Origin of the sequence: Vulcaniibacterium gelatinicum, from assembly GCF_008033445.1 — a bacterium.
In the GTDB taxonomy this organism is placed as follows: Bacteria; Pseudomonadota; Gammaproteobacteria; order Xanthomonadales; family Xanthomonadaceae; genus Vulcaniibacterium_B; species Vulcaniibacterium_B gelatinicum.
Window position 1 is genome coordinate 168,578 of the sequence record NZ_VNKO01000001.1, and the last position, 110,805, is coordinate 279,382.

General features: G+C 72.3%; 106 protein-coding genes, 1 tRNA gene and 1 pseudogene (2 of these 108 only partly in view). 56 read left to right on the forward strand and 52 right to left on the reverse strand.

The window, feature by feature from the left end:
* The 4 genes and pseudogenes from FPV26_RS00810 to map all read right to left on the reverse strand — a co-directional run.
* Positions 1–332, reverse strand: partial view of an arsenate reductase gene (locus FPV26_RS00810; protein WP_147651522.1) — the 5' portion only. Its footprint begins 46 nt before the window's first position; 332 of the gene's 378 nt are visible here — the first part of the coding sequence; it begins with the start codon at positions 330–332; the stop codon falls past the left edge of the window.
* A gap of 97 nt (positions 333–429) precedes the next feature.
* A pseudogene (gene dapD, locus FPV26_RS00815) lies at positions 430–1,410 on the reverse strand (2,3,4,5-tetrahydropyridine-2,6-dicarboxylate N-succinyltransferase); the annotation flags it as partial.
* Complete coding sequence (glnD, locus tag FPV26_RS00820) at positions 1,329–3,947, reverse strand: [protein-PII] uridylyltransferase (RefSeq protein ID WP_147651526.1); 2,619 nt, start codon at positions 3,945–3,947, stop codon at positions 1,329–1,331. The gene glnD and the pseudogene dapD, both read right to left, overlap by 82 nt.
* Positions 3,944–4,720 (reverse strand): type I methionyl aminopeptidase, encoded by a 777-nt coding sequence (gene map / locus FPV26_RS00825; protein WP_147651529.1) that lies wholly within the window; start codon positions 4,718–4,720, stop codon positions 3,944–3,946. The genes glnD and map overlap by 4 nt, the downstream gene beginning before the upstream one ends.
* A 327-nt stretch (positions 4,721–5,047) precedes the next feature.
* Here map and rpsB point away from each other — a divergent pair, with 327 nt between their 5' ends.
* Positions 5,048–5,866, forward strand: a complete 819-nt coding sequence (rpsB, locus tag FPV26_RS00830) for a 30S ribosomal protein S2 (protein ID WP_147651531.1) — start codon at positions 5,048–5,050, stop codon at positions 5,864–5,866.
* A gap of 118 nt (positions 5,867–5,984) precedes the next feature.
* Entirely contained in the window at positions 5,985–6,866 is an 882-nt protein-coding gene (gene tsf, locus FPV26_RS00835; protein WP_147651533.1) for a translation elongation factor Ts, read from the forward strand.
* 67 nt (positions 6,867–6,933) lie between these two features.
* On the opposite strand, the gene FPV26_RS12590 is transcribed toward tsf, so the two are convergent.
* Entirely contained in the window at positions 6,934–7,083 is a 150-nt protein-coding gene (locus tag FPV26_RS12590; protein ID WP_181952523.1) for a hypothetical protein, read from the reverse strand.
* 205 nt (positions 7,084–7,288) lie between these two features.
* Here FPV26_RS12590 and pyrH point away from each other — a divergent pair, with 205 nt between their 5' ends.
* The 13 genes from pyrH (at position 7,289) to FPV26_RS00900 (ending at position 20,316) form a co-directional block, all read left to right on the forward strand.
* Entirely contained in the window at positions 7,289–8,011 is a 723-nt protein-coding gene (gene pyrH / locus FPV26_RS00840; protein ID WP_147651535.1) for a UMP kinase, read from the forward strand.
* 13 nt (positions 8,012–8,024) lie between these two features.
* The gene (locus FPV26_RS00845; RefSeq protein WP_147651537.1) at positions 8,025–8,939 is read left to right on the forward strand and encodes a cation diffusion facilitator family transporter; all 915 of its coding nucleotides are present in this window, start codon (positions 8,025–8,027) and stop codon (positions 8,937–8,939) included.
* A gap of 83 nt (positions 8,940–9,022) precedes the next feature.
* A complete protein-coding gene (frr, locus tag FPV26_RS00850; protein WP_147651539.1) occupies positions 9,023–9,580 on the forward strand; it encodes a ribosome recycling factor in 558 nt (185 codons plus the stop codon).
* 19 nt (positions 9,581–9,599) lie between these two features.
* Positions 9,600–10,349 (forward strand): polyprenyl diphosphate synthase, encoded by a 750-nt coding sequence (gene uppS, locus FPV26_RS00855; RefSeq protein ID WP_147651762.1) that lies wholly within the window; start codon positions 9,600–9,602, stop codon positions 10,347–10,349.
* Positions 10,346–11,182: a phosphatidate cytidylyltransferase gene (locus FPV26_RS00860; RefSeq protein WP_147651541.1), complete on the forward strand. Its 837-nt coding sequence runs from the start codon at positions 10,346–10,348 to the stop codon at positions 11,180–11,182. The genes uppS and FPV26_RS00860 overlap by 4 nt, the downstream gene beginning before the upstream one ends.
* 3 nt (positions 11,183–11,185) lie before the next feature.
* The gene (locus FPV26_RS00865; protein ID WP_147651543.1) at positions 11,186–12,361 is read left to right on the forward strand and encodes a 1-deoxy-D-xylulose-5-phosphate reductoisomerase; all 1,176 of its coding nucleotides are present in this window, start codon (positions 11,186–11,188) and stop codon (positions 12,359–12,361) included.
* A complete protein-coding gene (gene rseP / locus FPV26_RS00870) occupies positions 12,358–13,716 on the forward strand; it encodes an RIP metalloprotease RseP (protein ID WP_147651545.1) in 1,359 nt (452 codons plus the stop codon). Before FPV26_RS00865 ends, rseP begins: the two co-directional genes overlap by 4 nt.
* Before the next feature lie 60 nt (positions 13,717–13,776).
* The gene (gene bamA / locus FPV26_RS00875) at positions 13,777–16,239 is read left to right on the forward strand and encodes an outer membrane protein assembly factor BamA (protein ID WP_147651547.1); all 2,463 of its coding nucleotides are present in this window, start codon (positions 13,777–13,779) and stop codon (positions 16,237–16,239) included.
* A gap of 22 nt (positions 16,240–16,261) precedes the next feature.
* Positions 16,262–17,275, forward strand: a complete 1,014-nt coding sequence (gene lpxD / locus FPV26_RS00880; protein WP_147651549.1) for a UDP-3-O-(3-hydroxymyristoyl)glucosamine N-acyltransferase — start codon at positions 16,262–16,264, stop codon at positions 17,273–17,275.
* Between the two features lie 4 nt (positions 17,276–17,279).
* Positions 17,280–17,738 (forward strand): 3-hydroxyacyl-ACP dehydratase FabZ, encoded by a 459-nt coding sequence (gene fabZ, locus FPV26_RS00885; RefSeq protein ID WP_147651551.1) that lies wholly within the window; start codon positions 17,280–17,282, stop codon positions 17,736–17,738.
* A gap of 4 nt (positions 17,739–17,742) precedes the next feature.
* Positions 17,743–18,537, forward strand: a complete 795-nt coding sequence (gene lpxA / locus FPV26_RS00890) for an acyl-ACP--UDP-N-acetylglucosamine O-acyltransferase (RefSeq protein WP_147651553.1) — start codon at positions 17,743–17,745, stop codon at positions 18,535–18,537.
* Positions 18,534–19,691, forward strand: coding sequence for a lipid-A-disaccharide synthase (gene lpxB, locus FPV26_RS00895; protein ID WP_147651555.1), 1,158 nt, complete (start codon positions 18,534–18,536; stop codon positions 19,689–19,691). The genes lpxA and lpxB overlap by 4 nt, the downstream gene beginning before the upstream one ends.
* On the forward strand, positions 19,684–20,316 hold the full coding sequence (locus FPV26_RS00900) for a ribonuclease HII (RefSeq protein ID WP_147651557.1): 633 nt from the start codon (positions 19,684–19,686) through the stop codon (positions 20,314–20,316). The genes lpxB and FPV26_RS00900 overlap by 8 nt, the downstream gene beginning before the upstream one ends.
* Position 20,317: 1 nt before the next feature.
* Here FPV26_RS00900 and FPV26_RS00905 read toward each other — a convergent pair whose 3' ends face one another.
* Together FPV26_RS00905 and FPV26_RS00910 are read right to left on the reverse strand one after the other, a co-directional pair.
* Complete coding sequence (locus tag FPV26_RS00905) at positions 20,318–20,596, reverse strand: hypothetical protein (RefSeq protein WP_147651559.1); 279 nt, start codon at positions 20,594–20,596, stop codon at positions 20,318–20,320.
* Positions 20,597–20,634: 38 nt separating this feature from the next.
* Positions 20,635–22,881: a tetratricopeptide repeat protein gene (locus FPV26_RS00910; RefSeq protein ID WP_147651561.1), complete on the reverse strand. Its 2,247-nt coding sequence runs from the start codon at positions 22,879–22,881 to the stop codon at positions 20,635–20,637.
* A 142-nt stretch (positions 22,882–23,023) separates the two neighbouring features.
* On the opposite strand from FPV26_RS00910, the gene FPV26_RS00915 reads away from it, so the two are divergent.
* The 9 genes from FPV26_RS00915 (at position 23,024) to FPV26_RS00955 (ending at position 34,982) form a co-directional block, all read left to right on the forward strand.
* The gene (locus FPV26_RS00915; RefSeq protein ID WP_147651564.1) at positions 23,024–23,671 is read left to right on the forward strand and encodes a hypothetical protein; all 648 of its coding nucleotides are present in this window, start codon (positions 23,024–23,026) and stop codon (positions 23,669–23,671) included.
* Between the two features lie 242 nt (positions 23,672–23,913).
* Positions 23,914–24,564, forward strand: coding sequence for a hypothetical protein (locus tag FPV26_RS00920; RefSeq protein ID WP_147651566.1), 651 nt, complete (start codon positions 23,914–23,916; stop codon positions 24,562–24,564).
* Between the two features lie 90 nt (positions 24,565–24,654).
* On the forward strand, positions 24,655–28,182 hold the full coding sequence (gene dnaE, locus FPV26_RS00925; RefSeq protein WP_147651568.1) for a DNA polymerase III subunit alpha: 3,528 nt from the start codon (positions 24,655–24,657) through the stop codon (positions 28,180–28,182).
* An 84-nt stretch (positions 28,183–28,266) separates the two neighbouring features.
* Positions 28,267–29,253 (forward strand): acetyl-CoA carboxylase carboxyltransferase subunit alpha, encoded by a 987-nt coding sequence (locus FPV26_RS00930; RefSeq protein ID WP_147651570.1) that lies wholly within the window; start codon positions 28,267–28,269, stop codon positions 29,251–29,253.
* A gap of 52 nt (positions 29,254–29,305) precedes the next feature.
* Positions 29,306–30,613 (forward strand): tRNA lysidine(34) synthetase TilS, encoded by a 1,308-nt coding sequence (gene tilS, locus FPV26_RS00935; RefSeq protein ID WP_147651572.1) that lies wholly within the window; start codon positions 29,306–29,308, stop codon positions 30,611–30,613.
* A gap of 31 nt (positions 30,614–30,644) precedes the next feature.
* Positions 30,645–30,914, forward strand: a complete 270-nt coding sequence (locus FPV26_RS00940; protein ID WP_147651575.1) for an exodeoxyribonuclease VII small subunit — start codon at positions 30,645–30,647, stop codon at positions 30,912–30,914.
* Entirely contained in the window at positions 30,907–31,788 is an 882-nt protein-coding gene (locus FPV26_RS00945) for a farnesyl diphosphate synthase (protein WP_147651577.1), read from the forward strand. The genes FPV26_RS00940 and FPV26_RS00945 overlap by 8 nt, the downstream gene beginning before the upstream one ends.
* 15 nt (positions 31,789–31,803) lie before the next feature.
* Positions 31,804–33,624: a CHASE2 domain-containing protein gene (locus FPV26_RS00950; protein ID WP_147651579.1), complete on the forward strand. Its 1,821-nt coding sequence runs from the start codon at positions 31,804–31,806 to the stop codon at positions 33,622–33,624.
* A 29-nt stretch (positions 33,625–33,653) separates the two neighbouring features.
* Entirely contained in the window at positions 33,654–34,982 is a 1,329-nt protein-coding gene (locus FPV26_RS00955; RefSeq protein WP_181952524.1) for a M48 family metalloprotease, read from the forward strand.
* Between the two features lie 34 nt (positions 34,983–35,016).
* Here the strand turns inward: FPV26_RS00955 and FPV26_RS00960 are convergent, their stop codons facing one another.
* The 3 genes from FPV26_RS00960 to pmbA all read right to left on the reverse strand — a co-directional run bounded on the left by FPV26_RS00960 (position 35,017) and on the right by pmbA (position 37,334).
* Positions 35,017–35,412, reverse strand: a complete 396-nt coding sequence (locus tag FPV26_RS00960) for a DUF4870 domain-containing protein (RefSeq protein ID WP_147651583.1) — start codon at positions 35,410–35,412, stop codon at positions 35,017–35,019.
* 85 nt (positions 35,413–35,497) lie between these two features.
* On the reverse strand, positions 35,498–35,878 hold the full coding sequence (locus tag FPV26_RS00965) for a DUF4870 domain-containing protein (RefSeq protein WP_147651585.1): 381 nt from the start codon (positions 35,876–35,878) through the stop codon (positions 35,498–35,500).
* Positions 35,879–35,960: 82 nt separating this feature from the next.
* Entirely contained in the window at positions 35,961–37,334 is a 1,374-nt protein-coding gene (gene pmbA / locus FPV26_RS00970; RefSeq protein WP_147651588.1) for a metalloprotease PmbA, read from the reverse strand.
* A gap of 17 nt (positions 37,335–37,351) precedes the next feature.
* Between pmbA and yjgA the strand changes: the two genes are divergently transcribed.
* Positions 37,352–37,885, forward strand: coding sequence for a ribosome biogenesis factor YjgA (gene yjgA, locus FPV26_RS00975; RefSeq protein WP_147651764.1), 534 nt, complete (start codon positions 37,352–37,354; stop codon positions 37,883–37,885).
* A gap of 20 nt (positions 37,886–37,905) precedes the next feature.
* On the opposite strand, the gene tldD is transcribed toward yjgA, so the two are convergent.
* From tldD to FPV26_RS00995, 4 genes are read right to left on the reverse strand one after another with little or no spacing between them, the layout of a single operon-like run.
* The gene (gene tldD / locus FPV26_RS00980; protein WP_147651590.1) at positions 37,906–39,348 is read right to left on the reverse strand and encodes a metalloprotease TldD; all 1,443 of its coding nucleotides are present in this window, start codon (positions 39,346–39,348) and stop codon (positions 37,906–37,908) included.
* Between the two features lie 55 nt (positions 39,349–39,403).
* Positions 39,404–43,198, reverse strand: a complete 3,795-nt coding sequence (locus tag FPV26_RS00985) for a YhdP family protein (RefSeq protein WP_246109163.1) — start codon at positions 43,196–43,198, stop codon at positions 39,404–39,406.
* Positions 43,195–44,676, reverse strand: coding sequence for a ribonuclease G (rng, locus tag FPV26_RS00990; RefSeq protein ID WP_147651592.1), 1,482 nt, complete (start codon positions 44,674–44,676; stop codon positions 43,195–43,197). Before rng ends, FPV26_RS00985 begins: the two co-directional genes overlap by 4 nt.
* Positions 44,673–45,251 (reverse strand): Maf family protein, encoded by a 579-nt coding sequence (locus FPV26_RS00995; RefSeq protein WP_147651594.1) that lies wholly within the window; start codon positions 45,249–45,251, stop codon positions 44,673–44,675. Before FPV26_RS00995 ends, rng begins: the two co-directional genes overlap by 4 nt.
* Positions 45,252–45,394: 143 nt before the next feature.
* Here FPV26_RS00995 and FPV26_RS01000 point away from each other — a divergent pair, with 143 nt between their 5' ends.
* On the forward strand, positions 45,395–46,129 hold the full coding sequence (locus tag FPV26_RS01000) for an SIMPL domain-containing protein (protein WP_147651596.1): 735 nt from the start codon (positions 45,395–45,397) through the stop codon (positions 46,127–46,129).
* 218 nt (positions 46,130–46,347) lie between these two features.
* A complete protein-coding gene (locus FPV26_RS01005; protein WP_147651598.1) occupies positions 46,348–47,022 on the forward strand; it encodes an energy transducer TonB in 675 nt (224 codons plus the stop codon).
* Positions 47,023–47,130: 108 nt separating this feature from the next.
* Here FPV26_RS01005 and rlmH read toward each other — a convergent pair whose 3' ends face one another.
* On the reverse strand, positions 47,131–47,601 hold the full coding sequence (gene rlmH, locus FPV26_RS01010; RefSeq protein WP_147651600.1) for a 23S rRNA (pseudouridine(1915)-N(3))-methyltransferase RlmH: 471 nt from the start codon (positions 47,599–47,601) through the stop codon (positions 47,131–47,133).
* A 90-nt stretch (positions 47,602–47,691) separates the two neighbouring features.
* Here rlmH and FPV26_RS01015 point away from each other — a divergent pair, with 90 nt between their 5' ends.
* Positions 47,692–49,434, forward strand: a complete 1,743-nt coding sequence (locus tag FPV26_RS01015; RefSeq protein WP_147651602.1) for an O-linked N-acetylglucosamine transferase, SPINDLY family protein — start codon at positions 47,692–47,694, stop codon at positions 49,432–49,434.
* A 58-nt stretch (positions 49,435–49,492) separates the two neighbouring features.
* Here FPV26_RS01015 and rsfS read toward each other — a convergent pair whose 3' ends face one another.
* From rsfS to leuS, 5 genes are read right to left on the reverse strand one after another with little or no spacing between them, the layout of a single operon-like run.
* Entirely contained in the window at positions 49,493–49,888 is a 396-nt protein-coding gene (rsfS, locus tag FPV26_RS01020) for a ribosome silencing factor (RefSeq protein WP_147651604.1), read from the reverse strand.
* A 37-nt stretch (positions 49,889–49,925) separates the two neighbouring features.
* The gene (gene nadD / locus FPV26_RS01025) at positions 49,926–50,606 is read right to left on the reverse strand and encodes a nicotinate-nucleotide adenylyltransferase (protein ID WP_147651606.1); all 681 of its coding nucleotides are present in this window, start codon (positions 50,604–50,606) and stop codon (positions 49,926–49,928) included.
* Positions 50,603–51,640: a DNA polymerase III subunit delta gene (holA, locus tag FPV26_RS01030; protein WP_147651608.1), complete on the reverse strand. Its 1,038-nt coding sequence runs from the start codon at positions 51,638–51,640 to the stop codon at positions 50,603–50,605. The genes nadD and holA overlap by 4 nt, the downstream gene beginning before the upstream one ends.
* A 1-nt stretch (position 51,641) precedes the next feature.
* The gene (locus FPV26_RS01035) at positions 51,642–52,154 is read right to left on the reverse strand and encodes an LPS-assembly lipoprotein LptE (protein ID WP_147651610.1); all 513 of its coding nucleotides are present in this window, start codon (positions 52,152–52,154) and stop codon (positions 51,642–51,644) included.
* 41 nt (positions 52,155–52,195) lie between these two features.
* The gene (leuS, locus tag FPV26_RS01040; protein WP_246109164.1) at positions 52,196–54,937 is read right to left on the reverse strand and encodes a leucine--tRNA ligase; all 2,742 of its coding nucleotides are present in this window, start codon (positions 54,935–54,937) and stop codon (positions 52,196–52,198) included.
* A gap of 175 nt (positions 54,938–55,112) precedes the next feature.
* Here leuS and FPV26_RS01045 point away from each other — a divergent pair, with 175 nt between their 5' ends.
* Both FPV26_RS01045 and FPV26_RS01050 read left to right on the forward strand, forming a co-directional pair.
* Positions 55,113–56,411 carry a metal-dependent hydrolase family protein gene (locus FPV26_RS01045; RefSeq protein ID WP_246109165.1) on the forward strand — a complete coding sequence of 433 codons (1,299 nt, stop codon included), beginning with the start codon at positions 55,113–55,115 and terminating at the stop codon, positions 56,409–56,411.
* Positions 56,408–56,659 carry a SemiSWEET transporter gene (locus tag FPV26_RS01050; protein WP_147651616.1) on the forward strand — a complete coding sequence of 84 codons (252 nt, stop codon included), beginning with the start codon at positions 56,408–56,410 and terminating at the stop codon, positions 56,657–56,659. Before FPV26_RS01045 ends, FPV26_RS01050 begins: the two co-directional genes overlap by 4 nt.
* Here the strand turns inward: FPV26_RS01050 and FPV26_RS01055 are convergent.
* A complete protein-coding gene (locus FPV26_RS01055; RefSeq protein ID WP_246109166.1) occupies positions 56,650–57,282 on the reverse strand; it encodes a DUF998 domain-containing protein in 633 nt (210 codons plus the stop codon). The genes FPV26_RS01050 and FPV26_RS01055 overlap by 10 nt on opposite strands.
* 78 nt (positions 57,283–57,360) lie before the next feature.
* Here FPV26_RS01055 and trxA point away from each other — a divergent pair, with 78 nt between their 5' ends.
* From trxA to FPV26_RS01085, 6 genes are all read left to right on the forward strand, one after another.
* Positions 57,361–58,230, forward strand: a complete 870-nt coding sequence (gene trxA / locus FPV26_RS01060) for a thioredoxin (protein WP_147651618.1) — start codon at positions 57,361–57,363, stop codon at positions 58,228–58,230.
* Between the two features lie 3 nt (positions 58,231–58,233).
* On the forward strand, positions 58,234–58,695 hold the full coding sequence (locus FPV26_RS01065; protein WP_246109167.1) for a DUF4442 domain-containing protein: 462 nt from the start codon (positions 58,234–58,236) through the stop codon (positions 58,693–58,695).
* A gap of 55 nt (positions 58,696–58,750) precedes the next feature.
* Positions 58,751–60,784: a bifunctional serine/threonine-protein kinase/formylglycine-generating enzyme family protein gene (locus FPV26_RS01070; protein WP_147651621.1), complete on the forward strand. Its 2,034-nt coding sequence runs from the start codon at positions 58,751–58,753 to the stop codon at positions 60,782–60,784.
* Between the two features lie 33 nt (positions 60,785–60,817).
* Entirely contained in the window at positions 60,818–61,474 is a 657-nt protein-coding gene (locus tag FPV26_RS01075) for a DUF502 domain-containing protein (protein ID WP_147651623.1), read from the forward strand.
* Complete coding sequence (locus tag FPV26_RS01080; RefSeq protein ID WP_147651625.1) at positions 61,471–62,241, forward strand: queuosine precursor transporter; 771 nt, start codon at positions 61,471–61,473, stop codon at positions 62,239–62,241. The genes FPV26_RS01075 and FPV26_RS01080 overlap by 4 nt, the downstream gene beginning before the upstream one ends.
* A gap of 85 nt (positions 62,242–62,326) precedes the next feature.
* Entirely contained in the window at positions 62,327–64,138 is a 1,812-nt protein-coding gene (locus FPV26_RS01085) for a DUF885 family protein (protein WP_147651627.1), read from the forward strand.
* A gap of 69 nt (positions 64,139–64,207) precedes the next feature.
* Here the strand turns inward: FPV26_RS01085 and FPV26_RS01090 are convergent, their stop codons facing one another.
* Both FPV26_RS01090 and FPV26_RS01095 read right to left on the reverse strand, forming a co-directional pair.
* The gene (locus tag FPV26_RS01090) at positions 64,208–65,209 is read right to left on the reverse strand and encodes a FecR family protein (RefSeq protein WP_147651629.1); all 1,002 of its coding nucleotides are present in this window, start codon (positions 65,207–65,209) and stop codon (positions 64,208–64,210) included.
* Positions 65,196–65,753, reverse strand: a complete 558-nt coding sequence (locus FPV26_RS01095; protein WP_147651631.1) for an RNA polymerase sigma factor — start codon at positions 65,751–65,753, stop codon at positions 65,196–65,198. Before FPV26_RS01095 ends, FPV26_RS01090 begins: the two co-directional genes overlap by 14 nt.
* Positions 65,754–65,881: 128 nt before the next feature.
* Here FPV26_RS01095 and FPV26_RS01100 point away from each other — a divergent pair, with 128 nt between their 5' ends.
* Both FPV26_RS01100 and FPV26_RS01105 read left to right on the forward strand, forming a co-directional pair.
* On the forward strand, positions 65,882–66,553 hold the full coding sequence (locus FPV26_RS01100) for a dioxygenase family protein (RefSeq protein WP_147651633.1): 672 nt from the start codon (positions 65,882–65,884) through the stop codon (positions 66,551–66,553).
* The gene (locus tag FPV26_RS01105) at positions 66,550–67,110 is read left to right on the forward strand and encodes a cytochrome b (protein ID WP_147651635.1); all 561 of its coding nucleotides are present in this window, start codon (positions 66,550–66,552) and stop codon (positions 67,108–67,110) included. Before FPV26_RS01100 ends, FPV26_RS01105 begins: the two co-directional genes overlap by 4 nt.
* A gap of 95 nt (positions 67,111–67,205) precedes the next feature.
* Here the strand turns inward: FPV26_RS01105 and FPV26_RS01110 are convergent, their stop codons facing one another.
* Both FPV26_RS01110 and FPV26_RS01115 read right to left on the reverse strand, forming a co-directional pair.
* A complete protein-coding gene (locus FPV26_RS01110; protein ID WP_147651637.1) occupies positions 67,206–68,567 on the reverse strand; it encodes a DEAD/DEAH box helicase in 1,362 nt (453 codons plus the stop codon).
* 276 nt (positions 68,568–68,843) lie between these two features.
* Positions 68,844–70,214 (reverse strand): MBL fold metallo-hydrolase RNA specificity domain-containing protein, encoded by a 1,371-nt coding sequence (locus tag FPV26_RS01115; protein WP_147651640.1) that lies wholly within the window; start codon positions 70,212–70,214, stop codon positions 68,844–68,846.
* Positions 70,215–70,405: 191 nt separating this feature from the next.
* On the opposite strand from FPV26_RS01115, the gene FPV26_RS01120 reads away from it, so the two are divergent.
* Positions 70,406–72,499: a M13 family metallopeptidase gene (locus FPV26_RS01120; protein ID WP_147651642.1), complete on the forward strand. Its 2,094-nt coding sequence runs from the start codon at positions 70,406–70,408 to the stop codon at positions 72,497–72,499.
* A gap of 125 nt (positions 72,500–72,624) precedes the next feature.
* A complete protein-coding gene (locus FPV26_RS01125) occupies positions 72,625–74,637 on the forward strand; it encodes a M13 family metallopeptidase (protein WP_147651645.1) in 2,013 nt (670 codons plus the stop codon).
* Positions 74,638–74,786: 149 nt separating this feature from the next.
* On the opposite strand, the gene FPV26_RS01130 is transcribed toward FPV26_RS01125, so the two are convergent.
* Together FPV26_RS01130 and FPV26_RS01135 are read right to left on the reverse strand one after the other, a co-directional pair.
* The gene (locus FPV26_RS01130) at positions 74,787–75,458 is read right to left on the reverse strand and encodes a rhomboid family intramembrane serine protease (protein ID WP_147651647.1); all 672 of its coding nucleotides are present in this window, start codon (positions 75,456–75,458) and stop codon (positions 74,787–74,789) included.
* A 50-nt stretch (positions 75,459–75,508) separates the two neighbouring features.
* Complete coding sequence (locus FPV26_RS01135; RefSeq protein WP_147651649.1) at positions 75,509–75,841, reverse strand: MGMT family protein; 333 nt, start codon at positions 75,839–75,841, stop codon at positions 75,509–75,511.
* 42 nt (positions 75,842–75,883) lie between these two features.
* Between FPV26_RS01135 and FPV26_RS01140 the strand changes: the two genes are divergently transcribed.
* A complete protein-coding gene (locus tag FPV26_RS01140) occupies positions 75,884–76,294 on the forward strand; it encodes a hypothetical protein (RefSeq protein WP_147651651.1) in 411 nt (136 codons plus the stop codon).
* A 19-nt stretch (positions 76,295–76,313) separates the two neighbouring features.
* Here the strand turns inward: FPV26_RS01140 and FPV26_RS01145 are convergent, their stop codons facing one another.
* Together FPV26_RS01145 and FPV26_RS01150 are read right to left on the reverse strand one after the other, a co-directional pair.
* On the reverse strand, positions 76,314–77,432 hold the full coding sequence (locus FPV26_RS01145) for an inorganic phosphate transporter (RefSeq protein ID WP_147651654.1): 1,119 nt from the start codon (positions 77,430–77,432) through the stop codon (positions 76,314–76,316).
* 10 nt (positions 77,433–77,442) lie between these two features.
* Positions 77,443–78,069 (reverse strand): DUF47 domain-containing protein, encoded by a 627-nt coding sequence (locus FPV26_RS01150; RefSeq protein WP_147651656.1) that lies wholly within the window; start codon positions 78,067–78,069, stop codon positions 77,443–77,445.
* Between the two features lie 254 nt (positions 78,070–78,323).
* Here FPV26_RS01150 and FPV26_RS01155 point away from each other — a divergent pair, with 254 nt between their 5' ends.
* Complete coding sequence (locus FPV26_RS01155) at positions 78,324–79,643, forward strand: hemolysin family protein (RefSeq protein WP_147651658.1); 1,320 nt, start codon at positions 78,324–78,326, stop codon at positions 79,641–79,643.
* On the forward strand, positions 79,636–80,268 hold the full coding sequence (locus FPV26_RS01160) for an exopolysaccharide biosynthesis protein (RefSeq protein ID WP_147651660.1): 633 nt from the start codon (positions 79,636–79,638) through the stop codon (positions 80,266–80,268). The genes FPV26_RS01155 and FPV26_RS01160 overlap by 8 nt, the downstream gene beginning before the upstream one ends.
* A 182-nt stretch (positions 80,269–80,450) precedes the next feature.
* Here FPV26_RS01160 and FPV26_RS01165 read toward each other — a convergent pair whose 3' ends face one another.
* The 3 genes from FPV26_RS01165 to FPV26_RS01175 all read right to left on the reverse strand — a co-directional run bounded on the left by FPV26_RS01165 (position 80,451) and on the right by FPV26_RS01175 (position 84,369).
* Positions 80,451–82,577, reverse strand: coding sequence for a putative bifunctional diguanylate cyclase/phosphodiesterase (locus FPV26_RS01165; protein ID WP_147651662.1), 2,127 nt, complete (start codon positions 82,575–82,577; stop codon positions 80,451–80,453).
* Entirely contained in the window at positions 82,574–83,497 is a 924-nt protein-coding gene (locus FPV26_RS01170; RefSeq protein WP_425473027.1) for a phosphate/phosphite/phosphonate ABC transporter substrate-binding protein, read from the reverse strand. The genes FPV26_RS01165 and FPV26_RS01170 overlap by 4 nt, the downstream gene beginning before the upstream one ends.
* A 101-nt stretch (positions 83,498–83,598) precedes the next feature.
* Complete coding sequence (locus FPV26_RS01175) at positions 83,599–84,369, reverse strand: RNA methyltransferase (RefSeq protein ID WP_147651666.1); 771 nt, start codon at positions 84,367–84,369, stop codon at positions 83,599–83,601.
* Positions 84,370–84,459: 90 nt separating this feature from the next.
* Between FPV26_RS01175 and FPV26_RS01180 the strand changes: the two genes are divergently transcribed.
* Positions 84,460–85,278, forward strand: coding sequence for an inositol monophosphatase family protein (locus FPV26_RS01180; protein WP_147651668.1), 819 nt, complete (start codon positions 84,460–84,462; stop codon positions 85,276–85,278).
* 55 nt (positions 85,279–85,333) lie between these two features.
* Here FPV26_RS01180 and secF read toward each other — a convergent pair whose 3' ends face one another.
* From secF to queA, 5 genes are all read right to left on the reverse strand, one after another.
* Entirely contained in the window at positions 85,334–86,284 is a 951-nt protein-coding gene (secF, locus tag FPV26_RS01185; protein ID WP_147651670.1) for a protein translocase subunit SecF, read from the reverse strand.
* A 13-nt stretch (positions 86,285–86,297) separates the two neighbouring features.
* Positions 86,298–88,169 (reverse strand): protein translocase subunit SecD, encoded by a 1,872-nt coding sequence (gene secD, locus FPV26_RS01190; RefSeq protein ID WP_147651672.1) that lies wholly within the window; start codon positions 88,167–88,169, stop codon positions 86,298–86,300.
* A gap of 56 nt (positions 88,170–88,225) precedes the next feature.
* Complete coding sequence (yajC, locus tag FPV26_RS01195; protein ID WP_147651674.1) at positions 88,226–88,567, reverse strand: preprotein translocase subunit YajC; 342 nt, start codon at positions 88,565–88,567, stop codon at positions 88,226–88,228.
* Between the two features lie 79 nt (positions 88,568–88,646).
* Positions 88,647–89,789 carry a tRNA guanosine(34) transglycosylase Tgt gene (gene tgt / locus FPV26_RS01200; protein ID WP_147651676.1) on the reverse strand — a complete coding sequence of 381 codons (1,143 nt, stop codon included), beginning with the start codon at positions 89,787–89,789 and terminating at the stop codon, positions 88,647–88,649.
* Positions 89,786–90,820, reverse strand: coding sequence for a tRNA preQ1(34) S-adenosylmethionine ribosyltransferase-isomerase QueA (gene queA, locus FPV26_RS01205; RefSeq protein ID WP_147651678.1), 1,035 nt, complete (start codon positions 90,818–90,820; stop codon positions 89,786–89,788). The genes tgt and queA overlap by 4 nt, the downstream gene beginning before the upstream one ends.
* Before the next feature lie 204 nt (positions 90,821–91,024).
* Here queA and FPV26_RS01210 point away from each other — a divergent pair, with 204 nt between their 5' ends.
* Entirely contained in the window at positions 91,025–92,521 is a 1,497-nt protein-coding gene (locus tag FPV26_RS01210; RefSeq protein ID WP_147651681.1) for an aminotransferase class III-fold pyridoxal phosphate-dependent enzyme, read from the forward strand.
* Positions 92,522–92,557: 36 nt separating this feature from the next.
* Here FPV26_RS01210 and FPV26_RS01215 read toward each other — a convergent pair whose 3' ends face one another.
* The 8 genes from FPV26_RS01215 to rsmD all read right to left on the reverse strand — a co-directional run bounded on the left by FPV26_RS01215 (position 92,558) and on the right by rsmD (position 98,710).
* Positions 92,558–93,346: a class I SAM-dependent methyltransferase gene (locus FPV26_RS01215; RefSeq protein ID WP_181952525.1), complete on the reverse strand. Its 789-nt coding sequence runs from the start codon at positions 93,344–93,346 to the stop codon at positions 92,558–92,560.
* 91 nt (positions 93,347–93,437) lie between these two features.
* Positions 93,438–94,148: a TMEM43 family protein gene (locus tag FPV26_RS01220; RefSeq protein WP_181952526.1), complete on the reverse strand. Its 711-nt coding sequence runs from the start codon at positions 94,146–94,148 to the stop codon at positions 93,438–93,440.
* Positions 94,145–95,035 (reverse strand): MBL fold metallo-hydrolase, encoded by an 891-nt coding sequence (locus tag FPV26_RS01225; RefSeq protein WP_147651687.1) that lies wholly within the window; start codon positions 95,033–95,035, stop codon positions 94,145–94,147. The genes FPV26_RS01220 and FPV26_RS01225 overlap by 4 nt, the downstream gene beginning before the upstream one ends.
* A gap of 24 nt (positions 95,036–95,059) precedes the next feature.
* Positions 95,060–96,781, reverse strand: a complete 1,722-nt coding sequence (ggt, locus tag FPV26_RS01230; RefSeq protein WP_147651689.1) for a gamma-glutamyltransferase — start codon at positions 96,779–96,781, stop codon at positions 95,060–95,062.
* Positions 96,781–97,032: a YfhL family 4Fe-4S dicluster ferredoxin gene (locus tag FPV26_RS01235; RefSeq protein WP_147651691.1), complete on the reverse strand. Its 252-nt coding sequence runs from the start codon at positions 97,030–97,032 to the stop codon at positions 96,781–96,783. Before FPV26_RS01235 ends, ggt begins: the two co-directional genes overlap by 1 nt.
* 55 nt (positions 97,033–97,087) lie before the next feature.
* Entirely contained in the window at positions 97,088–97,576 is a 489-nt protein-coding gene (locus tag FPV26_RS01240) for a hypothetical protein (protein ID WP_147651693.1), read from the reverse strand.
* A gap of 16 nt (positions 97,577–97,592) precedes the next feature.
* The gene (gene coaD / locus FPV26_RS01245) at positions 97,593–98,102 is read right to left on the reverse strand and encodes a pantetheine-phosphate adenylyltransferase (RefSeq protein WP_147651696.1); all 510 of its coding nucleotides are present in this window, start codon (positions 98,100–98,102) and stop codon (positions 97,593–97,595) included.
* Positions 98,099–98,710 (reverse strand): 16S rRNA (guanine(966)-N(2))-methyltransferase RsmD, encoded by a 612-nt coding sequence (rsmD, locus tag FPV26_RS01250; RefSeq protein WP_147651698.1) that lies wholly within the window; start codon positions 98,708–98,710, stop codon positions 98,099–98,101. The genes coaD and rsmD overlap by 4 nt, the downstream gene beginning before the upstream one ends.
* 59 nt (positions 98,711–98,769) lie before the next feature.
* Between rsmD and ftsY the strand changes: the two genes are divergently transcribed.
* Genes ftsY through FPV26_RS01270 form a run of 4 tightly spaced genes read left to right on the forward strand, consistent with a single transcriptional unit; the run spans position 98,770 to position 102,497 of the window.
* The gene (gene ftsY / locus FPV26_RS01255; protein WP_147651699.1) at positions 98,770–99,876 is read left to right on the forward strand and encodes a signal recognition particle-docking protein FtsY; all 1,107 of its coding nucleotides are present in this window, start codon (positions 98,770–98,772) and stop codon (positions 99,874–99,876) included.
* Positions 99,873–101,123, forward strand: coding sequence for an AsmA family protein (locus FPV26_RS01260; protein WP_147651702.1), 1,251 nt, complete (start codon positions 99,873–99,875; stop codon positions 101,121–101,123). The genes ftsY and FPV26_RS01260 overlap by 4 nt, the downstream gene beginning before the upstream one ends.
* Positions 101,120–102,166, forward strand: coding sequence for an A/G-specific adenine glycosylase (gene mutY / locus FPV26_RS01265; protein WP_147651704.1), 1,047 nt, complete (start codon positions 101,120–101,122; stop codon positions 102,164–102,166). The genes FPV26_RS01260 and mutY overlap by 4 nt, the downstream gene beginning before the upstream one ends.
* 55 nt (positions 102,167–102,221) lie before the next feature.
* Positions 102,222–102,497: an oxidative damage protection protein gene (locus tag FPV26_RS01270; protein ID WP_147651706.1), complete on the forward strand. Its 276-nt coding sequence runs from the start codon at positions 102,222–102,224 to the stop codon at positions 102,495–102,497.
* Here FPV26_RS01270 and FPV26_RS01275 read toward each other — a convergent pair.
* A complete protein-coding gene (locus FPV26_RS01275) occupies positions 102,473–102,913 on the reverse strand; it encodes a DUF6491 family protein (protein ID WP_246109168.1) in 441 nt (146 codons plus the stop codon). The two genes, FPV26_RS01270 and FPV26_RS01275, sit on opposite strands and share 25 nt — an antisense overlap.
* Positions 102,914–103,047: 134 nt before the next feature.
* Between FPV26_RS01275 and FPV26_RS01280 the strand changes: the two genes are divergently transcribed.
* Positions 103,048–103,123, forward strand: a tRNA-Phe gene (locus tag FPV26_RS01280).
* Between the two features lie 264 nt (positions 103,124–103,387).
* Here the strand turns inward: FPV26_RS01280 and FPV26_RS12795 are convergent.
* From FPV26_RS12795 to FPV26_RS01290, 3 genes are read right to left on the reverse strand one after another with little or no spacing between them, the layout of a single operon-like run.
* Positions 103,388–104,350, reverse strand: a complete 963-nt coding sequence (locus FPV26_RS12795) for a hypothetical protein (RefSeq protein WP_147651709.1) — start codon at positions 104,348–104,350, stop codon at positions 103,388–103,390.
* A 1-nt stretch (position 104,351) separates the two neighbouring features.
* The gene (locus FPV26_RS12740; protein WP_220429053.1) at positions 104,352–104,762 is read right to left on the reverse strand and encodes a hypothetical protein; all 411 of its coding nucleotides are present in this window, start codon (positions 104,760–104,762) and stop codon (positions 104,352–104,354) included.
* Positions 104,729–105,586, reverse strand: a complete 858-nt coding sequence (locus FPV26_RS01290) for a hypothetical protein (protein WP_220429054.1) — start codon at positions 105,584–105,586, stop codon at positions 104,729–104,731. The genes FPV26_RS12740 and FPV26_RS01290 overlap by 34 nt, the downstream gene beginning before the upstream one ends.
* Positions 105,587–105,833: 247 nt before the next feature.
* On the opposite strand from FPV26_RS01290, the gene FPV26_RS01295 reads away from it, so the two are divergent.
* The 5 genes from FPV26_RS01295 to FPV26_RS01320 all read left to right on the forward strand — a co-directional run bounded on the left by FPV26_RS01295 (position 105,834) and on the right by FPV26_RS01320 (position 109,786).
* Positions 105,834–106,181 (forward strand): helix-turn-helix domain-containing protein, encoded by a 348-nt coding sequence (locus tag FPV26_RS01295; RefSeq protein WP_053822780.1) that lies wholly within the window; start codon positions 105,834–105,836, stop codon positions 106,179–106,181.
* Positions 106,178–107,107, forward strand: coding sequence for an ImmA/IrrE family metallo-endopeptidase (locus FPV26_RS01300; RefSeq protein WP_246109169.1), 930 nt, complete (start codon positions 106,178–106,180; stop codon positions 107,105–107,107). Before FPV26_RS01295 ends, FPV26_RS01300 begins: the two co-directional genes overlap by 4 nt.
* Before the next feature lie 317 nt (positions 107,108–107,424).
* A complete protein-coding gene (locus FPV26_RS01310; protein WP_147651713.1) occupies positions 107,425–107,898 on the forward strand; it encodes a DUF2924 domain-containing protein in 474 nt (157 codons plus the stop codon).
* The gene (locus FPV26_RS01315; protein WP_181952527.1) at positions 107,895–109,325 is read left to right on the forward strand and encodes a recombinase family protein; all 1,431 of its coding nucleotides are present in this window, start codon (positions 107,895–107,897) and stop codon (positions 109,323–109,325) included. The genes FPV26_RS01310 and FPV26_RS01315 overlap by 4 nt, the downstream gene beginning before the upstream one ends.
* Entirely contained in the window at positions 109,322–109,786 is a 465-nt protein-coding gene (locus tag FPV26_RS01320; RefSeq protein ID WP_053822776.1) for a hypothetical protein, read from the forward strand. The genes FPV26_RS01315 and FPV26_RS01320 overlap by 4 nt, the downstream gene beginning before the upstream one ends.
* A 9-nt stretch (positions 109,787–109,795) precedes the next feature.
* Here FPV26_RS01320 and FPV26_RS12800 read toward each other — a convergent pair whose 3' ends face one another.
* The 3 genes from FPV26_RS12800 to merT are packed head-to-tail and all read right to left on the reverse strand — an operon-like array spanning position 109,796 to position 110,693.
* Positions 109,796–110,017 carry a GDCCVxC domain-containing (seleno)protein gene (locus FPV26_RS12800; protein ID WP_082371571.1) on the reverse strand — a complete coding sequence of 74 codons (222 nt, stop codon included), beginning with the start codon at positions 110,015–110,017 and terminating at the stop codon, positions 109,796–109,798.
* A complete protein-coding gene (merP, locus tag FPV26_RS01330) occupies positions 110,014–110,307 on the reverse strand; it encodes a mercury resistance system periplasmic binding protein MerP (protein ID WP_053822775.1) in 294 nt (97 codons plus the stop codon). The genes FPV26_RS12800 and merP overlap by 4 nt, the downstream gene beginning before the upstream one ends.
* 11 nt (positions 110,308–110,318) lie before the next feature.
* A complete protein-coding gene (gene merT / locus FPV26_RS01335; protein ID WP_053822774.1) occupies positions 110,319–110,693 on the reverse strand; it encodes a mercuric ion transporter MerT in 375 nt (124 codons plus the stop codon).
* Between the two features lie 41 nt (positions 110,694–110,734).
* Here merT and merR point away from each other — a divergent pair, with 41 nt between their 5' ends.
* Positions 110,735–110,805, forward strand: the 5' end (the start) of a protein-coding gene (merR, locus tag FPV26_RS01340; protein ID WP_053822773.1) for a mercury resistance transcriptional regulator MerR. The gene runs 343 nt beyond the window's last position; 71 of the gene's 414 nt are visible here — the first part of the coding sequence; its start codon is at positions 110,735–110,737; its stop codon lies off the right edge, out of view.

A 110,805-nucleotide genomic window follows, 5' to 3' on the forward strand; every position in this document is an offset into this window, starting at 1 on the left:
AACCCGTTGTCGGAAAACCCCTGGGTCACCACGCCATCCTCCGTCACCACCACCGGCCGCCGGATCAGCTGCGGATACTCCTTGAGCAGCAGCTTCCACTCCGCATCCGAGCCCGGCGCCTTGCGGGCCGGCGGCAGATTGCGCCAGGTGGTCGAGGCCTTGTTGACCATCGCCTCCCACCCGCCGAGCTTCTCCTTCCACGCCGCCAGCGTCTCCGGCGCCACCCGCTGCTCGCGGTAGTCCACGAACTCATGCGCGATGCCGAAACGTGCGAGCCAGTTGCGGGCCTTGCGGCAGGTGTCGCAGTTGGTCAGTCCGTACAGGGTCGTCATTGGTTTTCTTCAGCCACGGATGGACACGGATGGACACGGATGAGACATGAGGAGAAGCGTCGTGCGGCAGGCTGCCGTCGCGCCTGACCGCCCGCGCTCACTCCGCCAGGCCGCGCAGCAGCTCGTTGACCGAAGTCTTGGCCCGCGTCTTCGCATCCACCTGCTTGACGATCACCGCACAGTACAGCGAGTGCGAGCCGTCCTTCGCCGGCAATTGCCCCGACACCACCACGCTGTACGGCGGCACGTAACCGTACGTGACCTCTCCCGTCATCCGGTTGTAGATCCGCGTGCTCTGGCCGATGAACACCCCCATCCCGATCACGCTGTGGTGCCCCACCACCACCCCTTCCACGATCTCCGACCGCGCCCCGATGAAACAGTGGTCCTCGATGATCGTCGGCGCGGCCTGCAACGGCTCCAGCACCCCGCCGATGCCCGCCCCGCCCGACAGATGGCAATGCTTGCCGATCTGCGCGCACGAACCCACCGTCGCCCACGTGTCCACCATCGTCCCGGCCCCCACGTAGGCCCCGATGTTGACGAAGCTCGGCATCAGCACCACGTCCTTGCCGATGTGGCAGCCGCGGCGCGCGATCGCGCCCGGCACCACCCGCGCCCCCAGCCTGCGGAACCTGCTCTCGTCGAACCCCGCGAAGCGTGCCGGGACCTTGTCCCAGAACGGCGCCGGCTCGGCCTCGATCACCTGCATCTCCTGGGTGCGGAAGTACAGCAGCACCGCCTTCTTCAGCCATTCGTTGACCTTCCAGCCGCCCTGCCCGTCCGGCTCGGCGACCCGAAACTCGCCGCTCTCCAGCCCCTCGATCACCCGCTCGACCGAAGGCCGCGTGGCCCACTCGATCTCCTCCGGCGTGAGCATGGTGCGCCGCTCCCAGGCGCTCTCGATGTGGAACTTCAGCTCGTCCACGGTCGGCCCGCGCGGCGCGTCGGGCGTGGAGGTCGTCGTCTTCTTCTTCGCAGTGGTCTTGCGCGCGCTCATCGCGTCTCTCCGTCGAGTTGGGTCAGCAGCGCCGTGCGCAGCGCCTGCTGTTGCGGTTCGTCGAGCGCACGGTCGCGCTCGTCGGTGATCTGGAACACGTCCTCGGCGCGCTCGCCGAAGGTGGCGATGCGTGCATCGTGCACGCGCAGGCGCTGGCTGCGCAGGATCCGGGTCACGTCGGCCAGCAGCCCCGGGCGGTCGGTGCACACCAGGCTCAGCAGCGTGCGCCGCCCGTCCGGCGTCGGCGCGAACTCCACCTGCGGCCGGATCCGGAAATGGCGCAGGTGCCGCGGCTGGGTGCGGCGCGCGGGCTTGACCGCATCGAGATCGGGCAGCGCGAGCGTGGCGTGCAGGCGGCGCTCGATCTCGTGTGCCGTGATCGGGCGCTGCCCGTCGGCGGGCACCACCTCGAAGGTGTCGAACACCATCCCGTCCGGGCCGTCGAGCAGCCGCGCCTGCTGGATCGCCAGCCCGGCGCGGTCGAGCGTGGCCACGATCGCCGCGAACAGGCCGTCGCGGTCGGGCGAATGCACGAACACCTCCAGCGCCCCGGCCTGCGCGCCGAGCGTGCGCGCGCTGACCCGCACCCCGTGGGTGTCCGGGCCGCGCAGCACCGCCGCCTGCCAGGCCACCTGGTCCGGCCGGCCGCGCAGGAAGCTCTCCTCCGGCATGCGCGCGAACAGCGCCTCGGCCTCGGCCGCGTCCACGCCGTAGCCGAGCAGGATCGCGCGCGCGGCGAAGCGGGTCTCGGCGATGCGCTCCTCGGCCGCGACCGGGTGTTCGAGCCCGCGCCGCAGCGCCAGCCGGGTGGCGGTGTGCAGGTCGGCGAGCAGCCGGTCCTTCCACGCGTTCCACAGCTTGGGCGAGGTGCCAGCGATGTCGGCGCAGGTCAGCAGGTACAGCAGGTCGAGCCGCTCGCGGTCGGCGACCTCGAGCGCGAAGCGGTGGATCACCGCCGGGTCGCTGATGTCCTGCTTCTGCGCGGTCACCGACATCAGCAAGTGCTTGCGCACCAGCCACGCCACCAGTTCGGTGTCGGCCTCGGACAGGCCGTGGGCGAGGCAGAACTCGCGCGCGTCCACCGCGCCGAGTTCGGAATGGTCGCCGCCGCGGCCCTTGGCGATGTCGTGGAACAGGCCGGCCAGCAGCAGCAGTTCCGGCTTGCGCAGCCGCGGCCAGACCTCGTGTGCGATCGCGAAACGCTCGTCGGGCCCGTGGGCGAAGCCGGCGATGTTCTTGAGCACCGCGATCGTGTGCTGGTCCACGGTATAGACGTGGAACAGGTCGAACTGCATCCGCCCGGACACCCCGGCGAACGCCGGCAGCCAGCGCCCGAGCACGCCCAGCCGCGCCATGCGCGCCAGCGTCTCCACCGGCTGCGGGCCGCGCAGCAGGGCCATGAACCGCGCACGCAGCCCAGGGGGGGCGTCGGGATAGGCCGGGATCGCCGGCAAGGCCTCGGCCAGCGCGCGCGCAGTCTGCGAGTGCAGGCCACGGATGCGCGGATGCGCGGCCCAGGCCGCGAACAGGGCGAACACCCGCGCCGGATCGCCCTCCGGCCAGCCGGGCGCGCGCGCCGCCAGGTAGCCGCGGCGCAGCGCGAACTCGTCGTCGAGCGGTTCCGGCGCCGCCTCGCCCTCGAGCTGTTCCTCGAACCGCTGCAACAGGCGCTCGTTGATCCGCAGCACCAGCGCGGCGCTGCGGTAGAAGCCCTGCATCATCTGCTCGACCGCGAGGTTGCCGGCGTCACCGGCGTGTCCCAGCCGCGCCGCCAGGGTCTTCTGGTGGTCGAAGCGCAGCCGCTCCTCGCGCTTGCCCGCGACCAGGTGCAGGCCGAAGCGCAGCCGCGCCAGCGCCCGCCGTTCGCGTTCGAGCGTGGCGTGTTCGTCGCCGCCGAGCTGGCCGAGCGCGATCAGCTGCTCGAAGTCGCGCGCGCCGAGCACGCGCAGCGCCATCCAGCGCAGGGTCTGCACGTCGCGCAGCCCGCCCGGGCCTTCCTTGAGGTTGGGTTCGAGGTTGTCGGCGGTGTCGCCGAAGCGGGCGTGGCGCGCGCGTTGTTCCTCGCGCTTGGCCAGGTAGTACTCGCGCGGCGGCCACACCCGCTCGGGCGCGATCGCCCGCGCCAGCCGCGCGGCGTCGCCGTCGCGCGCCGCCAGCGGCCGCGCCTCCAGCATCGCGGTCAGCGCGGTGATGTCGGCGCGCGCGGCGTCGGTGCACTCGGCGGCCGAGCGCACCGCATGCCCCACCGGCAGGCCCGCGTCCCACAGCAGGGCGAACAGGCGCGACAGCGCCTCGCGGTACGCGGCCTGGGCGTCGGATTCGGCCAGCACCAGCAGGTCCACGTCGGACTGCGGGAACAGCTCGCCGCGGCCGTAGCCGCCGACCGCGAACAGCGCCAGCGGCGCGTCCGCCGGCACGCAGCGCGCCCACGCCGCGCGCACCTGCGCATCCACCGCCACCGCGCGCGCGCGCAGCAGCGCGTCCACGTCCTCGCCGCGGTCGAAGCGTTCGGCCAGTCCGGCGTCGGCCTGCGCCAGCGCGGCGCGGGCCGCGGCGGCCCAGGCGGCGTCGCCGGAGGCCGCCGTCGCTGCGTTCGCGGCGGCCGGCTCGCTCATGGGTCGTTGTCGTCGCCCGGCAGGCGGGTGAGGATCTCCACGCCGTCCTCGGTCACCGCCACGGTGTGCTCCCACTGCGCCGAGAGCTTGCGGTCCTTGGTCACCACGGTCCAGCCGTCGGGCAGCAGGCGGGTGTGGCGCGAGCCCTCGTTGATCATCGGCTCGATGGTGAAGGTCATGCCCGGCTGCAGCACCAGCCCCTCGCCCGGACGGCCGTAGTGCAGCACCTGCGGCTCCTCGTGGTACACGCGGCCGATGCCGTGGCCGCAGTACTCGCGCACCACGCTGAAGCGGTGGCTCTCGGCGTAGCTCTGGATCGCATGGCCGATGTCGCCGAGCGTGGCGCCCGGCCGCACCGCGCGAATGCCGCGGAACATCGCCTCGCGGGTGACCTCCACCAGCCGCCGCGCCATCACCGACGGCGTGCCGACGTAGTACATGCGGCTGGTGTCGCCGTGCCAGCCGTCCTTGATGACGGTGACGTCGATGTTGATGATGTCGCCGTCCTTGAGCACCTTGGCCTCGCTCGGGATGCCGTGGCAGATCACGTTGTTGACCGAGGTGCAGATGGTGGCCGGGAAGCCCTTGTAGCCGACGTTGGCCGGGATCGCCTGCTGCACGTTGACGATGTGGTCGTGGCAGATCCGGTCCAGCTCGGCGGTGGTGACCCCCGGCTTCACGTACGGCGCGACGACCTGCAGCACCTCGGCCGCCAGGCGGCCGGCGATGCGCATCTTCTCGATCTCTTCGGGGGTCTTGAGGGTGATGGCCATCGGGGAATTATCGCCCATGCGGCCTGCCCGGCCGCCCCGGGGCCTGGACCGGCCCGCGCCGCCGCCGCCGCGGTTGCCCCGGGGCCGGCCGCCCTGCTACGATTCCGCAGCTTTGCCCGGCCCTGGCCGGCAGCCGCCCACGACGGGCGTCACCGTCGAATCCACACCCGCGGCAAACACCCGTCCCGGGGTGTCCCGAGCGTCCGCCAGGACCTCTGGATCTGGAGACGGAGGCCGCGGGGAGGCCCAACCCCGGAACCCTGCCCTCGGGCAGCCGCCTTCCCTTCCTGCCGGCGGCCGCGGTTCCCCCGTCAGGAGTCTTCTGCAATGCCCCAGATCACCATGCGCCAGATGCTGGAGGCCGGCGTGCACTTCGGCCACCAGACCCGCTACTGGAACCCGAAGATGGGTCCGTACATCTTCGGCGCCCGCGGCAAGATCCACATCATCAACCTCGAGAAGACGGTTCCGCTGTTCAACGACGCGATGAACTTCATCTCGGGCGTGGCCCAGAAGCGCGGCATCGTCCTGTTCGTCGGCACCAAGCGCTCGGCGCGCGATGCGGTCAAGGAAGAGGCGATCCGCTGCGGCATGCCGTACATGACCCAGCGCTGGCTGGGCGGCACGCTGACCAACTTCCGCACCCTCAAGCAGTCGGTGGCGCGCCTGAAGGAGCTCGAGGCGGCCGAGACCGACGGCACCTTCGACAAGCTGGTCAAGCACGAAGTCATCCGCCTGCGCCGCGAGCGCGAGAAGCTCGAGGCCTCGCTGGGCGGCATCAAGGAGATGAACCGCCTGCCCGACGCGCTGTTCGTGATCGACATCGGCCACGAGAACATCGCCGTGCAGGAGGCCAAGAAGCTCGGCATCCCGGTGGTGGCGGTGGTGGACACCAACTACGACCCGTCGCTGGTGGACTACCCGATCCCGGGCAACGACGACGCCATCCGCGCCGTGCAGCTCTACACCCGCGCCGCGGCCGACGCCGTGCTCGAGGGCAAGGCCGCCGCGCCGTCGGCCGCCAGCGTGCGCGAGGAGGAGTTCGCCGAGGCCGAGGGCGAAGGCGAGAAGAAGGCCCCGCGCCGCGCGCCGGCCCGCAAGCCGGGGGCGAAGAAGCCGTCCGCCGAGGCCGACGCCGCCGAGTGAGCGAACGCCGCGACGCGGCCGCGCCGGCATGCGCGGCCGCCCGTTCGCGGCCCTTGAGTCTCCGGGACACGGCGCCCGCGCCGTGTCCGTCCCTCTTTCCCGAATCGAGACGACCCCCATGGCAGAAATCACCGCTTCCCTGGTCAAGGAACTGCGCGAGCGCACCGGCGCCGGCATGATGGAGTGCAAGAAGGCGCTCACCGAGAACGGCGGCGACATCGACGCCGCGGCCGAGTGGCTGCGCAAGCAGGGCCTGGCCAAGGCCGACAAGAAGGCCAGCCGCATCGCCGCCGATGGCCGCATCGCCGTGGCCGCCGAGGGCGGCAAGGCGGTGCTGGTGGAGATCAACTCCGAGACCGACTTCGTGGCCAAGGACGGGAACTTCCTGGCCTTCGCCGAGACCGTGGCCAAGGCTGCGCTGGCCTCGGGCGCGGCCGACGTCGAGGCGCTGAAGAACGTGAAGCTGGCCTCCGGCGAGACCGTCGAGGAGGCCCGCGCCGCGGTCGTGGCCAAGGTCGGCGAGAACGTGCAGGTGCGCCGCATGGCGCGCGTGGACAGCGCCCATCACGTGGCCGCGTACGTGCACGGCGGCCGCATCGGCGTGCTGGTCGAGCTCAAGGGCGGCGACGCGGAGCTGGCCAAGGGCATCGCCATGCACGTGGCGGCGATGAACCCGCCCTACGTCAAGGCCTCCGACGTGCCGGCCGAGTTCCTGGCCAAGGAGAAGGAGATCGAGCTGGCCAAGATGTCGGAGAAGGACAAGGCCAAGCCGGCCGAGATCCTGGAGAAGATCATCAGCGGCAAGCTCAACAAGATCGTCAGCGAGAACACGCTGTACGGCCAGCCGTACGTGCTCGACACCAACCAGAGCGTGGAGGCGGTGCTCAAGGCCGCCGGCGCCGAGGTGCTGGCGGTGCGCCGCCTGGCGGTCGGCGAGGGCATCGAGAAGAAGGAAGACGACTTCGCCGCCGAGGTGATGAAGCAGGCCGGCCTGGCCTGACCCCCGCGGCCCGCTTCCGCACGAAGAAACCCGCCGGCGACGGCGGGTTTTTTTTGACGCAGACGACTCAACCCTGCAGCGCGACCACCGCCGGCGGGGGCGGTTGCGCGTCGTGGCCGGCGACGGCCCACAGCACCCCCAGCGCGAGCGCCAGGCCGAGCATGCCGCGCATGGCCGTCTCGATGTACTGCTGGCGGCGGGATTTCGCGGACTTCATGACACCCCTCCCGGACGCGCTCATCTCACGCCGGGACACGCCCCATGTCCGCGAACGCGTTCACACCCGAGGCAGGTGGCCGCGCCGTTCGTCGGCCCGGGCCGGGGAGAGCCCGGGATGGCCGCACCCTCGCCCCGGCGCCCGCGCGGGCCGGCCACGGCGCCATCCGCTAGAATTCCGCCGTTTGCGCCCACGGAGCCCGGTCATGACCCCACTCGCCTATCGCCGCGTCCTGCTCAAACTGTCCGGCGAGGCGCTGATGGGGAACGAGGACTACGGCATCGACCCCAAGGTCATCGGCCGCCTCGCCCAGGAAGTGATCGAGGCGCAGCAGGCCGGCGCCGAGATCGCGCTGGTGATCGGCGGCGGCAACATCTTCCGCGGCGCCGGCCTGGCCGCCGCCGGCATGGACCGGGTCACCGGCGACCAGATGGGCATGCTGGCCACGGTCATGAACGCCCTGGCGATGCAGGACGCGCTGGAGAAGCGCGGCGGCAAGGCGCGGGTGATGAGCGCGCTCAAGATCAACGACGTGTGCGAGGACTACATCCGCCGCCGCGCGATCCGGCACCTGGAGAAGGGGCGCCTGGTGATCTTCGCCGCCGGCACCGGCAACCCCTTCTTCACCACCGACTCCGGCGCCGCCCTGCGCGCGATCGAGATCGGCGCCGACCTGCTGCTCAAGGCGACCAAGGTGGACGGCGTCTACGACAAGGACCCGAAGAAGCACGCCGACGCCCGGCGCTTCGACTGCCTGACCTACGACGAGGTCATCGCCCGCGACCTGCAGGTGATGGACACCGCCGCGTTCGCGCTGTGCCGCGACAGCAACCTGCCGCTGCGCATCTTCGACATGATGCAGCCGGGCAACCTGATGCGGATCCTGCAGGGCGAGGACGTGGGCACCCTGGTGCAGGGACGCTGCTGACCGGAACCGACGGATGCACGCCCACCACGGCCACGACCATCCGCACGCCTCCGGGACCCGGGCCTTCGCCACGGTCACCCTGCTCAACCTCGCCTATACCGCGCTCGAGGCCGGCTACGGCTTCGCCACCAACTCGCTGGCGCTGCTCTCCGACGCCCTGCACAACCTCGGCGACGTGCTCGGCCTGGGCCTGGCCTGGGCGGCGGCGGCGCTGGCCCGGCGCCCGCCGACCGAGCGCCACACCTACGGCTGGCGCCGCGCCACCCTGCTCTCGCCGCTGGCCAACGCCTTGCTGCTGGTCGGCTTCGCCGGCGCGCTGGGCTGGGAGGCGCTGCGGCGCCTGACCGCCCCGCCGGCGATCCCGGCCATGCCGGTGATCGTGGTCGCGGCGATCGGCATCGCGGTCAACCTCGGCGCGGCCTGGATCATGCGCGAGGGCCACGCCCACGACCTCAACCGCCGCGGCGCGTTCCTGCACCTGGTGGCCGACGCCGCGGTCTCGCTCGCCGCGGTGCTGGCCGGCCTGGGCATGCTGACCCTGGGCTGGCGCTGGCTCGATCCGGTCACCGCCCTGCTGGTGGGCGTGGTGGTGGCCGGCGGCGCCTTCGCGCTGCTGCGCGATGCCTTCGCCGCCGCCATGGACGCGGTGCCCGCCGGCATCCGCCAGGCCGAGGTGCGCGAATTCCTGGCCGCCCAGCCCGGCGTTGCCGCGGTGCACCATCTGCACATCTGGTCGCTCGGCGCCGGCGAGATCGCGATGACCGCGCACCTGGTCCGGCCCGCGCTCGACGACCACGACCGTTTCCTCGATGCGCTGATCCGCGGCCTCGACGAGCGCTTCGGCATCAACCACCCCACCCTGCAGATCGAGCACGGCGGGCTGTGCGGGCACGACCGCGACGATCGCGCCCCGCACTATTCGCGGTGACGGCGGCGGCCGGCGCCGCGGCCCGGCCGCCGGCGTTTGCCCCCTATAATTCCCCGGTTACGCAAGCACCCTCGGAGCCCGCGATGCTCAACGACATCAAGAAGGACGCCACCGCGCGCATGCACAAGAGCGTGGAAGCGCTGCGCCAGGAACTGGCCAAGCTGCGCACCGGGCGCGCCTCCACCGCGCTGGTGGAACACCTGAAGGTCAACTACTACGGGTCGGAGATGCCGCTGAACCAGGTGGCCAGCGTGACCGTGACCGACGCCCGCACGCTGACCATCACGCCGTGGGAGAAGAACATGGTGGCGGCGGTGGAGAAGGCGATCCTCGCCTCCGACCTCGGGCTGACCCCCAACACCGCCGGCACCACGATCCGCATCAACCTGCCGCCGCTGACCGAGGAACGCCGGCGCGAGCTCACCAAGCACGTGCACCACGAGGGCGAGAACGCCAAGATCGCGATCCGCAACATCCGGCGCGACGCCAACCACCACGTCAAGGAACTGCTCAAGGACAGGAAGGTCACCGAGGACGAAGTGCGGCGCAGCGAGGAGGAGATCCAGAAGCTGACCGACAAGGCGATCAAGGACGTGGACGAGGTGGTGAAGGCCAAGGAACAGGAGTTGATGGCGGTCTGACGCGGACGGCCGCATGAGCATCCCGCCCGCGCCAGCGCGTGTGCCACGGCACGTGGCCGTCATCATGGACGGCAACGGGCGCTGGGCCGAACGCCGCCGCCGGCCGCGTGCGGTCGGCCACCGCGCCGGCGCGCGCGCGGTCAACCTGTGCATCGACTTCTGCCTCGGCAAGGGCGTCGAGGCGCTGACCCTGTTCGCGTTTTCGAGCGAGAACTGGGGCCGCCCCGACGAGGAAGTGGGGGCGCTGATGAAGCTGTTCATGAACGCGCTCGAACGCGAGGTGGAGGAATTGCACCGGCGCGGCGTGCGGGTGCGCTTCATCGGCGAGCGCGAGCGTTTCTCCGAGGCGATCGGCGCGCGCATGGACGCGGCCGAGGTGCTGACCGCCGGCAACACCCGCCTGCACCTGACCATCGCCGCCAGCTACGGCGGCCGCTGGGACATCGCCCGCGCCGCGCGCAGCCTGGCCGAGGACGTGCGTGCCGGCCGGCTGGACCCGGCCGCCATCGACGAGGCCATGCTCGGCGCGCGCATGGCACTGGCCGACCTGCCCCCGCCCGACCTCTTCATCCGCACCGGCGGCGAGCTGCGGATCAGCAACTTCCTGCTCTGGCAGCTCGCCTACACCGAACTGTGGTTCACCGACACGTTGTGGCCCGACGTGGATGCGGCCACACTGCAGCGCGCGTTCGACGATTACGCCGGCCGCGAACGCCGCTTCGGCCTGACCGGGGCGCAGGTGGCCGCCCCTTCCGGAACGACCGAATGACCCGTACGCGACTGCTGGCCGCGCTGATCATGACCCCGCTCGCGATCGCGGCGGTGCTGCTGCTGCCGACCCCGTGGCTGGTGGCGATCACCGCGGTGGTGTTCCTGGCCGCGCTGTGGGAGTGGTTCCGTCTGGCCGAGGTCGAGGACACGCTGCAGCGGCTGGTGCTGCTGGTGGCCAACCTGGCGCTGATGGTGGCGCTGGTGTGGGCCTCGCGCACCCAGACCGGGGGCTCGCTGGTGCTGCTGTGGATCTCGGTGGTGGTGGGCGTGGTGTGGTGGCTGCTGGCGCTGCTGTGGCTCAGGCATCACCGCTTCGCCTCCGACCACGACACCCATGCGCGGGTGTTCAAGCTCGCCGCCGGCACCCTGGCGGTGATCCCCGCCTGGAGCGCGCTGGCGGTGATCCATGCCGGCGAACCCGACGGCCACCGCTGGCTGCTGCTGGCGCTGGCGATGATCTGGGCCGCGGACAGCGGCGCGTACTTCGCCGGGCGCCGGCTGGGCCGGCGCAAGCTCAGTCCGCAGATCAGCCCGAACAAGACCGTGGAAGGCCTGCTCGGCGGCCTGGCCGCCGCGCTGCTGCTGGCGCTGGTGGCGGCGCCGTTCGCGGGCGCGAGCCTGGCGCAGCTGCCGGCGGTGGCGCTGGTCGCGCTCGCCGCCACCGGCTTCTCCGTGGTCGGCGACCTGTTCGAAAGCCTGCTCAAGCGCCACGTGGGCGTGAAGGATTCGGGCGACCTGATCCCCGGCCACGGCGGCATCCTCGATCGCCTCGACAGCGTGCTCGCGGCCCTGCCCGTGTTCGCGCTGGGCAAGGAAATGGCCGGGTTCTGAGCCATGCGGCAGGTCGCAGTCCTCGGCGCCACCGGTTCGATCGGCAGTTCCGCGCTCGACGTGATCGCGCGCCACCCGCAGCGGCTGCGCGCGAGCGTGCTCGCGGCGGGGCGCAACGTCGAGGCGCTGCTCGCGCTGTGCCGCACGCACCGCCCGGCGCACGCGGCGGTCGCCGACGAGGCCTGCCTGCCGGCGCTGCGCGAGGGCCTGCGCGCGGCCGGCCTGCCCACGCAGGCGCACGCCGGCGCGGCCGCGCTCGAGGCGCTGGTGGCCTCCGACGCCTGCGACACGGTGGTCGCCGCGATCGTCGGCGCCGCCGGCCTGCCCTCCACGCTCGCCGCCGCACGTGCCGGCAAGCGCCTGCTGCTGGCCAACAAGGAGTCGCTGGTGCTCGCCGGCGAGCTGCTGATGGCGGCCGTGCGCGAGGGCGGCGCGACCATCATCCCGGTGGACAGCGAGCACAACGCGATCTTCCAGTGCCTGCCCGACGCGCATGCCCGCGCCGGCCTGCAGCGCATCGTGCTCACCGCCTCGGGCGGCCCGTTCCGCGGCCGCTGCCGCGAGGAGCTGCGCGGCGTCACGCCGGCGCAGGCGGTCGCGCACCCGAAGTGGTCCATGGGCCCGAAGATCTCGGTGGACTCGGCCACGCTGATGAACAAGGGCCTGGAGGTGATCGAGGCCCACCACCTGTTCGGCCTGCCCGCCTCGCGCATCGAGGTGCTGGTGCATCCGCAGAGCCTGGTGCACTCGCTGGTCGAGTTCGTGGACGGCAGCACGCTCGCCCAGCTCGGCCTGCCCGACATGCGCACCGCGCTCGCGGTCGGCCTGGCCTGGCCGGAGCGGATCGCCTCCGGCGTGCCGGGGCTGCAGCTGCTGCAGCACGGCCGCCTGGACTTCGAGGCGCCCGACCTCGAGGCCTTCCCCTGCCTGCGCCTGGCCTACGCCGCGCTCGAGGCCGGCGGCACCGCGCCGGCGGTGCTCAATGCCGCCAACGAAGTGGCGGTTTCAGCGTTTCTTCAGGGCCGGATCGCTTTCCTCTCGATTCCCGCGCTGGTCGAGGACGCCCTCGCCGCGCTCCCTCCCGCGCCGGCGCAATCGCTGGACGTGTTGCGCGAGGCCGACGCCGCCGCGCGCCGCCATGCCGAAGGCGCCCTGTCCCGGATCACGGCCCCCGCATGAGCAGCTTCCTCGGATCGGTGTGGTGGATGATCGTCAGCCTCGGCGTGCTGGTGACCTTCCACGAGTTGGGCCACTGGTGGGCGGCGCGCCGCTGCGGGGTGAAGGTGCTGCGCTTCTCGGTCGGCTTCGGCAAGCCGCTGTGGAAGCGCATCGGCCGCGACGGCACCGAATGGGTGGTAGCCGCGCTCCCGCTCGGCGGCTACGTGAAGATGCTCGACGAGCACGAGGGCGAGGTGCCGCCCGAGGACGCGCCGCGCGCCTTCAACCGCCAGAGCGTGTGGCGGCGGATCGCGATCGTCGCCGCCGGCCCGGTCGCGAACCTGGTCCTGTGCGTGGCCCTGCTGTGGCTGATGTTCGTGATCGGGCGCCCCGACTACGCACCGGTGGCCGGGCGCGTGGACGGCATCGCCGCGCAGGCGGGGCTGCGCCCCGGCGACACCCTGCTGCGCGTCGGCGACCTGGAGACGCCGACCTGGAGCGAGGCCGCGCGCGCGCTGACCGCGGCGGCACTCGACCGCGAACCGATCGTGGTCACGGTGCGCCCCGCATCGGGCGGCGAGGCGACGCACCGGCTGGACCTGTCGCGGCTGCCGGCACGGTTCGAGGAACCGCGCGCGGTGGAGGCGATCGGCCTGATGCCGCGCCACCGCCTGCTGCCGCCGGTGATCGGCGACATCGCCGAAGGCACCCCGGCCTGGGGCGTGCTCGCCGAAGGCGACCGGATCACCGCCGTGGACGGCCGGCCGGTGCGCAGCTTCGAGGACATCGGCCCGCTGGTGCAGGCGCTCGGCGCACGCGGCGGCCCGGGCATGGTCGAGGTCGAACGCGACGGCGAGCGCCTGGCGCTGGAATTGGTGCCGGCGCGGCGCGAGAACACCCGCCCCGGACAGCCGCAGTGGTATCTCGGCATCGCCGCGGCGCAGCCGGGACCGCCACCCTACGACGCCACCCTGCGCCACGGCCCGCTCGCCGCGGTGCCTGCCGCGGTGCGCGAGACCGGCCAGCTCGCCCGCGAGCTGGTGGCGATGATCGGGCGCATGGTCAGCGGCCGTGCCTCGGTCGAGAACGTCTCCGGGCCGATCACCATCGCCCGCTACGCCAACGCCTCGGCCCAGCTCGGCCCGGCCTGGTTCCTGAACTTCCTGGCCCTGCTGTCGCTCAGTCTGGCCATCCTCAACCTGCTGCCGATCCCGGTCTTGGACGGCGGGCACCTGCTCTATTACGGTATCGAGCTGGTCAAGGGCAGCCCCTTGAGCGAACGCGCCATGGCCGCGGGGCAGTACGTGGGCCTGGCGCTGCTGGCCGGGCTCATGGGCCTGGCGTTCTACAATGACCTCCTGCAGCTGGTGCGCTGAGCGCCCCGGCCACCCGCCATCGCCGCCGGCGATGGTCCCGCCTCCCTACCGGACGTGACGATGACGCGACCCTTGACCCGCCGCCTGCTGGCCCTCGCCCTCGCCTCGGCACTCGCCGTTCCCGTATCGGCCCAGACCGCCGCCACTCCGGAACCCTTCACCGTCACCGACATCCGCGTCGAGGGCCTGCAGCGCATCTCGGCCGGCACCGTCTTCACCTACCTGCCGATCGAACGCGGCGACACGGTGGACTCCGCGCGCGCGGCGGAGGCGATCCGCGCCCTGTACCGCACCGGCTTCTTCGAGGACGTGCGCCTGGACCGCCAGGACGGGATCCTGGTGGTGACGGTGGTGGAACGGCCTGCCATCAACAAGCTCACGCTCACCGGCAACAAGGACATCAAGACCGACCAGCTGCTCAAGGGGCTGAAGGACATCGGCCTGGCCGAGGGCGAGACCTTCGACCGCCTCAGCCTGGACCGCGTCACCAACGAGCTCACGCGCCAGTACAACAACCGCGGCAAGTACAACGTCGAGATCAAGCCGACCGTGTCGCGCCTGGATCGCAATCGCGTGGACGTGACCATCGCCATTGACGAGGGCAAGGCCGCGAAGATCCGCCACATCAACCTGATCGGGAACGAGAAGTACCGCGACGAGGAAATCACCGACAACTGGGAGTCCGGGACCACCAACTGGCTCTCGTGGTACCGACGCGACGACCAGTACTCGCGCGAGAAGCTGGCCGGCGACCTGGAGAAGCTCAACGCGTTCTACCTCGACCGCGGGCATCTCGACTTCAACATCGACTCCACCCAGGTCGCCCTGAGCCCGGGCAAGCGCGACGTGTTCATCACCGCCGGGGTGACCGAGGGCGACGTGTATACCGTGACCGATGTCAAGGTGACCGGTGACACCGTGCTCCCGCGGGAGGAGATCGAACGGTTGGTGCTGGTCCAGCCCGGCCAGACCTTCTCGCGCCGCCTGATCGAACTCACCGCCGACGCGATCACCGCCACGCTGGGCAACATCGGCTATGCGTTCGCCGAAGTGAACCCGATCCCCGAGGTCAACCGCGAGAAGGACACCGTCGGCATCACCCTGCACGTGGTGCCGGGCCCGCGCGTGAACGTGCGCCGGATCGTGTTCAAGGGCAACAGCCGCACCGCCGACGAGGTGCTGCGCCGCGAGATGCGCCAGTTCGAGGGCGCCTGGTATTCACAGGCCGCGATCGACCGGTCCAAGGTGCGCCTGCAGCGTCTGGGCTACTTCGAGACGGTGGAGGTGGAGAACACGCCGGTGCCCGGCCGCGACGACCAGGTGGACGTGGTCTTCGACGTCAAGGAAACGACCTCGGGCAGCTTCGTGTTCGGTGTCGGCTTTTCCCAGCTGCAGGGCATCAGCACCTCGATCCAGTTGTCGCAGAACAACTTCCTCGGCAGCGGCAACCGGATCAGCGTGCAGGCGCAGCGCAACGACTTCCTGCAGCGCTACGACTTCTCGTTCTACAACCCCTACTTCACCGACGAAGGCCTGTCGCTGGGCTACAACTTCTGGTGGCGCGAGTTCGACACCACCGACTACAACACGGCGCGCTACTCGAGCACCAGCGGCGCAGGCCAGGTCCTGCTCGGCCTGCCGATCACCGAGACCGACACCGTCTCGATGCTGTTCGGCGTGGACAGCAACGAGATCTTCACCTCCCCAGGCATCACCCCGATCCCGATCATGGATTACATCGATGCGCTGGGCCGCAGGACCTTCCACGCCTGGCGTACCGAGCTGGCCTGGGCGCGCGACTCCCGCAACGACTACTTCGCGCCGACCCGCGGCACCTACCAGCGGATCGGCGTGGAGCTGACCCTGCCCGGCTCCACGATCGAGTACTACAAGCTCAACTACGAGATCTCCAGGTACTGGCCGCTGTCCTCGCGGTTCGTGGTCATGACCCGTGCTGAAGTCGGCTACGGTGACAGTTACGGCGACCCGGTGACGCGCGACCTGTGCTTCACACCCCCGACCGAGCCCACCCAGGAGAACCCCAACCCGCCTCCGCCCCCGCCGCCGAGCGACCCCTGCGTGCCCAATGTGTCACCGGACTACGTCAGGACGGCGACCGCCGACGGGCTGCCGTTCTTCGAGAACTTCTACGCCGGCGGCGTGCGCTCCGTGCGCGGCTTCCGCGACAACACTCTCGGCCCGCGCGCGTCGGCCTCGACCGATCCCGCTCGCGGGGCCCCGCAGCCCATCGGCGGCGCGCTCAAGACAGTGGGGTCGATCGAGCTGGTCTTCCCGCGGCTGATCAACTCACCGGCGGCACGGGTGTCGGCGTTCGTGGATTTCGGCAACGTGTTCGCCGACCTGGACACCTTCGACGCCGGCGAACTTCGTGTCTCGACCGGAGTGGCGCTGCTCTGGCGCGCGCCGATCGGCCCGATCTCGATCAGCTACGCGTTCCCGATCCGCAAGGGCGACGACGACGAGATCGAGCGCCTGCAGTTCACCTTCGGCGGCTCGTTCTGACGGGCGTGCCACGGAAAGCGGGATGAGCGGGGAGCGGTTCACCGCTGCGGATCTGGCCGTGAGGTTCGGGCTCGGCCTGCGCGGCGATCCGGACACGGCGGTCGCCGGCGTGGCCACGCTCGCCGGCGCCGGCCCGGACCGGCTGGCCTTCCTGGCCAACCCGAAGTACCGCGGCCAGCTCGCGCACACGCGTGCGGGCGTGGTGGTGATGCGCGAGGACGATGCCGCAGGCTACGCCGGCACCGCATTGCTCGCGCCGGACCCGTACGTCGCGTTCGCGAAGATCGCCGCGCTGTTCGAGCCGCGCCCGGCGCCGGCGCCGGGCATCCACCCGTCCGCGGTCGTGGATCCTGGCGCGCAGGTGGATCCGTCGGCGCAGGTCGGGCCGTTCGTGGCCATCGGCGCGCGCAGCCGGATCGAGGCCGGCGCGGTGCTCGGCCCGGGCTGCGTGGTCGGCGAGGACTGCGTGGTCGGCGCGGGCAGCGTGCTGGTCGCGCGGGTCACCCTGGTGACGCGGGTGCGGCTCGGCCGGCGCGTGCTGGTCCACCCCGGCGCGGTGCTCGGCGCCGACGGCTTCGGCCTGGCGATGGAAGGCGGGCACTGGCTGAAGGTGCCGCAGCTCGGCGGCGTGACGGTGGGCGACGACTGCGAGATCGGCGCCAACACCACCATTGACCGCGGCGCGCTGGAGGACACGGTGCTCGAGGAGGACGTGCGCCTGGACAACCAGATCCAGATCGGCCACAACGTGCGCATCGGCGCGCACACCGCGATGGCCGGCTGCTCGGCGGTGGCCGGCAGCGCGCGCATCGGCCGCTACTGCCTGATCGGCGGCGGCGCCGGCGTGCTCGGCCACCTGGAGCTGTGCGACCGGGTGGTGGTCACCGCGATGAGCCTGGTCACCCACTCGATCCGCGAACCGGGCGAATACTCCTCCGGCACGCCCTTGATGGACAACCGCAGCTGGCGGAAGAATGCCGCCCGCTTCAAGCAACTCGACGCGCTGGCCCGGCGCCTGCGCCTGACCCGGGATTGATGCAATGACGACCTCGAACGTGCAACTGCCGCTGGACACGGTGGCGATCCAGAAGCTGCTGCCCCACCGTTACCCGTTCCTGCTGGTGGACCGCGTCACCGAGTTCGAGCCGCACAAGCGCCTGCTCGCCTACAAGAACGTCACCAGCAACGAGGAATTCTTCAACGGCCACTTCCCCGGCAACCCGGTGATGCCGGGCGTGCTGGTGCTGGAGGCGATGGCGCAGGCCGGCGGGATCCTGACCCAGCTCTCGCACGAGGCGAGCACCGAGGGCAAGCTGTTCTACCTGGTCAAGATCGACGGCGCGAAGTTCTCGCGCATGGTGGTGCCGGGCGACCGGCTGGAGCTCGAGGTGGTGATCAAGCGCGTGATCCGCAACATGGCCCTGTACGCCTGCAGCGCGCGCGTGGACGGCGAGCAGGTGGCCTGCGCCGAGATCCTGTGCGCCGAGGTCAAGGCCTGACCCGATGACCGACGACAGCGCCCCGGCGATCCACCCCACCGCGCTGGTCCATGCTTCGGCGCGGCTCGGCGCCGGCGTGCGCGTGGGCGCCTACACGGTGATCGGCGCCGAGGTCGAGATCGGCGACGGCACCACGATCGGCCCGCACTGCACGATCGAGGGGCCGACCCGGATCGGCCGCGACAACCGCATCCACGGCCACGCCGCGATCGGCGGCGACGCCCAGGACAAGAAGTTCGCCGGCGAGCGCACCGAGCTGCTGATCGGCGACCGCAACACGATCCGCGAGTTCGTCACCATCAACCGCGGCACCGGCAACGGCGGCGGCATCACCCGGATCGGCGACGACAACTGGTTCCTGGCCTACACCCACGTCGCGCACGACTGCCAGGTGGGCAGCCATTGCGTGTTCTCCAACAACGCCACCCTGGCCGGCCACGTCGAGGTCGGCGACCACGTGATCATCAGCGGCTTCGCCGGCGTGCACCAGTTCTGCCGGATCGGCGCGCACGCGTTCATCGGCATGGGCGCGTTCGTCAACGGCGACGTGCCGCCGTTCGTGATGGTGGCGCAGGAAGGCTACGGCCGGCCGCGCGGGATCAACGCCGAAGGGCTCAAGCGCCGCGGCTTCGACCCCGAGCGCATCGCCGCGATCAAGCGCGCCTACCGCGCGCTGTACCTCTCCGGCGCCAGGCTCGAGGACGCCAGGCAGCAGCTGGCCGAGCTGGCGCAGGGCAGCGACGACGTGCGCCAGTTGCTGGCGTTCCTGGAGAGCGGCAACCGGCCGCTGCTGCGGTGAGCCTGCGCATCGCCCTCGTCGCCGGCGAGACCTCCGGCGACCAGCTCGGCGCCGGCCTGGTCGCGGAGCTGCGCCGGCGCTTTCCCGGCGCGGCGTTCGCCGGCGTCGGCGGCGAGCGCATGCGCGCCGAGGGGCTGCAGGCCTGGCACGACGCCTCCGAGCTGGCGGTGATGGGCCTGGCCGAGGTGCTGCATCACCTGCCACGCCTGCTGCGCCTGCGCCGCGCGCTGCGCGAGCGCCTGCTCGCCTGGCGGCCGGACGTGTTCGTCGGCATAGACGCGCCCGATTTCAACCTGGGCGTGGAGCGCTGGCTCAAGCAGCGCGGCCTGCGCACGGTGCACTACGTGAGCCCGTCGGTGTGGGCCTGGCGCGAGTCGCGCGCGGCGAAGATCGGCCGCAGCGCCGACCGCGTGCTGTGCCTGTTCCCGATGGAACCGGAGATCTACGCGCGCCACGGCGTGGACGCACGCTTCGTCGGCCATCCGCTCGCCGATGCATTGCCGCTGCAGCCGGACCGTGCCGCCGCGCGCGCGCAGCTCGGGCTGGCGGCCGACGCGCCGCTGCTGGCAGTGCTGCCGGGCTCGCGCCTGGGCGAGATCCAGCGGCTTGGCGCGGTCTTCCTCGACGCCGCGCGCCAGGTCGCGCGGGACGTGTCCGGCCTGCAGCTGGCGATCCCGGCCGCCAACGCCGCCTGCCGCGATGCGCTGCAGCGCCTGCTGGCGCAGGCGCCCGCGCCGCTGCCGCCGGTGCACCTGCTCGACGGCCAGGCGCAGGCGGCGATGATCGCCGCCGACGTGGTGCTGCTGGCCTCGGGCACCGCCGCGCTCGAGGCGATGCTGTGCAAGCGGCCGATGGTGGTGGCCTACCGCGTCGCGCCGCTGACCTACACGCTGGTCAAGGGACTGGGCCTGCTCCGCACCGAGACCTATGCGCTGCCGAACATCCTCGCCGGCGAACGCCTGGTGCCGGAGCTGATGCAGCACGATTGCACGCCGGATCGGCTCGCCGCCGCGGTGCTGCGCTGGTTCCGCGAGCCGCAGGCGGTGGCCGCGCTGCTGCCGCGCTACGCCGCCCTGCACGAGCGGCTGCGCCAGGGCGCCTCGGCGCGCGCGGCCGAGGCGGTGGCCGAGCTGCTCGCGCGGCGCCATGCCTGAGCGCGGCGGCCAGCTCCCGCTCGACTTCGCCGTCGCCGGCGGCACGCCGCGCATCGCCGGCGTGGACGAGGCCGGGCGCGGGCCGCTGGCCGGGCCGCTGGTGGTGGCGGCGGTGGTGTTCGCGCCGGGGCGCGCGCCGGTCAACGGCCTGGACGATTCCAAGCGCCTGCCGCCCGCGCGGCGCGAGGCGCTGTACGAACGCATCGTCGAACGCGCGCTGGCCTGGCACGTGGAAACCGTCGAACCGCAAGAGATCGACCGCCTCAACATCTTCCAGGCGACGATGCAGGGCATGCGCCGCGCGGTGCTGGCGGTGGCGCACGCGGCCGACCTGGTGCGGGTGGACGGCAACGCGCTGCCGCGCGGCCTGCCCTGCCCGGCCGAGGCCTGGGTCGGCGGCGACGCGCGCGACCGCGCGATCATGGCCGCCTCGATCCTGGCCAAGGTCAGCCGCGACCGCGCCATGCTCGCCCTGCACGCGCGCTGGCCGCAGTACGGCTTCGACGCGCACAAGGGCTATCCCACGCCCGCGCACCTGGCCGCGCTGCGCGCGCACGGCCCCTGCCCCGCGCACCGGCGCAGCTTCGCGCCGGTGCGGGAGGTGCTGCGCGGGGACGGCGCCTGACTCAGCCCTGCGCGCCGCCCGGGCGCGGCGGTCCGACCACGGGCGTGTTGCCCATGAGCCGTTCCACGCCAAGGAAGATGCCGACGACGCACTCCCCGTCGAGCGCCACGTTCAGCAGCGTGTCGCCGGGCTGCCGCGGCCGCGGCGGCACGGGTACGACCACCGGCGTGTTGGCGGCGATCTGGATGCGGATCCGCAGCACCCGTTCGCCGTCGAGATGGAACGTCAATTCCCGCTCGTCGCGGGTTCCGGAACTCGTGCTCGTGCGATCGGTGGACACGTCGGCCTCCTGTGGGTGGCGCGGGGGAACGCGGAGGGTCAGCGGCCGGTCGTGCGGCTGTCGTCTGCCAGCACGGCGGCCAGGATCGGGGTGGTGGTGATGCGCACTTCGGCGATGCCGGCGCGGCGCGCGGCCTCGATCCGGCGGCGGGCCTCGTCGTGGCGGCCGAGCAGCGCGAACGTCTCGGCGTTGTAGTAGGCGACCTCGGCCGGCTCGGTGCCGAGCGCCTCGGAACGACGCACCAGGTCGAGCGCCGCCTCCGCTTCGCCCAGGTTGGCGCGGTACCAGCCCAGCGCGGCGAGCGCGCGTGCATCGCCCGCGCGCAGCGCCACGTAGCGCTCGGCGAGCGTGGCGGCCTCGCGGAACGCGTCGCGCGCCTGCGCGCGCGTGGCCGGATCGGCCAGCAGCGCGTCGCCGAGGTTGCCCCAGATCTGGAAGTGCCCGGGGTTGAGCGTGGTCGCCTGTCGGTACAGCGCGGCCGCACCGGCGTAGTCGCCGCGCTGGTATTTCAAGGTGCCGAGGTTGCTCAGCACCGCCTCGGTCGGTTCGATCGCCAGCGAGCGTTCCAGCACCGCCTCGGCCTCGCGGTTGCGGCCGGCAGTGAGCAGCATGCCGCCATAGGTGCTCAGGATGTACGCGTCGCCCGGACGCAGCGCGGCCGCGCGCGCGAGCGAGGCGATCGCCTCGGGCAGGCGCCCGGCGAAATAGTGCTGGTAGCCCTGGTGCGCATGCACGTCGGCATCGGACGGCGCCGCCTCCACCGCGCGCGCCAGGTACGCGTCGGCGAGCGTGGCGCGCCCCTGCGCCGCCGCCACCCGCGCGCGCCCGATCAGCGCCTGCGCGCGCAATGCCGGATCGTTCTCGATCCGCCGGTAGTACTCGTCGGCACGCTCGTACTCGCCCTGCACGCGGTACAGGTCGCCGAGGGCGAGCACCACCTCGCCCATGGTCGGATCCATGTTCTCCGCGCGCAGGCAGGCCAGGCGCGCGGATTCGAACCGGTTGGCGTCGCGATGCGCCTCGAAGCGCCAGAGCTCGACCCGGCACAGGCCCGCCTGGGCGCGGGCGAAGCCCTGGTCGTGGGCGAGAGCCTGGCGGAAGTACGCCGCCGCCTGTCGTTCGCGGTCGCCGCCGCCGCGCAACAGTTGCTGCATGCCGCGCAGGTAGGCGTCGAAGGCGGGCAGGCTGCGCGTCGGCGCCAGCCGCCGGCGCAACCCTTCGCCGGCGTCGGGCAACGCGCCGACCAGCCGCCGCACCACCTCCTGCGCGATCTCGTGCTGGGTTTCGAACACCCGCGCCATGTCGCGCTCGTACACCCGGCTCCACAGCGTCTCGCCGCTGCCGACGTCGGTCAGGCGGGTGTGGATCCGCAGCCGGCCGCCTTCCAGGCGCACATCGCCGTCGAGCACCGTCGCCACGCCCAGCCGGCGCCCGGTCGCGCGCGGATCCTCGCGCGCCACCTCCACGGGGCTCTGCCAGGCCGCGACTTCCAGTCCGTGCACACCGGACAGCGCGTCGTGTAGTTCCCGCGCCAGGCCTTCGGCGAGGTAACGATCGTCGCGGCCACCATCGAGCGCGGAGAACGGCAGCACCGCGATCGAGGGCGCCGGCAGCGGCGCGCGGTCGCGCAGGCTCCACAGCAGCAACAGGCCCGCCAGCACTACGCCCAGGGCGACCACCGCGGCCAACGGCCACCGCCAACGCCGTCGGCCCGGGGTCGCAGCGCGGCGGTCCGGCGCCAACACGCGCCGCTCTCCCGTACCCGCGGGCGGGGGAGACGCGGGCACCGGAGTGGGAGGCGCGGCGGGGGGCGGCGGAGCCTGCGTGGCGGTCGCCCCCCCTTCCGCCGCGGGACTCGTGCCCGATGTGGCGGATGTCGGCCCGGGAGAGGCGTCGGCCGCATCGGCCGCCGCCGGCGTCCGCCGCCGCTCGGGCTGGGCATCCAGCGTGCCGACGAAGCAGTACCCCAGCCCATGCCGGGTCTGGATCCACTGCGGGTCGTGGGGGTCGTCGCCGAGCGCCTGCCGGAGCTGGGCGACGGCACGGGTCAGGACGCCGGGAGTGACGTGCCGGTGCCCCCAGACCTCGTCCAGCAGCTCGCCGTGGCGCACCAGCTCCCCGGCGTGGCGCAGCAGGACCAGCAGGACCGCGAAGGCCTTGGGCTCCACGGGCACCGGCCGGCCGTCGCGGAACAGGGCATGCGCCGAGGCGTCCACCAGGATCGGGCCGAACCGGTAGCACTCGGCCCTGCCCTGCCCGTTGCCATTGCCTGCGCCGACTGCCATCAGGAATTCCTCACGATTCCTCCGATTCCCTCAGCAAACGCTTCGAGTCCGCTCACGATCGCCTCATGACCTCGCGCGGCCCGGGAACGATGCTGTCCACACGCCGGATCCACGGCGTTTTCCACCTCCCAAGGAGTCCGCCATGAACGCCATCCTCGCCACCACGGCCCCGCTGCCCTCGATCCTCGACCTGCCGCCGCCGCGTCGCAGCTGCCGCCGCCATCGCATCGGCAGCTTCGATCTGGACACGGCCGCGCTGGACCGCTTCAACGCCCTGCTGGCCCGCCTGGGCCCCAGGATCGCTCCCCTGGACTGCGACCAGCTCGCCACCGCCGCCCGCGAGCTGCGCGAAGCCACCGCCGACCGCTGCGAGCCGCCGTCAATCGAGCAACGGGTGCGGCGGATCGATGCGGCCGCCCGCATGATCGGCGACCCCCAGTGGCAGCCCGCGGGCGAGGCCGGCCGCACCGCGGTCCTCGTCGTCGGCTACGCCGGCGGCGACCGCCAGTTGCTGCCCAACTCGCTGCCCACCGTCGGTCGGCTCGACGAGGCGATCGTGGTCGAGGCCGCCTGGCCGACGCTGGAAGCCGAAGTCGTCTCGTTCCTGGACTTCTGCCGCCTGCGCGCGATCGAGGCGGAACTGCGTGGTTGCGCGGTCGGCACCTTCGCCTTCACCCGCCGCGACTGGCAGCAGGCGCGCAGCGCCGAGGACGCGCTGGCGCAGCATCTGCGCAGCGTGCGCGAACGCAGTTACGTCCCCGCCCCGACGGCGCGGTTCGTGATCCATTGAGCACCGGCCGGCACGCAGCGCGACACGGGGCCGCCCCCGGGCGGCCCTGTGCATGTGCGGGGCCGGCGAAGGTCGCATTCAGCAATGCGTAGACCGGCTGAACCGCAGAAGTCATGCGGGCTTCCGACACGTGTGCAACGGCGCATGATGCGGTTGCATCCTCAGGGAAGAAGGCAGGAGCCGTGCGGACAACGGCCGGCACGCGCGGCTCGCCGAACGAGACGGCCAAAGCGAGGTGTGCCATGCGTCATGCCGTCCCCACTCCGACCGACGACCCGCTGCCGCTGGCCCAGCCGCATGCGAGCGTGAACACCGGGGCTGCGATGCCCGCGACCGCGCCGCCGCCGGTTCCGCTGCGCGACGATGCGATCGCCGCCTTCGATGCCCTGCTGCACGAAATCCATCCCGACGCTCCACGTGTGGACCAGGCGCGCGTCCAGGCTCTGTGCCGCTGGCTGGTCTCGCTGCCGCCGCAGGCCGCACGCGACGTGCTCGAACGCCGCCTGCGCCGGCTCGAAGAGCTGCGCGCGATGCTCGCCGACCCCGACTGGAACACCGACCCGGCCCTGGCCGCGCGGGTGCGCAAGCTGCTGGCCTATCTGGACCAGGACGACGACCTGATCCCGGACCGCCAGCCGCTGCTCGGCAAGCTCGACGACGTATTGCTGCTCGAACTCGCCTGGCCTGCGTGCGCGGTGGAGATGGAGGAATACGGCGACTTCCGCGCCTACCGCCAGGACGAGCACCCGGCTGGCGACGGCGCCACCCGCCGTGCGGCCTGGCTGCGCGACCGGCTGGCCGAGATCGCGCTGTGGCGGCACCGCCTGCGCGTGCACACCGGCCATTACGCGCCCAGCGGCGCCACCTTCAGCGAACTGTTCCACGTGGCCTGAGGCGCGGTTCGCCGGCGGCGCGCAGAAGCCGTCGGCGGCCGGCTGTCAACCTCGTCCGAGCCGGGCCGGGGCTGTTAACCTGCGCGGCGCATGTCCGCGCGTTTCGTCCACCTGCACCTGCACAGCGAGTACTCGCTCACCGATTCGACGATCCGGATCGGCGAGCTGGTCAAGCGCTGCGCCGCGCTCGGCCAGCCGGCGGTGGCAGTGACCGACCTGCTGAATCTGTTCGGCCTGGTCAAGTTCTACAAGGCCGCCGAGGCCGCCGGGATCAAGCCGGTGGCCGGCGCCGACGTGCTGCTGGCCGAGGGCGACGAACCGGCCACGCGCCTGACCCTGCTGTGCCGCGACCACGAGGGCTATCTCACCCTGTCGCACCTGCTCAGCCGCGCCTGGATGGAAGGCCACCGCACCGACGGCGTGGTGCTGCGGCCGCAGTGGCTGCGCGAGCAGAACGCCGGCCTGTTCGCGCTCGCCGGCCGCCACAGCGAGGCCGGGCGCCTGGTCGCGGCCGGCCGGCACGAGCTGGCCGAGCAGTGGCTGGCCGATTGGCAACGCCACACCGGCGAACGGTTGCACCTGGAGCTGACCCGCACCGGGCGCGAGGGCGAGGAGGCGTGGGGCGCCTTCGCCCTGCACGCCGCGGCGGCGCGCGGCATCCCGGTGGTGGCCAGCAACGACGTGCGCTTCCTCGAACGCGACGGCTTCGAGGCGCATGAGGCGCGCGTGTGCATCGCCACCGGGCGCGTGCTCGACGATCCCAAGCGCCCGCGCGAGTACTCGCCCGAGCAGTACCTGAAGTCCGGCGCGGAGATGGCCGAGCGTTTCGCCGACGTGCCCGACGCGCTCGACAACACCCTCGCCCTGGCCCGGCGCTGCAACCTCGAACTGCGCCTGGGCACCTACTTCCTGCCCGCGTTCCCGGTGCCGGCCGAGCACACCCTGGACAGCTGGATCCGGGTCCAGGCCGCGGAGGGCCTGGCGCGCCGGCTCGAGCGCCACCCGCTCGCGCCGGGCCGCACCCGCGAGGACTACGAACAGCGGCTGGCGACCGAGCTCGACGTGATCGTGCGCATGGGCTTCGCCGGCTACTTCCTGATCGTGGCCGACTTCATCAACTGGGCCAAGCAGCAGGACATCCCGGTCGGCCCCGGCCGCGGTTCCGGCGCCGGCTCGCTGGTGGCCTGGGCGCTGGGCATCACCGACCTCGACCCGCTGCCCTACGACCTGCTGTTCGAGCGCTTCCTCAACCCCGAGCGCGTGTCAATGCCGGACTTCGACATTGACTTCTGCATGGACCGCCGCGACGAGGTGATCGAGTACGTCGCGCGCAAGTACGGCCGCGACCGGGTCAGCCAGATCATCACCTTCGGCACCATGGCTGCGAAGGCGGTGGTGCGCGACGCCGGGCGCGTGCTCGGCCATCCCTACGGCTTCGTGGACGGGATCGCCAAGCTGATCCCGCTGCAGCCGGCCGACCCGCTCTCGCTCCAGGACGCGCTCGGCCGCAGCGAGAAGGCGCGCAAGGACCCCAACCGCGTCGTCGCCGAACTCAAGCAGCGCTACGAGAGCGAGGACGAGGTCCGCGACCTGGTGGACCTGGCGCTGCAGCTCGAGGACCTGACCCGCAACGCCGGCAAGCACGCCGGCGGCGTGGTGATCGCGCCGGCGCCGCTGTCGGAGTTCTGCCCGCTGTACGCCGAACACGACCAGGGCGGGCGCGGCAAGAACCCGGTGACGCAGTTCGACAAGGACGACGTCGAGGCCATCGGCCTGGTCAAGTTCGACTTCCTCGGCCTGCGCACGCTGACCATCATCGACTGGGCGGTGAAGGCGATCAACGCGCGCCGCGCCACGCAGGGCGAGCCGCCGCTCGACATCGCCGCGCTGCCGCTGGACGACGCCGAAACCTACCGGCTGTTCGCCCGCGGCGACACGGTGGCGGTGTTCCAGTTCGAATCGCGCGGCATGCGCGAGCTGCTCAAGCGCGCCAGGCCCGACACCTTCGAGGACATCATCGCCCTGGCTGCGCTGTTCCGCCCCGGCCCGCTCGGCTCGGGGATGGACCGCGAATGGGTGGACCGCAAGCACGGCCACACCGAGGTCAGCTATCCGCACCCGCTGCTGGAACCCGTGCTCGCGCCGACCTACGGCGTGATCGTGTACCAGGAACAGGTGATGCAGATCGCGCAGGTGCTGGCCGGCTACTCGCTCGGCGGCGCCGACCTGCTGCGCCGCGCGATGGGCAAGAAAAAGCCCGAGGAGATGGCCAAGGAGCGCGCCAAGTTCGAGGCCGGCTGCGCCGAGCGCGGCATCGAGGCGCGCACCGCGAGCGCGATCTTCGACCTGATGGAGAAGTTCGCCGAGTACGGCTTCAACAAGTCGCACTCGGCCGCCTACGCGCTGGTGGCCTACCAGACCGCGTGGCTGAAGGTGCACTACCCGGCCGAGTTCATGGCCGCGGTGCTGTCCTCGGACATGGACAACACCGACAAGGTGGTGGGCTTCCTCGACGAGGCGCGCGCGCTCGGCCTGACCGTGCTGCCGCCGGACGTCAACGCCTCCGGCTACATGTTCGAGGCGATAGACGAACGCACCATCCGCTACGGCCTGGGCGCGGTGAAGGGCGTGGGCCGCGGCGCCTGCGAGGCGATCGTCGAGGCGCGCCGGCACGGCGGCGCCTTCGCCGACCTGCTCGACTTCTGCCGGCGGGTGGATTCGACCCGGCTCAACAAGCGCGCGCTGGAGGCGCTGGTGCAGGCCGGTGCGCTCGACGCGCTCGGCCGCAACCGGCCCTCGCTGCTGCTGCAGCTGCCGGAGGTGCTGCGCATCACCGAGCAGCAGGCGCGCGAACGCGAGGCCGGGCAGGTGTCGCTGTTCGGCGGCACGGACACGCCCGCGCCGACACTGCGCATCGAACTGCCCGAGTGCGAGGACTGGCCGCTGCCGCAGAAGCTGCAGGGCGAACGCGAAACCCTCGGCCACTATCTCAGTGGCCATCCGCTCGATCCGTACCGCGACGAGCTGCGCGCCCTGGTCGGCCACGACCTGGGCGAACTGGACCGGCTCTGGAGCGAACGTCCCGAGGAGCCGCGCCGCGGCTGGCGCCCCGAGGTCAACGTGGTGGTCGCCGGACAGGTGGTGGCGGTGCGCCGGCGCGGCGAATCGCAGGCCTTCGTGCTGCTCGAGGACGGACGCGGCCGGCTGGAATGCGCGTTCTTCAACGAGGCCTGGCTCGAATACGGCCCGCAGCTCACCCGCGACCGGATCCTGGTGATCGAGGGCGGCCTGCGCGAGGACGAGTTCAGCGGCGGCTTCGCCCTGCGCGCGCGGCGCTGCTGGGACTACGCCCGGATCTGCAGCCAGCATGCGCAGCGGCTGTCGGTGCAGCTCGACCTGCGCGAACCGGCCGCCCTGCCGCAGTTCGAGCGCGTGCTCGCCGGCCACCCCGGCCCCACCCCGCTGCTGCTGGAGGCGATCGCCTCCGGCGCCGTCGGCCGGCTCAGCCTCAACGGCGGCCAGGGGGTGCGCGTGGACCCGGACCTGCCGGCGCTGCTGCGCAGCCTGCCCGGCGTGCGCCGCGTGCACCTGAGCCTGGCCCGGCCCTGGGCCGGCTGAGCCCGCCCCATACCGCGTCGTACGTCGGTTCCGCCGGGCCTCCGCTAGACTGTCGGACTTCCTGCCGCCCGGCCCGATCCGCGCATGAATCCGAACTACCTCGACTTCGAGCAGCCCATCGCCGATCTGGAAGCCAAGATCCAGGAACTGCGCCATGCCGGCCACGGCTCGGCGGTCAACGTCGAGGCCGAGGTCCGCGCCCTGCAGGAGAAGCTGCGCCTGCGCACCGCGCACATCTTCCGCGACCTGAGCCCGTGGCAGGTCTCGCAGCTGGCCCGCCACCCGGCGCGCCCGTACACGCTCGACTACCTGCGGGTGATGTGCGAGGAGTTCCACGAGCTGGCCGGCGACCGCGCCTTCGCCAACGACAACGCCATCGTCGGCGGCCTGGCCCGCATCTCCGGCCGCAGCGTGATGGTGATCGGGCACGAGAAGGGACGCGACACCAAGTCCAAGGTCAGGCGCAACTTCGGCATGCCCAAGCCGGAGGGCTACCGCAAGGCGCTGCGGCTGATGAAGCTGGCCGAGCGCTTCGGCCTGCCGGTGCTGACCTTCATCGACACCCCCGGCGCCTACCCGGGCATCGATGCCGAAGAGCGCGGCCAGTCCGAGGCCATCGCCCGCAACCTGCTGGAGATGGCCGAGCTGCGCGTGCCGGTGGTGTGCACCGTGATCGGCGAGGGCGGCTCCGGCGGCGCGCTCGCGATCGGCGTCGGCGACCGCACCCTGATGCTCGAATACAGCACCTACTCGGTGATCTCGCCGGAAGGCTGCGCCTCGATCCTGTGGAAGACCGCCGACAAGAAGCAGGAGGCGGCCGAGGCGATGGGCCTGACCGCCAAGCGCCTGAAGCAGCTCGGCCTGATCGACAAGATCGTGCGCGAGCCGATCGGCGGCGCGCACCGCAATCCGGTGCAGATGGCACGGCGCCTGAAGGCGGTGCTGCTGGGCGAGCTCGACGCGCTGGAGCAGGTGCCGGTGGACGAGCTGCTCGAGCGCCGCTACCGCCGGCTGCGCAGCTACGGCGCCTACGAGGTGGTCAAGGACGCCGGCACCGCCACCACGTCCTGAGCCTTCACCCGCCCCCGGGGGAGGGCCTGCAGCCGCGTGGCACCATCGCCGCATGCTGAGCGCGCACCCGTCCGACGCCATCCTGCAGTGGTTGCGCCGCGCGCCGCTGGTGGTCGGCTTCAGCGGCGGGCTCGACTCCACCGTCCTGCTGCACTGGCTGGCCGCCACCACCGGCCTGTGCCCGGCCGGCCTGCGCGCGCTGCACGTGCACCACGGCCTGCACCCCGACGCCGAGCGCTGGGCCGCGCACTGCGAGGCGGCCTGCCGCCGCCTGGGCGTGCCGCTGCGCGTGGTCCGGGTGAGCGTGCCGCGTGACGACGGCGAGGGCCCGGAGGCGGCCGCGCGGCGCGCGCGCCATGCCGCGTTCGAGGCCGAGCTGGCCGAGGGCGAGGTGCTGGCGCTGGCCCACCACCGCGACGACCAGGCCGAGACCTTCCTGCTGCGTGCGCTGCGCGGCTCGGGCGTGGACGGCCTGGGCGCGATGCGCGCCTGGCGGCGCTGCGGCCGCGGCTGGTTGTGGCGGCCGCTGCTGGCCACGCCGCGCGCCGAGCTGCTCGCCTACGCCCGCACCCACGGGCTCGACTGGCTGGAGGACCCGGCCAATGCCGATACCGCCTTCGACCGCAATTTCCTCCGCCACCGCGTGCTGCCGCTGCTGCGCGAACGCTGGCCGCATGCGGACGCCGGATTCGCCCGCAGCGCGGCGCTGAGCGCGGAAGCGGCCACGCTGCTCGAGGACGCGGACGCCGCGGCCCTGGCCGCGGCCACCGCGGACGCACCCGACACCCTGTCGGTACCGGCGCTGTGCGCGTTGCCGCCGGCACGGCGCGCGCGGGTGCTGCGTCGCTGGATCGCCTCGCTGGCGTTGCCGCCGCTGCCCGCGCGCGGCATCGAACGGATCGAAGAGGATCTGCTCCAGGCGCGGCCCGACGCCGCCGCCAGCTTCGCCTGGGATGGCGCGCGCATCCGCCGCTGGCGCGCCCTGCTGCATGCCGAGCGGCCGCGCCCGCCGCTGCCCCGCGACTGGGACGCGGCCTGGGACGGCTGCGCCCCGCTGCTGCTGCCCGACGGCGGCCTGCTGCGCCTGCTGCCCGAGGGCGCCGGCTTCGGATGCACGCTGCGCGCACGCGCGCGCCGCGGCGGCGAACGCATCGTGCTGCCCGGCCGGCGCCATTCACACGCGCTCAAGCACGTGCTGCAGGAACGCCGCGTGCCGCCGTGGCTGCGCGAACATCTGCCGCTGCTGTGCGCGGACGACGGTACCGTGCTGGCCGCCGGCGACCTGGTGCTGTCCGCAGCCCTGGTCGAGCGGCTGCGCGGGGCCGGCGCGCGCCTGGCGTGGCGGCCGCGGCCCGATTGACCGCCCTTCCGCCTCGCCCCACACTTCCGCCATGCCGCGCAAATCCGCCACCGACGCCTCCCCGGTCGCCGACTTCGAGCAATCGCTGGAGCAACTCGAGCAGCTGGTCGAGAAGATGGAACAGGGCCAGATGAGCCTGGAGGAGTCGCTCGCCGCCTACGAGCGCGGCATCGGCCTGTACCGCAAGTGCCAGAGCGCGCTGGAACAGGCCGAGCTGCGGGTGCGCCTGCTCAGCGATCCCGAACAGCCGGAACGGGCGCAGCCGTTCGACACCGCGCCGCCCGCCGCGCCGGATGCCTGAGACGCCTTTCGCGGCCTGGCGCGTGCGCGTGGACGCGGCGCTCGACGCGGCCCTGCCCGCCACCGCCGCCCCGCCGGCGCGCCTGCACGCGGCGATGCGCCATGCCGTGCTGCTCGGCGGCAAGCGCATGCGCCCGCTGCTGGTGTACGCCACCGGCACCGCCTTCGGCGCCGACGAAGCCGTGCTCGATGCCCCGGCCGCCGCAGTCGAACTGATCCACGCCTACTCGCTGGTGCACGACGACCTGCCGGCAATGGACGACGATGCGCTGCGCCGCGGCCAGCCCACCGTGCACGTGGCCTTCGACGAGGCCACCGCGATCCTGGCCGGCGACGCGCTGCAGACGCTCGCCTTCGAACTGCTCGCGCATGCGCCGCTCGACGACGCCCGCCGGGTGGCGATGCTGCGCGAGCTGGCCATGGCCGCCGGCGCGCGCGGCATGTGCGGCGGGCAGGCGCTGGACATGGACGCCACCGGCCGCGGCGGTGCGATCGGCCTGGAGGCGCTGCAGCGCCTGCATGCGCTCAAGACCGGCGCCCTGCTGCGCGCCGCGGTGCGGCTGGGAGCGATCGCCGCCGACGCCGACGCCGAGGCGCGCCGCCGGCTCGATGCCTACGCCGATGCGCTGGGCCTGGCGTTCCAGATCCGCGACGACCTGCTCGACGTCGAGGGCGACAGCGCCACCCTCGGCAAGACCGCCGGCAAGGACACGGTCCAGGCCAAGGCCACCTTCCCCGCCCTGCTCGGCATGGACGGCGCACGTGGACGGCTGGCCGAGCTCGGCGCAAGGATGGGCGAGGCGCTCGCCCCGTTCGGCGCCCGCGCCGTCCACCTCCACGCCCTGGCCCGTTTGGCGGTACAACGCACCCACTAGCCCGAGGCCGCCGCCATGCGCCCCCGCCTGACGCACCGCCTGCTGACCTGGCTCGACCAAGCCCTGACGCAGGCGGGCCAGGCGTTCATGGACGCCTGGGGTCGGCTCGAGCGCGGCTACCGGCGGCCCGCCGCCCGCCTCGCCCTGCGCCTGCGCTTCGCCTTCTACCCGCTGCTGGCATTGTCCGCGATCGCCTGGCTGGCCTGGGACTACGGCCACGGTCGCAGCCTGGACGCGGCCGAGGACGCGATCTTCGACCGCGTGATCCACTGGCGCCCGCTGGATCCGCCGGCGCCATCGGGCATCGTGGTGGTCGAGATCGACGACTGCTCGATCGACCACTTCCGCGCCAGGGGCGAGGGCGGCTGGCCGTGGAGCCGGCAGCGGCACGCGGATCTGCTCGACGCGCTCGACCGCGCCGGCGTGCGCGCGGTCGGCTACGACGTGATCTTCGCCGACACCTCGCCAACCGACCCGGCCGGCGACGCGGCGCTGGAGGCCATGGCCGCCGGCGCCGGCGGACGCTTCGTGTTCGGCTCCTCGCGCATGCCGGAGGATTTCGATGCCGGCTCGCCATTGCGCGCGGCGCAGGCGCCCGGCGCGTTCCCGCTGCATGCCGGCGCCACCCCGCCCGGCCCGCCGGTGGCGCTGATGCTGCCCTACGGCCAGGCGCTGGCGCGCCACTCGGCGCTGACCAACGTCGCCCGCAACCAGGACGGCGTGCTGCGCGACGTGCCGCTGCGCGAGGCACTGGGCGACTGGGCGCTGCCCTCCCTGCCGCTGCGGCTGGCGGTGCAGGTCACCGGGCGCGCGCCGCAGAGTTTCCCGGCCTCGGTGCGGATCAACTGGCGCACCCGTTCGCGCCTGCCCTACGTCAGCGCCGCCGACCTGATCGAAGGCCGCGCCGTGTGCCGCGCGCCGGGCGAGCCGCTGCCACCGCTGCGCGGGGCCACCGTGCTGGTCGGCTACACCGCCGCCGGCCTCACCGACACCAAGCCCACGCCGATCGGGCCGGCCACCCCGGGCGTGGAAGTGCTGGCCGAGGCCGCCGGCGCGCTGATCCACGACAGCGCCATCCGGGTGCCGCCGACCGGCCTGAAGTACCTGCTCGCCGCGCTGCTGGTCGCACTCAGCGCGTTCGCGTTCTGGCGCGGCGAGCCGCACCAGGACATTGATGCGGTGTTCGTCGCCGGCAACCTGCTGCTGCTCGCTGCCGCCTACGCCGGCCTGAGCTTCTTCGGCTGGTTCTTCGACATCTTCGCCTGCGTCGGCTTCGTCAGCCTGTGCTTCGGCGTGTGCCGGATGTACGCGGCGGTGCAGCGCGGGCACGCAGTGGGCAACAACGACTACCGCCCCGAATACGACCCCGACACCCACCCGTGGCTGGTGATGGCGCGGCTGCGCTTCGCCGCCAACCCCGGGGTGGACCCGCGCACCGCCACCCTCGCCCGGCGCGAGTACCGGCGCCTGCTGCGGCGGTTCCTGTATGCCGGCAGCCAGGCGGTGATGATCGAGGGCGTGGTCGAGCGCAAGAGCTGGCTGCACGCGATCCTCGACGACCTGGTGCTGCTGGTCTGGAAGGGCAAGGACGAGCACAGCGCGCGCGCGATCGCCGAAACCGAGCTCGATGCCCTGCACGCTGCGCTCAACGCGCACGACCAGCGCCTGGACGACGACGGCAAGGTCTATGTCTGCGCGGTCGCGGCCGAGATCGACGACCGCAACGACGACAGCACCCGTGGCGAACGCCTGCGCCTGCGCGAGCTGCTCGGCCGCGACCTCAACGCACCGCACGAATGGCCGCTTTCTGGCTCCAATCCGTTGATCCGGAAATGAACCCCGCCCGCACATCCACCACCGCCGCCATGCGCCCGACCCGCCTCCTCGCCCTGTCGCTGCTGTCGCTGGCCCTTGCCGCCGCGCTCGCCCTGGCTGCAACCGCCACCCTCCAGGCCATCGTGCACAAGCCGCAGGCGGCCGTGTACGCCCGGCCCGACTTCGCCGCGCCGGTGGTGGCCACGCTCCAGCGCAATGCCAAGGTCGCGGTCGCCGGCCAGGAAGGGCTCTGGTTCAGGCTCGCCCTCGACAGTGGCGCCAGCGGCTACGTGCGCGTCACCGAGGTACGCATGGCCGGCACCGGCACGGCGCCGCCGGAAACCCTGCGCGTGCTGTTCACCGGCAGGGCCGGCAAGGGCCGGGTGAGCGAGACCGCCGGCGTGCGCGGCCTCGACGAGAGCGACCTGCGCGGCGCGGCCTTCGACGCCGCCCAGCTGGCGCAGCTGGAGGGCTACCGGGCCACGCCCGAGGCCGCGGCCGCCTACGCCGCGCGGCAGCGTTGGAGCGCGACGAAGATCGCCTGGGCCGGCGAAACGGTGCCGCGCGGCGGCAAGACCTCCCAGGCCAATGCGCGACTCGGAACCTCGGTGGCGCGCGGGCTGCTCGGCTCCCTCGGCGGCGGCACGGTGGGCTCGGTGCTCGGCGCCGGCGAGAAGGCGATCCCGAAGTCGGAAGCCGAGCTGACCGGGGAGGAACTGGCGCTGGGCCCGCTGATCGCCGGCCGCGTGCTCGGCGCGCGCCCGCTGTGGAACGACGCGGCTGCGCAGCGCCGGGTCAACCTGGTCGGCCGCTGGGTCGCCTCGCAGAGCGCACGCCCGGAGCTGCCGTGGGCCTTCGGCATCGTGGACACGCCGGAGGTCAACGCCTTCGCCGCACCCGGCGGCTACGTGCTGCTCACCCGCGGCCTGTACGAGCTCATCGCCAGCGACGCGGAACTGGCCGGCGTGCTCGCCCACGAGATCAACCACGTGGTCCAGCGCGACCATTACATGGTGATCCACAAGCAGGAGATGGCCGCGGCGGCCAAGGAACTGGTCTCCTCCCAGGTCGCCGGCGGCGCCAGCCTGGGCGAGAGCCTGGCGCGCGCCTACGTCGAGAAGCACGGCGCGGCCATCATGCTCACCGGCCTGGACCGCGAGGCCGAATACCGCGCCGACGAGATCGCACTGGTCTACCTGGCCCGCGCCGGGATCAACCCGCTGGCCTACTACGCCGTGCTGCAGAAGATGTCCGCGTTCGGGCCGAAGTCGGCCGGCCTGGCGCAGTTGTACAAGACCCACCCGCCGCTCGACGAACGCCTGGACCGCATCGACCGCCGCGGCTACGGCGCACTGGAACCGTACACGCGCCGGGACTGAGGGCCCGGACCGCCCCTCGCGTCGCGGCCCCGCCTCAGCGGAACAGGCGGATGCTGATCGGGTAGCGGTAGGGCTGCCCGTCGTAGGCGCGGAACGCCGCGATCAGCGTGCACACCAGCCACACCAGCGCGATCAACAGCCCCACCGGCACGGTGAAGATCAGGCCGATGCCGAGCGTGACCACGCTCAGCACCACCAGCACCACCGCGTAGATGAACATGCTCAGGTTGAAGTTGAGCGCTTCCCTGGCGTGCTCGGCCGCGAACGGCGAGTCGTCGCGCTTGATGATCCAGATCGCGAGCGCGCCGACCGCGCCGGCGATGCCCGCGGCCCAGCTCGTGACCAGCGCCAGGATCAGCGCCAGCAGGTGCGCGGCCGCCGCCCACTGGCGGTCGCTGAGGGTGGGAGCGGTCTCGTGCGGCGTTTCCATCGTGACCTCCGGGAAGAAGAACGGGCCGGCCGACCCATGATGCGGTCGTGCCGGCCCGATGCAAGTGCACCCTGCGCGCGAGCGCTCAGTTGATCAGCCGCAGCGCGAACGGATAGCGGTAGGCGACGCCCTCGTTGGCCTTGACCGCGGCGATGATGGTCAGGATCAGGGCGGCCACGCCGATCACAAAGAGCAACACGAAGCCGATCACCACCACGATCAGGATCATGCTCACGATCGCGGCGATCGCCACGGTGATCTGGAAATTGAGGGCTTCCTTCCCCTGGTCGGCGACGAAGGGCATGGTCTCGCGCTTGATCAGCCAGACCACCAGCGGGCCGATGATGTTGCCGAACGGAATGACCAGTCCGGCCAGCGCGGCCAGATGGGCGAACATGGCCCACTGCCGTTCCTCGGCGGATATCCCGCTCGCGGCGCCCCCCGGCGCCGGGTTGATGTCGTTCATTTCGTGGCTCCCCGCACGATGCGCGCCCCTGCGGCGCGGGTCCACTGTCGGCCCCGTGCGCCGGCCGCGTCAAGTCCCCGGGTCAGCCCTCCCCGGCCACGGTCATCCGCCCGACCAGGATCGAGCCGGTGCGGATGTGCGAGCGCCGATCCACGTCGCTGCCCACGGCCTCGATCGCCTCGAACATGGCACGCAGGTTGCCGGCGATGGTGATCCCGTCCACGGGCCCCACGATCGCGCCGTCCTCGACCCAGAAGCCGGCCGCGCCGCGCGAGTAGTCGCCGGTGACCGGGTTCACGCCCTGGCCCATCAGCTCGGTGACCACCAGGCCGCGGTGCAGGCCGCGCACGAGCTCGTCGAAGCCGCCCGCGTTCGGGCGCACCTCGAGGTTGGTCACGCCGCCGGCGTTGCCGGTGGTGGCCAGCCCCAGCTTGCGCGCCGAGTAGCAGCCGAGCACGTAGCGCTGCAGCACCCCGCCCTCGACCAGCGCCGACTCGCGCGTGGCCACGCCGTCGGCGTCGAACGCCGCACTGCGCAGGCCGCGGCGCAGGAACGGCCGCTCGTGGATCGCGAACCAGTCCGGGAACAGGCGCGCGCCGACGCTGTCGAGCAGGAAGCTGGCCTTGCGGTACAGCGCGCCGCCCGACACCGCGCCGAGCAGGTGTCCGACCAGCGAGCGCGCGGCCTCGGCCTCGAACAGCACCGGCACCTGCAGGGTCGGCAGCTGGCGCGGATCCAGCCGCGCCACCGCGCGCTGCGCGGCGCGGCGGCCGACCGCGACGGCCTCCTCCAGATCCTCCGCCGCCACCGCGGTGGTGTACCAGCCGTCGCGTTGCATCGCCTCGCCGCGGCCGGCGATCAGCGCGCAGCCGAGCGTGTGCTGGGTGCTGCGCTCGGCGCCGAGGAAGCCGTGCGAGTTCGCGTACACGCTCAACGATTCGCTGCTGCCGACCGAAGCCCCATCGGAGTTGCCGATGCGCGGATCGGCCTCGCGCCCGGCCTGTTCGCAGGCCAGCGCGAGGTCGATGGCGTGCTCGGGGGTGAGCGCCCAGGGGTGCCAGGTGTCGAATTCCGGGAAGCGGCCGTCCGGCCCCGGGCGCGCCAGCAGTTCGGGCTCGGCCAGGCCGGCGGCGGGATCCTCCTCGGTGTGGCGCGCGATCGCGCAGGCCTGCTCGACCGTGGCCTCCAGGCTCTCCGGGCGCAGGTCGGCGGTGCTGGCGCTGCCCTTGCGCTGGCCGAAATAGACGGTGACCGCGATGCCGCGGTCGCGGGTGGATTCCAGCGTCTCCACCTGCCCCATGCGCACGCTGGCGCTGAGCCCGTGCTCCTCGGAGCAGGACACCTCGGCCTGGCTCGCCCCGCGCGCGCGGCAGCGCGCCAGCAGCTCGCGCGCGACCCCGGCCAGCGCCTCCAGGCGCGCCAGGCTGTCGTCATGCAATGGGACCGGCTGGTTCAATGGCTTATCCTTTCCGCATGCGCGGACGCGACCCCGACACCGGCGAATACTACAGCCCGAGCCGCAGCCAGCAGCGCCGCGAGGCGCTGGAAGTGCTGGCGCTGGGCGAGACGCTGGCCACGCTCAGCGACGCCGAGCTGGCGCGCCTGCCGGTGCCCGAGGCGCTGCTGCCGCACATCCGCGAGGCGCGGCGGATCACTTCGCACATCGCCCGCAAGCGCCAGCTCGCCTACCTGGCCAAGCAGCTGCGGCGCGAGGACGAGGACACCCTGCACGCGATCCGCGACGCGCTCGACCTCCACGGCGAGGCCGCGCGCCGCGAGGCCGCCGCGCTGCACCGCGCCGAGGCCTGGCGCGAACGCCTGCTCACCGACGGCGACGCAGCCCTGGCCGCCCTGCTCGCCGAGCATCCGCACGCCGACCGCCAGCACCTGCGCCAGCTGGTCCGCAACGCGCTCGACGAACGCCGCCGCAACAAGCCTCCGCACGCCTTCCGCGAACTGTTCCGCGCCTTGCGGGCGCTGCTGGACGCGTCCTCGCCGGAGGACTGACCCGGCGCGCCCGGCATCGCTCAGGCGCGGGTGCCGCCGACGGTGAGCTGGTCGATCAGCAGCGAGGGCTGGCCGACGCCGACGGGGACGCTCTGGCCGTCCTTGCCGCAGATGCCCACGCCCTCGTCCAGGGCGAGGTCGTGGCCGACCATCTTCACCCGCTGCATGGTCTCCGGGCCGTTGCCGATCAGGGTCGCGCCCTTCACCGGCGCGGTGATGCGGCCGTCCTCGATCAGGTAGGCCTCGGTCGCGGAGAACACGTACTTGCCGCTGGTGATGTCCACCTGGCCGCCGCCGAAGTTGACCGCGTACAGGCCGCGCCTGACCGAGCGGATCATCTCCTCCGGGTCGTGCGGGCCGGCGAGCATGTAGGTGTTGGTCATGCGCGGCATGGTCAGGTGCGCGAACGACTCGCGGCGGCCGTTGCCCGTCGGCGCCATGCCCATCAGGCGGGCGTTGAGCGTGTCCTGCATGTAGCCGACCAGCACGCCGTCCTCGATCAGCGTGGTGCACTGCGTGGGCGTGCCTTCGTCGTCCACGTTGAGCGAGCCGCGACGGCCCGGCAGGGTGCCGTCGTCCACGATGGTCACGCCCGGCGCGGCCACGCGCTGGCCGATGCGGCCGGCGTAGGTGCTGGTGCCCTTGCGGTTGAAATCGCCTTCCAGGCCGTGGCCGACCGCCTCGTGCAGCAGCACACCCGGCCAGCCGCTGCCCAGCACCACCGGCATCACGCCGGCGGGCGCGTCCACCGCCTCCAGGTTCACCAGCGCCTGGCGCAGCGCCTCGCGCGCCCAGGCCTCGGGGCGCCCGCCCTCGAGCAGCTCGGCGTAGCCATGGCGCCCGCCGCCGCCGGCATAGCCGGATTCGCGGCGGCCGTGCTGCTCCACGATCACCTGCACGTTGAAGCGCACCAGCGGCCGCACGTCCGCGGCCAGCACGCCGTCACTGCGCGCCACCAGCACCGTGTCCACGCCGCCGGTCAGGCTCACGATCACCTGGCGCACGCGCGGATCGGCGGCGCGCAACAGGCGGTCGATGCGGCGCAGGGCCTCCACCTTGGTTTCGTTCGGCAGCGCGTCCACCGGGTCGTGCGGCCGGTACAGCTCGCGGCCCGCGTGCCGGGCCAGCGCGTGCGGCGAGCGCACGCCGCCTTCGCGGGCGATCGCGCGCGCCGAGGCCGCGGCCGACAGCAGCGCCTCGGAGTTGATCTCGTCGGAATAGGCGAAGCCGGTCTTCTCGCCGCTGATCGCGCGCACGCCCACGCCCTGCTCGATCGCGTGCGCGCCTTCCTTGACGATGCCGTCCTCCATGGTCCAGCTCTCGCGCCGGGAGTGCTGGAAATACAGGTCGCCGAAGTCGATGCCCGGCCCGAGCAGCGCGCCGAACGCGCGTTCGAGGCGGCCGGTGTCGAGGCCGGCGGGCAGCAGCAGGCGGGATTCGGCGAGTGACAGGGCCTGGCTCATGGACGGGGCGGGAAATCCGGCGGGGAAAGGAGAGATTGTGGCCGATCGCCGCGGATCAACCCGATGGCGGCGTCGGCTTGGCCGCGGTCGCGCCCGGCTCGCGCCGGATCACCTCGACCTTGGGATCCTTCCACGGCCCGGTCACGCGATAGGTCTTGGCCGCCATCTCGCGCAGCGGCTTGTTCAGCATCGCGTTCGCAGCGGCGCCGATCGCCGCACCGACCGGGCCGCCGGCGAGCGCGCCGGCGACGGTGAGCAGGTTGCCGGCCTTGGGCAGCACCTCGATGGTCTGGTCGAAGCTCTGCGCGCGCAGGTCTGCCTCGCCGCGGATGCGGATCAGCGCTGCGGGCCCGTCGATGCGCAGGTCCTCGCTGCGCGCGCGCCCCTGGGTCAGTCGGATCTCGCCGCCAAGGCGGTCGAAGCTGAAGCCCTTGGCGAAGAAGTCGCTGAAGTCGAGCATCAGGCGCCGCGGCAGCTGGGCGATGCCGAGCAGGCCGAGCACGCGGCCGGCGCCGGGCTCGACCTCGAGCAGGCGCCCGTCGCGCACGTCCAGCACGAGCGTGCCCTCGGTGCCGACCGGCCGGAACGCCGCCGGGCTGCCGCGCCAGCGGGCTTCCAGGCGCGCGCTGCCGTCGCCGCCGGCGAGCTGGCCGCCCAGGCCCAGGCCGGCGAGCAGCGCGCCGAAGTCGTCGCTGTCCACCGTCGCCTGCAACTGCGTGGTCGCCGCGTCGCCGCGGCCGAGCCATTCGCCGGTCACGTCCACGCGCTGTTCGCGCGCGCGGGTGCGCAACTGCTCGATGCGCATGCCGCCGGGCACCGGACGCGTGCGCAGCGTGGCCTGGCCGAGCGCGGCGTCCACCACCCGCAGCTCGGCGATGTCCAGCGCGAGCGGCGGGATCCGCGCCGGATCGGTGCCGTCGGCATCGCCATCCGCGGTGGTGTCCGTGTGCGGCGCGGGACGCCAGTGCATGCGCTCGAAGCGGCCGCTGATCGCCGCGCCGTCGGCATCCGGCACGGTGAGCGTGCCGGCGAGCGCCGGGCCGGCGACGTTCACGCTGATCCCGCCCGTGGCCGGCGCCACCTGCAGCCGCGCCTGCGGGAACGCGGCGCCGACCAGGTGCAGGCGCTCGGCGCTCACGTCCACGCGCCGCAGCGGCAGGCCGTCGTCGCCGCCGCCGCGCGCGACCGCGACCCAGTCGAGCACCTCCAGGTCGGTGGTGCGGCCGGTGACCACCAGCCCGGAAGGCGGCGGGGCGTCGTCCGCGCCGACGCCGCCCAGCGCCACGCGCACACCGGTCTGCGCCCCGGACTTGCGCGCGCGCAGGGTCATCGTGCCGCCGAGGGTCACGCGGGTCTCGCCGCTGCCGATCGGCAGCGCGGTGTCGATGGTCGCCGCCAGCGGCGCCTCGGCCGGCTTGCGCAGCGGCAGCGGCAGGCGCAGCTCGGTGCCGACCAGGTTCGAGCGCAGCATCAGGCGCGTGGGCGCGGCCGCCGCGCCGCGCGCGGCGGTCTTCGGGATCGCCACCGCCACGGTCCACGGCGATCGGCCCTCCACGTACGGCAGCAGCCAGTCGAATTGCTCCGCGCGCGCGAGCAGGTCGCGCGCGGCCAGGCTCGCCTCGAGCTCGGCCTCGAACCCCTGCGCCGGATCGCGCACGTAGCCGCCGGCGCGCAGCGTGAGCCGGCCGGGCTGACCCGCGTGCCGCACCGCGAGTTGTTCGGCGACGAATCCGCCCTGTCCGTACTCGGCGCGGCCGCGCACCTGGTCGAAGGCGAGGTTCCAGCGGCGTTCGCGCAGGCTCGCGTTGCGCACGTCCACGGTGCCACCCAGGCGCATCGGCACATCCGTGCCGAGCGGCAGGCGCAAATCGAAGCTGACGTCGGCGGCACCGGAGGCGGAGAGGTTGGCCAGGGTGTCGCCGTATTCCTGCTCCAGCGGGCTGCGCCGCAGCAGCGCGAGCAGCCGCGCCGCGTCGCCGCCGCCTTCGGCATGCACGATCAGCGGGGCCTTGCCGAAGCGCTCGATCCCGGCCTCGAAACGGCGGATGCCCACGCCGGCGAGCGCGCCCCGGCCGGCGACGCGGAAGCCGTCGGCGACGAAGCTGACGTCGGCCTCGACCCGCTCCGCCGCAGGCCAGCCGGCATCGAACTTCAGCGTCGCATCGGCGATGCGCGCGTCGGCGCGGAACAGCCCGGTGCCGTCGCGGAACGGCCAGTCGTCGAGGTCGCCGGACACCACCGCGCGCCCGTCCAGCACGCGCCCGGCGACCAGCGCCGCATCGAGCCAGCGCTCGGCCGCATCCGGCATCAGGTGCCGCACCCAGAACCCCTTGGCGGCCGGCACCGCCGATTCGTCAATCGCGGCGGCCAGGTCGATCCACGGCCGGCTGCCGTCGCCCTGCCACCACAGCCCGCCGCGCACCCGCGCACCAAAGTCGCGGCCGCGCACGTGCAGGGAATCGGTGCCGACGCGCCAACCGGCGCCCTCGCGCCAGCCGCTGATCGTGCCCTGCAGCGCGACCACGTGTTCGACGCCGAAGCCGGGCGGCCAGTCGAACACCACCCGCGCCTGCGGATCGGGCACGAAACGGAAGCCGCGCGCGTCGCCCTCGAACGCGCCGGTCAGGCCGCGCAGGCCCGGCGTGTTGCCGATCGGCGGGAACGCGAGCGCCACGATCCTGCCGCGCGCCTGCAGCGGCCCGCCACCGCCGGCGAGTTCCACCTCCTCGAGCACCAGCCGCGGACGCGCCGCCACCAGCCAGCGGCGCAGCCCCGGCGGCAGCCGGTCGCTGAGCGCGAGCACCGCCAGCAGCGGCCCGGCGTCCACCCGCTCGGCCACCACCGCCTGGCGCGTGCCGCCGGCGAGCAACAGGCCGTCCAGGCGCTGCTCCTCCTCGCCCGCGCCGAGCCGCAGGGTCGGCGCATCGAAACGCCAGCCCCCCGGCAGCGCCTGCCAGCGCGCCTGCACCCGCGCCTCGCCGAAGCGCACGGCGGGCGCCTGCGCCCCGGCGTCCACCGGCGTGCCGGCGAGCGCGAGCGCGCGCAGATCGGCATCCACGGTCACGCTGGCGATGCGGTGCCCGCGCAGCACCGCCCAGGCCTGGGCCTCGCCCTCGCCGCCGGTGGCCCGCACGCCGGCCAGGCGCAGCAGCGGCGACCAGTGCGCCAGCTCCACGCGCCGCGCCTGCGCCCAGGCGCGTCCGTCGCCGCGCTTGCGATCGAAATCCAGCACCGCGACCAGCGGCGCGGTGTCGGCATGCATCCAGGTGTGCGCGCCGGCGCGCACGCGGTCGCCATCCACGCGCAGGCGCAGGTCCAGCTTCGGCACCCGCGCATCGATGCCCAGCGACGGCGCCAGCACGCGCAGCCGCGCGCCGATCACCTGCAGTTCGCCCAGCCCCTCGAGCGTGCCGAGCGGATCGCCCCCCGGCCGCTCCTGGCCCGGCAGGCCGCGCACCCGCCAGCGGCCGTCGTCGGCGCGCTCGAGGGTGAGGTCGAGCCCGCGCAGGCGCAGCTCGGTGAACGAGCGCCCGGGCAGCAGGCCCGCGTACTGCGACACCAGCAGCTCGGCGTCGCCGACCTCGAGCGTCTGCGCGCCCTCGCCCACCCGCAGCCCTTCCAGCCGCAGCAGCGGCCCGCGCCGGGTCCAGGCGGTGTCCACCGCATCGAACGCCACCGGCCGCCCGGCGCGCTCGCTCAGCCAGGCCGCGATCCGCGCCGGATGCCGCTCCACCAGCGGCAACAGCTCGTTGAGCACGCCGGACACCACCGCCATCAGCACGAGCGTCACCGCCACCGCGTACCACAGCGTGCGGCGGGCGATGCGCAGGTGGCGGCGCAGGCGGGTCACAGCAACACCACGTCGAACTGCTCCTGCAGGTACTGGTCGTCGGCCTGGAAGCGGATGGACTTGCCCAGGAACTCCTCCAGCTCGGCCACCGCCGCCGACTCCTCCTCGGTGATCCGCGCCACCACCTTGGGCGAGGCGATCACCAGCAGCCGCGCGGCGTCGAACTGGCGCACCGCGCGGGTGATCTCGCGGAAGATCTCGTAGGTCACCGTCTCCGGCGTCTTCAGCGTGCCGCGCCCGCCGCACTCGTGGCAGGGCTCGCACAGCTGCCGCTCCAGCGACTCCACGGTGCGCTTGCGGGTCATCTCCACCAGCCCGAGCGGGGAGAAGTCGTAGACCGTGGTCCGGGCATGGTCGCGGGCCAGCGACTTCTCGAGCGTGCGCAGCACCTGGCGGCGGTGCTCGGGATCGTGCATGTCGATGAAGTCGATGATGATGATCCCGCCCAGGTTGCGCAGCCGCAGCTGGCGCGCCACCGCCTGCGCGGCCTCCAGGTTGGTGCGGTACACCGTCTCCTCGAGGTTGCGCTGGCCGAGGTAGGAGCCGGTGTTGACGTCGATGGTGGTCATCGCCTCGGTCTGGTCGATGACCAGGTAGCCGCCCGACTTCAGCGGCACCTCCTTCTCCAGCGCGCGCTGGATCTCGTCCTCGACCCCGTACAGGTCGAAGATCGGCCGCGCGCCGCCGTAGTGCTCGATCTTCTCCGCCAGCCCCGGCATGAACTGGGCGGCGAACGCGCGCAGCTTCTCGCAGGTCTCGCGCGAGTCCACCTTCACCTTCTCCACGTCGCGCCGCATCAGGTCGCGCACCGCGCGCAGCGGCAGGCTCAGGTCCTCGTACACGCAGCTGCCCACCGGCTGTTCGCGCACCCGGGCCTCGACCAGCGCCCAGGCGCGGCTGAGGTAGGCGATGTCCTCGGCCAGGGCCTCGGCCGGCTGCCCTTCGGCATTGGTGCGGACGATGTAGCCGTGCCCGCCGCCGGCCAGCTCGGTCACGATGCCCTTCAATCGCGCGCGCTCGGCCTCGTCCTCGATCCGGGCCGAGACCCCGATCACCCGCGACTGCGGCAGCAGCACGAGGTAGCGCGAGGGAATGCTGAGCTGGGTGGTCAGGCGCGCGCCCTTGCTGCCGATCGGGTCCTTGACCACCTGCACGACGAGCTCCTGGCCCTCGCGCACCAGTTCCACGATCGGCCGTGTCGGCGCCGGCGGCAGCGTGCTGTCCTCGCCCTCGGCGCCGGCCACCGGCGCGGGCTTGACGATGTCGTTGGCGTGCAGGAACGCGGCGCGCTCCAGGCCGACCTCGACGAACGCGGCCTGCATGCCGGGCATCACCCGCTGCACCTTGCCCTTGTAGATGTTGCCGACCACCCCGCGCCGCCAGCCGCGCTCGATGTGCAGCTCCTGCAGCATGCCGTTCTCGACCACGGCCACCCGGGTCTCGCGCGGCGTGACGTTGACGAGGATCTCTTCGCTCATGTCGGAAGCGGTCGGATGCCGAACTGCCGCAGCAGCTGCGCGGTCTCGTGCAGCGGCAGGCCCATGACGCCGGAGTAGCTGCCGCACAGGCGGGTGACGAAGGCCTCGGCGCGGCCCTGGATGCCGTAGGCGCCGGCCTTGCCCGCCCATTCGCCGCTGGCCAGATACGCGGCGATGTCGTCCTCGTCGAGCGTGGCGAAGCTCACCTCGGTCACCGACATCGCCTGCAGCTCGCGCCCGGCGCTGACCAGGCAGACCGCCGAGATCGCCAGATGGGTGCGCCCGGAGAGCCGGCGCAGCATCCGCGCCGCGTCCTCGGCGTCGTTCGGCTTGCCGAACACCTCGTCGTCGAGCACCACCTCGGTGTCGGCGCCGAGCACGACCGCGCCGGGGGCGCCGACCACGGCGAGCAGTCCGGCGCCGGCCTTCTCCCGCGCCACGCGCCGCACGTAGTCCGCGGCCGGTTCGCCCGGCGCGCGCTCCTCGGGCACGTCGGGCGAGAGCACGCCGAAGACCGGCACGAGGCGGGCCAGCAACTCGGAACGGCGGGGGGAACGCGAGGCGAGGTGCAGCATCGTGGCAGTCTAGCGTGAGCGCCGGCCGGGGCATCCCGAACGTCGCCACAACCGGCACGCAACCCCGTTCCGGCTCATCCCCCGTTCACCCGCCGGCAACACACCGTTCCCCACCCTTGCCGGCCTTGCCGATGGAGACCACCATGCCCCGGATGCTGCGCCCCCTGCTGCTCGCCACCACCCTCGCCCTCGGAGCCGCCATGACCGCTTCCGCCCAGACGCCGCCCGCCTACGCGCTCCCCGGCGATGCCACCCTGCTCAACGTCTCCGCGCAGGGCGAGTCCAAGCGCGTGCCCGACGTGGCCACCGTCTCGGCCGGCGTGGTCACCCAGGCGCCCGACGCCAACACCGCCCTGCGCGCGAATGCCGAGCAGATGGCGCGCGTGCTCGCCGCGATCAAGGCTGCCGGCATCGCCGAGCGCGACGTGCAGACCTCCGGCATCAGCGTGTTCCCGCAGTACCGCTACGCCGAGAACCAGCCGCCGGCGATCACCGGCTACCAGGCCAGCAACACCGTCAACCTCAAGGTCCGCGACCTCGCCAAGCTGGGCAAGGTGCTCGACGCCCTGGTCGCCAGCGGCGCCAACCAGGTCAACGGCCCCAGCTTCGAGATCGGCGAACCCGACGCCGCCTACGACGAGGCGCGCCTGGCCGCGCTGGAGAAGGCCCGCGCCCGTGCCGAAACCTATGCCCGCGCGCTCGGCCTGCGCGTGCGCCGCATCGTCAGCATCAACGAAGGCGGCGGTGCCGGCTTCCCGCCGCCGGTGCCGATGGCGCGCGCGGCGGCGATGGAGATGGCCAAGGCCGACACGCCGGTGTCGCCGGGCGAGAGCACGCTCAACGTCAGCCTCGAGGTGGTGTTCGAGCTGGGCCGCTGAGCGCCCGTCCCCGTGCCGCGCGCCCTGGCGCGCGCGGCACGTCCGCAGCCGCCGCAATCTGAATGCCCGCCGTCCGGCGGCGCGATCCCGTCTTGCCGCCCGCTCCGCCGCGGGCCTAGCGTGACCCGTGCAGGTCGAGTCGCGCGAAGGCGGCACGGCAACCCCGCAGGCGCCCTCCGCGCGTTGTCCACCCAGGCCAACACCACGGGAGGCACGCCATGACGCACACGCTCGTCCACGGCCCGCACTCGCAGAGCGGCCATCTGCGGTGGCACGAACGGCCCGACCCCGCCCGCATCGTCGGTTACAGCGGCGCGATCGCGATCAACGCCGCGGCGCTGATGTTGCTGCTGTTGCCGATGGCGGTGCCCGAACCGGTCCCGCTGCCGGATCCCGATCCCCCCGTGGTCTGGATCGAGACGGTCAAGCCCAGGCCCGTGGTCGAGGTTCCGGTCGTGCGGCCGCAGCCCCCGCGCGCGCAGCCGACTCCGCGCCGCGCCGACACCCCGCCGGTGCCGCCGGTGGTGTTCCCCGACAGCACGCCGATGGACACGGCTGCGGCCGACATCCCGCCCGCCGACGCCGCGGCTGGCGATCGCTTCGTTCCGCCCGACCCGCTGCCCGCGGTACGCCTGGAATACGACCGTGCACCGCCGCCTCCGTATCCGCGCGAGGCGCTGCGCGACGGCCTGCAGGGCAGCGTGCTGCTGCGGGTGCTGGTGGACACCGACGGACGTCCGCTCGAGGTGACGGTGGAGCGCGGCAGCGGCCATCGCATCCTCGACGACGCCGCGCGCCGCCACGTGCTGCGCCGCTGGACCTTCCGCCCCGCGATCCAGGACGGCGTGGCGGTGCAGGCGGTGGGCCTGGTGCCGATCGACTTCAAGTTGTAGCAGGCGGCCGGCGCCCCCACCCAACCCTCCCCCGCAAGCGGGGGAGGGCCGCTTCCACCCTCCCCTCTCCCTCCCCCGCTTGCGGGGGAGGGCCAGGGTGGGGGCCGATCACCCGCGGTGATACGGGTGGTTGGCCAGCAGCGCCGCCGCGCGGTACAGCTGTTCGGCCACCAGCAGCCGCACCAGCATGTGCGGCAGGGTCAGCGGCCCCAGCGACCAGTGTTCGTCGGCACGCGCGAGCACCTCCGGCGCGTGCCCTTCCGGGCCCCCGACCAGGAACGCCAGGTCGCGTCCCTGCGCGCGCCAGTGTTCCAGCCGCTGCGCCAGCGCCTCCGAACTCCATGCCCGGCCGCGCCCGTCGAGCGCGACCACCAGCGCGCCCTTCGGCAGCGCCGCCAGCACGCGCTGGCCCTCCTCCTGCATCGCCCGCGCCGGATCGCGCCCCTTGCCGCGCAGGCCGGGCTCGATCTCGACCAGCTCCAGCGGCAGCCAGTGCGAGAGCCGCTTGCGGTATTCGGCGAAGCCCTCCGCCACCCACGCCGGCGCGCGCTCGCCGACCGCGATCAATCGTGCCTTCATCGCGCGCATGGTAGCGGCGCGCGGACCGGGGTGAAGCGTCGTCCGCCTCCGCATCCGCCACAATGCAGGCCGGCATTCCCCAGTTCCGCCATGAACGACCCGCGCTCCGAACTGCGCCGCGCGCTGCAACGCAACCCCGACGACGGTTATGCCTGGATCCTGCTCGCCGAGCACGAGCTCGATGCCGGCGACGCCCGCGCCGGGGAAGCCGCCGCACGCCGGGCGCTGGCCCTGCATCCCGGCCACCCGGAAGCCCTGGCCCGCCTGGGGCGCGCGCAGTGGATGCAGGGGCTGCGCCAGGAAGCGGTGTCGAGCCTGCGTGCCGCGGCGGCGAATGCGCCGCACCATCCCGGCATCGCCGTCTGGCTGGGCCATGCGCTGGAGGACGTGGGCGAAGCCGAGGCGGCCGCCGAGGCCTACGCGCATGCGCACGCCCTGCTGCCGCACGAACCCCAGATCGCCGCCTACCTGCTCGCCTGGCGGCGCAAGCTGTGCGACTGGCGTGACCTCGATGCGTTGTCGCGCCAGGTGCGCGATGCAGTCGCCGCCGGAACCGCCGCAGTCGAGCCGTTCGCGTTCCTGAGCGAGGACGCTACGGCTGCCGAGCAACTGCGCTGCGCGCGGCTGCGGGCGGCACAGGTGGCGAGAACCGCCGTGCCATTGCCCCCGCCCAACCCGCCCGGGGCCCCGCGCGTCGAGGACCGTGTCGCCGGCACCGACCATCCCCCCCGCCCCGGGCCAGTGCGGGTCGGATTCCTGTCCAACGGTTTCGGCGCCCACCCGACCGGCCTGCTCACGGTGGCGCTGTTCGAACACCTGCGCGCGCACGCCTCCCTGGAAGTACACCTGTTCGCGCTCAACCGCGACGACGGCAGCCCGATCCGCCGCCGGCTGCAGGCGGCGGTGCATGCGCTGCACGATGTCTCGCAGCGTCCGCATGCGCAGGTCGCGGGCGCGATCCGCCGCGCCGGCATCGAGGTGCTGTTCGACCTGCGCGGCTGGGGCGGCGGCGGCGTGCCGGAAGTGCTGGCGATGCGGCCGGCGCCGGTGCAGGTGAACTGGCTGGCCTACCCCGGCACCTCCGGCGCGCCGTGGATGGACTACGTGCTGGCCGACCGCTTCGTGCTCCCCGCGGCGATGGCTGCGCACTTCAGCGAGCAGGTGGTGTGGCTGCCACGCTGCTTCCAGCCTTCCGACACCACGCGCGCGATCGCCGCGCCCCCGCCGCGCGCCGCCTGCGGCCTGCCAGAACGCGGCGTGGTGTTCTGCTGCTTCAACAACAGCTACAAGCTCAACCCGCGCAGCGTGGGCCGCGCGCTGGCGGTGCTGCGCGAGGTTCCCGGCAGCGTGCTGTGGCTGCTCTCCGGGCCCGGTCGCGCCGACGAACGGCTGCGCGCTGCCGCGCAAGCGCAGGGCGTGGCCCCGGAGCGCCTGGTGTTCATGCGCAAGCAACCGCACCCGGAGTATCTGGCGCGGCTGCAGCACGCGGACCTGTTCCTCGACACCGAGCCGTACAACGCCCACACCACCGCCTCGGACGCCCTGTGGGCCGGTTGCCCGGTGCTCACCCGGCCTGGAAACACCTTCGCCGCGCGCGTGGCCGGCAGCCTCAACCACCACCTCGGCATGGACGCGATGAACGTCGCGGACGACCGGGAGTTCGTCGCACTGGCCATCCGCCTGGCTCGGGATCCATCGCGGCTCGCGGCCCTGCGCGCCGAACTGGCCGAGCGGCGTCGCGACGGCGGCCTCTTCGACATGGCCGGCTTCGCCGCGGATTTCGCCGCGGCCGTCAGTGGGGTGGCGGGGAGAGGCCCGTCAGGCAGCGGCTGACGCGCGGCGGCCGGCGGAAAGCGCCGCTCATGTCCTCGGAGCGTCGTCCAGCCTTGGCTCAGGGCGCGGCTTCCGGCGGCTGGTCGCCCACCGTCCACAGGCGTTCCAGGCCGTAGAACTCGCGCACCCGCGGCAGCATGACGTGGACGACGATGTCGCCCAGATCCACCAGCACCCACTCGGCCTCGCGCTCGCCCTCCACGCCCAGCGGCTGCACGTCCAGGCGCTTGGCGAACTTGACCACCTCGTCGGCGATGGACTTGACGTGGCGGGTGGAGGTGCCCGAGGCGATCACCAGGAAGTCGGTGACGCTGGTCTTGCCGCGCACGTCGATCTCGACCACGTCCTTCGCCTTGAGCTCCCCGACCGCGGCGTGGACTTCGCGCAACAGCGTCTCGACGGGCGGCGGCGGGTTGGGAAGGCGGGTCTTGATGACCTGGGCGGCGGTGGTCAAGGGCGCGGGGCTCGTGGCGTGCGGATTTGCGGGGCGATTATACCGGTGCGGGCGGCGCGGCTCCGGCCGTTGGGCGGTACAGGCCATGGCGCTCGATGTACTCGGCCACCATGGCCGGCACCCAGTCGCGCCAGGGTTCGCCGGCGGCGATGCGCCGGCGCAGCTCGCTGGCCGATTCCGGGCGCAGCGGCTGCTGCAGGCGCCAGATGCGCCCGGCCGGGGCCGCGCGCAGGGCGGCCGGCGTCTCCGCCAGGCGGCCGGCGATGGCCGAAGCCAGCGGCTCGTCCAGGCCCCGGTCGAGCGGGCTGCCGGGGCGCTCGGCGACGACGAAGTGGGCGAGCCCGAGCAGCTCGCGCCAGCGGTGCCAGGTGGGCAGGCCGCGGAAACTGTCGGCGCCGACCAGCAGCGCCACCGGCGCGTCCGCGCCGAGCTCGGCACGCAGCGCCAGCAGGGTGTCCACGCTGTAGCTGCGCCCCGTGCGCTGCAGCTCGCGCCGATCCACGCGCAGGCCGGGTTCGCCGGCGAGCGCGAGTTCGAGCATGCGCGCGCGATGTTCGGCGCTGGCGCCTGGCGGCGGCCGGTGCGGCGGATCGGCGGCGGGCATCAGCGCGACCTCGGCGCCGAGCGCATCGCGTGCGGCGCGCGCCACCGCGAGATGGCCGCAGTGCACCGGGTCGAAGGTGCCGCCGTAGAGGACGTGGAGCGGCGCGGCGTTCACGAAGCGAGCAGGCGCAGGCCGCGCGCGTCGGCGACGGCGAGCAGCAGGCGTTCGAGCGCGAGCCAGGGATCGCCCTCGGCGCGGCCCTTGGCGATGCGGTCCACCTCGCCGGCGCGGGCGACGAACCGCTCCCAGCGCACGGGCTCGGGGTGGCGCTGCAACGCGCGCCGATAGACGGCCTGCTTGGATTCCCACACGTGCAGGGCGCGGAACGCGCCGGCGAGGTTGCCGCCGCCGGCGAGCACGCGCGCGAGCTGCGCGCCCTGCAGCAGTTCGCGCACCACCATGCCGAGCAGCGCCGGCACCGCCTCGCCCTCGGCGCGCAGGCCCGCGAGCATGCGCGAGACCTGCGCCGGCTGGCCGTTGAACGCCGCATCCACCAGCCGGAACACGTCGTAGCGCGCCGAATCGGCAACCAGCGCCTGCATCCGCGCCAGGTCCAGCGGGCGGCCGTCGGCGAGCAGCGCCAGCTTGTCCACCTCCTGCGCCGCGGCGAGCAGGTTGCCCTCCACCCGCTCGGCCAGGCATTGCACCGCGTCGCGGTCGGCGCTCAGGCCGCGCGCGCGCAGGCGGCGCTCGATCCAGTCCGGCAGCTCGTGCGGCTTCACCGGCCAGACCACCACCACGTGCCCGGCGCGCGCGATCGCCTCGCTCCACTTGCCGCCGTGCTTGCGGCTCCATTCGCCGGCGGTCACCAGCAGCGCCACGTCGGGCGGCGGCGCCTCGCAGAACTCCACGATCAGCCGCTCGCCCTCCTTGCCGGGCCGGCCGGTGGGCAGGCGCAGTTCCAGCAGCCGCTTGCCGGCGAACAGGCTCGGCGCGCGCAGGCTGGCCGCGAGCGCGTCCCAATCCGGCTCGCGCTGGCCCTCGCCTTCGTACACCTCGCGTTCGCCGTAGCCCTGCGCGCGCGCGGCGGCGCGCACCGCGTCGGCCGCCTCCGTCAGCAGCAACGGTTCGGCGCCGGCGATCAGCCATGCGGGCGCCAGCGGCCCGGCCGCCAGTTGCGCGTCCAGCCGCTCGGGCTTCAGCTCCATCTCACGGCGCGGCGCCGGGCTGCGCCGGATTGCGGATCGCCGCGTCCACGCGGCGCAGGATCGCCGCGGCCATCTCGCGGCGCAGTTCGCGCGCCAGGATCTCGCGCTCGCCCTCGGTGCCGGTGAGCTGCTGCGGCGAGGCGATGTAGTCGCGCGCCAGTTCCACCGCCTGCCGCGGCACGATCTCGCGGCCGTCGGCGGCGACGAACTCGAACACCACCGCATGCCGCAGCGAGTACTCCTGGGCGCGGCCGAACTGGTCGATCGCGATCGGCGTGTCGCCCCAGCGCTCGGACAGGATGCGCAGCGTGGCCACGCCCTCCGCCCCGGCCGCGGCCGGTTGCGCGCCGGCGCGCGCGAGCGCCTGCGCGAGCGAATCGGCGAGCGGGCTGTAGCGGTCCTGCGCCTCCACCCGGACCGGGCCGAGGTCCGGCGGCAGGGTCAGCGCGTTGCGCAGGTGGAAGCCGCAGCCGGACAGGGCCAGGAGGAAGACGACGGCGAGGAATCGGCTCATGCGGCAAGTCTGGCGGAGGCGGCGACGGCCAGCAAGCGCGTTCAGCCGGCGACGATGTTGACGATCTTGCCCGGCACCACGATCACCTTGCGCACCGTCTGCCCCTCGAGGAAGCGGGCCACGTTCGGCTCGGCGCGGGCCGCGGCCTCGACCGCCTCGCGCGGGGCGTCGGGCGCGACCTCGATGGTGCCGCGCAGCTTGCCGTTGACCTGCACCGCGAGCGTGACCGTATCGCGCACCAGCGCGGCGGGGTCGGCCTGCGGGAACGGCACGTCCTCGAGCAGGGTCTCCGGATGGCCGAGCATCCGCCACAGTGCGTGGCACACGTGCGGGGTGACCGGGTTGAGCAGCAGCACCATCGCCTCCAGCGCCTCGTGCCGCACCGCGCGGCCGAGGTCGGACCTATCGTCGAACCGCGCCACGTGGTTGAGCAGCTCCATCAGCGCCGCGATCGCGGTGTTGAAGCTGTGGCGGCGGCCGTAGTCGTCGCCGACCTTCTGGATGGCCTCGTGCACCTGGCGGCGCAGGGTCTTCTGCGCCGGGGTGAGCTGGGCGCCGCCCTGCAGCAGCGCGCGCACGTCCGGATGGTCGGGCTGCGCGGCATGGGTGGCCACCTCGCGCCAGAACCGGCGCAGGAAGCGGGCCATGCCCTCCACGCCGGCCTCGCTCCACTCCAGCGACTGCTCCGGCGGCGCGGCGAACATCGAGAACAGGCGCACGGTGTCGGCGCCGTACTTGTCCACCATCGCCTGCGGGTCCACGCCGTTGTTCTTCGACTTGGACATCTTCTCGACGTGGCCGATCCGCACCGGCTGGCCGTCGGCCTTCAGGTGCGCGCCGACCACGTGGCCGCGCGCGTCGCGCTCGACCTCGACCTCGGCCGGGTTGATCCACTCCTTCGAGCCGTCGGCGTGTTCGCGGTAGAAGGTCTCGGCGATCACCATGCCCTGGCAGAGCAGGTTCGTGGCCGGCTCGTCGCTGGCCACCATCCCCGCGTCGCGCAGGAGCTTGTGGTAGAAGCGGAAGTACAGCAGGTGCAGGATCGCGTGCTCGATGCCGCCGATGTACTGGTCCACCGGCAGCCAGTAGTTGGCGCGCGCGTCGATCATGTCGGCCGCGCCGGGCGAGGTGTAGCGCGCGTAGTACCAGCTCGACTCCATGAAGGTGTCGAAGGTGTCGGTCTCGCGCTCGGCCGGGCCGCCGCACTGCGGGCAGGTGGTCCTGCGCCATTCCGGGTCGGCCTTGATCGGCGACTGCACGCCGGAGAAGGCCACGTCCTCGGGCAGCACCACCGGCAGCTGGTCCTCCGGCACCGGCACCGCGCCGCACGCGGCGCAGTAGATCACCGGGATCGGACAGCCCCAGTAGCGCTGCCGGCTCACGCCCCAGTCGCGCAGGCGGTAGTTGACCTTGCGCACGCCGCGGCCCTCGCGCTCGAACCGTTCGGCCAGGGCGTCGAAGGCCTGCTGGTAGTCCATGCCGTTGAACTCGCCGGAGTTCACCAGCCAGCCGCGCTCGGTGTAGGCCTCCACCTCCTGGATCCGGCGCTGGAACTCCTCCACCACCTGCACCGCGGCGCCGGTGCCGTACACGTCGAGCGCGCCGGCCTCGCCGAGCGCGGTACGCATCGGGTCGTCGTGCGCGGCCAGGTGCTTGCCGATCTCCTCGAGCGCATCGCGCACGTCGGCCGGCACCACCACCATGCGGATCGGCAGGTCGTACTGCCTGGCGAACTCCCAGTCGCGCTGGTCGTGCCCCGGCACCGCCATCACCGCGCCGGTGCCGTAGCCCATCAGCACGAAGTTGGCCACCCACACCGGCAGCCGTTCGCCGGTGATCGGATGGATGGCGCGCAGGCCGGTGTCCATGCCGCGCTTGTCCTGGGTCTCCAGCTCGGCCTCGGACACCCCGCCCTTGCGCAGCTCGGCGATGAACGCGGCCAGCTGCGGGTTGTCCGCGGCCGCCTTCTGCGCCAGCGGGTGCTCTGCGGCGATGCTGACGAAGGTGGCGCCCATCAGCGTGTCCGGGCGGGTGGTGAACACGCGCAGCGGCTCGGGTTCGCCCTCCACGTCGAAGGCGAACTCGAGCCCCTCCGAGCGCCCGATCCAGTTGCGCTGCATGGTCTTGACCGACTCCGGCCAGCCCGGCAGCGCGTCGAGCCCGTCGAGCAGCTCCTGCGCGTAGGCGGTGATCCGCAGGAACCACTGCGGGATCTCGCGCTTCTCCACGACCGCGCCGGAACGCCAGCCGCGGCCGTCGATGACCTGCTCGTTGGCGAGCACGGTCTGGTCCACCGGGTCCCAGTTCACCACCGAGTTCCTGCGGTACACCAGCCCTTTCTTCATCAGCCGCACGAACATGCGCTGCTCGTGCACGTAGTACTCGGGGCGGCAGGTGGCGAACTCGCGCGACCAGTCGATGGCATAGCCCATCGTCCTGAGCTGGGCGCGCATGTGCTCGATGTTGGCGTAGGTCCACTTCGCCGGCGCGGTGCGGTGCTTGATCGCGGCGTTCTCGGCCGGCAGGCCGAACGCGTCCCAGCCCATCGGCTGCAGCACGTTGAAGCCGCACATGCGCTTGTAGCGGCTGATCACGTCGCCGATGGTGTAGTTGCGCACATGCCCCATGTGCAGCGCCCCGGAGGGGTACGGCAGCATGGACAGGCAGTAGTACTTGGGCTTGCCGGCGTCCTCGCGGACTTCGAACGCGCGGGTCCGCTCCCAGTAGCCCTGGGCGGCGGATTCGACGGATTTCGGGTCGTAGGCGGGAACTTCGGCGGACACGGCGGGAAACGCTGGGGAAAGAGCCGGAAAGCCTACCGCAGCGTCACGTCCCGGGCGAGCCGCAGACGCGACCCGCGCCGCCGGGCACCGCCGCAGGCATGCCTTCCTGGACATGCCGCCAAGGCCGGGGCGCCTAGAATCGGCCGGTCCTGTCCGCCCTCCGGAGCCTGCCGCCGTGTCCCGTGTCCTGATTGCCTCGCTGGCCGCGATCCTGTCCGGCCCGCTCGCGCTGCCCGCCGCGGCCGAACCCCTCGCCCTGCACTGCGAGCGCCTGTTCGACGCCCGCGCCGGCCGCATGCTCGACGCCCGCACGGTGGTGGTGCGCGAGGGCCGCATCGCCGAGGTGCTCGCCGGCCGGGTCGAAGTGCCCGGGGCGCGGGCGGTGAACCTGTCCGGCCGCACCTGCTCGCCGGGCTGGACCGACCTGCACGTGCACCTGGATTCGCAGAGCAGCCCGAAGAGCTACGAGGAGGGCTTCCGCCTCGATCCGGTGGACTACGCCTACCGCAGCGTGGGCTACGCCGAGAAGACCCTGCTGGCCGGCTTCACCAGCGTGCGCGACCTCGGCGGCGAGGTCACCCTGCACCTGCGCGATGCGATCGAGCAGGGGCTGGTGAAGGGGCCGCGGATCTTCGCCGCCGGCAAGTCCATCGCCACCACCGGCGGCCATGCCGACCCCACCAACGGCTGGAACGACATGCTCTCGCACCTGGCCGGCCCGCCCGGCCCGACCGAGGGCGTGATCAATTCGCCGGACCAGGCCCGCCAGGCGGTGCGCCAGCGCTACAAGGAAGGCTCCGACCTGATCAAGGTCACCGCCACCGGCGGCGTGCTTTCCTACGCCAAGTCCGCGGACGCGCCGCAGTTCACCCTCGAGGAGCTGCGCGCGATCGTGGAGACGGCGAAGGACTACGGCTACACCGTCGCCGCGCACGCGCACGGCACCGAGGGCATGAAGCGCGCGGTGCTGGCCGGGGTGACCTCGATCGAGCACGGCACCCGCATGAGCGACGAGGTGATCGCGCTGATGAAGCGGCACGGCACCTGGTACGTGCCGACCCTCCACGCCGGCCGCTTCGTGGCCGAAAAAGCACAGGAGCCTGGCTACTTCCCCGAGATCGTGCGGCCGAAGGCGGCGCGGATCGGGGTCCTGATCCAGGACACCTTCGCCCGCGCGTACCGCGCCGGGGTGAAGATCGGCTTCGGCACCGACATGGGCGTGGGCCCGCACGGCGACAACGCGCGCGAGTTCCTGTACATGGTCGAAGCCGGCATGCCCGCCGCCGCGGCGCTGCAGGCGGCGACGATCGACGCCGCCCAGGTGCTGGGCGTGGACGACCAGGGCGTGGTCGAGCCCGGCAAGCGCGCCGACATCGTGGCCATGCCCGGCGACCCGGTGGCCGACATCCGCGCCGTGCTCGGGGTGGACTTCGTGATGAAGGACGGCGTGATCTACCGGATGCCCGCGCCATGAACCTGGAGTGGACCGGCTACATCGCCGCGACCCTGACCACGCTCGCGTTCGTGCCGCAGGCGATCAAGACCATCCGCAGCCGCGACACCCACAGCATCTCGCTGCTGATGTACGTGGTGTTCACCGTCGGGATCGGCTTCTGGCTGCTGTACGGGATCAGCCTGGGCTCGATCCCGATGATCGTCTCGAACGTGGTCACGTTTGCCCTGTCGGCGACGATCCTCGGCATGAAGCTGCGCTACAAGTGACCCTGCGCACTTCGCGCAGAGCGATCACTCAGCGCCGCGGCGATCCACCAGCCGAACCAGGCCGCGAACGCGAGCCGCTGGGCGACGCCCCCCGGCAGCAGCAGCGGCGCGAGCAGCGCGCAGCCGGGCACCAGCAGCACCGCGGCCAGGCTCGCCGCGGCGAGTCTGCGCCGGCCTGGCCCGTGCCCCGCATCGAGCGCGTGCAGCAGCGCCGCGGGCACGAACGCCACCCACCACAGCGTCCACGCGGTCGCGTGCACGCGGTTCGCGCCGGCGTCGGCGGCCGTGCCGGGATCGAGCGGCCACAGCCCCTGCGCGGCGAAGGCCAGCGCCGACCACAGCGCGAGCCAGCCGCCGAGCCGGCCGGCCCACCCTGCCGCGACAGGCAGGGAAGCACGCCCCCACCAACCCTGCACCGCCAGCAGCAGCCCAGGCAGCACGAACGCGGCCAGGTTGAAGCCCAATGCTCCGGGCACGCCGTGCGCGCCTGGCAGCGCCGGCGGATGCCAGACCTGCGAATGACCGGGGTGTGCCAGGCCGGCCCAGGCCAATGCCAGGGCCCACAGGCCGGCGGCGCCCCACGCCAGCCAGGGCATCGCCCGGGGAAGGAACCGTGCGTTCATCCCGCCATGCTAGCGTTCCGGGCTTGCCTGTCCGACCCCACACCCCCATTTCCCGGCGACCCCACGACGAGCCCTGCCATGCACGACACCCCGGCCACGCCCCACGTCTTCGATGTCAGCGCCGCCAATTTCGAGGCCGAGGTCCTGCACCGCTCGCTGCAGGTGCCGGTGCTGGTGGACTTCTGGGCCGCCTGGTGCGGCCCGTGCAAGACCCTCGGCCCGATCCTGGAAAAGCTCGCCGCCGAGTACAACGGCGCATTCGTCCTGGCCAAGGTGGACGTGGACCGCGAGCAGCAGCTCGCCGCCGCGTTCCAGGTGCGCTCGATCCCGACCGTGTTCCTGGTCAAGGACGGGCAGCTGGTGGACGGCTTCCCCGGGGCGCTGCCGGAAGGGCAGCTGCGCGAGTTCCTCAGGCACCACGGCATCGAGCCCGCCCCCGCCGCCGCGGCCGCGCCGGCCGAGACCGCGCCGCGTGACCCGCACGCCGAGGTGCTGCGCCTGCGCAAGGCGATCGAGGCCGCGCCGGACAAGCCCGAACTGAAGCTGGAGCTGGCCCTGGCGCTGCTGCGGACCGGCGCCGCGCACGAGGCCGAGCAACTGCTCGACGCACTGCCGGCCAACCTGGCCCACGACGACCGCGCGGTGCGCGCCCGCGCGCGCCTGGGCTTCGCCGCGCTGCTCAGGGACGCCCCGCCGCCGCAGGTGCTCGAGGCCGCGATCGCCAGCAACCCCGACGACCTGCGCGCGCGCCACCTGCTCGGCGTGCACCACATCGTCGCCGGCAACGCCGAGGCCGGGCTGGAGCAGTTCCTGGAAATGCTGCGCCGCGACCGCAACTTCGCCGACGGCCTGCCGCGCAAGGCCCTGCTCGATGCCTTCCGGGTGGTCGAGGACGAGGACCTGGTCGGCCGCTACCGGCGCCGGATGTCCTCGCTGCTGCTGGTCTGATCCATGCCGCGCCGGCTCGACGCGCGCGGCCTGCGCCGCGCGATGAACCTGTGGCCGCCGTTCCTGTTCGCCGGGATCCGCGTGCACGAGATCGCCGACGACTGGAGCCTGGCCCGGGTCGCGCTGCGCCCGCGCTGGTACAACCGCAACTACGTCGGCACCCACTTCGGCGGCAGCCTGTTCGCGATGACCGACCCGTTCTGGATGCTGCTGGCGCTCAATCGCCTCGGCCGGGACTACATCGTCTGGGACCAGGCCGCCGAGATCGCGTTCCTCAAGCCCGGGCGCGGGCGGGTGCACGCCGAGTTCGCGCTCGACGAAACCACCGTCCAGGCCATGCGCGAGGCCACCGCCACGGGCGAGAAGCACCTGCGCTGGTTCGAGACCGAGGTCCGCGACGACGATCACGCCGTGGTCGCCCGCGTGCGCAAGCAGCTCTACGTCCGGCGCAAACCGGCCCGCTGACGTTCCCGCGGCCCGCCGCAGGCGCTATGCTCGGCGCGGGAAGCGGGGGGCGCCAATGGCAGGCGATTCGACGACGCAGGACACCGGCCACGAGCTGCCGCAAATCCGCGGCTACAAGCTCCTGCGCGTGATCGGCCACGGCGGCATGTCCACCGTGTACCTGGCCGAGCAGGAGTCGCTCGGGCGCAAGGTCGCGGTCAAGGTCATGCTGCCGGAGGCGCTGGCCGACGAGGTCGGCCGCCGCCGCTTCGAGAACGAGGCGCGCACCATCGCCCGCCTGGACCACCCACACATCGTGGACATCTTCGAGGTGGGACGCACCCTCGACGGGCTGCCCTACTACGCGATGCCGTACCTGCCGCGCGGGCACCTGGGCACCCGCATCGCGCGCCACGGCCGCCTGGACGAGGCCCGCACCTTGGCGATCCTGCGCGCCCTGCTCGACGCGCTCGACTACGCCCACGTGCGCGGCGTGGTGCACCGTGACGTCAAGGCCGAGAACGTGCTGTTCGACGACGCCGAGCGCCCGCAGCTGGCCGACTTCGGCATCGCCCTGCGCAAGGGCAGCAACCCGCGCGTCACCAGCGCCGGCCTGGCCGTGGGCAGCACCGCCTACATGCCCCCGGAACAGGCGCGCGGCGAGGAGGTGGACAGCCGCGCCGACCTCTACAGTGTCGGCGTGCTGGCCTGGGAGATGCTGACCGGCGAGCTGCCGTACAAGGCCGGCGACGCGCTCTCGATGGCGATGCAGCACGCGCAGCAGCCGATCCCGCGCCTGCCGGCACGGCTGCGCCACTGGCAGCCGTTCATGGACAAGGCGCTGGCCAAGCAGCCGCAGAGCCGCTTCCGCAGCGCGCAGCAGATGCTCGAGGCGCTGGAGCAGATCGAGCGCGGTGCGTTCACGCCCGCCGCGCTGCTGGCCGGCCTGGCGCGCGCGGGCGAACGCCTGCGGCGGTTGCCGTACTGGGCCTGGGCCACGGGCGTGGTGCTGGCGTTGACCGTGGTGGCGTGGGTGGTGACCTGGGCGCCGAGCGATGAGGACGGGTTCTTCCGCATCGCCACCCCGGACCGGGCCGCGCCGGCCGCCCTGCCGCCGGCCGAGGATCCGATCGAGAAGATGCTGCGTCCGCCACCGGAATCCCCGGCCCAGCGCTGGATCAGCGCCGCCGAACGCCAGCTGGCTGCGCGCAGGCTGATCGCGCCGGCGGGCGACAACGCGGTCGCCAGCGCGGTCGAAGCCTGGCGCGCCGATCCGCAGCACGAACGCATGGACGAGACCCTGGCCGCAGTGATGCAGGCGCTGGGCGAGCAGATGGCGCGCCGGCTGCGCGAGGGCGATGCGGCACGCGCCCGCGAGTATCTCGCCCGTGCGCGCGAACTCGCTGCGCAGACCGCGCCGCTGGGCCCGCCGCTGCTGGCCAGGCTGCGCCCGCCGGCGGCCGAAGCCCTCGCCGCGCGGGTGGCCGACGCCGAGCGCCGCGTCGCACGCCAGGACGCGCTGGCGGCGGCGGCCCTGGCCGAGGAGTTCACCGGCGACGCCGCGCTCGCCCGCGCCCTGCGCGCGCGCGCCGAGAAGATCGCCCAGCCGGGGCAACGCATCGCCGACGATCCCGCCGGCACGGTCGTGGCCCGGGTGGGCGAGCGCATCCTCGCGGCGATGCCGCGCCCGGTGACCCGCGGCGAGTACGCGCGCTTCGTCCAGGCCACCGGACGTGCCCCTGCGCTGTGCCGCGAGCGGCTGTCGCTGCTGCGCGTGGTCGCCCCGCGCGACTGGCGCAACCCCGGCTTCGCCCTGACCGACGCCGGCCCCGCGGTCTGCGTCTCCTGGGCCGACGCCGAGGCCTACGCGCGCTGGTTCAGCGGCACCAGCGGCCGCCAGTACCGCCTGCCCAGCGGCGCCGAGCGCCGCGCCCTGCCGCCGCTGGCCGGCGCCGGCCGCGCGGTCGCCGAATGGACCAGCGACTGCGCCCCCGGCTGCCGCCAGCGCTACGCCGCCGGCAGCTCCTGGCGCGGGGCGAGCGGCGCCCGCGCCCTGGATCCTGCGCGCGGCTACGACGACGTCGGCTTCCGCCTGGTGCGCGAACTTTAGGCCGGCACGCGGCCGGCCCGTACAATCGCCGCCATGCGCACCCCTTCCCTGCAGCGGCTGTTCATCGCCGGGTTGCTGACCTTGCTCCCGATCTGGCTCACCTGGATCGTGGTCAAGTTCGTGTTCGTGCTGCTGACCGACCTCAGCAAGCCGCTGGTCGAACCGCTCTCGCACCAGGTCGCGGCGCTCGACCCGCGCATGCTCGGCTGGGTGGACGACCCGTGGATGCAGACCGCGTTCTCGCTGCTGGCCACGCTGGGCGTGATCCTGCTGTCGGGGTGGATGGCGCGGCGCGTGGTCGGCCAGCGCCTGCTGGGCTGGTTCGAGGCGCTGGTGAGCCGGGTGCCGCTGGCCAGCACCATCTACGGCAGCGCGCGCCAGCTGCTCGACATCCTGCAGACCAAGCCGGACGGCACCCAGCGCGTGGTGTTGATCGACTTCCCGCACACCGAGATGAAGTCCATCGGCTTCGTCACCCGCGTGATCCGCGAACAGGGCACCGGGCGCGAGCTGGCCGCGGTGTACGTGCCGACCACCCCGAACCCCACTTCCGGCTACCTGGAGATCGTGCCGGTGGAGAAGATGACCCCGACCGACTGGACCGTGGACCAGGCGATGAGCTTCATCATCAGCGGCGGCGCGGTGTCGCCCGAGTCCATCCCCTTCAGCCCGCCGGCGCGGCAGCCGTGAGCGGCCACCCCCTCGACGACCGCGCCACGCGCCTGTTCATCGCGCTGGCGGCGTTCTTCTGCGTCAACGCGGTGCTGGCCGAGTTCATCGGGGTGAAGATCTTCGCCCTCGAGGACACGCTTGGCTTGCGGCCGCTGGAGTGGAACCTGTTCGGCCAGCGCGGCTCGCTCAACTTCACCGCCGGCACCCTGCTGTGGCCGCTGGTGTTCGTGTTCACCGACGTGATCAACGAGTTCTTCGGCCGCCGCGGGGTGCGCACGATCTCGTGGATCGCCGTCGGCCTGATCCTGTACGGCTTCGTGTTCGCGTTCGCCGCGATCGCGCTGGCGCCGGCGCACTGGTGGGTGGAGGCGGCGCGCGACCAGGGCGTGCCCGACTACCAGGCCGCATTCGCCGCGGTGTTCGGCCAGGGCCTGTGGACCATCGCCGGCTCGGTCACGGCCTTCCTGGTCGGGCAACTCATCGACGTCAGCGTGTTCCACCGCATCCGCCGCGCCACCGGCGAGCGCTGGGTATGGCTGCGCGCCACCGGCTCGACCGCGGTGTCGCAGCTGCTGGACAGCTTCATCGTGCTCTACATCGCCTTCGTGATCGGCCCCCAGCAATGGCCGACCTCGCTGTGGCTGGCGGTGGGCACGATGAACTACGCCTACAAGATGCTGGCCGCGGTCGCGCTGATCCCGCTGATCTACCTGATGCGGCGCGCGATCACCGCCTACCTCGGGCGCGAGCGGGCCGCGCATCTGCGCCAGGCGGCGGCGCGCTGAACGCGCGCGTCCGTGACCTTTGGCCCATGCCCGCCCGCCGGGGCGCGGCGAGGCTCGCGGGGTTGCCCTCCGCCCCGGAACCACCATGACCGCCCGCCTGCCCGCCGCCCTCGCCCTGGCCCTTGCCACCGTCCTCGCCGGCCACGCGCCCGCCGCGCACGCCCAGGCCGCACCCGCCGCGCAGCGGCCCGCGGAGAGCAAGGCCGAGCGGCTCAACCGGCTGTACGAGGAGTTCTGGGAAGAGAGCCTCAGGCTCAACCCGATCCAGGCCACCTTCCAGGGCGACCCGCGCTACAACGACCAGCTGCCGGACTTCCTCTCGGCCGAGTACCGCCAGCAGGCGCACGACTTCACCGTGCGCTGGCTCGAGCGCGTCGAGGCGATCGGCCCCGAGGGCCTGAGCGGGCAGGACCTGCTGAGCTACCAGATCTTCGTGCGCGACGCGAAGCAGTCGCTGGAAGCCGAGCAGTTCCCGTCCTGGATGCTGCCGATCAACCAGTTCTACAGCATCCCCAGCTTCATCGTCCAGCTCGGCTCCGGCACCGGCGCGCAGCCGTTCCGCACGGTCAAGGACTACGAGAACTGGATCGCCCGCGCCAGCCGCGTGCCGGTGCTGTTCGACAGCGCGATCGGCAACATGCGCCAGGGCATGCAAGCCGGCGTGGTGCAGCCGCGCGCACTGATGGTGAAGGTGCTGCCGCAGCTCGACGCGGTGATCAGGGACCAGCCGGAGCAGACCCTGTTCTGGGGCCCGATCGCGCGCATGCCGGCCGAGTTCTCCGCCGAGGACAAGGCGCGGCTGACCGCCGCCTACCGCGACCTGATCGGCACCCGGATCCTGCCCGCGTACCGCAAGCTGCGCACCTTCATCGCCGAGGAATACCTGCCGGCCACGCGCGAGAGCCACGGCATGGACGCGCTGCCGAACGGCAAGGCCTGGTACGCGTTCAGCGCGCGCAGCAGCACCACCACCGACCTCACCCCGGAGCAGATCCACCGGATCGGCCTGGACGAGGTCGCGCGCATCCACGGCGAGATCCGCAAGGTGATGCAGCAGGTCGGCTTCAAGGGCTCGCTGCAGGAGTTCTTCAAGTTCATGCAGACCGACCCGCGCTTCTCGTTCGCGAGCGAGGAAGCGCTGCTCGCCCACTATCGCGCACTGGAAGCGAAGATCAACCAAAGGATCCCCGGGCTGTTCTCGCTGATCCCGAAGTCGCCGTTCGAGATCCGCCCGGTCGAGCCGTTCCGCGCCCAGTCGGCGGCCGGCGGCCAGTACTTCCCGCCGAGCGAGGACGGCTCGCGCCCCGGCATCTTCTACGTCAACACCTACGACCTGCCCACGCGCAAGACCTGGGACGCCGAGGACCTGTACCTGCACGAGGCGATCCCCGGCCACCACTTCCAGATCGCGCTGCAGCAGGAGCTGACCAACCTGCCCAGGTTCCGCCGCTTCGGCGGCGAGACCGCCTTCGCCGAGGGCTGGGGCCTGTACGCCGAGTCGCTGGGCAAGGACCTCGGCGTGTACACCGACCCGTACAACTACTTCGGCTACCTGCAGAACGAGCTGTGGCGCGCGATCCGGCTGGTGGTGGACACCGGCCTGCACAGCAAGGGCTGGACCCGCGAGCAGGTGATCGCCTACATGCTCGAGAACTCGGCCGAGTCCGAGACCCAGGCCACCGCCGAGGCCGAGCGCTACATGGCCATCCCCGGCCAGGCGCTGGCCTACAAGATCGGCGAGCTCAGGATCAAGGAACTGCGCGCGAAGGCCGAGCAGGCGCTCGGCCCGAAGTTCGACGTGCGCGAGTTCCACGCCGAGGTGCTGAAGGACGGCGCGGTGCCGCTGGACGTGCTCGAGGACAAGATCGCGCGCTGGATCGCCTCGAAGCAGGGCTGATCGCATCTGTGGCGGCAAGACGACGGGCCGGTTCGTGCGGCCCTTCGGCGTTGACCGGGCGCGACGCGTTCAGGGCAGCGCGTCACGCCAGTTGCGCCACCACTGCTTCGGCGGCCGCGGGATCCGGTCCCACCACGCATTGATGGCGTGCACCCCGCCGGCCGCCCACGCGGCGCGATGGCGGGCGTCGTCCGCCGGTGCGCCGATCAGCACGGCCAGCCGCGGGTACAGCGGGCCGTCGGCCAGCGACGGATGGCGCGTCAGCAGCGCCAGCAGGGTGTGCGCGTCGGTGGCGCGCGCGGCGGCGGCGATGCGGTGTTCGAGCGCGGTGTCGCGGCGCCCGGCGCGCAGCCCCGCGTCGAGCCGGGCGACGTCCACGCGGAACGGCGGCGCTGCGTCGCCGCGCAGCGGCACGCCGGCGCGGCCGGCGTCGAAGGCCAGCGTGTGGCCCTCGGGCACCAGCGTCTCCTCGGCGCCCACCTCGTGCGCGACCCAGCCGCTGCGCACTGTCAGCCGGCCGCTGCCGTCGGCAGCCTGCCACAGGTCGAACTCGCAGCCCAGGTCAACGGTCTCCGCCGCGCCGTGGCGCACGCCGAAGTAGCCTGCCGGTGCCCAGATGCGCGCGCGGATGTGGCCCTGCTCCAATGCCACGCGGTGGCGGCCGGGGCCGGTGGCGACCAGCGCCAGGCGCGTGCGCGGCGAAACCTCGATCACGCCGATCCGTGCCACCTCGATGCGCGCCTGCTCGCCATCGCCGGTGACCAGCCGCTCGCCCGGCGCGAGCATGACGGCGCGGCCGTGCCCGCTGGCGACCACCGGCCACGGCGCGTCGGCTCGCCACTGCAGCCGCCACGGCAGCCACGCCGCCGCGCCGAGCAGCGCGATGCCGGCCACCGCCGCGGCGAGGCGCAGCGGCAAGCGGGTGCGACCACGCCGCAGCGCCGGTCGGGCCGCTGGCGGTGGCACCGCCGACGGCACGTGGCGGTAGCGCCGCAGCAGGCGCTCGAGCCGCTGCAGTTCGGCATCGCCGCCCGCGCCGGGCGACCACAACGGGTCATCAGGTCGCGACATCGTCCACCTCCTCGCCGTCGGCCGCCACGCCCAGCGCCGCGCGCAGCCGCGCCATGCCACGGTGCAGGTTGACCCGCACCGACCCCGGCGACAGCCCGGTCAGGGCTGCGATCTCCGGCCCGCCGTAGCCCTCCACCAGCCGCAGCGCCAGCGTCTCGCGGTACGCCGGTGGCAGCGTGCGGATCGCGCGCATCACGCGCGCGGCCTCGGCGGCGTCGTCCGGCCCGGCGTCGGCGCTGGCGACGTGATGCTCGTCATCCAGCGTGTCCAGCGGCGCCCGCGGGGCCGGCACGTTGTGGCGCGCGATCGCCGCGATCCAGGGACCGAAACGCTGCGGCTCGCGCAGCGTCGCCAGCCGTGCGAAGGCCTGGGCGAAGGTCTCCTGCACCAGTTCCTCGGCCTGCGCGCGCGGCGCCATGCCCAGATGGATCGCGTGCACCAGCGGCGCGAACGCGCGGTACAGCCAGGCGAATGCCGCCTGCGAACCGGCGCGCGCATCGCGCACCTGCCTGGCGATCTCCAACGGGTCCGGCGCTGTGCGCATCCGCGTCCTTGTCTGGTCTTCAAGGCCCGGAGGGGGCGACGGGGCCGGGCGTTAACCGCGCCACGCGGGTTAACGCCGCGGCTTCGGCGCCGCTCATGCGCTTCGAACCCACCTGCGGACCATGTCCCATGCGCCTCCCCGCTTTCATCGTCGCCGCCGTCATTGCCCTCGCCTCGCTGTCAGCCGGCGTGGCGGCGGCGTCGCAACGCCCACCCGCGATCGTAGGGCTTCCCTGCGAGAGCTGCCGCGCGGCGCTGGCCGGCCTGCCCGCCATGCCGCCGACCATCGCGCGCCTGGCCCCGCCCGACGAACCCGGCGAACCGCTGCACGTGCACGGCACCGTCCGCGACGCCGCCGGGCGCCCGCGCGCCGGCGTCATCATCTACGCGCACCAGACCGACCACCGCGGCCTGTACCCGCCCGCGCCGGCCGGCACGCCCGCGGCCGCACGCAGCCACGGCCGCCTGCGTGCATGGGCGCGCAGCGACGCCGAAGGCCGCTACGGCTTCCTGACCGTCCGTCCCGGAGGCTACCCCGGCACCGACATCCCGCAGCACATCCACCTGCACGTGATCGAGCCCGGCTGCGCGCTGTACTACATAGACGACGTGCTGTTCAGCGACGACCCACGGCTGACACCGGCGCAGCGCACCAAGCTCGACCAGGGTCGCGGCGGGCACGGCATCGCCACTCCGGCACGCCGCAACGGCAGTTGGCGGGTGCGGCGCGACATCGTGCTCGGCCGCAACATCCCCGGTTACCCGGGCTGCGGGGCCGCGCCGACGGCAGGCGCGCGATGACCCGCACGGAACGCTACCCCGCCAGCGTGCGCGCCCTGCACTGGACGGTGGCCGCGCTGCTGCCGCTGCAGTGGGCACTGGGCTTCGTCGCCGAGCGCAGCGATCGCCACGCGCTGGCCGAGGCTCTGTTCGACGCACATTTCCAGCTGGGCGTGCTGCTGTTCGCGCTGGCGCTGCTGCGCATCGCCGCGCGCCTGTCCACGCCCGCGCCGGCACCGCTGCGGCCGGCGCCACCGCGCTGGCAGGCGTACCTGGCCCACGGCGTGCACCTGTCGCTGTATGCGCTGCTGCTGGCGCTGCCGGCCAGCGGCTACGTGATCTGGGTGTGGACGGGAGCCGACCGCAGCCTGCTCGGGCTGGTCGAGTTGCCGGCGCTGTTCACGCCGCCGCGCGACGACGAGGGCGGCCGCGCGCTGGCCTGGTACCTGCACGTCTACGGCGCCTGGCTGCTGCTCGCGCTGGCAGCGATGCATGCCGGCGCCGCGCTGTGGCACCAGTGGGTGCGGCGCGACGACCTGATCGGCCGCCGGATGCTTCGAGCCGTGTCGCGGCGGTAGTTTCGCCGTCGGCGGCGTCTCGCGGCCCGGTGCCGACGGCGCACCAATGAGCAAGGGCCGGCATTGCCGGCCCTCGTGACTCGTCGCGAAGCGCCTCAGCCGCTGCAGCCCTGCCGCGAACCGCCGCTGCGCTGGCCGCCACCGCGGCCCTGCGCCCCGGCATGCGCATGCCGTGCGGCCGGCTTGCCATGCGGCCGGTGCGCAGGCTTCGGCGTGGCACGCGCGTTGCGGTCGCCGCCGTTGCCGTTGCCGCCATGCTGCGGCCGCGGCCCGCGCTGCTGCTGGCGCGGGTTCGGCAGCGGGGCATCGAGGTTGATCGGGCGCGCGGGCGCGTAGCCTTCGATCTCCCACCTCTCCACCTCCTGCTTCAGCAGCTTCTGCACCTGGCGCAGCAGCCCGCCGTCCTCGTGGGTCACCAGCGACAGCGCCTCGCCGCTGGCGCCGTTGCGGCCGGTGCGGCCGATCCGGTGCACGTAGTCCTCGGCCACCATCGGCAGGTCGTAGTTGATGACCAGCGGCAGGTGGGGGATGTCCAGCCCGCGCGCGGCGACGTCGGTGGCGACCAGCACGCGCGCGCTGCCGGCCTTGAACGCGTCGAGCGCCTTCTGCCGCTGCGCCTGGCTCTTGTTGCCATGGATCGCCACGGCCTTCAGGCCGGCGTCCTGGAGCTGCTCGGCCAGCCGGTTGCAGCCGTGCTTGGTACGGCCGAACACGATCGCCTGCTCGGTATGGCGGTCGCTGAGGATCCGCACCAGCAGCTCCTTCTTGCGCGAGGCGTCCACCGGATGGGCGCGGTGGGCGATGGTCCGGGCGACGGTGTTCTGCGCGGCGATCTGCACCTGGCGCGGCTCGCGCATGAACTCCAGCGCCAGCTTCTTCAGCTCGGCCTCGAAGGTGGCCGAGAACAGCAGCGTCTGCCGCTCGCGCGGCAGCCTGGCGAGGATGCGCTTGATCGCCGGCAGGAAGCCCATGTCGAGCATGCGGTCGGCCTCGTCGAGCACCAGCACCTGCACCTCGTCGAGCCTGGCAGTGCCGCGGTCGAGGTGGTCGATCAGACGCCCGGGAGTGGCGACCAGCACGTCCACGCCGCGACGCAGCGCCTCGACCTGCGGGCCCATGCCGGCGCCGCCGAAGATCGTGGCCACGCCCATGCGGATGTGCCTGCCGTAGCCGCGCAGGCTGTCGGCGACCTGCACCGCCAGCTCGCGGGTGGGCACCAGCACCAGCGCGCGCGGGCGGCGGGAGCCGTTGCCCGGCGCCTGCTTCGCGAGGCGGTTCAGCAGCGGCAGGCCGAACGCGGCGGTCTTGCCGGTGCCGGTCTGCGCGCCGCCGAGCAGGTCGTGGCCGGCGAGCGCGAGCGGGATGGCCTCGGCCTGGATCGGCGTCGGCGTGGTGTAACCGTGGTCGGCGAGCGCGCGCAGCAACGCGGGCGCGAGCCCGAGCGATTCGAATGTCATGGGAAGCTCCGGTGGTCACGGCCGGCCCGGGGCCGCCGTGGGACTCGTAGCTTTCCTTGGAACCGCGCTGCGAGCGTTGGATGGACACGGCCGGTGGCACCGGGCCGCGCCTGCGCGACGAAAGGCGTGCGGGATATGGGCCGCCGGAGAGACCGGACGGCGGGCTAACCGGGAAAACGGATCAGCCGTGCGCAGGAGGGGCGCACTCTACGCGAGCGCAGGGCCGGACGCCAGCGGCGGCCGGGGTGCCGTTCAGGGTCGCCCGCCCCGATCGGCTCACACCTCGAGCTCGGTTCCCGGCCGCACCAGCACCGCCTGCCGCCCGTAGAGTTCGTTGATCTCGCCGGCCAGGGCCTCGCGCGCGCGGTCCTCGCCGTGCACCAGGGCCACCGGCGGGTGGCCGTCGAAATGGCCGTACCACTCGAGCAGGCCGCGCTGGTCGGTGTGCGCGGACAGCCCGCCCACGGTGTGGATGGTGGCGCCCACGCGCACGTCGCGGCCGTGGATGCGCACCCAGCGCGCGCCGTCCACCAGCCGGCGGCCGAGCGTGCCCTCGGCCTGGTAGCCGACGAACACCACGTGCGTGCTGCGCCGGTCCAGGTGATGGCGCAGGTGGTGGACGATGCGGCCGCCGTTGGCCATGCCGCTGCCGGCGATCACGATCGCCCCGCTCTCGATGCGGTTGATCGCCTGCGAGTCCTCGGTCGTCTCGCTGTAGCGCAGGTTGGGCAAACGGAACGGATGCGGCTTGCTGCGCCAGACCTCGCGCGCCTGCTCGTCGAACAGGTCCTCGTGGCGGCCGTACACGCCGATCACCTTGGTCGCCATCGGACTGTCGAGGAAGATCCGCCAGCGCGACAGGCCCCAGTCGTCCCAGTGCCGGGCGAACCAGTACAGGATCTCCTGGGTGCGCCCGACCGCGAACGCGGGGATCAGCACGTTGCCGTGCTCGCGTGCGGCATGCTCGAACACCTCGCCCAGTTCCTGCACGGTGGCCGCGCGCTCGCGGTGGTTGCGGTCGCCGTAGGTGGACTCCATCAGCACCAGGTCGGCCTCGCGCACGGGCGTCGGGTCGCGCAGGATCGGCGAGCCCTTCGGGCCGAGGTCGCCGGAGAACACCAGCTTGCGGCGCTCGGCCCACAGCTCGACGATCGCCGACCCCAGGATGTGGCCGGCGTCGCGCAGCACGATCTCCACGCCGGGCGCCACCTGGGTGCGCGCGTGGTAGCGCAGCGGCCGCACGTGGGCGAGCGCGGCGTGCACGTCCTCGCGGGTGAACAGGGGCGGCAGGTACGGCCCGCCGTTGCGGTGGCGGTTGGCGCGCGCGGCGTCGGCCTCGGCCAGCGTGGCCGCGTCCAGCAGCATCACCGGCAGCAGGTCGGCGGTGGCGGCCTGGGTGTAGATCGGGCCGCGGAAGCCGCGCTTGACCAGCAGCGGCACCCGGCCGATGTGGTCGATGTGGGCGTGGCTGAGGACCACGGCGTCGATCCGCGCCGGGTCGAACGGGAACGGATCGGCGTTGCGCCGCTCCGCCTCCGGGCTGCCCTGGATCATCCCGCAGTCCAGCAGGATCCGGTGGCCGTTGGCCTCGACCTCGTGCAGCGAGCCGGTGACCTCGCCGGCGGCGCCGTGGAAATGCACCCGCATGCCGTCGCTCCCTGGGGACCTGTGCCGAGTGTGGGCAGTCCGGGCGCGCCTGTCACGGCCCCGCATGACCTTCGACACCAGCCCCGGCCGGGGGCGGCGGCTACAGTCGCCGATGCCCCGCGATCCGCCGGGCCGGCCGTATCCTGTGCGGCCTTCGATCTTCCCTTTGCCCGTCCGGGCCGGAGCCGTTCGTGAATCACAAGCCGCAAGTCCTGCTGTTGACCCTCGCCGTCACCCTCGCCCTCGCCGCGTGCGGGAAGGAGGAGACCCCGGCGGCCGACGGCCCCGCTCCGGCCGCCAGCCCCGGCTTCGTCCTCGACGAGAGCAAGCTGCCCCCGGTCAACCGCTTCTCGGCGACCGACCTCGATCCGGCGAAGGACGCGTGCACCGACTTCGCCGGCTACGTCAACGGCAAGTGGCTGGCCGGCAACCCGGTGCCCGGCGACCGCACCAGCTGGGGCGCGTTCGAGATGCTGGGCGAGCGCTCCAAGGCGATCCAGCGCCAGCTCGCCGAGCAGGCCGCGGCCAAGGCCGGCGCCACCGGCGTGGAGAAGATCGTCGGCGACTTCTGGGCCACCGGCATGGACGCGGCGAGGATCAACGCCCAGGGCATCGCGCCGCTCGAGGGCCGCCTGGCCGAGATCGCCGCGCTCGAGGGCAAGGAGGCGATCGCCGAATACCTGCGCGCCAGCGCCGCGCGCGGCGAGAACCGGCTGTTCGGCTTCGGCGCCGAGGCCGACTTCAAGGACTCGAAGATGGTGATCGGCTACGCCATGCAGGGCGGGCTGGGCCTGCCCGACAGGAGCTACTACTTCGACGCCGACAAGCAGGACAAGCTCGCCGCCTACGAACGGCACGTGGCCAGGGTGCTGGAACTGTCCGGCGTGCCGGCGGCCGATGCGGCGAAACAGGCCCGGGACGTGGTCGCGTTCGAAACCCGCCTGGCGAAGGTGTCGAAGTCGAGCGAGGAGCTCTCGCGCGACGTCTCGCTGTATTACAACCCGGTCAGCCCGGCCGAGGCCGACAAGCTCACGCCGAACTTCCCGTGGACGAAGTTCTTCGAGTCGCAGGGCATCGCCGCGCCGAAGATGTTCTCGCTCGCCATCCCCGGCTTCCACCAGGAGGTCAGCCGGATGCTCGAGGACGTGCCGGCCGCGCAGTGGCGCAGCTACCTGCGCTTCCACACCGTGGACGCCGCCTCGCCGTACCTGGCCGACGCCTTCGCCGAGGAGCATTTCAATTTCTACAGCAAGACCCTGCGCGGGCAGAAGGAGATGAAGGAGCGCGGCAAGCGCGTGCTCGACACGGTCGAGGCCCTGGCCGGCGAGGCGATGGGCCAGCTGTACGTGAAGGTCGCGTTCTCGCCCGAAGCCAAGGCGCGCATGCAGACGCTGGTGCAGAACCTGTCCGCGGCGCTGAAGGCCCGGATCGAGAACCTCGACTGGATGTCGGAGGAGACCAAGAAGAAGGCGATGGAGAAGTGGGCCAGCTTCACGCCCAAGATCGGCTACCCCGACAAGTGGCGCGACTGGACCGGCCTGGCCACCTCCCGCGACAGCTACCTCGGCAACGTCCTGGCCGCCAGCGAGTTCAACTACAGGTGGCAGCTGTCCAAGATCGGCAAGCCGGTGGACCGCACCGAGTGGGCGATGCCGCCGCAGATGGTCAACGCCTACTACAACCCGCTGCAGAACGAGATCGTGTTCCCGGCCGCGATCCTGCAGCCGCCGTTCTTCGACCCGAACGCGGACGACGCGCTCAACTACGGCGGCATCGGCGCGGTGATCGGCCACGAGATGACCCACGGCTACGACGACCAGGGCAGCCGCTTCGGCGCCAGCGGCAACTTCGAGAACTGGTGGACCGAGGCCGACGCCAAGGGCTTCGCCGCCCGCACCGGCAAGCTGGTGGAACAGTTCAACCAGTACGAGGCGCTGCCGGGCATGAAGGTGAACGGCAAGCTCACCCTCGGCGAGAACATCGCCGACCTCGGCGGCCTGGCCACCGCCTACGACGCGCTCAAGCGCGCCACCGAAGGCCAGCCCGACCCGATGGTGGACGGCCTGAGCCGCGACCAGCGCTTCTTCCTGAACTGGGCCACGGTGTGGCGCCGCAACTTCACCGAGGAGGAGCTGAAGGTGCGCCTGACCACCGACCCGCACGCGCCGGCGAACTTCCGCGCGATCGGCGCGCCGTCGAACCTGCCGGCCTTCGCCGCCGCGTTCCAGTGCAAGCCGGGCGCGCCGATGGTGCGCCAGGGCGAGGCGCAGGTGGTGATCTGGTAACCAGATCCTGCCGCGGAACGTGACCAAGGCCCGCCTCGTGCGGGCCTTCGTCTTTGCGCGCCGACGGCGCGGCGACGGGGGTTGGGTACACTCGCGCGACCCTCTCCCCCGGATGACCGTTCCGCATGCACCAGCCGCGTCCGCTCGTCATCGCCCTCGCCGTCTGCCTGGCCGCCGCGCTCGCCGCGCCCGACGCCGACGCCCAGAAACGCCGCCGCCGCGCCGCACCCAAGGCGCCGCCCGCACCCACCGCCTGCACCGACTTCTACGCCGTCGCCAACGCCGACTGGCTGAAGGCCAACCCGGCCCCGGCCGGCGATGCGGTCTCGGCCCTCGGCGAACTCGCCGCGCGCGCGCAGCAACAGCAGCGCGACCTGCTCGATGCGGCGATGCAGCAGCCGCAGAACACGGTGCAGAAGCTGCTCGGCGATTTCTGGGCCAGCGGCCTGGACGAGGCCGCGGTCGAACGCGACGGCGCCAGGCCGATCGCGCCGCTGCTCGACCGGATCGGTGCGATCCGCAAGCCGAAGGACATCGCGCCGGCGATCGCGGCGCTGCACCAGGTCGGCATCCCGGTCGCGTTCAACTTCGCCGCCGACGTGGACCTGCAGGACCTCGACCGCCACATCGGCTATTTCGGCCAGGGCGGGCTCGGCCTGCCCGATCCGGCCTACTACACCCGCACCGATGCGGCCACGCGCGAGCTGCTGGGCCGCTACGAGGGCTACGTGCGGAAGATCCTCGCCCTCGCCGGCACGCCGGAGGCGCGGCTCGCCGCCGACGCCAGGCTCGTCATTGATCTGGAAACGCGGCTGGCGCAGGCCGCCAGGCCGCTCCCCGCGCTGCGCGACCCGGCCGCCAACTACGCGCCGGTCGCGGTGCAGGAGCTGCGCCGCTACAAGCGCCTGCAGCTCGACAGGTTCCTGGAAGCGCAGGGCGTGCGCGACGACCGCGTCTCGCTGGCCAATCCCGGGCTGTTCACCCAGCTCGACGCGCTGGTCGGCAGCCTGAAGCCGGCGCAGTGGCAGGCGTACCTGCGCTTCCACGTCGGCAACGCGATGGCGCCGTACCTGTCCAGGGCCTGGCGCGACGCCGAGTTCGAGTTCCGCGGCCGGGTGCTGCGCGGGCAGGCCGCGCCGGCGCCGCGCTGGCGGCAGGTGCTGGATGCGATCAACACCGCGGCCGGGCCGATGCTCGGGCGCGAGTACGCCGCGCGCTACCTGCCCGCGCCCACGCGTGCGCACGCCGAGCGCATCGCCGGCGAAGTGCGCGACGCGCTCGCCGCGGCGGTCGAGCGCAGCCCCTGGATGTCGCCGGCGGCGAAGGCCGAGGCGAAGGCCAAGCTTGCCAGGCTGAAGATCGAGGTGGGCACGCCGCGCCGCGACCTGGACTACACGGTGCAGCCGATGGGCCGCGGCAGTTTCGGCGGCAACATGCTGATCGCCTCCACCTGGCGCCACCGCGAGGAGATGAAGCGGATCGGCAAGGGCAACGCCGACCGGCGCTGGGACGTGCTGCCGCAGCAGCCGGCGCTGGCCTACGACATCGCCCAGAACCGGCTGATCGTGACCGCGGCCATGCTGCAGGCGCCGGTGCTGGACATGGCGCGCGAGCCGGCGGCGCACTACGGCGGTTTCGGCGCGCTGGTCGGGCACGAGCTGACCCACGCGGTCGCCGGGCGCGGTCGGCACGTGGACGCGGCCGGCACGGTGCGCGACTGGTGGACGCCGGCCGAAGCCGCGGCCTGGGATGCGCTGGGCCAGCGCGTGGCAGCGCACTACGGCGCGCTGCCGTGGCCGGCGCTGACCGGCGTGAAGCTCAACGGCGCGCAGGTGCGCGATGCGGGCCTGGCCGACCTGTCGGGGCTGGAGCTGGCGTGGGCGGCCTTCACCACCGCGCAACCCAACCCCGCGAAGCCGTCGCGGGAAGCGTTCTTCCGCGGCTGGGCCGCGCTGTGGCCGCAGCAGCTCAGCGCGGAAGCCGCGACCCAACGCGCCGCCAGCGGCGTGCACGCGCCCGGCCAGTGGCGCACCAACGCACCGCTGCAGCACCTGCCCGCCTTCGGCGAAACCTTCGCCTGCAAGGCCGGCACCCCGATGCAGCTCGCCGACGCGCAACGGATCCGGATCTGGCCTTGAACCGAACGGCGCGCATGTGCGCGTGAGTCTCTGTCGCTTCGAGCGGGGCGCCGGTATGCCCGGGGTGTGCGTGCCAAGGCTTCGATGTCGTCGCCCCGGAGCAAGCCGGGACCCATTTGGCTGTTGCCGTTGCTCGCCCCGCAAGCGCCTCACCGCACGATGCGGATATCCGGCGGCCGGCGCCGGCGCCCGCCGCCGAACGGCGGCTGGCCGCGCCAGTAGCGGATCAACAGCCAGCCGAACAGCATCCCGCCCAGGTGCGCGAAATGCGCCACTCCCGGCTGTACCCCGCTGAACCCGAGCAGCAGCTCGATCGCGCCGTACACGATCACCAGCGTCCGCGCCTTCATCGGGATCGGCGGGATCAACAGCATCACCCGCTGGTTCGGGAACAGCATCCCGTACGCCAGCAACAGCCCGAACACCCCGCCCGAGGCGCCGATGGTCGGATACGCCCCGCCGCCCTGCGCCGCGTACCACGACGCCACGCCCAGCTGGATCGCACCCGCCCCGATCACGCAGGTGAAGTAATAGGTCATGAAGCGCCGGTTGCCCCAGGTGTACTCGAGCGGGGCTCCGAACATCACCAGCGCCAGCATGTTGAACAGCAGATGCGGCAGGTTGCCGTGCAGGAAGCCGTAGCTCACCAGCTGCCACGGCAGGAACGTGCGCACCGACGTGTCCAGCCCCGCGCCGCCATCGCCCAGCGGCCAGAGCATGAATGCGGCGAAGGTCTCGTCGCCCAGCAGCAGTTGCAGCACGAACGCGGCGACGTTGGCGATCAGCAGCGCCTTGGTGACCCGCGGCAGATTGGCGAGCATGTGGGGGAATCCATGGACGCAAGGCCGTCCATGATAGCGGCGGGGCCGTCTCAGCCGATGCGCCACAGCGCCGCGTCGAGATCCTCGCCCGCGCGCGGCATCCGCACCCGCCCGTTCACGACCTTCACCCCCTCCCGCCGCAGCCGCGCACACTGCTCGCGGAACCCCGGCGAGCCCGGCGGGAACGCGATCCGCCCGTCCGCGCGCAGCACCCGGTGCCAGGGCAGCGCCGGATCCCCGTTCCCGGCCAGCACCCGCGCCACCAACCGCGCCCGCCCCGGCAGCCCCGCGCGTCGGGCGACATGGCCGTAGCCGGCCACCTGCCCGCGCGGGATCGCGCGGACCGCGGCCAGGATGCGCTCGGCGGCAGACAGCTCCGGCATCAACGACTAGGATAGGGGGCCCGTCGGAGGGCAGGACGCATCATGCAGAACTTCGAGCAGATCCGCAGCCACCTGACCGCCAGCGACTACCGCATCACGATGCAGGAACCGTACGTGATGTGCGTGGAGCTCTCGCTCGACCAGGGCCGCCGCCACCAGGCGATCTTCCTCTCCGAGATCCAGGACGACGACGGACGCAACTACCTGCGGGTGAGCACTGCGGTCGCCCCCACCACCGGCCTGGACGCGCGCCGCGCGCTCGCCTTCAACTGGGAGAGCCGGGTCGGCTACCTCGCCATCGGCGAGCTCGACGGCGTGCCCTACCTGCAACTGTGCGAGAACCGCCCCTACGACGGCCTGTCCGCCGCCGAGGTGGACCGCCTGGTGCTCGAGATCGGCGGCATGGGCGACCGCATGGAGCGCATGCTCTCGGCCGGCGGAGACCTGCTCTGAGACCGGGCGCGGGCCGGGCTCAGGCCCAGCCCAGCGCCTCGAACAGCTTCAGCAACCCGTAGGCCATGCCGCCGGAGGCGGGGATCGTCAGGATCCACGCCCAGATGATGCGCTCGATCACCGTGAACCGCAGCGCGCGCGGGTTCTTGGCGAAGCCCACGCCCATGATCGCGGTCGAGATGCTGTGGGTGGTGGACACCGGCATGCCGAAGTGCGCGGCGGTGGTGAGGATGGTGGCCGAGGCGGTCTCCGCGGCGAAGCCGTTGATCGGGTGCAGCTTCACCATCTTGTGGCCGAGTGTCTTGATGATCCGCCAGCCGCCGGCGGCGGTGCCCGCGGCCATCACCAGCGCGCAGGTGACGATGATCCAGCGGTCAATGTCGCCCTCGCCGCCGTCCGGATGCAGGAACTGCGCCCACGCCGGCAGGTTGTCGAGCGCCCCCGTGGCCTGCGCGCCGAACAGCGACAGGGCGATGATGCCCATGGTCTTCTGCGCGTCGTTGCGCCCATGCGCCAGGCCCATGTAGGCCGCCGACAGCAGCTGCGCCTTGCCGAAGAAGGCGTTGACCCAGCGCGGCCGCGCCGCGCGCGCGAGCGCGCCGCCGGCGCGCGCCATCAGCGCGATGATCGCCCACAGCAGCACCATGATCACGATGCCGAGCAGGAACCCCGCCACCGGCGAGGTCACCATCGGCAGCAGCACCTTCCACAGCAGGCCCTTGTTCTTGGCCCACTCGCCGACCGTCTCCGACCAGATCAGCGCGTCCCAGTTGTTGTCGGCCGCGGCCAGCGCCGCGCCGCACAGGCCGCCGACCAGCGCGTGCGAGGACGAGGACGGCAACCCGAACCACCAGGTGATCAGGTTCCAGACGATGCCGCCGGTCAGCGCGCACAGGATCACCTGCGAGGTCACCACCACCACGTCGGTGTCCACCAGGCCCGAGGCGATGGTCTTGGCCACCGCGGTGCCCCAGAACGCGCCGATCAGGTTGGCCACCGCGGCCAGGACCACCGCCTGGCCCGGCGAGAGCACCTTGGTCGCGACCACCGTCGCGATCGAGTTGGCGGTGTCGTGGAAGCCGTTGATGAACTCGAAGACGAGCGCGGCCAGGATCACCACCAGCACGAGCGTGAGCATGGGGGCGGCCTCAGCTGTTCTTCAGGGTGATCTCGTAGGCGACCACGCCGGCCTCGCGGCAACGGTCGATGGCCTTCTCGAGGATCTCGAAGAACTCCTTGAGCAGGAACATCTCCGCGGCGTCGAGGCGGCCGGAGTAGATGTCGCGGTGCAGCTCCAGGATCAGGCGGTCGGCCTCGGTCTCGATCACGCGCAGGCGGTCGTTGAGCGCCTTCATCCGGTCCAGGCGCAGGTTCGGCAGCTCGGCCACCATCTGCACCACCACCGAGGCGGCCTGCTCGAGCATGGCCGCGCGCGGGGCGAAATCAATGCCCTCCAGACGGTGCCTGGCCAGGGCGTAGCGGTCGGCGAAGCGCTCGACCTGCTTCGGGATCCGGTACAGGGCCGAGGCCAGGGCCTCGATGTCCTCGCGCTCGATCGGGGTGATGAAGCTGTCCACCAGCGCCTGGCTGATCTTCTCGGCGGTCTCGCGCTCGCGCTGGCGGGCCAGCTTGAACGCCTCCAGCGCCGGGGTGCGCTCGGGCGCCTTCAGCATCTCGTACAGGGCCTTGGTGCTGTCGTGGGCCGCGGCCGCGGCGTCGTTGAGCAGGGCATAGAACTGCTTGCCCTGGCCGAAGATCGTCTGCAGGGAGAACATCGGGCGCCTCGTGGTCGGGTCCGGACCGAAGGCGCGAATTATGACGGTTCGGTGACATTCCTGCCCATGCTCCGGCGACCCCGGGCAGGCGAGGCGCAGGCGGGTGCCGCGCCGGGGGCTGCTATGATCCCGCCGGCGCCCCCGCGCCGAACCATGCACGACCACCCCTCCCCACCGCTTTCGTCCCCACGTCGTGCCGCCCAGGCCGCCGTGTGGCCGCCCCCCCTCCCGCCCCGGACGACGGAACCGCCCGCGTGCTGGAACTGCTGATCGTCGCCGCCCTGATCGCGCTGAACGGCTTCTTCGCGATGTCGGAGATGGCCCTGGTGACCGCGCGCAAGTCGCGCCTGCGGCAGATGGCGCCGCACAGCCGCGGGGCGCGGCGGGCGCTGGCGCTGGCCGAGCACCCGGACAACCTGCTGTCCACGGTCCAGGTCGGCATCACCCTGATCGGCGTGCTCACCGGCGTGTTCGGCGGCGAGTCCATCGGCCTGATGATCGCCGGCTGGCTGGACGGCCTGCTGCCGGACGCGCGCGAATACGCCGCGCCGATCGGCATCGGCACCGCGGTCGGGCTGATCACCGCCGGTTCGGTGATCTTCGGCGAGCTGATCCCCAAGCGCCTGGCGCTGACCAATCCCGAGCGCATCGCGGTGGCGGTGGCGCTGCCGCTGGACGCGCTCGCCCGCGCCGCCACCCCGATGGTGCGCGCCCTCGGCGCGATCAACCGCGGCGTGCTCGGCCTGCTCGGGATCCGCGACGACGCCCGCAGCGCGATCACCGAGGAGGAGATCCGGCTGCTGGTGAGCGAAGGCCACGAGCAGGGCGTGATCGACGCCGACGAGCGCGACATGATGAACCGGGTGCTGCGCCTGGGCGACCGCACCGCCGAGAGCCTGATGACCCCGCGCACGCGCATCGTCTGGCTGGACGCGGCGGCAAGCTTCGAGGAGAACCTGGCGGTGATGCGCGCAACGCCCTATTCGCGCTATCCGGTCTATCGCGGCAGCGACAGCGACGTGCTCGGGGTCCTGGAGGTGAAGTCGCTGCTCGACCGCCTCGACGAGCGCGCGCCGGAGCTGTTCCGCTCGCTGCGCCCGGTGGTGTTCGTGTCCGAGTCCACCCACGCGATGAAGCTGCTGGAGATCTTCCGCGAGGAGCAGCAGTCGCTGGCGCTGGTGGTGGACGAATACGGCGAGATCCAGGGCCTGGTCACCGTCAGCGACCTGCTGAGCGCGGTGCTCGGCCGGCACGGCGGCGAACCGGCCGAGGCCGAGGCCGCGGTGGTGGAGCGCGACGACGGCTCGCTGCTGGTGGACGGCGGGCTGCACCTGGACGAACTGCGCGAACTGCTCGGCGGCGGCGCCTTGCCCGGCGAGGACGAGCACGACTACCACACCGCGGCGGGCATGGCGATCGCGTGGTTCGGGCGCATCCCCAATCCGGGCGAGAGTTTCGAATGGCAGGGCTGGCGGATCGAGGTGGTGGATCTCGACGGGCCACGGGTGGACAAGCTGCTGCTGCAGCGGGTGCCGGCCGCGGGCAACGCGGAGGACGCTGGCGAAGATGGCTGATTCCCGCCGCCCGCGCCTGTCGCGCGAAGCCGGCCTGCGCGCGATCCTGGACCACTTCGCAGTCGGGGACCCCAACGAGCTGCTGCCCCTGCGCGAACTGATGGCGGGGCTGGGACGGCGCGCGTTCGGGATGCTGCTGTTCGTCGCGGTGCTGCCCGCCTTCATCCCGATCCCGGTCGGCGGGGCGATCGCGGGACCGCTGGTGATGCTGATCGGGGTGCAGTTGCTGGCGCTGCGGCGACGGCCGTGGCTGCCGCAATCGCTGGCGCGGCGCGGGCCGCACCGGCACGCACTGGCGCGTTTCGAGAGCAAGCTCGGGCCGGTGCTGCGCCGGCTCGAGCGGGTGGTGCGGCCGCGCCTGCCGCGGCTGCTCGACACCCGCGCCGCGACCGTGTTCACCGGGGTGTTGCTGGTGGTGCTCGGGCTGCTGCTGTCGCTGCCGATCCCGCTCACCAACTACCTGTTCGGCGGTCTGCTGCTGCTCTACGCGCTGGCCCTGATCGAGCGCGACGGCGCGCTGATGTTGGTCGCGTGGACCGGCGGCGCAGCCGCGGTGGTCGTGTTCGGCGTGCTCTCTGGTAGCCTGGCCCTGTACGCGCAGTCGCTGCTCGACCGCCTGATCTGAATCGTTCCCATCATGCGGTGCGCGTTCCGTCGCTTCGGGCGGGATGCGGCGGTGCATGCGTGTCTTCGTCGCTTCGGGCTGGGGCGCCGGCATGCCCGGGACGACCATGCTTCCCGCAATCGAACCAGCCCCAGACTCAAGCCGATCACACCGCCCGCCCTACCGCCAGCGGTGAAGGCGACTCAGCCGAGCAGCATCTGGAAGTCCTGCGCGTTGATCGGGTGGCCGAGCCAGTAGCCCTGGGCCAGGTCGCAGCCGCGCTCGCGCAGGATCGCGTACTGCCCTTCCTTCTCCACACCCTCGGCGATCACCGTGATCCCCAGCGAATGCGCCATCGCGATGATCGCGGTGGTCAGCGCCAGATCGTCCGGATCGCGCAGCACGTCGGCGATGAAGCTGCGGTCTATCTTGACCCCGTCCACCGGCACCCGCCGCAGATGGCTCAGCCCGGAGAACCCGGTGCCGAAATCATCGAGCCACACCTTCACCCCGGCCTCGCGCAACTGCGCCAACAGCCCGCGCACATGCAGCTCGTCGCCGATCACCGCGGTCTCGGTCAGCTCCAGGTGCAGGCAGTCCGCCGGCAATCCCGTCTCGCGCAGGCAGCCCTGCACCAGCTTCGGCAGATCGGTGTTGCGCAACTGGCGCGGCGAGACGTTGACCGACACGAACAGCTCGTGCGCCCGCGGGTAGTCGCGGCGCCAGCGGATCGCGTCCTCGCAGGCCGCGCGCAGCGCCTGCGGCCCCAGCACCTCGATCAGCCCGCTCTGCTCGGCCACGTCGATGAACACCGACGGCGCGATCATGCCGTGTTCGGGATGGCGCCAGCGCAGCAGCGCCTCGGCCCCGACCAGGGCCCCGTCGGACAGCCGGTACACCGGCTGGTAGGCCAGGCTCAGCTCGCCGCGGTCCCAGGCCCCGCGCAGGTCCTGCTCCATGCGCACCCGCCGCTCCACCGCCTGGTCCATCGCCCGGCTGTAGAAGCGGTAGCAGTTCTTGCCGGCAACCTTCGCCTGGTACATGGCGATATCGCCGTTCTTCATCAGCATCGTCGAGCTGGAAGCGTCCTCCGGGAACAGGGTGATGCCGATCGAGGTGCCGAGGAACACCTGCCGGTCGTGGACCACGATCGGCCGGCTGAGTTCGGCCACCAGGGTCTCGGCGAGGTGGCTCGCCGCCGCACGCACGTCGCCCTGCGGCGGCCCCTGCAGCAGGATCACGAACTCGTCGCCGCCGAAGCGCGCCAGCAGCGCGTCCGGCCCGCCGATGCGCTCGACCGTCTCGCGGATGCGCGCGGCGAACTGCACCAGCACGTCGTCGCCGGCGTCGTGGCCGAGGGTGTCGTTGACGCGCTTGAAGTCGTCGATGTCGGCGAACAGCAGCGCCAACTGGCGGCCGGCGCCGCGCAGCTCGAGCAGGGTGCGGTCCAGGCTCTCGCGGAACGCGAGCCGGTTGCTCAGCCCGGTCAGCGCGTCGTTGTAGGCCATGCGCCGGATGTCGCGGTCGTGGCGGGCCACGCTGTGGCTCATGCGCCCGAACGCGCGCACCAGGTCGCCGACCTCGTCCTGGCGCGTGCTCGCCGGAGTGTCGGTGTCGAAGTTGCCGGACTCGATCTCGCGCGCGGCGTCGGCGAGCAGCCGGATCGGCCGCACCAGTTCGCGCTGCACCAGCCAGACCACGCCCAGCCCGAGCGCGAGCAGGCCGGTGCTGAGCAGCGCCAGCACTGCGAGGTGGCGGCGGCCGATCTCGTCCAGGCGCGCGCGCATGTCCTCGCTGGCGCGCTCGCCGTCGGCGCGCACCGAGGCCAGCGAATAGCCCACCCGCACCCCGCCCAGGCGCTGGTCGCCGAGCATGATCGGCGCGGCCACGTCCACCATCTCGTCCGACACCTGCGCGTATGGCGCACGCGCGGCGATCGCCTCGAACGCGAACGCATCGGACATCGGCTGGCCGTAGGTCGGGATGTCGCCGGAACCGTCGTGCAGGATCCGCCCCTGCGGGTCGAACACCAGCACGTAGCTCACGTCCGGCTGCCGCATCGCGTTGCGGACGATGGTGCCGATCGCGTCCAGGTCGAAGTAGTACAGCGGATTCGCCAGCGCGTCGGCGAGCTGCGCCACGGACGTCTCGCCGCGGTCGCGCACGCGCTCGAACACCAGCGAATGCATCGCTTCACGGCCGAGCGTGACTACCTCGCGCTGCATCGCCTGCTGCCGTTGCCATACCAGCGCGAACAGGGTCAGCACGACCAGCATCACCGCGGCCATGGCCAGCAGGAACTTGGCCTGCAGCCCGAAGCGCAGCTTCATTCGACCTCCGCGCGGATCCGCTGCACGCCGCGTCCGATGTGGTCGAGCGCGTGCTGGGCGGAGGGGTCGATGGGCAGGAAGCGGGTGGTCTGGAAGAACCGCAGCAGCGGCTCGCGCGCGTCGGGGTCTGCGGCCGCCTCGATCAGCACCTCGCGCAGGCGCGCTTCCACCTTCGGGTCCAGGTCGCCGCGCACCAGTTCCAGCGCGCGCGGATAGGGCGGAGTGCGGCCGACGATCACCAGGTCGTCGCGGAACGCGGGCGGCATGCGCTGCGGGTTGTTCCAGTCGAGGTTGCTCATCACGCCCGCATCCACCAGGCGCTTGTGCACCCAGGTGGCGATGTTGAGCTCGGTGCGCGCGAACAGGTAGCCGACCGCGTCCGGGGACGGATGGTCCATCGGCGAGAGCAGGATCTCCAGCGGCAGCCCCGTCCCCAGCAGCTCGGCGGCGGGCACGTAATACGCGCTGGTCGAGTACGGGTTCTGGAACGCGACCTTGCGCCCGCGCAGGTCGGCCAGCGAGCGGATGCCGCTGTCGCGCCGGGCGAAGAACAGGGTGCTGTAGCGGCTCACCCCGTCGCGCTCGGTCAGCAGCAGCGGCCGCGCCCCGGCGCGCTGCTGCAGCACCATGCCGGTGCCGGCGGTCTCGGTGATCCAGTCCACCCGCCCGCGGCGCAGGTAGCTCGACATCTGCTGCGCGTCGCGCGCCATCAGGATCCGTCCCTCGCGGATGCCCACGTCGGCCATCCGCGGCACCACGTAGTCCAACAGCGGCTTGAGCTGTTCGTAGTGGGTCTTGGGGTCGTCGCTGATCCGGCCCAGCACCAGCACATGCCGGTCGTCGGCCGTCGCCTCGGGACCGGCCGCGTGGACGGAAAGGAGGACGATCGCCGTGGCCAGACCGAACACCAGCGCGAGCAGACGACGGAGCGGGGCCAAGCGGGAGTCCAGGAGTCGGGAACGAGGCGCAGTCGCGAGCCTAGCCTAAAGGCGCCCGCGCCGCGACCGCCCGCGCGCCCGGCTCAACCCCGCCCGGCCAGCCGGGCCATGCGCTCGGTGTCGGCCAGGATCCCGCGCAGCAGGCGCACCTCGCGGCTGTCGAGCTGGGCCCGCAGGTACAGCCGGCGCAGCTTGCGCAACACCGAGGTCGGGTCGCGCCCCTTGTGGAAGTCGATCGCGTCCAGGGCCTCGGCCAGGTGCGCGAACAGTCCCTCCAGCTCGACGTGGGGGGCGACGTCGGGGCGCTGCCAAGGTCCTTCCATGGCGGGCGCGCCGGCCAGGCCGAGCGCGGCCAGCCGGACCTCGTAGGCGAGCACCTGCACCGCGGCGGCGAGGTTGAGCGAAGGGAAGGCCGGGTCGGACGGGATGTGCACCGCGGCGTGGCACAGCTGCAGTTCCTCGTTCTCCAGCCCGGTGCGCTCACGGCCGAAGACCAGCGCCACTTCGCCGTGGACGGCAGCGTCCCAGGCCCGCGCCGCGGCCTCGCGCGGGGTCAGTTCCTCGAGCTGGACCCGACGCGCGCGGGCGGTGCAGCCGAGCACCAGCCGGCAGTCGGCCACCGCCGCGGCCAGGTCGGCGTGGACGGGGGCGGCGGCGATCAGGTCATCGGCGCCGGCCGCCATTGCCAGCGCGTCGCGCTCGCCCTGCGGGTCGCATTCCGGCGCCACCAGCACCAGCGAGCGCAGGCCCATGGTCTTCATCGCCCGCGCCGCGGCGCCGACGTTGCCGGGATGCTGGGTGCCCACCAGGACGATGCGGACCCGCGCGGCGCGGGCGGAAGGATCGGTCTGCATGCGCGAATGTTAAACTCCGCCGCCCGGCCGCCGCGCCGGGTCCGTTCTTTTCCCCCGCCCTCCCCGACCGCGCACGGAGTCCCGCCGCGTATGCAAAAGCCTGCCGTCACGATCATGGTCAAGGCCGCCCGGGCCGCCGGCAACGTGCTGCTGCGGCACCTGCACCGGCTCGACGCGCTCAACGTCGTGGAGAAGGACCGGCTCGACTACGCCAGCGAGGTGGACGGGCTGGCCGAGGCCGAGATCGTGCGCGAGCTCAAGCGCGCCATGCCCGACTGCGCGATCCTCGGCGAGGAGAGCGGCGCCTCGGGCAAGGGCCGCGCGACCTTCGTCATTGACCCGCTGGACGGCACCAGCAACTACCTGCGCGGCTTCCCGCACTGGTGCGTCTCGATCGCGCTGGTGGAGAACGGCGAGCCGCAGCACGGGGTGATCTTCGACCCGCTGCGCAACGAGCTGTTCACCGCCAGCCGCGGCAGCGGCGCGGTGCTCAACGACAAGCGCATCCGCGTGGCCGAGCGCAAGGACCTGTCCGGGGCGGTGCTGACCACCGGCTTCCCGCCGCGCGAGCGCGCGCGCGCCGGCGCCCAGCTCGAGTGCATCCGCGAGCTGCTGCGCGAGGCCGAGGACATCCGCCGCACCGGCTCGGCCGCACTCGACCTGGCCTACGTCGCCTGCGGCCGCACCGACGGCTACTTCGAGGCCGGGGTGAAGCCGTGGGACATCGCCGCCGGCATGCTGCTGGTGCGCGAGGCCGGCGGCCGGGTGTGCGACTTCCGCGGCGCCGCCACCGGCCCGGTGGACGCGCGCGGCATCGCCAGCCGCCAGCTCGTGGCCGGCAACGTCAAGCTCAGTCAGGCCCTGCAGAAGGCGATCGTGGCCTCGGGCTACGCCGCGGCCTTCGACTGAGCGCCCGTTTCCGGCGGAAACCCGCCCCCCTTGCATGGAGGGGCGGGTGCGGCGCTCAGGGGCGCCGCGCCAGCGCCGCCTCGTCGCGCGCCTTCGGCATCAGGTCCTGCTTGCTCACGCCCAGCCACAGCAGCAGCGGGCAGGCGACGAAGATCGAGGACAGGGTGCCGACGATGATGCCGATCATCTGCGACTCGGCCATGCCGCGCAGCGAGCCGCCGCCGTACAGGTACAGCGCCAGTACGGTCAGCAGCGCCACGAACGAGGTGATCACCGTGCGCGACAGGGTCTGGTTGATCGAGCGGTTCAGCACCTCGCGCGGCTCGGCACGCAGGATGCGGAAGTTCTCGCGCACGCGGTCGAACACCACGATCGTGTCGTTGATCGAGTAGCCCATCACCGACAGCACGCCCGCCAGCACGGTCAGGTCGAACTCGTGGCCGCTGAGCGCGAACCAGCCCGCGACGACCACGACGTCGTGCAGGGTGGTGATGATCGCCGCGACCGCGAACTTCCACTCGAACCGGAACGAGATGTAGACCAGGAAGCCGACGATCACGAACAGCAGGGCGTACAGGCCGTTCCAGGCCAGTTCCTCGCCGATCTGCGGACCGACGAAGTCGCTCTTGACGATCTGCCCGGGGTTGTCCGGGGTCGAGGCCGCGCGCAGCACGGCGTCGGCGGTCTGCGCCACCTGTCCCGCACCCTCGCCTTCCTTCGGCTGCAGGCGGATCAGCAGGTCGTTGCCGGAGCCGAAGGTCTGCACCTGCGCGCCCTCGTAGCCGGCCGCGGCCAGCCGCGCGCGCACGTCGTCCACGTCCACCGGGCGCTCGAACTTGAGCTCGGTCACGGTGCCGCCGGTGAAGTCCAGGGCGAAGTTGAAGCCCTTGCCGACCATCGCCCCGATCGCGACGAACATCAGCAGCGCCGCCACCACCAGCGACGCCCAGCGCAGCCGCATGAAGTCGAAGCTGCTGTCGTAGGGGAACACGTTGAACGGTTTCATGTCCGATGCTCCCTCAGATCGCGATGGACTTCAGCTTGCGGCGGCGGCCGTAGACCAGGGTGGCGATGCCGCGCGAGGCCGAGACCGCCGTGTACATCGAGGTCAGGATGCCGAGGATCAGGGCCACGGCGAAGCCCTTCAGCGGGCCGGTGCCGAACGCGAACAGGGCCACGCCGGCCAGCAGCGCGGTGATGTTGGCGTCGGCGATGGTGCCGGAGGCCTTGTCGTAGCCGGTGGCGATGGCCGCCAGCGGCGGCATGCCGGCACGCAGCTCCTCGCGGATGCGCTCGTTGATCAGCACGTTGGCGTCCACCGACATGCCCACGGTCAGGGCGATGCCGGCCAGGCCCGGCAGGGTCAGGGTGAAGCCGAGCAGCGACATCAGCGCCACCACCATCAGCAGATTCAGCAGCAGCGCCAGGCAGGTGATGACGCCGAACATGCGGTAGTACACCAGGAAGAACACCAGCGCGAAGGCGAACGAGTACTGCACCGCGGTCAGGCCGCGCTCGATGTTCTCGGCGCCCAGGCTGGGGCCGACGATCCGCTCCTCGACGAAGTCCATCGGGGCGGCCAGCGCGCCGGCGCGCAGCAGCAGGGCCAGGTCGGCGGCTTCCTTCGGGCTGTCCAGGCCGGAGGTCTGGAAGTTGCGGCCAAGCGGCTCGCGGATGGTGGCGATCGAGATCACCTGTTCGCTGATGCGGGTGGTGCGCACCTCGCGCCCGTCCACCATCTTCACTTCGGGGATGCGCTCGATGAACACCACGGCAAGGCCCTTGCCGACGTTCTCGCTCGAGTAGTCGAACATGCGCTGGCCGCCGGCGCTGTTGAGCTGGATGAACACCGCCGGCGAGCCGTCGTCCTGGGCGCGGCCGGAGGTGGCGCCCTCGAGCTGCTCGCCGGAGACGATCACGCGCTTCTTCAGCAGCACCGGGATCGGCTTGCCGTCGGGGCCGAGCTCCTTGCGGAAGTAGAGCTTGGCGTCGGGCGGCACGCTGCCGGTGGCGAGCGCGTCGTAGGGGTTGCCGTCCTCGTACACGCCGCGGAACTCGAGCGTGGCGGTGGCGCCGAGGATGCGCTTGGCCTGCGCCGTGTCCTGGATGCCGGGCAGCTGCACCACCACCCGGTCGCTGCCCTGGCGCTGGATGATCGGCTCGGCCACGCCCAGCTCGTTGATGCGGTTGCGCAAGGTGCCGATGTTCTGTTCGATCGCCTCGCGCGCGGCCTTGTCCAGCTCCTCCTGCGGGATGCGCAGGACGATACGGTTGCCGGCGGCCTCCATCTGCAGCGCGGGCTGCTCGGCGGCGATCAGCGCCTGCGCCTTGGCGGCATCGGCGCTCGGCGCCAGGGTCACCACCACCGCGCCGTCGGCGCGGCGCTCGACCGACTCGTACACCACGCGGTTCTCGCGCAGCAGGCCGCGCAGCGACTCCATGACCGAGTCGTAGCGCTTGGCGACCGCGGCCTGCTTGTCCACCTCCATCAGGAAGTGCACGCCGCCGCGCAGGTCCAGGCCCAGGAACATGGGCTTGCCGCCGATCGCGGCCAGCCAGTCCGGCACGGTGGAGGCCAGGTTCAGCGCCACCACGTAGCCGCTGCCGAGGGCCTCGCGCAAGGTGTCGGCGGCCCGGGTCTGCGCCTCCGGGCTCGGGATGCGCACCAGCAGGTTGCCGCCCTTGACGATCTCGACCGACTTCACCGGCACCTTCGCCTGGCGCAGCAGGTCCTCCACCCGCTTCTCCAGCGCCGCGTCCACCTGCATGCCGCGGTTGGCGGTGACCTGCACCGAGGGATCCTGCGGGAACACGTTGGGCAGTGCGTACAGCGTGCTGAGCAACAGCACGATCAGCAGGACGGCGTACTTCCAGCGGGCATATTCGAGCATCGTGAACCCCTGCGCCGGCCGCGCGTCCGGCGCTCGCTAGATGGAAAGGCCGGCGCTCAGGCCGACTTCAGCGTGCCCTTGGGCAGCACGTTGGCGATCGCGCCCTTCTGCACGCGCACCTGCACGCCGTTGGCGATCTCGACGCTGACGAAACTCTCGCCGATCTCGCTGACCACGCCGGCGATGCCGCCGTTGGTGATGACCTCGTCGCCGCGGGCCAGCTTCTCGAGCATCGCCCGGTGTTCCTTGGCCCGCTTCATCTGCGGCCGGATCATGAGGAAGTACATGATCGCGATCAGCAGGATCGGGAACAGCAGGGTCGAGAGCATGCTGGGCGCGGCCTGCGCCGGGGCGGATTGGGCGTAGGCGGGGGCGATCAGCAGGTCGAGCAGGTTCATGCGGCAAGTCCGTATCGGCGGAAAACAGCCGGGGATTATGCCATGCGGGCCGGGGCCGGGCCTTTCAAGGCCGTGCCCCTCACCCCGCCCCCGCCCCCGCGCCGGCCGGGGCCGGGGCCTGCCGCGCCGCATGGAACGCCGCGCGGAACTCGGCGAACCGCCCCTGCGCGATCGCCTCGCGCATCCGCGCCATCAGCCGCTGGTAGTGCCAGAGGTTGTGCAGGGTGCCCAGGATCGGGGCCAGGATCTCGTTGCAGCGGTCGAGGTGGCGCAGGTAGGCGCGGGTGTAGCCGTGGCGGCAGGCGTAGCAGCCGCAGCCCTCCTCGATCGGGCGCAGGTCGCGCTCGTACTGCGCGTTGCGGATCCGCACCGTGCCGGTGGAGGTGAAGTAGTGGCCGTTGCGCGCGTTGCGGGTCGGCATCACGCAGTCGAACATGTCCACCCCGCGCGCCACCGCTTCCACCAGGTCCTCCGGCCGGCCCACGCCCATCAGGTAGCGCGGGCGGTCGGCCGGCAGCTGCGGCACGGTGTGCTCGAGCATCGCGTTGCGCTCGGCCTCCGGCTCGCCGACCGCGAGCCCGCCGATCGCGTAGCCGTCGAAGCCGATCGCCTGCAGCCCCTCCGCCGAGCGCGTGCGCAGGTCGCGGTACACCCCGCCCTGGACGATGCCGAACAGGGCCGCGTCGTTGCCCTCGTGCGCGCGCCGGCTGCGCTCGGCCCAGCGCAGCGACAGCTCCATCGAGCGCCGCGCCGTCTCCTCGCTGGCCGGGTACGGCGTGCACTCGTCGAAGATCATCACGATGTCGGCGTCCAGCACGCGCTGGATGCGCATGCTCTCCTCGGGCCCGAGGAACACGGTCGAGCCGTCGGTGGGCGCCTGGAAGGTCACGCCGGCCTCGGTGATCCGGCGGCGGTGCGCCAGCGAGAACACCTGGAACCCGCCCGAGTCGGTCAGGATCGGCCCGTCCCAGCGCGCGAAGCCGTGCAGCCCGCCATGCGCCGCGATCACCTCCAGGCCCGGGCGCAGGTACAGGTGGAAGGTGTTGCCGAGGATGATCTCGGCGCCGAGTTCGCGCAGCTGCTCCGGCAGCACGCCCTTGACCGAGCCGTAGGTGCCCACCGGCATGAACGCCGGCGTCTCCACCGTGCCGCGCGGGAAGGTCAGCCGGCCGCGGCGCGCGGCGCCGTCGGTGGCGAGCAGCCGGAACGACATCCGGCTCATGCCGCAGCCTCCGGCCAGAGCAGCATCGCATCGCCGTAGGAATAGAACCGGTAGCGCGCGCGCACCGCGTGCGCATAGGCGGCCAGGATGCGCTCGCGCCCGGCGAAGGCCGAGACCAGCATCAGCAGCGTGCTCTCCGGCAGGTGGAAGTTGGTGATCAGCGCGTCCACGCTGCGGATGCGGTAGCCGGGCACGATGAAGATCGAGGTCTCGCCGGCATAGGGACGCAGCCCGCCATCATCGAGCGCGGATTCCAGCGCGCGCACCACGGTGGTGCCGACCGCGACCACGCGGCCGCCGCGCGCGCGCGCGGCCCGCACCTGCTCGACCAGCGCGGCGCCGACGTTGAACCACTCGCTGTGCATGCGGTGGCGGCTGACCTCCTCCTCGCGCACCGGCTGGAAGGTGCCGGCGCCGACGTGCAGGGTCAGCCGGCCGAACTCCACCCCGCGCGCGGCCAGCGCGTCCAGCAGCGGCTGGTCGAAGTGCAGGCCCGCGGTCGGCGCCGCCACCGCGCCCGGCTCGCGCGCGAACACGGTCTGGTAGCGCTCGGCGTCGGCCTCCCCCGCCTCGCGCTGGATGTACGGCGGCAGCGGCATGTGCCCGGCCCGCGCCAGCCACGCGTCGAACGCCTCCGGCACGTGGAAACGCAGGTGGTAGAAGCCGCCCTCGCGCCCCAGCACCTCGGCCTCGCCGCCGGCCTCGAGCGCGATCCGGCTGCCGGGCCTGGGCGCCTTGCTGGCGCCGATCTGGGCCCGCGCCTCGTTCCCGCCGAGCAGGCGCTCGATCAGGATCTCCACCGCCCCGCCGCTGGCCTTGCGTCCGTACAGCCGCGCCGGGATCACCCGGGTGTCGTTGAACACCAGCAGGTCGCCCGGCGCGAGCAGCTCCGGCAGCTCGCGCATGCGCCGGTCGGCGAACGGCGCCGGCGCCGGCGGCACCACCAGCAGGCGGCTGGCCGAGCGCTCCGGCAGCGGCGCCTGGGCGATCAGCTCCGGCGGCAGGTCGTAGTGGAAGTCGCTCTTTTTCAAAGGATGATCCAGCCCCGGCGGCCGCGCCGCCGGGGCGAAACGCGGCCGTGGCCGCACGAGGGGCGCAAAGTGTACCTGCCGGCGGGGGTACTGCCGCCGGAGGCGGCGTGGTAAAATCGCACAACCCTTTGAAAGTACTGGGGAAAGCGCGGATGCGCGGCGTGTTGTCGCGCATTTTTTGTTTTCCCCGCGTCGGGAGCCGCCATGACCCTGCTCGACACGCTCGCCCCCCTGCGCGCCCACGCCGGCACGCGCCGCACCACCGGCCTGGACGACGCCACCGTGCTGCGCTTGGCCGCCCGCTACCCGGAGCTGCCCGAGGCGATCGAGGCCGCGGCCGCCGAGTACGCGCGCGTGCGCGCCGAACTGCCCGAACTGCTCGACCTGGACGAGGCCGAGCAGGCGCGCGTGGTGCAGGCCGGCTACGTCAACTTCTATTCCGAGGACACGGTCAACCCGTACGTCGCGCTGGCCGCGCGCGGGCCGTGGATCGTGACCCTCAAGGGCGCGGTCCTGCACGACTCCGGCGGCTACGGCATGCTCGGCTTCGGCCACACGCCCAAGGCGGTGCTCGAGGCGATGGCGCGGCCGCAGGTGATGGCCAACATCATGACCCCCAACCTGGCGCAGCTGCGCTTCGACCGCGCCATGCGCAGGGAAGTCGGGCACACCCGCGGCGCCTGCCCGTTCAGCAAGTTCCTGTGCCTGAACTCCGGCTCGGAGGCGGTGTCGCTCGCCGCGCGCATCGTGGACGTCAACGCCCGGCTGATGACCGACGCCGGCGGCCGCCACGCCGGGCGCACGATCAAGCGCCTGGTGGTCAAGGGCAGCTTCCACGGCCGCACCGAGCGCCCGGCGCTGTATTCCGACTCCACCCGCAAGACCTACCTGCAGCACCTGGCCAGCTTCCGCGGCGAGGACAGCCTGCTCGCGGTCGAGCCCTACGACATCGCCGCGCTGCGCCAGGCCTTCGCCGACGCCGAGGCCAACGGCTGGTTCATCGAGGCCATGTTCCTGGAGCCGGTGATGGGCGAAGGCGACCCGGGCCGCAGCGTGCCGCGCGCGTTCTACGACGCCGCGCGCGAGCTGACCCGGGCGCACGGCGCGCTGCTGCTGGTGGATTCGATCCAGGCCGGCCTGCGCGCGCAGGGCGTGCTCTCGATCGTGGACTACCCCGGCTTCGAGGGCATCGAGGCGCCGGACATGGAGACCTACTCCAAGGCGCTCAACGCCGGCCAGTACCCGCTCAGCGTGCTGGCCGTGACCGAGCACACCGCCGGCCTGTACCGCAAGGGCGTGTACGGCAACACCATGACCACCAACCCGCGCGCGCTCGAGGTCGCCTGTGCGGTGCTGGCCCAGCTCACCCCCGAGCTGCGCGCCAACATCCGCGAGCGCGGCCGCGAGGCGGTCGAGAAGCTGGAGAAGCTCAAGGCCGAGCTCGGCGGGCTGATCGTCAAGGTCCAGGGCACCGGCCTGCTGTTCTCGTGCGAGCTCTCGCGCCAGTTCAAGTGCTACGGCGCCGGCTCCACCGAGGAATGGATGCGCGAGCGCGGCATCGGCGTGATCCACGGCGGCGAGAACTCGCTGCGCTTCACCCCGCACTTCGCGATCACGTCGGAAGAGCTCGACCTGCTGGTCGGCATGGTCCGCCGCGCCCTGCTCGAAGGCCCGCGCCAGCAGCAGGCCGCCGCGGCCTGAGCGTCGCCGCCGGGGCGCATCGCCGCCCCGGCGCTTTCAGCGGACCGCGCGCGCCAGCCAGGCGTGCATCGGCACCACGATGTGGCCGGATTGCACGGCCGCATCGATCACCGGACGGAATTCGCCGCCGATCGCGGCGGCCAGCGCTGCGCGCGCGGCGGCGTCGAGGTGCTGGGTCGCCGGGATCGCCGCCGCGATCGCATCCACCTGCATCGCCACGTAGCCATCCGGGTTCGGGAACCGCACCGGCCGTTCCGCCGCCGCGATCGCGACGTCGCGGAACCCCGCCGTCTCCAGCAATCCCCGCAGCTCGTCCGCATCCCCCAGGCTGAAGGGCGCGGTGAACGCCGGGATGCCCAGATGCCGCTCCAGGAGCTCGTTGAACCGCGCGAAGAACGGATGCCGGTCGAGGCCCTGCCAGACCGCGATCGCCACACGTCCGCCCTCGTCCAGCACGCGGTGCATCTCGGCCACGGCGCGGGGCCGCTCGGGCGAGAACTGCAGGCCGTGCTGGCACAGCACCGCGTCGAACGTGCCGTCGTCGAACGGCAGCGCCTCCATGCGCCCCTCGTGCCACTCGATCGCGTCGGCGCCATCGAGCGTACGCGCCACGGCCAGCATCGCCGGATTCATGTCCACGCCGCTCACCCGTCCGCCGGCACCGATGCGGGCCAGCGCGCCGCGGGCGACGATGCCGGTGCCGCAGGCCAGATCCAGCACCCGCTCGCCGGGCCGCAACGCGGCCAGATCCAGCAGGGAGGGCGCCCAGGGTGCGAACAGCACCGGCACCAGTTCGCGTTCGTAGGTTTCGGCAGGATTGGACATCGCCGCCTCCATCGTCGCCTGCCCCTTGGCAACGCCACGGCCGGCGGGGAGCGGTCACCCCGCCGACGCATTCATGCACGTCGCGCGCCGTTCAGCCGCCACGACGCCGACGCCGCCACCCCCACAGCGCCAGCGCGGCGAACGCCAGCAGCGCCGTCGCCGTCAGCAGCCAGCGCAGGCCCGTGCCGGTGGCCGTGGCGGCAGGATCGTTCGCCTCGCCGGCGGCCAGCGCGCCGGGCACCGGCACCCAGCGGCCCTCACGCAACACCACCCTGCCCTGCAGCGGCGGCAGCACCAGTTCGCGCCAGCCGATGCGCAGGTCGCCGATCTCCGGCGCGAGCGGATTGTCGGCGGTGCCCAGGCCGTCGCCCTCCGGCTGGAAGGTGGCCAGCAGGTTGCCGGGCAGGCGCGAGAAATTCGGGCGGAACGTGCGCCACGCGCCCACCGCCTCGAGCGTCGCGGGATCGAGCGCATGGCCGTCGAGGGTGACGCCGTGCGCGATCCAGCGCTGCGAGCGCAACGGGAACGGCGGGTTCTCGTAACCGGGCGCGAAGCCGGCCGAATCCACCGGCTCGGCGCTCCACGCCTTCGCATAGCCGCCGTCGGCGCGCCGCCACTGGTACATCTCCACCCGGCGCTCGAGGCCGAACTGGCGCGTGGCCACGCCGAACTCCGGGTCGCGCAGCACCGCGTCGCTGCGGGGCTCGCCCTGTGGCGCCGCGTCCGCCGGCGTCGTCTGCGCCAGCCCGTGCCCGATGCCGGGGGCCGCGAGCAGGACCGCGAGCGCCAGCGCGCGCCTCATGCCGCGAGCCGGCGTGCGCGCAGTTCGGGCACCTCGTGGGCAGTGCCGAAACGGCCCTTGTCGTCGCGCACGACCTGCGCCAGCGCGCATTCGGGGTCGTGGGTGAAGAACAGGTGCACGTTGCGCCGCAGCTTGTCCTCGAGGAACTCGCGCTTCTCGTCGATCAGCAGCTCGGGGTTGCGGTCGTAGCCCATGGTGACCGGCAGGTGCACCCATGGCCGGCCGGGGATCAGGTCGGCGCAGAACACCACGCCGCCGTGATGCTCGCCGTCCACCAGCTCCGGGCCGAGGATCTCGGCCAGCATCAGGCCCGGGGTGTGCCCATCGCTGTAGTGGAAGCGCACGCTGCGACCGAGCGCCTGCGAGTACTCCCCGTCCACCAGTTCGAGCCGGCCGCTGCGCTCGAGCAGCGCGGGCAGTTCCGGGATGAAGCTGGCGCGGTCGCGCGGATGCGGGTCGCGCGCACGCTCCCAGCAGGCTTCGCTGACCAGGAAGGTCGCGTTCGGGAACAGCAGTTCGGGCGGATGCCCTTCCCGCCACGGCGCGAGCAGGCCGCCGGCGTGGTCGAAGTGCAGGTGCGAGAGCACCACCACGTCCACGTCCTCGTGCGAGAAGCCGGCCGCGCGCAGCGAATCGAGCAGCACGTGCCGGTCCTCGACCACGCCGTAGCGCTCGCGCAGCCTCGGTTCGAAGAACGCGCCGATGCCGGTCTCGAACAGCACGGTCTTGCCGTGCAGCGGGCTGGCCAGCAGCGCGCGGCAGGCCAGCGCGATGCGGTTGTGCTCGTCCGGCGGCGACCACTTCGCCCACAGCGCCCGCGGCACGTTGCCGTACATCGCCCCGCCGTCGAGCTTCTGCGAGTTGCCGAGGATGGACCAGAGTTTCATGGCGGGAAGGTATCCGGCTGCGGTTCAAGGCGACGTCAGGGCGGGCGCGGGCAGCACCGCCGCCTTGCCCACCGGATTGCGCGGGTCGGTGCCGCCGGACAGCGTGCCGGCGCGGCGGTCCCACTGCACGGTCTGCAGGTTGCCCCAGTTGGCCTCGCCCGCGTTGACGGTATGGCCCATCGCCTGCAGCGCGGCGACCGTGGCGGGGTCGAGCGCGCCGGCCTCGGCGGAAATGGCGTCGGGCAGCCACTGGTGGTGGAAGCGCGGCAACGCAGCGACCTGCTGCGGCGACAGCCCGGCGTCGTAGGCCAGGATCGCGAGCAGCACCTGGGTGATGATGCGGCTGCCGCCCGGCGCGCCGACCGCGATCGCCTTGTCGTCGGAGAGCAGGAAGGTCGGCGTCATCGAGCTGAGCATGCGCTTGCCCGGCGCCGGCGCGTTGGCGGCAAACCCCATCACCCCGAACGCATTGGGCGTGCCCGGACGCAGCGCGAAATCGTCCATCTCGTTGTTGAGCAGCACCCCGGTGCCGGGCACCACCATGCCCGAGCCGTACAGCAGGTTCACCGTCTGGGTGGCGGAAACGCGGTTGCCCTCGGCGTCAATGATCGAGAAATGAGTGGTGTCCTCGTCCTCCAGCGGCGCCGGCACGGCCGGCAGCAGCGCGCTGGGCGTGGCGCGCTCGGGATGGATGCCGGCGCGCAGCCCGGCGGCGTAGTCGGGGCTGGTCAGGCGCGCCAGCGGCATGCGCACGAAATCGGGGTCGCCGAGGTAGATGGTGCGGTCGCGGTAGGCGCGGCGCATCGCCTCGACGACCAGGTGCGTGCGCTGCGCGGGTTCGAGTCTGGACAGGTCCCAGCCTTCCAGGATCTGCAGCATCTGCGCCAGCGCCACCCCGCCCGAGGACGGCGGCGGCGCGGTGACGACCTCCCAGCCGCGGTAGCGGAACCGTAGCGGTTCGCGCTCGACCACGCGGTAGCCGGCCAGCTCGTGCGCGGTCCAGCGGCCGCCCTCGGCGCGCACGCCCGCGAGCAGACGGCGCGCGGTCTCGCCGCGGTAGAAGCCTTCGAAGCCCATCGCCGCCAGCCGCTCCAGGGTGCGTGCCAGGTCCGGCTGCTTCAGGATCTCGCCTTCCTGCGGCGGGTCGCCGTCGGCCAGGAACACCGCGCGCGTGCCGCGGTAGCGCTCCATCACCTCGCGCCGGGAGGCATAGCCCTTCTCCAGCCGTGCGTACACGGGGAACCCTTCCCGTGCGAGCCGGATCGCCGGCGCGAGCGTGGTGCGCAGCGGCAGGCGGCCGTACTTCTCCGCCAGGTGCACCAGCGCCGCGGGCAGGGCGGGGATGCCGGCCGACCACGGGCCGTTGGTGGCGCGGTCGCGGTCGAGTTCGCCGTTGGCGTCGAGGTAGGCCTGCGGCGTGGCCGCGGCGGGCGCGGTCTCGCGCGCGTCCACGAACACGTCGCGCCCGGTCTTCGCGTCGTGCAGCAGGAAGAACCCGCCGCCGCCGATGCCGGAGCTGATCGGCTCGACCACCGACAGCGCGGCCGACACCGCCACCGCGGCGTCGAAGGCGTTGCCGCCGGCGCGCAGGGCCTCGAATCCTGCCTCGGTGGCGAGCGCGTGGGCGCTGGCGACCGCCGCGCCGGGAGGCGTCTCGCGCCGCGGCGGCTCGTCGGCGCGGACGGACAGGACGGGCAGCAGCAGCGCCGTCAGCAGCAGCGCGCGCAGCCAGGACATCGCTCGCATCAGTCGTTCTCCTGCAGCCGGCGCAGCTTGGCCAGCAGGTCCGCTTCGGTCTCCGGGTGGTCCGGATCCTTCTCGATGCACTCGACCGGGCAGACCACGACGCATTGCGGTTCGTCGTAGTGGCCGACGCACTCGGTGCAGCGCGCCGGGTCTATCACGTAAATGGTTTCGCCCTGCGAGATCGCCTTGTTCGGGCAGACCGGTTCGCAGACGTCGCAGTTGACGCAGAGTTCGTTGATCTTCAGCGACATGACCGCTCCCTCCCCCGTGCGCGGGGGAGGGTGGGATGGGGGCGAGGCCTTGCGCTTACCTGGCCTCGACGAACTTGTAGTTCGCGCCCGACGGCGTCACCGCCGCCTCGACCCGGGCGTTGTCGGCGGCGCTGCCGATGAACAGCACCTTCACGCCCTTCAGCGAACCGCCGTCCACCTTGCCGAAGGCCGCGATCACCAGATCGGCCATCTTGCCCGAGGCCGGCGAGACGAAGGCGAGCATGTTGCCCTCGAGGATGCCGCGCGCCAGGTCGCCCTCGAGCTTCTCGAGCAGGCGGTCGTACTCGCCCTGGAAGTCCTGGGTGCTCTCGCCGGGCAGGAAGTACACGTACGGGCTGGCGTTGACGCCATCCATGTTGCGGCGGATCACGTCGGTGGCGTACTCCTGCCACGCGGTCGGGTCGTCGCTGGTGGGCACCGCGACGGGCGGCTTCTCGACCGGGGCGGCCGCCTCCTCCTTCTTGCAGGCGGCCAGCGGCAAGGCGAGGCAGGCGATCAGCAGCAGGCGGGTGAGGATGTTCATGGGCGTTCCCCTGGATTCAAGGCTTGGTCGTGCGGGCGCGCTGCCATTCGGCCTGCAGCGCGGAGGCCACCGCCGGCGGCACGAAGCCGGAGACGTCGCCGCCGAGGCGGGAGATCTCGCGCACCAGCGAGGATGAGATGAAGCCGTACTGCTCGGCCGGGGTCAGGAACAGCGTCTCCACTTCCGGGATCAGGCGCCGGTTCATGCTGGCGAGCTGGAACTCGTACTCGAAGTCCGACACCGCGCGCAGGCCGCGCAGCAGCACCCCGGCGCCGACCTCGCGCACGAAATGCGCGAGCAGGCCGTCGAAGCCGCGCACCTCGACGTTGGCGTGGTGCGCCAGCGCCTTGCGCGCGAGCTCGACGCGCAGCGCCAGCGGCAGCGCCGGGCCCTTGGACGGGCTCTCGGCCACGCCCACGACCAGGCGCTCGAACAGGTGCGCGGCGCGGTCCACGAGGTCCACGTGGCCGTTGGTGATCGGATCGAAGGTGCCGGGATAGACCGCGGTGCGGTGGGCCTGGCTCATGCGGTGGCTGCGCCGTCGGCGTCGGGTTCGGCCGTCAGTGTAACGCGCCGGTAGAGGGCGAAGCGCACCTCGCGGGTACGGCCTTCGCGATGCAGCGCCCAATCCGGCGGCGGCGCGGCGGGTTCGGCCACCGGCGACTCGACGTACAGCCAGGCCGCGTCGGTCATGTGCGGGGCCAGCGCGGGCAGCACGCCGCCCCACAGGTTGGCGTCGAACGGCGGATCCACGAACGCCAGGTCGAAGGCCGCGGGCGGCTGCGCGTGCAGCCAGGCCAGCGCATCGGCCTGCACCACCTGCACCGCCTCGCCGCCGGGCAGGCGCGCGGCGAGCTCGCGCAGGCCGCGCGCGAGCAGCGGGTCGTGCTCGACCAGCACCGCGCGCGCCGCGCCGCGCGAGACCGCCTCCAGGCCGAGTGCGCCGCTGCCCGCGAACAGATCCAGCACGCGCAGGCCCGGCAGCACCGGCTGCAGCCAGTTGAACAGCGTCTCGCGCACGCGGTCGGCGGTGGGGCGCAGGCCGGGGCGGTCGGGCACCGGCAAACGCGTGCCGCGCCAGCGACCGCCGACGATGCGCACCTTGCCGGGCGGTTTCGCACGGGCGGCGTTCATCGGGGCGCGGCGGGGGCGGGTGCTACCATGCGCGCCATTGTCCGCGATCCCCCCGCGTCATGCTCAGCTGGTTCCGACGCAAGCCTTCCGACGCGCCCCGGCCCGCCGAACCGCCCCGCCCCGCCGCCGACGCCATGCCCGGCGCGGCGCCGGCGCAGGCCGAACCGGTGCCGAGCGAGGTCATCGCCGCGGCGCTCGAGGTCGAACCGCCGCCGCAGCCGGCCGACGCGCCCGCCCCGCCCGGCCGTTCCGGCTGGCGCGAGCGCCTGCGCAACAGCGCCTTCGCGCTCGGCATCGGCGGCCTGTTCGCACGCCATCCGCGCCTGGACGACGAGCTGCTGGACGAGATCGAGACCGTCCTGCTCACCGCCGACGTGGGCGTGACCGCGACCACGCAGCTGATCGAGGGCCTGCGCCAGCGCATGCGCCGGCGCGAGTTCGCCGACGCCGACGCGCTGCTGCGCGCGCTGCGCAACGAGCTGGTGGCGATGCTGGCGCCGGTGGCGCAGCCGCTGGAGATCGCCCGCGACGCGCGCCCGTTCGTGATCCTGACCGTCGGCGTCAATGGCGTGGGCAAGACCACCACCATCGGCAAGCTCGCGCGCCGCTTCAAGGACGAGGGACGCTCGCTGATGCTCGCCGCGGGCGACACCTTCCGCGCCGCCGCCGTGGCCCAGCTGCAGGCCTGGGGCGAGCGCAACGGCGTGCCGGTGATCGCCCAGGGCCAGAACGCCGACGCCGCCTCGGTCGCCTACGACGCCCTGCAGGCGGCGAAGGCGCGCGGGATCGAGGTGCTGGTCGCCGACACCGCCGGCCGCCTGCACACCCAGCAGGGGCTGATGGCCGAGCTGGGCAAGATCCGGCGCGTGCTCGGCAAGCTCGACCCGCAGGCGCCGCACGAAGTGCTGATGGTGATCGACGGCACCACCGGCCAGAACGCGATCTCGCAGGTGCGGCAGTTCAACGCCGCGGTCGAGGTCACCGGCCTGGTGGTGACCAAGCTCGACGGCACCGCCAAGGGCGGGGTGGTGTTCGCGCTGGCGCGCGAGTTCGGCATCCCGATCCGCTACGCGGGCATCGGCGAGCGGCCGGAGGACCTGCGCGTGTTCGACGCCGAGGCCTTCGTGGACGCGCTGCTGCCGGAGTCGCTCGGGTCCGCGGGATGAGGCGCCGCACGCGGGTCGCGCTGGCGTTCGCAGGCGCGGCCGCGCTGCTCGGACTGCTGGCGCTCGGGCTGCGCCTCGCGTTGCCGCCCGACCGCGTGGCGCGCCTGCTGCTGGAACGCACCGGACGCGCGCTCGGCCTGGAGATCGTCGCCCCCGGCCGCGCCGAACTGCGCCTGCGCGGCACGCCGACCCTGGTGGTGCGCGAGCTCGTGGTCCGCCAGCCGGGCGCGCCCACGCCGCTGCTGCGCGCCGAGCGCGTGCTGCTGTCGCTGCCGTGGTCCACGCTCCGCGCGCGCGGCGCGGACCTCACCGTGACCCGGGTCGAACTCGACGCGCCGGTGCTCGACCTGCCCGCGCTCGAACGCTGGCTGCAAACCCGGCCGGAAACCGAACGCCGCATCCCCACCCTCACCTCCGGTTTCGCGGTCACCGGCGGCACGCTGCACGGCGCGGACTGGCGGATCGAGGCGTTCGACCTCGCCGCGCCGCTGGTGCGCCCGGGCACGCCGCTGCGCGCACGGGTGAGCGGCCGCTACCGCGGCGACGGCCTCGCCCTGCCCTTCGCCCTGGCCCTGCACCTGCGCGAACCGGCGTTCGACACCGCGTTCGGCGCCGCCGGCGAGGCGACGCTGCAAGGCGCGGACTGGGCGCTGCCCGCGCGCGTGCGGCTGTCGGCGCAGCTGCGCGTGGCCGACGGCTGGGCGCTCGCGCGCCCGCGCCTGTCCGCCGCCGCGCGCTACCGCGGCGGGGACGGCGACATTCCGTTCGCGTTCGGCCTGGCCGCCACCGAACTCGGCCAGCGCGACGAGCGCCTGCTGCTGCCCGACGCGCACGTGGTCGTGCACGGCACCGGCACGATCCCGGACCTGCGCGCCCGCGGCGGCCTGGCGCTCGACCACGCGCTGCGCCTGCGCCTGGCCGGCGCGCTGCCGCGATGGCCGCAGGCCTGGCCGGCGTTGCCGCCGCCGCTGGCACAATCCACCGCGCCGCTGCCGTTCGTGCTCGACTACCACGGGCCGGCCGACCTGTCCGGCGTGGCCGCGCTGGACCTGCGCCGCGGGCAGGCCCGGTTCGACGGCCGCTTCCGCCTGCCGGAACTGACCGCGTGGCTGGAGTCCGACGCGACCGGCACGCCGCTGCCGCCGCTGGCCGGCCGCGTGAGCGCGCCACGCCTGGACGTGGACGACCTCCGCCTGGAAGGCGTGCGCATCGAGTTCGAGGACCCGGCCCTGCCCGCGCGCGAATGAGCACTCCGTCCGCCGACCTCGCCGACCGCCTGCTGGCCTGGTTCGACCGCGCCGGCCGCCACGACCTGCCCTGGCAGCATCCGCGCACGCCGTACCGGGTCTGGCTCAGCGAGATCATGCTGCAGCAGACCCAGGTGCGGGTGGTGATCCCGTATTTCGAGCGTTTCGTCGCCGCGCTGCCGGACGTGCGCGCGCTCGCCGCGGCGCCGCTCGACCAGGTGCTCGCGCTGTGGTCGGGCCTGGGCTACTACGCCCGCGCGCGCCATCTGCACGCGGCGGCGCGGCTGTGCGTGGAACGCCACGACGGCGAGCTGCCGCGCGACTTCGATGCGCTCGCCGCGCTGCCCGGCATCGGCCGCAGCACCGCCGGCGCGATCCTGGCCCAGGCCTGGGGCGAGCGTTTCCCGATCCTGGACGGCAACGTCAAGCGCGTGCTGGCGCGGCTGCACGGCATCGAGGGCTGGCCCGGGCTGCCGGCGGTGGAGAAGCGCCTGTGGGCGCTGGCCGAGGCGCAGCTGCCGCATACGCGCCTGGCGGACTACACCCAGGCGCAGATGGATTTCGGCGCCACCCTGTGCACGCGCTTCGACCCGGCCTGCGTGATCTGCCCGCTGCAGGACCGCTGCGTGGCGCTGCGCGAGGGCCGGGTGGACGAACTGCCCACACCCAAGCCCGGCAAGCCGCTGCCGGAGCGGCGCGCGATCGTGCTCTGGATCGAGGACGGCGCAGGCCGCGTGCTGCTGCAGCGGCGCCCGCCGGCCGGGATCTGGGCCGCGCTGTGGTCGCTGCCCGAGCATCCCGACCACGATGCCGCGCGCCACTGGCTGGCGCGGCGTTTCGACCTGGACTTCGACCGCGCCGAACCGCTGGCGCCGGTCGCGCACGGCTTCACCCACTACCGCCTGCAACTGCAACCGCTGCGCTGGCGCGCGGCGACGCCGCGGCCGGCGGTGGGCGACGAGCCGGACCTGCGCTGGGTCGCGCCATCGGAGTTCGCTGCGCTCGGCATCCCCGCCCCGATCCGGCGCCTGCTCGCGGGCTGACCGCGCCGCGACGCCGCTTCCGCTACCTTTCCCGCCCCACGACCCCGGACCCGCCATGCCCCGCACCGTCTTCTGCCAGCTCGAACAGCGCGAAACCGAAGGCCTCGAGTTCGTCCCCTGGCCCGGCCCGCTCGGTCGCCGCGTGTACGAGCACATCGGCAAGGCCGCGTGGGCCAAGTGGCTCGCCCACCAGACCATGCTGATCAACGAACACCGGCTCTCGCCGCTCGACCCCAAGCACCGCGCCTTCCTCGAAGGCGAGATGGAGAAGTTCCTGTTCGGCGGCGGTGCGGAGAAGCCGGCCGGTTACGTGCCCGAAGGCGGTTCCTGAGCGCGCAGCGCGCGCTCGGCCTGTCTCAGTGCCGTCACATCGAGCGGCCGGATCTCGCGGATTCGGCACGGCGGGTACTCCGGACGCTGGCGCACGACCACCTCGTCGAAACGGGCGTACACGCGGCCGGCCTGGCTGGTGATGCCGACCAGATGGGCGAAATCGAGGTTGTGGCAGGGGCCGTAGAACTCGAGCAGCCACGCCTCCTTCGGCCGCGTCCACACCACCATCGCCTCCTCGCCCAGCGGGGTGAAGCGATCCACGTTGCCGAAGAAGCGGAAACTGGTCACCGGCGCCCCGGCATGCGCGCGGTACATCGCCAGCTCCTGCTGTTCGGTGAAGTTGGACGTGCTGGCGCAGCCGGTCAGCGCGAGCCCCGCCGCAACGGCGGCGATCATCGTCCGCGCGGGTTTCATGGCCATGCTCCGGAAGGTGGCACACCCGGATGATGCGCCCGCCGCGCGTGCCCACAAGCCCGCCGCGCAACGGCGTTCAGCCCCGATCCGGCTTGCCTGCCCCGCCCGGCGGCCGTATCATGCGCGGCCTCGTTGGCCAGGTAGCTCAGTTGGTAGAGCAGGGGATTGAAAATCCCCGTGTCGGGGGTTCGATTCCCTCCCTGGCCACCACCATTCCACGCCCAACCCTCTGCGGTTGGGCGTTTTCGTCTCCGGGTTCCGCCACACCACGCGGGGCTGCGGGCCGATCTGCGTGTGCCACGCAGTGAAGCCGCACCGCCCGAAAGTCGCCCAGTTCGACTCTCTTTTGCTCTCTCTTCTCTCAAAACCGGCGCCAACTTCTTCGCCGGAGCGCACGCAGACGGGCTTGCCCGTCAACGACTTGCACGTGTGTCGCCGCGATCGGTTGTTCATCGTGCTTGGAAGAGCAAGGCATCAAGCCCGCGCCGCAGTCGCCGCTGCAGCACAGGGCATCGAGTACAGACCTTGGCGCCTCTGCGTGACCACGAGGGCGCGGTAGGCGGCCAGCGGTCCCTCGGCCTCGGGCTTTCCCTTGTCGCGCGCCTTGACCTTGAACACGTCGATGGGCTTATCACTGTCGAGTCCGGCGCGCTGCATGATCTGTTCGGCGGTGCGGGGCTCCCCCTTGAACGACCACAGGGCCTCGAACACTACTGCCTGAGCCTCGGTCAGCCGGATCGGGCCGTGCGGCCAGCCGGGCAGCGTCACCCACTTGAAGTCGGCCGAGAACGGCCCGTGGACCGGCATCGTCGGATCGACCGCCTGCGCCGGGTTCTGCTCGCCAGGCGCACCGATGAACGAGACGCCGCCGCCATAGAAGGCAAACCGATCCTCCAGCGCCAGCCACTCCACGCCCGCCCCGAAGGGGGCACCACGCGTCTCGCGGGGCTTCGGCGTGATCACCCGGATGTCGCCACCGGCCACGCGCACCCGGTCCAGCAGCGCCGGCTCGCGCCACAGGCGAACGAGGTCGCGTGCGAGCAGCACCGGCGAGCGCCGTGAGTCACCCAGCCGCCACACGCCTCCGCCGAGATCGTCGACGCCATCGCGGCTCTCGATCGAAAGCGCCAGCCGCAGCTTTCGGCGCAGCCAATCTTCGTCCAGTCGTATCGCTGCGGTGTCCTGCGGCACGAGCGGCACCGGCCCGCAGTCTGGGCAGCGGCACAGCCGCCCGCCGTGCCCGTCGCCGAACACCGGCACCCGATGCAGCAAACAATGCGGGCACAGCACGAAGGATTGATCGATCACTGCCGCCTGGATCGCGCGGCCCAGGTGCGGCAGCAGCGCCGCCTCGCGCGGTGACAGCGTGGCGCGCAGCAGCGGCGTACCGCTGGCGAACAGCCGGCAGACGAACTGCCAGGCATCGTGCGCCACCATGTCACGCGTCCTCGGAGGCCGTCGCGCCCAATGTGTCCGTGGACGGCGGCAGAGCCTGCGCACTCAAGGTCTGCTCAGGGCGCAGGATGCCGATCCTTACCAGGTAGCGCTCCAGCTGCGCTTGCAGCCTGGCGTCGAACTGGTGCAGGTTGAGTCGCCCGCGACTCGTGACCTCGATGGGCACCACGCGCGCCCGGGTGCGCCCTGGCTCGGGAGGGTAGTACAGGTTGATCTGAGCCGCCAGCACCGCCCAGCGGCCTTCCAGCGGGCCCGGCAGTTGATCGCGCAGCAGTTCATGCACCGAGCGGTGCTGACTGGCCTGCATGGCCGTGCACTCGATTTTCAGATCTCCCTCCGGACTCAGCAGCGTGAGCGACTTCAGCTGCACCAGCGAGAAGCCGTCCTCGAACACCTCCGGCACATCGAAGCCCGTACGCAGCGCCGACAAGTCCAGCGCCGGAGCCTTGATGCGCTCGGGCGTGCCTTGACCCCGAGCACATGCTCGGCGAAGGCCTCCACCAGCATCTGCTGTACCTTGTGGCCGCCGCGCGCCAAGGTGCGCACCACGCCCGTGGCTTCGGCGTACTCCAGCACCATGTGGATGTTCGGATTGCCCACGCGCTGCTTCAACAGCACGCCTTCGAACTCCAGGCGCAACTCGGCCAGGTCTTTGACGTGTATTGTCAGCAGATGGATGCCGGGGCTCCTGGGCAGGAGATAGGCTACGCAACCCTCGCCGCACTGCCGCTCGCGCTGGTAGTAGGCCGAGATCGCCCGACGCAGGCCGGCCAACGCGGTCTCCGTCGTGATCAGAGGGCGCCGCACCCCCAGGTCGTACTGCTGCGCCTGGGCGCTGTGGTGGGTCCAGAAGTCGAGGTCGCTGGCGCGCTCGAATAGCGCCCGATGGCGAACGTACAGCCAGAACGACCGATGCAGGTCGCTGTGGCACAACGCCAGCCCCGTCACCACGGCGGGGTCGGACAGCGCCGCCTCGAACATCGCCTGGCAGCCCGCGGCATCGCCCAGCGCGACACTGGCCTTCAGCTCGGCCGTCATCCGGTCGCGGGCCACGGTGTCGCTCCAGGTCTTGATGGACTCGAGCACGGCCTGATTCGGCGGCCCGTCCGGCTGTGGGTTCAGCGCTGCCAGTGCCAGCCCATGGCTGGCGAGGAACTGGTACAGGGTCTCATCCGGCGGCAGCGCTTGCAGCACGTCGACATAGGAGGCCTTCTTCATCGCGTCTCGGTCCTTTCCCTGAAGTGGCGTCGAAGGTCTGCGGACCGATGAATCAAGCACGCGGGCCGACGACGGATGACTGAACAGATGTCTCGCCAGAGTAAAGCAGCGAGATACAGCGCGATTGTGTCCCGCCCAATTCCGCTTGTCAATCATCGCGGCACTTCTAGCGCTTATTGGTATCTCAAGGCTATACTTGCGGTCTGGTTTTCTTACACTGACAGTCGATTCGAGACGGGATATCGCCATGGCTTCGGCGTTTGGAGTACGCCTGCGGCGATTCCGCGAGGCGAAGAAGTTGACCCTGCAGCAGGTGGCCGACGCGGTCGGCTGCACCAAGGCCTACATCTGGGAACTGGAGATGAAGGAGGGTCAACGCCCCTCGGCCGAGCGCGTGCAGGCGCTGGCCAAGGTGCTGGGCGTGACGATGGAGGACATCATGGGCGAGCCCATGCCCCAGGTCCCCGAGGCCAGCCCCGAGGATGTGGCCTTCTTCCGTGCCTATGCCGGCATGACCGAAGCTGAGAAGGACCGGGTGCGCCAAGCGCTGAAGATCATCTTCCCGGACAAGGATCTGCCGGAAAGCAAAAGGTGAACACGCCCCCGGCCCTCAACGGCGCGATCGCCGCCAACAAAGTCCACCACTGGTTGCGGGCTTGGTACGGCGCGGACGTGCCCGAGGCCGTTGATCTCGATGTCGTGCGGCAGATGCTGCCGACCACGCCCTACGGCAAAGGGGTTCGGGAGATTCGTCCGCCGGTGCAGTTCAACGACGATGCCTTCGAGGGCCTGCTGGCGCGGGACCCCGGTGACCCTGAGGTCTGGGGTATCGCCTACAACGGCACGGTCAGCCCGCAGCGCCAGCGATTCACCATCGCTCACGAGCTGGGCCACTTCGTCCTGCACCGCGACCAGCAGTCGCGCTTCCACTGTGACAAGGAGAGCGTCCACTCCGGCCACGAGACGATGCGCCTGATCGAGCGCGAGGCCGACGACTTCGCCAGCAATTTGCTGATGCCCGGCGATCGGCTGCGCGAGTGGATCTCGAACCGACGCATCGATCTGCACGTCCTCAGTGGCATTGCCAAGCGCTTCCAGGTCTCGTTCGAGGCGTTGTGCATCCGCTTCATCAAGTTCACCCCGCAGCGCGCCATCTTGGTCTACTGGGACAACGGCTACGCGAAGTACGAATGGCGCAGCAGCAGCGCCGTGAGAACCCGGGCGCGCATCCGGCGCAGCGGCGATCCGCAAGAGCCCTTACCCGGCACGCTCGCCGCCGACGCGAGCGTCGAGCAGGCATGGGATGGCGTCGAGATGTCCGCCGCGATCTGGTGCCCGGAGGAAGCCCCCCACATGAAGCTGCGCGAGTTCAAGCACAGCTACGCCTCGAGAGATCGCGTCCTGACCCTGCTGCTGTTGGAGAGCGCCGAGCCGCGCGCTTGGGATCGATCCTGGCAGGATGGCGAAAGCAACGACTGCGATGACCGGTTCGTCTCGACAGGCCAGCACCAGGTGCGATGACGCAGGGCGCCGTAGCCCGCGCATCCCCGCCAGAACCCGTTACGCGAAGCCCCTTGATTCCTAGCATGAGCGGCGTTTCCCATCGAAACGCCGACCATGCACGAACCCGAACCCTTCGTCCTGGCTCCCGAGGCTGATCGGCCTCGGCACGCGCACCAAGAGATCGTCGATCTGTTGGCCTGCGCCCTCCTGCGGCTGCGCGCGCGCCCCTTTCCGCCATCTGGCCATATCGCCACCGACAGCGACTCGGTTGGCCTTGGCTTGTGCGGGCCACAGCGCGTGAATGCGAACCCCGATAACAACAACGGAGTTCGCCCATGACGGCACACGCACCCACAGTCGACGCTACCACCATCGCCGCCCGCGTCGCGCAGCTGCCCCACCTGTCGATGGACAGCCTCTGGGCGCTGTGGGACGAGTACTTCGAGGAGCGGCCCAAGCATCACCACCGCACCTGGCTGGAGAGCCGGCTCGCCTACAGGATCCAGGAGCGCGCCTTCGGCGCTTTGAAGCCCGCGACCCGCCGCAAGCTCGAGGAGATCGGTGAGACGGGCATCCTGCCACGCCAACTGCGCCGTGACGCGAGTCGGCTGCTGCCGGGCACGGTGCTCACGCGGATCTTCGACGACGTCGAGCACCGGGTGCTGGTGCGCGGGCCCAATGACTTCGAGTATCAGGGGCAGCGGTTCAAGAGCCTGACGGCGATTGCCCGCCACATCACCGGCACGCCTTGGTCGGGCCCCGCGTTCTTCGGCCTCAAGACCAAGGACGGACGGAAGGAGCCGGTATGAGATCACAACGCTCCGTGCCCTCGTCGACCATGCCGACGCCTGGTCCCGTCACGCCATCGAGGCGCTGTGCGGTCTACACCCGCAAGTCCACCGACGAAGGACTGGACCAGGAGTACAACAGCCTGGAGGCCCAACGCGACGCGGGGCTGGCCTTCATCGCCAGCCAACGCCATGAGGGCTGGATCGCCGTCGAGGAGGGTTATGACGACGGCGGCTACTCCGGCGGCCATCTCGACCGCCCGGCGCTCAAACGGCTGCTCGCCGACATCGAGGCCGGCAGGATCGACATCGTGGTCGTCTACAAGATCGACCGATTGACGCGAAGCCTCGCCGACTTCGCCAAGCTGGTGGAGGTGTTCGACCGCAACGGCGTCTCCTTCGTCTCGGTCACGCAGCAGTTCAACACCACCACCTCGATGGGGCGGCTGACGCTCAACATCCTGCTGTCCTTTGCGCAGTTCGAGCGCGAGGTCACCGGCGAGCGCATCCGCGACAAGATCGCCGCCTCCAAGGCCAAGGGCATGTGGATGGGCGGCATGCCGCCGCTGGGCTATGACGTCGTCGATCGCAAGCTCGTCGTCAACGAGCGCGAGGCCGCTCTCGTGCGTGACATCTTCCGGCGCTACGCCGAGCATGGCTCGGCTGCACGGCTGGTGCGGGAGATGGCAGTCGAGGGGCACACCACCAAGGCCTGGATGACCCAAGGCGGGCGCCGGCGCACGGGCCGACCGATCGATCAGCAATACATCTTCGCGCTGCTGCGCAACCGCATCTACCTGGGTGAGATCCGCAACCACGGCACGTGGTATCCCGGCCAACACGAAGCGATCGTGCCGCAAGACCTGTGGGACGCCGCGCACGCGTTCATCGCGCGCCGCAAGCAGGCGCCGCGCGAGCACCGCGCCAAGCATCCGGCCCTGCTCGCGGGGCTGCTGTTCGCGCCCGATGGGCAGCGCATGCTGCACACCTTCGTCAAGAAAAAGAGCGGACGCACCTACCGCTACTACGTCCCCTACCTGCACAAGCGCCGCAACGCGGGCGCGAGCCTGGCGCCGGACGCCCCGGACGTCGGGCATCTGCCCGCGGCCGAGATCGAGAACGCGGTGTTGACGCAGATCCACGCGGCGCTCTCGGCGCCGGAGGTGCTGATCGGCACCTGGCGGGCGTGCCAGCGCCACCCGGCCGGTGCTGCCCTCGATGAAGCGCAGGTGGTGGTGGCGATGCGACGCATCGGCGACGTGTGGGCGCAGTTGTTCCCGGCCGAGCAGCAACGCATCGCGCGGCTGCTGATCGAGCGGGTCCAACTGCATGAGCACGGACTCGACATCCTCTGGCGCGAGGATGGCTGGTTGGGATTGGGGCCCGAGATCGGCGCGCATCCGCTGGTCGAGGAATCCAGCGCACAGACCGAGGAAACACCGGCATGAGCACCACGACGAACCCGCGCAAGCGCGCTATCCGCGTCGAGGTCGGAACCGATGCCCGCAGCTACGTCAGCGATGGCCAGCGCGTCACGCTGGTGCCGCTGACGATCAAGCGCCGCCAGAACCGCAAGCTGCTGATCCCGCCCGCGCCCGATGCCGCCACTGTGACGGGTGGCTTCGACGTGCCGATGATCAAGACGCTCGGCAAGGCGTTCTACTGGAAGCGGCTGATCGACGAAGGCGTCTATCCGACGACCGCCGACCTGGCGCGCGCGCTGAAACTGGAGCCAGGCTGGGCGGCCGAGGTGCTGCGCATGACCATGCTGGCACCGGACATCGTCGAGGCGATTTTCGAGGGCCGCCAGCCCCGGCATCTGAATCTGCACACGCTGCGTGGCCGCCAAGACCTGCTGCCTCGCGACTGGGGCGAGCAGCGTCGGCTGCTGGGCTTTCCTTCAGCTTGAGACTGGCGCTCAGCTGGCGCAACAACTACCTCTGCCACGCTCCTGGATTGGTGGGCACGGCACAGTGCCGTAGGAGCAATAGACGCAGCAGTCCCCGGGCTTGGGCTTGAGTATGGCGTGGCAGGCCTCGCACTCATAGAACCACTGGCAGGCATCGGTAGGCATGGTCTCGGTCTTGGTGTGACCGCACTCCGGACAAGTCAACGTCGATTCCAGAACGACGGCAGTCACTTCACGCTCCCGACCACCGTCGAGGGGTAGCCAGCATCCTGGGTCGCCCGCGTCAGCGCCTCTACATTCGCCCGCGCGTCGTCGAACGTCACGGTCGCCTGTCGTTTGTCGAGGTTCACGTCCGTCTTGGCCACGCCCGGCACCTTGCCGAGCGCCTTCTTGACCGTAATCGGGCAGGCGGCGCAGTTCATGCCCGGCACTGACAGGGTGACGGTCTTTGTCGCGGCGATGACTGGCACGCTCACGATCAGGGCGAGCGTCAGCATCGGAAAACCAAGCAATCTCTTCATAAAACCTCCGTTCAGTAAAACCAGGGCGCGACCAGCGGGAAGCCGAGCGCCACGATCACCAGGGCGACCACGATCCCGAACAGCAGCTCGTAGCCGCGCCGAACCGACGGCACCGCGCAGGCCTGTCCGGGTTCGCACGCCGGGGCTTTCGCCCATATGCGTCGCCCGGCGAGGAACAACGCGACGAGGGCCGCGCCGATGAAGATCGGGCGGTAGGGTTCGAGGGCCGTCAGGTTGCTGATCCATGCCCCTGAGAAGCCCAGCGTGATCAGCACCAATGGCCCGAGGCAGCAGGTCGATGCGAGGATGGCCGAGACGAATCCGGCCGCGAGCGCCGCACGGCCGCCTCCGGTACTGCCTTGCGCAGTTGGGGTGTCTGGTTTCATGGAGTAAGCTTACTTCCGTACTTAAGTACGGAGTCAAGACCATGAACAGCACGCCCGAGATCGAGGCGATGACGATCGGCGCGCTGGCGCGCGCGGCTGGCGTCAATGTCGA

Bases quoted from the DNA above. Each gene is read 5' to 3' on its own strand.
- glnD (WP_147651526.1), bottom strand. From the start codon at position 3,947: ATGAGCGAGCCGGCCGCCGCGAACGCAGCGACGGCGGCCTCCGGCGAC.
- map (WP_147651529.1), bottom strand. From the start codon at position 4,720: ATGGCCATCACCCTCAAGACCCCCGAAGAGATCGAGAAGATGCGCATC.
- rpsB (WP_147651531.1), top strand. From the start codon at position 5,048: ATGCCCCAGATCACCATGCGCCAGATGCTGGAGGCCGGCGTGCACTTC.
- tsf (WP_147651533.1), top strand. From the start codon at position 5,985: ATGGCAGAAATCACCGCTTCCCTGGTCAAGGAACTGCGCGAGCGCACC.
- FPV26_RS12590 (WP_181952523.1), bottom strand. From the start codon at position 7,083: ATGAAGTCCGCGAAATCCCGCCGCCAGCAGTACATCGAGACGGCCATG.
- pyrH (WP_147651535.1), top strand. From the start codon at position 7,289: ATGACCCCACTCGCCTATCGCCGCGTCCTGCTCAAACTGTCCGGCGAG.
- FPV26_RS00845 (WP_147651537.1), top strand. From the start codon at position 8,025: ATGCACGCCCACCACGGCCACGACCATCCGCACGCCTCCGGGACCCGG.
- frr (WP_147651539.1), top strand. From the start codon at position 9,023: ATGCTCAACGACATCAAGAAGGACGCCACCGCGCGCATGCACAAGAGC.
- FPV26_RS00860 (WP_147651541.1), top strand. From the start codon at position 10,346: ATGACCCGTACGCGACTGCTGGCCGCGCTGATCATGACCCCGCTCGCG.
- FPV26_RS00865 (WP_147651543.1), top strand. From the start codon at position 11,186: ATGCGGCAGGTCGCAGTCCTCGGCGCCACCGGTTCGATCGGCAGTTCC.
- rseP (WP_147651545.1), top strand. From the start codon at position 12,358: ATGAGCAGCTTCCTCGGATCGGTGTGGTGGATGATCGTCAGCCTCGGC.
- bamA (WP_147651547.1), top strand. From the start codon at position 13,777: ATGACGCGACCCTTGACCCGCCGCCTGCTGGCCCTCGCCCTCGCCTCG.
- lpxD (WP_147651549.1), top strand. From the start codon at position 16,262: ATGAGCGGGGAGCGGTTCACCGCTGCGGATCTGGCCGTGAGGTTCGGG.
- fabZ (WP_147651551.1), top strand. From the start codon at position 17,280: ATGACGACCTCGAACGTGCAACTGCCGCTGGACACGGTGGCGATCCAG.
- lpxA (WP_147651553.1), top strand. From the start codon at position 17,743: ATGACCGACGACAGCGCCCCGGCGATCCACCCCACCGCGCTGGTCCAT.
- FPV26_RS00900 (WP_147651557.1), top strand. From the start codon at position 19,684: ATGCCTGAGCGCGGCGGCCAGCTCCCGCTCGACTTCGCCGTCGCCGGC.
- FPV26_RS00910 (WP_147651561.1), bottom strand. From the start codon at position 22,881: ATGGCAGTCGGCGCAGGCAATGGCAACGGGCAGGGCAGGGCCGAGTGC.
- FPV26_RS00915 (WP_147651564.1), top strand. From the start codon at position 23,024: ATGAACGCCATCCTCGCCACCACGGCCCCGCTGCCCTCGATCCTCGAC.
- FPV26_RS00920 (WP_147651566.1), top strand. From the start codon at position 23,914: ATGCGTCATGCCGTCCCCACTCCGACCGACGACCCGCTGCCGCTGGCC.
- dnaE (WP_147651568.1), top strand. From the start codon at position 24,655: ATGTCCGCGCGTTTCGTCCACCTGCACCTGCACAGCGAGTACTCGCTC.
- FPV26_RS00930 (WP_147651570.1), top strand. From the start codon at position 28,267: ATGAATCCGAACTACCTCGACTTCGAGCAGCCCATCGCCGATCTGGAA.
- tilS (WP_147651572.1), top strand. From the start codon at position 29,306: ATGCTGAGCGCGCACCCGTCCGACGCCATCCTGCAGTGGTTGCGCCGC.
- FPV26_RS00940 (WP_147651575.1), top strand. From the start codon at position 30,645: ATGCCGCGCAAATCCGCCACCGACGCCTCCCCGGTCGCCGACTTCGAG.
- FPV26_RS00945 (WP_147651577.1), top strand. From the start codon at position 30,907: ATGCCTGAGACGCCTTTCGCGGCCTGGCGCGTGCGCGTGGACGCGGCG.
- FPV26_RS00950 (WP_147651579.1), top strand. From the start codon at position 31,804: ATGCGCCCCCGCCTGACGCACCGCCTGCTGACCTGGCTCGACCAAGCC.
- FPV26_RS00955 (WP_181952524.1), top strand. From the start codon at position 33,654: ATGCGCCCGACCCGCCTCCTCGCCCTGTCGCTGCTGTCGCTGGCCCTT.
- FPV26_RS00960 (WP_147651583.1), bottom strand. From the start codon at position 35,412: ATGGAAACGCCGCACGAGACCGCTCCCACCCTCAGCGACCGCCAGTGG.
- FPV26_RS00965 (WP_147651585.1), bottom strand. From the start codon at position 35,878: ATGAACGACATCAACCCGGCGCCGGGGGGCGCCGCGAGCGGGATATCC.
- yjgA (WP_147651764.1), top strand. From the start codon at position 37,352: ATGCGCGGACGCGACCCCGACACCGGCGAATACTACAGCCCGAGCCGC.
- tldD (WP_147651590.1), bottom strand. From the start codon at position 39,348: ATGAGCCAGGCCCTGTCACTCGCCGAATCCCGCCTGCTGCTGCCCGCC.
- rng (WP_147651592.1), bottom strand. From the start codon at position 44,676: ATGAGCGAAGAGATCCTCGTCAACGTCACGCCGCGCGAGACCCGGGTG.
- FPV26_RS00995 (WP_147651594.1), bottom strand. From the start codon at position 45,251: ATGCTGCACCTCGCCTCGCGTTCCCCCCGCCGTTCCGAGTTGCTGGCC.
- FPV26_RS01000 (WP_147651596.1), top strand. From the start codon at position 45,395: ATGCCCCGGATGCTGCGCCCCCTGCTGCTCGCCACCACCCTCGCCCTC.
- FPV26_RS01005 (WP_147651598.1), top strand. From the start codon at position 46,348: ATGACGCACACGCTCGTCCACGGCCCGCACTCGCAGAGCGGCCATCTG.
- rlmH (WP_147651600.1), bottom strand. From the start codon at position 47,601: ATGAAGGCACGATTGATCGCGGTCGGCGAGCGCGCGCCGGCGTGGGTG.
- FPV26_RS01015 (WP_147651602.1), top strand. From the start codon at position 47,692: ATGAACGACCCGCGCTCCGAACTGCGCCGCGCGCTGCAACGCAACCCC.
- holA (WP_147651608.1), bottom strand. From the start codon at position 51,640: ATGGAGCTGAAGCCCGAGCGGCTGGACGCGCAACTGGCGGCCGGGCCG.
- FPV26_RS01035 (WP_147651610.1), bottom strand. From the start codon at position 52,154: ATGAGCCGATTCCTCGCCGTCGTCTTCCTCCTGGCCCTGTCCGGCTGC.
- FPV26_RS01050 (WP_147651616.1), top strand. From the start codon at position 56,408: ATGAACCTGGAGTGGACCGGCTACATCGCCGCGACCCTGACCACGCTC.
- FPV26_RS01055 (WP_246109166.1), bottom strand. From the start codon at position 57,282: ATGAACGCACGGTTCCTTCCCCGGGCGATGCCCTGGCTGGCGTGGGGC.
- trxA (WP_147651618.1), top strand. From the start codon at position 57,361: ATGCACGACACCCCGGCCACGCCCCACGTCTTCGATGTCAGCGCCGCC.
- FPV26_RS01065 (WP_246109167.1), top strand. From the start codon at position 58,234: ATGCCGCGCCGGCTCGACGCGCGCGGCCTGCGCCGCGCGATGAACCTG.
- FPV26_RS01070 (WP_147651621.1), top strand. From the start codon at position 58,751: ATGGCAGGCGATTCGACGACGCAGGACACCGGCCACGAGCTGCCGCAA.
- FPV26_RS01075 (WP_147651623.1), top strand. From the start codon at position 60,818: ATGCGCACCCCTTCCCTGCAGCGGCTGTTCATCGCCGGGTTGCTGACC.
- FPV26_RS01085 (WP_147651627.1), top strand. From the start codon at position 62,327: ATGACCGCCCGCCTGCCCGCCGCCCTCGCCCTGGCCCTTGCCACCGTC.
- FPV26_RS01090 (WP_147651629.1), bottom strand. From the start codon at position 65,209: ATGTCGCGACCTGATGACCCGTTGTGGTCGCCCGGCGCGGGCGGCGAT.
- FPV26_RS01095 (WP_147651631.1), bottom strand. From the start codon at position 65,753: ATGCGCACAGCGCCGGACCCGTTGGAGATCGCCAGGCAGGTGCGCGAT.
- FPV26_RS01100 (WP_147651633.1), top strand. From the start codon at position 65,882: ATGCGCCTCCCCGCTTTCATCGTCGCCGCCGTCATTGCCCTCGCCTCG.
- FPV26_RS01105 (WP_147651635.1), top strand. From the start codon at position 66,550: ATGACCCGCACGGAACGCTACCCCGCCAGCGTGCGCGCCCTGCACTGG.
- FPV26_RS01110 (WP_147651637.1), bottom strand. From the start codon at position 68,567: ATGACATTCGAATCGCTCGGGCTCGCGCCCGCGTTGCTGCGCGCGCTC.
- FPV26_RS01115 (WP_147651640.1), bottom strand. From the start codon at position 70,214: ATGCGGGTGCATTTCCACGGCGCCGCCGGCGAGGTCACCGGCTCGCTG.
- FPV26_RS01125 (WP_147651645.1), top strand. From the start codon at position 72,625: ATGCACCAGCCGCGTCCGCTCGTCATCGCCCTCGCCGTCTGCCTGGCC.
- FPV26_RS01130 (WP_147651647.1), bottom strand. From the start codon at position 75,458: ATGCTCGCCAATCTGCCGCGGGTCACCAAGGCGCTGCTGATCGCCAAC.
- FPV26_RS01135 (WP_147651649.1), bottom strand. From the start codon at position 75,841: ATGCCGGAGCTGTCTGCCGCCGAGCGCATCCTGGCCGCGGTCCGCGCG.
- FPV26_RS01140 (WP_147651651.1), top strand. From the start codon at position 75,884: ATGCAGAACTTCGAGCAGATCCGCAGCCACCTGACCGCCAGCGACTAC.
- FPV26_RS01145 (WP_147651654.1), bottom strand. From the start codon at position 77,432: ATGCTCACGCTCGTGCTGGTGGTGATCCTGGCCGCGCTCGTCTTCGAG.
- FPV26_RS01150 (WP_147651656.1), bottom strand. From the start codon at position 78,069: ATGTTCTCCCTGCAGACGATCTTCGGCCAGGGCAAGCAGTTCTATGCC.
- FPV26_RS01160 (WP_147651660.1), top strand. From the start codon at position 79,636: ATGGCTGATTCCCGCCGCCCGCGCCTGTCGCGCGAAGCCGGCCTGCGC.
- FPV26_RS01165 (WP_147651662.1), bottom strand. From the start codon at position 82,577: ATGAAGCTGCGCTTCGGGCTGCAGGCCAAGTTCCTGCTGGCCATGGCC.
- FPV26_RS01175 (WP_147651666.1), bottom strand. From the start codon at position 84,369: ATGCAGACCGATCCTTCCGCCCGCGCCGCGCGGGTCCGCATCGTCCTG.
- FPV26_RS01180 (WP_147651668.1), top strand. From the start codon at position 84,460: ATGCAAAAGCCTGCCGTCACGATCATGGTCAAGGCCGCCCGGGCCGCC.
- secF (WP_147651670.1), bottom strand. From the start codon at position 86,284: ATGAAACCGTTCAACGTGTTCCCCTACGACAGCAGCTTCGACTTCATG.
- secD (WP_147651672.1), bottom strand. From the start codon at position 88,169: ATGCTCGAATATGCCCGCTGGAAGTACGCCGTCCTGCTGATCGTGCTG.
- yajC (WP_147651674.1), bottom strand. From the start codon at position 88,567: ATGAACCTGCTCGACCTGCTGATCGCCCCCGCCTACGCCCAATCCGCC.
- tgt (WP_147651676.1), bottom strand. From the start codon at position 89,789: ATGAGCCGGATGTCGTTCCGGCTGCTCGCCACCGACGGCGCCGCGCGC.
- FPV26_RS01210 (WP_147651681.1), top strand. From the start codon at position 91,025: ATGACCCTGCTCGACACGCTCGCCCCCCTGCGCGCCCACGCCGGCACG.
- FPV26_RS01215 (WP_181952525.1), bottom strand. From the start codon at position 93,346: ATGTCCAATCCTGCCGAAACCTACGAACGCGAACTGGTGCCGGTGCTG.
- FPV26_RS01220 (WP_181952526.1), bottom strand. From the start codon at position 94,148: ATGAGGCGCGCGCTGGCGCTCGCGGTCCTGCTCGCGGCCCCCGGCATC.
- FPV26_RS01225 (WP_147651687.1), bottom strand. From the start codon at position 95,035: ATGAAACTCTGGTCCATCCTCGGCAACTCGCAGAAGCTCGACGGCGGG.
- ggt (WP_147651689.1), bottom strand. From the start codon at position 96,781: ATGCGAGCGATGTCCTGGCTGCGCGCGCTGCTGCTGACGGCGCTGCTG.
- FPV26_RS01235 (WP_147651691.1), bottom strand. From the start codon at position 97,032: ATGTCGCTGAAGATCAACGAACTCTGCGTCAACTGCGACGTCTGCGAA.
- FPV26_RS01240 (WP_147651693.1), bottom strand. From the start codon at position 97,576: ATGAACATCCTCACCCGCCTGCTGCTGATCGCCTGCCTCGCCTTGCCG.
- coaD (WP_147651696.1), bottom strand. From the start codon at position 98,102: ATGAGCCAGGCCCACCGCACCGCGGTCTATCCCGGCACCTTCGATCCG.
- rsmD (WP_147651698.1), bottom strand. From the start codon at position 98,710: ATGAACGCCGCCCGTGCGAAACCGCCCGGCAAGGTGCGCATCGTCGGC.
- ftsY (WP_147651699.1), top strand. From the start codon at position 98,770: ATGCTCAGCTGGTTCCGACGCAAGCCTTCCGACGCGCCCCGGCCCGCC.
- FPV26_RS01260 (WP_147651702.1), top strand. From the start codon at position 99,873: ATGAGGCGCCGCACGCGGGTCGCGCTGGCGTTCGCAGGCGCGGCCGCG.
- mutY (WP_147651704.1), top strand. From the start codon at position 101,120: ATGAGCACTCCGTCCGCCGACCTCGCCGACCGCCTGCTGGCCTGGTTC.
- FPV26_RS01270 (WP_147651706.1), top strand. From the start codon at position 102,222: ATGCCCCGCACCGTCTTCTGCCAGCTCGAACAGCGCGAAACCGAAGGC.
- FPV26_RS01275 (WP_246109168.1), bottom strand. From the start codon at position 102,913: ATGAAACCCGCGCGGACGATGATCGCCGCCGTTGCGGCGGGGCTCGCG.
- FPV26_RS12795 (WP_147651709.1), bottom strand. From the start codon at position 104,350: ATGGTGGCGCACGATGCCTGGCAGTTCGTCTGCCGGCTGTTCGCCAGC.
- FPV26_RS01290 (WP_220429054.1), bottom strand. From the start codon at position 105,586: ATGAAGAAGGCCTCCTATGTCGACGTGCTGCAAGCGCTGCCGCCGGAT.
- FPV26_RS01295 (WP_053822780.1), top strand. From the start codon at position 105,834: ATGGCTTCGGCGTTTGGAGTACGCCTGCGGCGATTCCGCGAGGCGAAG.
- FPV26_RS01310 (WP_147651713.1), top strand. From the start codon at position 107,425: ATGACGGCACACGCACCCACAGTCGACGCTACCACCATCGCCGCCCGC.
- FPV26_RS01315 (WP_181952527.1), top strand. From the start codon at position 107,895: ATGAGATCACAACGCTCCGTGCCCTCGTCGACCATGCCGACGCCTGGT.
- FPV26_RS01320 (WP_053822776.1), top strand. From the start codon at position 109,322: ATGAGCACCACGACGAACCCGCGCAAGCGCGCTATCCGCGTCGAGGTC.
- merP (WP_053822775.1), bottom strand. From the start codon at position 110,307: ATGAAGAGATTGCTTGGTTTTCCGATGCTGACGCTCGCCCTGATCGTG.
- merT (WP_053822774.1), bottom strand. From the start codon at position 110,693: ATGAAACCAGACACCCCAACTGCGCAAGGCAGTACCGGAGGCGGCCGT.